The organism is Kitasatospora sp. CM 4170, assembly GCF_032110285.1.
Taxonomy (GTDB): Bacteria; Actinomycetota; Actinomycetes; order Streptomycetales; family Streptomycetaceae; genus Kitasatospora; species Kitasatospora aburaviensis.
In genome coordinates this window covers 1-115,343 of sequence record NZ_CP134877.1, presented here as the reverse complement: position 1 = coordinate 115,343, position 115,343 = coordinate 1, and the positions used below count along the sequence as shown (strand labels likewise).

Sequence of the window (115,343 nt, the reverse complement as noted above, 5' to 3'; positions counted from 1 at the left end):
CCCGTCCTCGTCGTAGCAGCGGCTCGACCTGATCGGAGGTCTGGGTCGGTACGTGCCCGGCTCCAGATTAGTAAATGAACGGCCATTTACTAACTGTGCTACTGTGGATCGCGAACGGAGGAACCCATGCCACGACCACGCGTCACCAGCGACACCGCGATCCTCGCCGCCACCGGGCGCGCCATCGGCGCGCACGGGCCGGGCAGGCTCACCCTGGCGCACGTCGGCGCCGAGGCCGGCGTCTCCCCGGCGACGCTGTCGCAGCGCTTCGGGTCCAAGCGCGGTCTGCTGCTGGCGTTCGCCGCGGACGCCGCCGCGAATGCCGCCGAGCCGTACCGGAGGGCGCGGGCCGCGCACGACTCGCCGCTCGCGGCGCTGCACGCCGTCGCCGACGAGTTCGCCGGCTACATGTCCACCCCCGAGGAGGTGGCCAACCACCTCGGCATGCTCCAGCTCGACCTCTCCGACCCCGAGTTCCGCGCCCACGCCACCGCGCACACCCGCGCGGCCGACACGGCACTGCGGGAACTGCTCGACGACGCCGTCGCGCTCGGCGAACTCCCGCCGGGCACCGACGTGCCGCGCCTCGCACGCGCCGTCAGGATCACCACCGACGGCTCCCTGCTGCGCTGGGCCCTCACCGGCGACGGCGACCCCGCCGCCCTTCTCCACGACGACCTCGACCACCTGTTCGGGAGGACCCCGTGACCTTCACCGCCACCGTCTTCATCGGCACCAGCCTCGACGGCTACATCGCCCGCCCCGACGACGACATCGAATGGCTGACCTCGCGCGGCGAAGGGGCCGGCGACATGGGCTTCTTCGCATTCCTCGACACGGTCGACACCGTGATCATGGGCCGCAGCACCTACGACAAGGTCGTCGGCTTCGGCGAGGAGAACTGGCACTACGGCGACCGCCACGTGGGCGTCCTGAGCACCACCCTCCCCGAGGACGCCGACCCGCGCATCACCGTCTACCGCGACGTCGACGGCCTCCTCGCCGACCTCGACGAGCGCGGGACCAAGCACGTCTACCCCGACGGCGGACGCCTCATCCAGAGCTTCGTCCGCGCCGGACGCGTCGACAGGTTCATCATCAGCATCGCCCCGGTCCTGATCGGCGCCGGCCACCGGCTCTTCGGCGAACTGCTCCAGGACGTCCCGCTGCGCCTCGACTCGGCCACCGACGCCGGCGGCGGGTTCGCACAACTGCGCTACACCGTCGAGAAGTAGCGGCGTCGTGGGTACGGTCTTGGGGTGTGTCTGAACAACCGCCGGGCGCGAGTTGTCAGGCACGCCCTGGCCAGCAGGGTCGGGCCCCTGTGGATGGACGATGTCGTGGAGCTGACCGACGCGGGCCTGGACTTACCCGTATCGGCCGGGCTGCTGGGGGTCTTCGCTCGCCCGCACGACGAGTCACTGTCGGCGGGCGGGCTGCTCGCTCGTCATGCGGCAGGGGGCGGACGGACCGCGGTCGTCACCTCCACGTGGTCCCCAGGCACCCATCGGGTTGGGGAGTTGGCCGAGGTATTGCGGATCCTCGGCGCGGGCGAATCGAGGTTGCTCGGCAACGCGGACGTCCGGGTGACGAAGTTCGCGCCCGCTGGTGCGATGTCTCGCTTGATGCGGCGGTGCGCGATCTCGTCACTCGCATCTGTTCTCCGCATGCTGCAGCACCGACACCAGCATCAGACGAGCCAGCGACGGACCACGACGCCCGTCAGCGGGATACCACTCCTCGAAGTCTCCGTCGGTGCACAGCCCGTCCAAAAGATCCTGAACCCACATCGCCGCCGTACCGCGCGGGTTGCTCGCCCGAGCCATCTGCACGGTTAACACCGGATCCCGCCCGGACCGGTGCCCTGTCGCCACCGCAGGCCCACCCCTCTGAGCAGCCCGAATCTCCAGGCCAGAACAACAGGCAGACATGCTCAGCGGCCTCCGAGGGCTGCAATCTCACTCTCACCGGCGAAGATCACCAATAGCATAGGGAACTCGCGTCAGAGCCAGTCTGCCGCGTCTACTGACAACCCGACGAGCCGTGGTCGGAGCGCATCTTTTAGAAGTGCGGAACCGGGCAGTCGAAGGAACGGGGGCAGCATGCGCTGTATCGGCTGTACCGCCCCGCCCTCACTCGTCGCGGACGGTGCGACGACCACCATCGGGCGTACGTGACGAGCAGGAACTCCACACCCTGGTATCGGCGTTGGCGCGCCCTCGCTCGCGCCACGACGCCGCCGCTGACCTCCGCATGGTGAATGTCAAGGGCGGTGGTCTGTGCGCCCGTTGCGGATCTCCCACCTCGCCTCCAGGCTGGAGGTCGACCACATCACGCCCACAGCCCAGAGCGGTGAGGCCGTGGCCGGGAACGTTCAACTCCTCGGCCTGGCAATGCCATCAAGCAAAGACCCGGGCGGAGTTTCAATGCGCAGCACCAGTTGCCTTAGGCCAGGCATTCTCCAGCGATGCCTCGTCAGGCGCCTTCACCTCTTCCACTGGGAGCACATCTGCTAGCACAAAACCATGCAGGCCGGAGATATTGAATCTCTCACGCTCCGATTCATCCATGGGGCGAACTAGGGCAATACCCGCATCGGTGTCAATGGCGGAATAGCTATTCCCGTCAACGGTGAGAAATCCGGTAGGGGCCACCTCGGTCGTAGAAGCCGTATCACCCGACTCGATCAATTCGACACCGCGCGACAGGCCATCGATGAAGCGCCGGAAAGTAAGAGTCGACAACCCCTTGAGCTTATCTGCTACAGATAGCGCAACCACTATTTCCGGGGTATTCATTTTGGATCCTCAGGTTCTGACAGCTCCCGCACTTCCACGGTGTCTCGAATTTCATCTAGTCGCACAACTGCCCCCTCGGCAATCTCGCGCTCGCCATTCCTGATACCTTCCCCGCCCCTGGAGGACAGTCTGAATCGAAAGACGCCAAAGACTATTTGATCGCCCACCATTCTTGGGGTTAGAACGGCAAACAGGAGAAGGACTACGCCGAGCGTCAGCATGGTGCCCGCCATGACGGCGTTAATCTCCAGGAAGAATCCGGCCAGTGCCGCGAGGACCAGAATCCCTCCAAAGACGGCAAGTAAGATGATAGGCTTCGGATTATCGCTAGGCGAATTAGAGCTAGACACGGTTGCCTCCCTAGCAAGCACAAACCTGCCACTGTCATTATCTGTCAGTGGCACATTATTGAACAGGGTCGTCACCAAAGTCACCGAATGGGGTCGCCGCGTCGCAGTCGGTGGTGAATCTGGTTTGTCCTCCGCAATGCATCGCGGAGGGCGATTTGCGTTGGACAACGAGTGATCGTCGTGCAGGCTTGCCAGCAACTTGGCCGATGCTTCGCCTGGCTACAGTAGTACTCCAGCTGTAGATCTTGATCTTTACGGTCGCTGGGCGGTTTGTCGCTGGTAGTGGCTGGTGCGGGCGTGTGCTTGGTGGTGGCGCCGCCATGTTGACCATCGCAACTGGTGGGCGAGGTCGCGGACGGGCTGGAGTAGCAGGGTGGTGAACAGGCGTCGGATCTCGCTGCAGGTCAGCGGGATGAGTTCGCGCGATGGGCCGCTGGCGGTTCGTTCGATGGCGGCGGTAATGGCGAGGAAGGCATGCGCGAGCATGGCCAGGGTGGTCCAGCGGTGCCAGGAGTTCCAGCGGCGGACCTGGTGTTCGTCCAGTCCGGCCAGGCCCTTGGCGGCTTGGAAGCCCTCCTCCACTGTCCAGCGGCGGCCTGCGACCTTGACCAGCGTGCTCAGCGGGACGGGGCAGGGCGAGTAGCAGCGGTAGAAGGGGAGTTCACCGGTGCGTCGGTTGCGCCCCCCGGCTGGACGCGTTCGCCGAGAACGGCCTGGCGTTCGTCCTCGGCGGCACGCCCGGGAACCACTACAAGGGCTTCGTGAACGCCCGCGGCGAGCTGGTGATCAAGGCGGACAACCGGATCTCGGACACCTTCGGCGCCGGCCTGGTCCGGTTCGACGACGACTACCTGCACGGCTACCTGGACGCCGCCGGGGAGGAGGTCATCGAGCAGCGGTACGAGTGGGCCGAGGACTTCGACGAGGGCGGCGCGACGGTGGCCCACTTCTTCGACCCCGGGGAGGACGACGACCCCGAGGCGGGTGCGTCCGCCGAGGCGCGACCGCCCGGCCGGGCGTGGGGCGTCCTGCGCGCCGACGGGCGGTTCTTCCCCGTCGACCACCCCGAGCCGCTCACCGACGTCGACGGCTGGATCCTCGGCTTCAGCGGCGGGCTGGCACCCTTCGCCACCGGGGACGGCGGGACCGCCCACGTCGACCGCGACGGCCGGGACGTCTGCCGGGTGCAGCCGTCCGCCGACGGCGACGCGCTCCGCATCGTCGACCGGGCCGGTACGACGGTCTGGGAGACGGCGGCGACCGCCGGGACCTTCGAACGCACCGGGATCACCCACGCCCGGGACATGGCGGGCTACCTGGCCTACCCCGGTGCCCCGGAGCGCGACATCGTCGACCTCGCCGGGGAACTGCTGGCCGCCGAACCCCGCCGGTTCGAGCCCTGCGGTCTGATCTTCGACGACCGCGAGGACCCGTACGAGCTCCCCGAGGAGGAGGACGAGGACGCCGACGGCACCTCCTTCGGCGCCGTCGGCGTGGTCGCGGAGGTCAACCTCTACGCCGAGCACCAGCACGCGCTCCCGTACCTCCAGGAGTGGACGGTCGAGCGGTTCCAGGAGATCGAGGCGGACGCCGTCGAGCGGCTGAGCGCCCGGTTCGGCGCGCCGCTGCCGGGGGTCGAGGTCTACCTGCGCAGTGGCGACGGCGAGACGTCCACGGTCTGGGGCGTGGGCGGGCGGCGGCTCGTCCTGCAGTCCTGCCTCGTGGTCGGCGACGGGGACGTGGAGATCCAACTCTGGCTCGCCGCCGTCGAACCGGAGCCGTCCGACATCCAGGCCGAGGCGTAGGTCGCCGTGCGCCGCAGGGCGCCGTGAGCCGTCAGCCGCCGTGACACGCCCCGACATGACACCACCTCCGGACGAGAGCCCCGCATCGATGACCGGCGCCGTTGGCACTTCGGCCGGCTGAAGTACGGGGCGCCGCCGAGCGCCCCGGCCCAGGTGATCCGCGACGACCTCGACCGGCTGGCCGGCTCGACACGGGCGCGCGGTGCCTGCTGGCCCTGGAGGCCTGCCTCGACGACCCCGCGCCGGACCGGGCCGCTGCCCTCGCCGGGGCGGGTGCCAGCTGCACTGCGGTGAAAGATCGTCAAGTTCATCTACCAGTGGATCAGTTGATACTTCCCAACCCGTTCCCCGGTGCGGTGGCGACTGCTACGCTCCCGGTCGGCTGACCGAGCCGAGATCCTTCTCCTTCGTGCCCTCGATGGGAGGTGAGGGAACATGTTGAGCTTCTCCAGTCAGGTTGGGAGCACCGCCACCGGCGGTGCGTTCGTCCAGGTTGCGCCGGGAGCCAGCACCACCTGTGGCGGCGGCAACTGCTGCTGCAGCTCGTGCTGCAGCTGGTAGTCACCGGTGTCGGGCGGGGGCGGCTGCCGGCGGCCGCCCCCGCCCGACTCGCACGCCGCAAGCCCGCACGCAGCCCATCAGCACCCGCACACCAGCACCTCGCGCACCAGCACCCGCACGTCCGAGAGACCGCACATCCCGTTCGCCGCACAGCCGCCCGTAACCCTCGTCGAGCGAAAGGCCGAGATGTCACTGAAGGACTCCGAAGAGGCCGTGTCCGACTACCTGGGCCGGAACGCCCACGTGTCCACCGTGGCGGCGTTCGGGCAACAGCACACCTCCGTGTCGATGTACAGCGCGACGACGGTGGTGCGGGCGCCGGAGTCGGTGGTGCGGGGCCGGTGGAGTCCGGCCGTGCACGGCTTCGTGGGGGAGGAGTTGCTGCTCAACCACCGCCGCAGCGGCCGGGACCTGGGCATGCAGCTGGGGGTGTCGCGGTTCTACGGCCACGACGCCGTCCTCTCCAGCGCGCACAGCGACCTCCAGGAGCGGCTGGACGGGGCGATCGCCCTGCCCGCGCACCGGCGGCTGCGCGCCGGCCTCACCACCACGGTGGCCGCGCGGCGCAGCGGCCGGGGATTCTCCGGGAAACCCGTCGCCCTGGACGAGTTGGCGACCGTCCTGTGGCACGCGCAGGGCGTCTCCGGCAGCCTGCCGGTGCCCACCGCCCAGGACGGCGACGCCGCGGTGGCACTGCGCAACGCCCCCTCCGGCGGCGGCCTCTACCCGGTGCGGCTCGCGGTCCTCGCGCAGCACGTGAAGGGGCTGGCACCGGGCGGGTACGAGTACCAGCCGCACAGCCACACGCTGCTGCCGCTCGGCGCGACGCCGTCCCCGGTCGACCTGGCCCGGCAGCTGTTCACCGCGGACGTCGAGCTCGACAAGGTCGCCCTCGCCCTGGTCTACGTCTACGACCTGTACGCCAACTCCCAGAAGTACGGGGACAGCGGGTTGGTCTTCGCCCTGATCGAGGTCGGCGGGATCTCGCAGAACGTCCATCTGGCCCGGACCGCGCTCGGCATGATCGGGTGCGACCAGGGCGGGTACGACAAGCAGACCCTTGAGAAGACCCTCGGCTGCGACGGCACGTCGCGCCATGTCGTCCACCTGACGCTCCTCGGACACGGAGAGGCCTGATCCATGACCGTCGCACCGTCCGAGCCGGGGATCGTCCTGGCGACGTCCGTCCGGCTCCTGGCCGTCGAGCCGGGGGTCGTCCGGCTGCGCTGGGGCATCTGGAACTTCTCCGAGGTCAACGTCGATCTGCGGGCGGAGTCCCCCGCCGTCCGGGCCGCGATGACCGCGCTGTTCGAGACGCTGGCCGCCGGCAAGCCGGCCGACGGGTCGTTCGCGGAGGCCGTCGACCTGACGCCGGTCGAGCGGGCCAACCTCCGGCTGGCCGTCAACGAGCTGCGGCAGGCCGGGTTCCTGGCCCACGACCGCCCGTCCGAGCACGGCGCGGAGATGGCCCGAGCGCTGCTCGGCAACCTCGACCTGTACGGCGCCGGCGAGTCAGTCGACGCCACGGTCGGCTTCGCCGCCGACTCGCCCAGCGCCACCGCCTACCTCGCCGGGCAGGCGGAGACCCTCGGCGTGCCGCTGGAGCCGCTGCCGGCCGACTTCCTGGACGGGCTGCGCAGCGCCGACCTGACCTCCGGGATGGGCGGCCTGGCCGCCGCGGACGCGCTGAAGCGGCTGAGCGCGGCCGTCGAGCACTGCGACTCGCTCGTCGTCCACCTCGGCCAGGCCTCGATCCTGACCCTGCGCAACCTCAACCGGCTGGTCTGCCATCTGGAGAAGCCGGTGGTGGTCGGGCTGGTCGACGGCCCGTTCGCGACGGTCGTCGGCGCCGAGAGCCCGCGCACCGGCTGCCTGGAGTGCTTCGAGCAGCGCTCGCTGGCCCGGCTGGAGGACCACATCGGCTACCACGCCTTCGTCGGGGCCGGCGCGGCCGCCGGCACCGGCCGCGCCAACGGCGTGGAGTCCCTGATCTGCGCGCACCTGGTGAACGAGGCCGTTCTGCTGCGCTCGCTCGGCACCTCGCGGTTCCTCGGTCGGGCGCTCAGCGTCTACCTGCCGACGTACGAGATGCAGGCGCAGGACGTGCTGCGCATCGGCACCTGTCCGGCCTGCGGCCACGTGGCCCGGGACATCGTGCGCGAGATCAACTTCAGCAGCCGGGTCGTCGTCGACCGCCACGTCCGCGAGGCGCTCGGAGGTGACCGATGAGCGGTATCCCGACCCGTGGCCACCCGGGGATGGCCGAGGCGCTCGCCCGGTACGGGCGGATCGGCGGGAACCAGGGCGGGATCCTGCCCGGCATGCTGGTCTCGGTCGCCGCGATCGACGGGGAACCGTACCTGCGCTCGGCGACCGCGGCGATGCCGCAGTACCACCGCCTGGCGCTCGGCGATCCGCATCTGCAGATGCAGTACCACCTCGCCGGCTACGGCTCCACCAACGAGGAGGCGGTGACCAGGCTCACCGGCGAGTCGGTGGAGCGCTACGCGGCGATCATGGCGATGCCGCTCTTCGCGGACCGGATCGAGTACGCCTCCTACCGTTCGCTGTCGTCCCGGCACCGCTGCCTGCCGCTGGAGCTGCTGGGCATCTTCGACGCCGAGCAGCAGCGGGTGCTCGCCCGGATGATGCACCGCTACTCGCCCGAACTCCCCACCGAGGACGACGTCATCGCGTGGATCGCCTGTCCGTCGCTGACCCGGCCGGGGGAGGAGGTCTACCTCCCGGCGCAGCTGGTGTTCCTCGGCTTCCGCAGTGACGCCCGGGCCGGTGACAAGCTGTTCACCCCGTCCTTCTCGACCGGGACGGCCGCCCACGTCTCGCTGGACAAGGCGCTGCTCGGGGCGCTCGTCGAGGCCGTCCAGATCGACGCCTTCGTGCTCAACTGGTACACCGGGGCCAAGGCGCCGCTGATCGACCTGGACGAGGACGGCCGGGAGCTGCTCGCTGCGGCCGGGCTGGCGCCGGACGGGCCGTACGAGGTGCGGGCGAGCTACCTCACCCGGCCGGACCTGCCGCTGCCGAACATCGGGGTGACCCTGGTGCGCCGGGACGGCAGGCTGCCGTACATCGCCTTCGGGCTCCAGGCCGACCCGCAGCCGCGGCAGGCGCTGCTGCGCGGGGCCGCCGAGGCGACGGCGATCCTCGGCATCGGCATGTTCAGCACCGTCTTCGACCTGCCCAACGTGCACTTCGCGCAGGCCGGTTCGGCGTACACCGACCTGGACACCAATGTGCTCTGGTTCGCCGCGCCCGGGGACGCCGGGCGCAAGCTGGCCGCCGTGGAGAGCCGGACCGCCGGTCGGGTCGACTTCGCCGGACTGCCCGGCTACGCGGCCGACGACCGGGCGGCGATCCACCGGCTGCTGACCGAGCTCGCCGGGGTCGGCGAGTGGGCGGGTTACCTGGACATCACGCCGCCGGAGCTGGCCGACACGCCGTGGCGGGTGGTCCGGGCGGTCGTCCCGGAGCTGCTGAGCATGTGCCTGCCCGGGTTCCCGCCGAAGGGTCACCCGCGGATGCTGAGCCATGGGGGTGTGACGCATGTGGTCCCACACCCGCTCCCTTGAGTGCCTGGTGCTGGTGGCCACCGTCGCTCCCGCCGAACTGGTGCGCGTCGCAACCGCGTTCGGCCCCGCCGGTGGCGGCGGGGGCGGTTCCGGCTCCGGCAGCTCCGGCGGCCGTTCGGGCGGCGGTTCGGGCTCGGCGAAGGGCGGTGCCGGTGCGGGACGGGGCCGGGCGGCGTGGTTCGTGCTGCTCGGCGCCCCGGCGGCCTATCTGGTGGTGACCGGCCTGGCCCTCGCCGTGGCGGCGAGCGGCGGGTTCACCCCGGACACGCTGACCCGCTGGCGGGCCGACGCGCTCTGGCTGCCGGCCGCCGCCGTGGTCGGGGCCGCGCTGGTCGGCGCGGAGTTCCTGACCGGTGCGGTGCCGCGGCTGCTGCAGGGCACACGCGGGCTGCGGCTCGCGGTGCACCGTTCGAGCGGCGTGGCGACCGCCGGGTACGCCGTCGCGATCCTGGCCACCGCGGTCGCGGAGGAACTGCTCTACCGGGGCCTCTGGATCGGCCTCCTGCACCAGCGCCTGGAGCTGCCGACCGGCGTGGCGATCGCCGTCGGCGCGCTGGCGTACGCGCTCGGGCACCTCTTCTTCGGCGGCCTCGCCGTCGTGCAGAAGACGCTGTCCGGCGCCGTCTTCGGGGTGCTCCTGGTGGCCTCCGGCAGCCTGGCGGTGCCGCTGGTCGCGCACCTCGCCCAGAACGCCGCCGTCCACCTGCTGGCCGTCCGCCAGGAGCGCGGCGCCGCCCCCCGCCCGGCGGACGGCAGCACCGGGACGGCCCGCAAGGCCGGGAACGCCGCGACGGCCCGCAAGGCCGAGAACGCCGAGAACGCCGGGACCGCCGGCACGCGGGAGGCGTCCCGATGAGCGCGCCCGGGTACGCCGGACTCTGCGCCGTCGTGGTCGCCGGCTGGCTGGCGCTGTACCGGGTGCCGTTCAACGACCCCGCCCGGCGCCGGCGGACGGCACTGCGGCTCGCCGGCCGGACCGGACAGAGCCCGGACGCCGCCTTCGCGGTGTTCGGCACGGTCCTGTACCTCGCACTCGGCGCGCTGGCGCTGACCGCGCTGCTGGCCGCCACCCCGCTCTCCCTCGACCAACTGGTCGGACGGCCCACCCCGGCCACGGCGCTCGCCCTGCTGCTCGCGGTCCTCGGCACCTCCAGCGCCAACATCCTCTGCGTGTCGCTGCTCTACCGGGCGAACCCGCGGGTCGACGTCCCCGGGGAGATCGCCCGCGTCCAGTGGATCGCCTCGATCCTGGCCCTGCCCCGGCACTACCGGTGGATCATCCCGGCGGCCGCGGCCCTGTTCGAGGAACTCCTCTTCCGCGGAGCCGTCCTGCTGGGGCTCGGCGCGCTCGGCAGCGGCTTCGGCGTCGCACTCGCCGTCAGCACCTGCCTGTTCGCCGCCGGCCAGGTCGCCCTCGTCTCCACCCCGGTCCAGGCGTACGTGCTGGGCACGTCGAGCGTGACCCTCGGCGTGGTCGGCGGCCTGCTGACCGCGGCCACCGGCGGCATCCTGCCCGCCCTGGCCCTTCACATGTCGTTCGCCGGCTTCTACACCCACCTCAGCGCCTCCGCGGGAGCGCGCGCCACCACCCCCAGGAGACTGAGCCTGTGACCGTGAACCAGCCGTCCGCCGACCCGGCGGAGGAGGAGGCGGACGCCGGGGCCGTCGTCCGGGTCGACCGACTGACCGTCACGTACGGCGCGTTCACCGCCGTGCGCGACGTCTCCTTCCGGATCCCTCCCGGGGAGGTGTTCGGGCTGGTGGGGCCGAACGGCGCGGGCAAGACCTCGATCGTCGAAGCGGTCGGCGGTCTGCGCCGGCCCGCCCGGGATGGCGCGATCTCGGTCTGCGGCCACGACCCCCGCACGGACCGCGAGGCCGTCACCCGCCTCGTCGGGATGCAGCTCCAGGAGTCGCAGTTCCCCAGCCGCGCCCGGGTGGGCGAGCTGTGCGAGCTCTACGAGGCGATCTACCGGGCGCCCGGGGCCTCCGCCGCGCTGCTGGAGTCCTTCGGCCTCGCCGACCGCCGCCGCAGCCTCATCGCCGACCTCTCCGGCGGCATGCGCCAGCGGCTGGCGCTGGCGCTCGCTCAGATCGGCGACGTCCGCCTGGTCGTCCTGGACGAGCTCACCACCGGCCTCGACCCCCACCAGCGCCGGGAGACCTGGCGCTCGGTGCTCGACCTGGCCGCACGCGGCGTCGCGGTGCTGCTCACCTCGCACGCGATGGACGAGGTCGAGGCGCTCTGCGACCGGGTCGGCGTGCTGCGGGCCGGCGAGCTGGTCGCCCTCGACGCGCCGGCGCGCCTGACCGAGGCGCACGCGGGCCCGTCCACCTTCACGATCGACCTGCGCGCCGCCGCGGACGGCGGCGGGCGGGAGGCCGGGGGGATCGGGCAACGGCTCGACTGCCTCGGGCTGACCCGGCTGCCCGGCGGGCCGGACCGGCTGGAGTTCGCCGGGACGTTCCCCGCCGACTACGACCGCATCGTCCGCCTCCTCGCGGACGCCGGGCTCCCGCCCTCCGCGGTGAGCCGCCGGACGCCGACCTTCGAGGACGCCTACCTCGACCTGGTCGGCGGCACCGCGCGCAAGGAGGTGGCCTGAGATGGCGACGCTGTGGCCGATCCTGCGGTTCGAGACGCGCCGGATGCTGCGCAACTTCGCCCCGGTGTTCTTCGCGCTGGCCTTCCCGGTGCTGATGCTCTGTATGTTCGGCGGCATCTACGGCAACGAGCCGTCCGAGCAGTTCGACGGGCGCGGCACGGTCGACATGTCGGTGCCCGCCTACCTGGTCCTGGTGGTCTCGGTCACCGGGCTGATGAGCTTCCCGCTCGGGCTCGCCGAGTACCGCGACCGCAAGGTCCTGAAGCGCTTCCGCGCGACACCGGTCGACGCCTCGGCCTTCCTCGTCGCGCAGGGGTTGGTGAACATCGCGCTGAGCCTGGTCGGCGCGCTCCTGCTGGTGGTGGCCGGGTACCTGTTCTTCGACCTCCACCTGCCGGGCTCCGGCGGCGCGCTCGCCGCGACGGCCGGCACGCTCCTCCTCGCGGCGCTCGCGATGTACGCGGTGGGCGGCGTGATCGCCGCGGTGGCGAAATCGGAGCGGGTGGCGGTGGCCGTCGCCAACCTGGTCTACTTCCCGATGATCTTCCTCTCCGGGGCGACCATCCCGCTGCAGATCTTCCCCTCCGGCATGAAGGCGATCAGTGACGCCCTGCCGGCGACGTACGCGGTGAAGCTGCTCCAGCACGCCTGGCTGGACAGCGCCACCGACGTCGCGCTCGACCTCGGTGTGCTCGCGGGTGTCGCCGTGCTCGGCGGAGCGGCCGCCGTCCGGCTGTTCCGGTGGGAGTAGCCGTGACCGCCGCCCACCCCCCGCTAGCCGCACAGGTGCCCGCGACCGCCTTCCTCACCGCACTCGCCCGCGCCGAGGCGACGGCCGACCCGCGCAGCGGCCTGCGCGACCCGTACGCCGAGCACTTCGCCGCCCACTGCCCGGCCGCCATCCGCCGGGTCACCCGGCACACCGCCGGGACGTCCTCGCTGGTGACCCGGACGGTCGCCGTCGACGGGCTGCTCACCGGGCTGTTCGCCGAACGGGCGGCCGACCCGGTCGGGCCGCCCTGGGAGGTCTGCGTCAACCTCGGCGCGGGCTTCGACGCCCGCCCCTACCGCCTGGCCTGGCCGGCCCACTGCCGGGTGATCGAGATCGACTGCGCGCCCGTGCTCGACCTCAAGGACCGCCTGCTGCCGACCGCGGCCGCACCCGTCCCCGTCGAGCGGCTGCGCTGCGACCTCCGCGACCTCACCGCCCTGGCCGGGCTCCTGCGCCCCCGCACGGCCGGCCGGCGGGTCCTCCTCCTCGCCGAGGGCCTGCTCACCTACCTGCCGGAGGCCCAGGTCCGCGCGCTCGCGGCGGAGCTGGCCGGGATCGGTGACGCCTGGATCTGCGACGTCCTCTCCGTCGCCTCCGCCGGCGGCCTCACCGCCGCCGCCCGCACCGCCGGGACGCCGCTGACCATGCACGGCCTCGCCGACCTCACCCCGTTCGAGGCCACCGGCTGGCGCTGCGACCACCTGGACCTCCTCCCCACCGCCCAGCTCTCCCCACGCCCCGGCGCCACCACCGGCCTCCTGCCCGACAGCGTGCTCCGGCTGCGCCGGCACTCCTGACCCCGGGGGCTGCGCCGGCACCCCTGGCACCCCGTCGTGCGGGCGCCCCCGTCCGGGGCCGCCCGCGCGAGCTCCGCTCCGGGCGGTCAGTTGTGTTCGGCCGACCCGCTGAGCCGCAGCTTGCGCTGCGCCCGCTGGTAGAAGGTGGTGTGGCCGAGCCGCACGACGCGGGCCGCGGTCGGGAGCATCGTCACCTCGACCACGTCGCCCGGCCGGACCCGCCCGACCAGCCGGCCGTCCGCCTCGACGGCGAGGTCCCCGCTGTGCGGCAGCACCTCCAGGGCGAGCCGCTCCCCGCCGGAGAGGAAGACCGAGCGGTTGAACGCGGCGTGCGGCGCCACCGGTGTGACCAGCAGTCCCTCGGTGGTGGGGGAGACGATCGGCCCGCCGGCGGAGAAGCTGTACGCGGTGGAGCCGGTCGGTGTGGCGACCACGACGGCGTCCGCGGTGTACGACACGAAGGGGTGGTGCTGGACCCGCACCGCGACGGCCGCCGACCGGTGCCCGGGGCTGCGGATCAGCACGACGTCGTTCAGCGCGGTCTCCTCGGCGGCCCCGAACGAGGCCCGGACCCCGGACCGGGCCTCCACGGTGAAGCGTTGGTCGTCGATGGCGTCGAGCGCGTCCGCGAGCTCCGGGATGTCGACCTCCGCGAGGAACCCCAGCCGTCCGACGTTGACCCCCAGGACGGGCGCGCCACCGCCCACCATGAGCCGCATCGCGCGCAGCATCGTCCCGTCCCCGCCCAGGCTGATCAGCAGATCGGCGCTGGCGGCCATCTCCTCGGGCCCGACCGCCACCGCGTTGCACCCGATCCGGGCCACCTCCTCGGCCAGCCCCAGGACCTTGGCGTCCCGGGCCCGGCTCCACCGGATGACCGTGTCCACGACGGGCCCGCACGTCCGCTCGGGGTGGAGCACCAGCCCCACCGTGCCGATGAATCCCATCCGCGGCACCTCGCCGTCGACCAGCTCGCTGTTCCCCTCCTCCCAGTCACGCACAGCCGCCCCCCGCGTTCAAGCCGGCACCGGGTCTTGTGCGGCGCCCCGCCGAGGAAGATAGTTAGTTAAGAACAACTAATTACTTCTATCCTCCGGTCGTGGGAGTCGCCATGCAGGTCGCGGTGCAGGACCAGCCGCACTACAAGTGGGTGGCCTTGTCGAACACCACCCTGGGCATGCTGGTGGCCACGATCAACAGCTCGATCGTGCTGATCTCGCTGCCCGCGATCTTCAACGGCATCGGGCTCAACCCGCTGGAGCCCGGCAACGTCAGCTACCTGCTCTGGATGCTGATGGGGTACATGCTGGTCACCGCCGTCCTGGTGGTCACCCTCGGGCGACTGGGGGACATCCACGGCCGGGTCAGGATCTACAACCTCGGCTTCCTGGTCTTCACCCTCACCTCGGTCGCGCTCTCCCTGGACCCGATGTCGGGCGGGGGCGGCGCGCTCTGGCTCATCCTCTGGCGGGTGGCCCAGGCGGTGGGCGGGTCGATGCTGATGGCCACCTCCGCGGCGATCATCACCGACGCCTTCCCCGCCCGGCAGCGCGGGATGGCGCTCGGGGTGAACATCGTCGCCGCCATCGCCGGCTCGTTCATCGGGTTGGTGCTCGGCGGTGTGCTCGCCGAGTGGAACTGGCACTCGATCTTCTGGGTCAATGTGCCGATCGGTGTGGCCGGCACCGTCTGGGCCTACCGGTCCCTGCGTGACACCGGAGTGCGCCGGCCGGCCCGGATCGACTGGTGGGGCAACCTGACCTTCGCCGTCGGCCTGACCTCCCTGCTCGCCGGGATCACCTACGGCATCCAGCCCTACGGCGGCCACACCATGGGCTGGACCAACCCGTGGGTGCTGGCCGGACTCATCGGCGGCAGCGCCGTCCTCGCCCTGTTCTGCCTCGTCGAGCGGCGCACCCCCGAGCCGATGTTCCCGCTGCGGCTGTTCCGCGACGCCTCCTTCACCGGCGGCAACGCGGCCACCCTGTTCGGGTCGGTGGCCCGCGGCGGCCTGCAGTTCATGCTGATCATCTGGCTCCAGGGCATCTGGCTGCCGCTGCACGGCTACCAGTACGAGGACACCCCGCTCTGGGCCGGCATCTACATGATCCCGCTGACCGTCGGCTTCCTGATCGCCGGGCCGGTCGCCGGCCACCTCTCCGACAAGTACGGCGCCCGGCTCTTCGCCGCGGGCGGACTCGCGCTGATGGCCGTCTCCTTCGGCGGTCTGCTCCTGCTGCCCACCGACTTCGGGTACCCGTGGTTCGCCCTGCTGATCCTGCTGAACGGCCTGGGCGGCGGGCTGTTCGCCGCGCCCAACACCTCGCTGATCATGTCGGCCGTCCCGGCCGACGCCCGCGGCGCGGCGTCGGGCATGCGCGCCACCTTCCAGAACGCCGGCATGGTGCTGTCGATCGGCATCTTCTTCTCGCTGATGGTGGCCGGGCTGGCCGGCTCGCTCCCGCACGGGCTGGAGAGCGGGCTGACCGCGCAGGGCGTCCCCGCCGACACCGCGCAGACCGTCGCGGGACTGCCGCCGGTCGGCACGTTGTTCGCCGCCTTCCTGGGCTACAACCCGGTCCGCGAGCTGCTCGGCCCGGACGTCCTCGGCGGACTGCCCTCGGCGAACGCGCAGACGCTGACGGGCCGGGAGTTCTTCCCCCAGCTCATCTCCGGCCCGTTCCACGACGGTCTGGTGGTGGTGTTCTGGTTCGCCATCGTGCTCTCGCTGCTGGGCGCGGCGGCGTCCCTGGTGCGGAGCCGTCCGGAGGCCGCCGCGCCGGCGCCGGACGACGGTACGGTGAAGGCCGCGCCGGGTGCCGCGGCGCGGGCGTCCCGGGCCAACCCGGGCAGCTGAGGAGGACCACCGCCCGATGGCGACGGAACCCACCCCGACCGGGGCGGACCGCCCCCTGCCCGCCGAGGATCTCGCCCGGCTCCGGCTGGCCGTGGCCCGCCTGCACCGGCAGCTGGTGCAGGCTTCCACCCGGCTGGACCTGACCTTCGCCCAGCTCTCGGCGCTGGCCCGGATCGAGGAGCACGGCCCGGTCCGTCTGGTGGACCTCGCGGCGCGCGAGGGCGTCGCCCCGCCGTCCATGAACCGCACCCTCGGCCCGCTGCACGCGGACGGGCTGATCGCCAAGGAGCCCGACCCCCGCGACCGTCGCTCCGCGTGGATCACGCTCACCGAGCACGGCCGCACCACCATCGCCCAGATCCGCGCGAAGCGTTCCCAGCTGCTCGCCGACCGGATGGCCCGGCTGTCCGCCGAGCAGACGGCCACCCTGCTCGCGGCGCTCCCGGTCCTCGAACTCCTCGCCGAGGAGCCCCCGGACGGCGGCTGACGGTCCGGATGTCGCGCCGCTCCGCCCCGGCCGCGGACGTGTCCGAACAGTGATGGCGCGACGGGGCGCAACCCCCTATCCTGGCGCGGCTTCGGGCGTGATCATCAGGACGACGGGGGGGACGACGATGGCAGGAACCATCGTGGTGCGGGCGGAACTGCCGGGCCTCGGCCGCGCGGGGACCATGGGCGTGGTCGTGGACGGCGCGAGAGCCGGCTCGGTCGGACAGGGGGAGGCCGCGCACTTCCCGGTGCCGGCCGGTACTCACACCGTGCAGGTCACCGCAAAGGACCGCACCCGCTCCAACACGGTGACCGTGGAGGTCGCCGACGGCGGGGAGGCCCTGGTCACCTCGCGCGGGACCGGACTCGGGGTGGCCCTCGTCCTCCCGGTCCTGGCCGGCATCGCCGTCCCGCCGCTCTTCGTCGTGGCGACGATCCTGCTGCTCGGCGCGGTGCTCTACGCGCTGCCCGGCGTGCTGTTCCGCGTCCGCGCCGAGGGCGACCCGGCGCCGCGGACCGCTGCACCGGCCCCGGCCGAGGCCACCGCCGACGGCGCGGCGGAGGACGGCGGCGGCAATAGCCTCTGGTGGGAGTCGGACCCGGCCCTCGCCAAACGGTTCGCCAAGAAGAACTCCTGACCCCCGCCCGGCTCAGCAGCACGCGGGGTGTCGGCCGCGCATCACGATCCGGCAGCCCTCGGGCGGTTCGTCGGGGTGCTACGGCGGTCCTGGACGACGGCGGCGCCCCGGTCAGAGCCACCAGCCCACGAAGGTGACGAGACCGAGTACGGCGAAGCCCACGAGTACCAGGACGGCGAGGGCGAGACCGGCGCAGAGCAGAATCCAAGCCGGGTCGTCCTGGTCGGTGTGCTCGGCGTGGGAGCGTTCGTCGCCCCAGCGGATCGGGCGGCCCGCGTGAGCGGAGGCCGTCTCGCGGAGCCCGGCCAGCCGGGCGCGGGCGGCCTCCGTCGACGCTGACGCCTCGGGGCCCCGCCAGGCGATGGCCGCCATCCGGTCGAGCGGATCGGTGTGACGGGCTTCGAAGGCCGCGATCTCGGCCGGATCCCGATCCTCGTCGAGGTAGGCCCACCGGCCTGCCTCGACCCGCTCGCCGTACAACCGGTAGACCTCGGCGAGCCGGCGCCTGACCGTCAGGTCGGCCGGGTACGAGGTCACCAGCCCGCGCAGGCGTTGCCTGGCGACAGGTATCCGGCCGGCTCGAAGGTCCGCTTCAACCCTCGCAAGGGTGCTCTCAACAGTCACCGGAGCATGGTTGCGGACGAAGAACTCCTGGTCAAAGGCTTGACCGACCGCGGCGGCCGGGGCGACCGACCCTCATCTCACCGGTCGTCCGTGGCACGGGGGCCGGCCGGGGCCGGGGGCCAGGTGTCGGGGGCGAGGGTGCCGTTGACGTAGGCGCGGGCGATCAGGGCGGTGCGGTTGGTGGCGCCCCAGCGGCGGGAGAGGCGGGTGAGGTGGTAGTTGACGCCGTCAGCGGTCAGGCCGACCTCGCCGGCGATCCGGGCGCTCGTGTTGCCGGCGGCGGCCAGGGCGAGGATGCGGGCCTCCAGGGCGCTGGCCCGGGCGGGGCCGGCCGGGGGAGGGGCGGGCGTGGTGTCGGGCCGGTCGTGGGGGCGGACGATCAACAGGAGGTTCAGCGAGGCGTCCGGCTCGTCGCTGACGACGTTGACGGTCATCTCGCCGACCCGGTCGGTGCCGTTGGCCGTCGTCCAGGAGACCTCCACCGGGTAGCGCGAGCGGCGGCGCAGCCGGACGGCCTCGGCGAGCGGGTGGAGGCGGCCCGCGGTGGTCGGACGGAACAGCTCCAGCGCGTTGCGCCGGGCGAGGCGGCCGGGGAGCGTGTCCCATTCCGTGGCGAGGGCGTGGTTGGCGGCGAGGATGGTGCCGTGCGCGTCGCAGAAGGCGAGCGGAAGCGGGATCCGGTCGAACAGCAGCGCGGCCCGGTTGCGCCAGAAGACGGCCTTCCCGTCGAGCTGGACGGCCGATGACGAGGCCGGCGACGAGGCAGGCGCCGCCGGCGGTGCAACAGGTGTCGGGACCTCAGGAGTAACTGACGGCGGGTCGGGCGGGCTGCCCGGCCCGGGCACCGGCCGCGAGAGGGGGCAGCGCTCCTGCTCGGAGGGCTGTCCGGGGTGGTGCATGGCCTCGTGCTCCCGCCTGTTCGTCCGCCGGCCGGCGCCCCGGGTGCGCCGTGGCCCGCCTGGTCCGTTGTCAGAAGGGTCCCGGCCGCGGCCCCGCGTACCGGAACGGTCCGGCCTTGGCAATCCTCGATACCCCGATTCCCCTACAAGAAGTTGTAGCACCCTTCGGATTCCCGACCGGTCGTGCGCGGAAGGTTCAAGACAGCCGCCCGTACCGGCGGTAACCATGCAGATTCCATTGCGAAGGGCAGTACACCCATGGCCGAGACCCCGTCCGACCTGCCGATGCCGAGCGGCGAAGTCGATGGCGTCCCCGTGATCGACGTCTCCGAGACCGGCCTGGGCGCCGTACCCCTGCTGCAGCAGATGGAGCTGGCCCGGCGGAACGGGCCGGCCTTCGTCCAGCGCATCCACGGCCGCGACACGCTGTTCGTCAGCGGACTCGACCTGGTCACCGAGCTCGCCGACGAGCAGCGGTTCACCAAGGCGGTCGGCCCGGCCCTGGTCAACGTGCGCGAGTTCACCGGCGACGGCCTGTTCACCGCCTACAACGACGAGGCCAACTGGGCCAAGGCGCACGACGTCCTGATGCCCGCCTTCGCCCTCGGCTCGATGCGGACCTACCACCCGGTGATGCTCAAGGTCGCCCGGAGGCTCCTCGACTCCTGGGACCGCCACGCCGACGAGGGCACGCCGGTGGCCGTGGCGGACGACATGACCCGGATGACCCTGGACACCATCGGCCTGGCCGGCTTCGGCTTCGACTTCACCTCCTTCGAACGTGCCGAGCCGCACCCCTTCGTGGAGGCGATGGTGCGCTGCCTGGAGTGGGCGATGATCCGCCTCGGCCGGGCGCCCGGAGGCGACCACCGCGCCGTCGACGCGGCGATGCGCGCGGACGCCGACTACCTCGCCGCTGTCGTCGACGAGGTCGTCACGGCCCGGACCGCCGGCAGAGCGCAGCCCGAGCACACCGACCTGCTGGCGCTCATGCTGGAGGCCGTCCACCCGGCCGACGGCACCACGCTGGACGTGGAGAACATCCGCAACCAGGTCATCACCTTCTTGATCGCCGGCCACGAGACCACCTCCGGCGCGCTGTCCTTCGCCCTGTACTACCTGGCCAAGCACCCCGCCGTGCTCCGCCTGGTCCAGCAGGAGGCGGACGAGCTGTGGGGCGACCGGACGGACCCGGAGCCCACCTTCGAGGACATCGGCCGCCTGCGGCTGACCCGCCAGGTCCTCAACGAGGCGCTGCGCCTCTGGCCGACCGCCCCCACCTTCTCGCGCGAGGCCCGGGAGGACACCCTGCTCGGCGGCCGGATCCGGTTGCGGGCCGGCCAGGACGTGCGCGTGGTCGTCCCGATCCTGCACCGGGACCGCACGGCCTGGGGCGACAACCCGGAGGCCTTCGACCCGTTCCGCTTCGCCCCGGCCGCCGAGGCGGCCCGCTCCCCGCACGCGTTCAAGCCCTTCGGCACCGGCGAACGCGCTTGCATCGGAAGGCAGTTCGCGCTCCACGAGGCGACCATGCTGCTCGCGATGCTGGCCCACCGCTACCGGCTGGTCGACCACGCCGACTACCGGCTGACGGTGAAGCAGAGCCTGACCATCAAGCCGAACGCCTTCACCCTCACCGTCGTCCCGCGCACCCCGGAGGACCGCGCCGCGAACCGCGCCGCACTGCGCGCCGGAGGATCGGCGCCCCGCGCCGGAGCACCGGCGCGCGGCACGGACGGCGAGCAGGAGAACGGCACCCACGGCGCCCACCGCACCGACGGCGGACGGCAGGGCTCGGCCGAGCCCGCGGGGCCCACCCGCGTCCGCCCGGGCACCGGCGTGCTGCTCCTGCACGGCTCCAACTACGGCACCTGCCGAGAGTTCGCGGCCCGGCTCGCCGACGCCGCCGCCGAACTCGGCTGCGACACCACCGTCGCCCCGCTCGACGCCTACACCGGCAGGCTGCCGAGCGACCGCCCCGTGGTCATCGCCACCGCCTCCTACAACGGTCAACCCACCGACGACGCGGCCGCGTTCGTCCGCTGGCTGGAGCAGGTCGAGCCCGGCAGCGCCGACGGCGTCCGCTACGCCGTCCTCGGCGTCGGCGACCGCAACTGGACGGCCACCTACCAGCGCATCCCCACCCTCGTCGACGACCGCCTCGCCGCCCTCGGCGCCACCCGGCTCCTGCCGCGCGCCGAGGCCGACGCCTCCGGCGAGCTCACCGGCGCCGTCGACGCCTTCACGGCAGCGCTCCGAACCGCGCTGCTGCACCACCACGGCGACCCGGACACCGGAGCAACGCCCGCGCCCGCGGCCGGGAACGCGGCCGGGACCGCCCACGGCACCCCCGGCTACACCGTCACCGAGCTCGGCGGCACCGCTCTCGACGCGCTGGCCGCGCGCCACGACCTGACCGCGATGACCGTCACCGCGACCGGTCACCTAAGCCGCCCGGACTACCCGCGGGTCAAGCGTCACCTCCGCCTCGCCCTGCCCGACGGCACCGCCTACCGCACCGGCGACCACCTGGTCGTCCTGCCGGCCAACGACCAGGAGCTGGTCGAACGCGCGGCCAAGGTGCTGCGCCTCGACCTCGACGCGGTGCTGAGCATCACCCCGACCCGGCAGCGCCGGGACGGCCTCGCCGTGGACCGGCCGCTCACCGTCCGGGAACTGCTCACCCACCACGTCGAGCTGCAGGACCGGCCGACCGCAGCCCAGCTCGCCGCGCTGGCCGCCCGCAACCCCTGCCCGCCCGAGCAGGCCGCCCTGCGCGCCCTCGCCGACGCGCGGTCGGCGGGCGCGGACGCACCGGCCGATCCGCGCACCCTCCTCGACCTGGTCGAGGACCACCCCGCGCTCCAGAGCGGGGTCCTGACCTGGCCCGTCCTCCTCGACCTGCTCCCCGTCCGCCGCCCCCGGCACTACTCCGTCTCCTCCTCGCCGGCCGCCGACCCGCGCCACGTCGACCTGATGGTCTCCCTCCTCCAGGCGCCCGCCCGCTCGGGCCGCGGCACCTACCGGGGCACCGGCTCCGGCTACCTCGGCGGCCTGCGCCCCGGGGACACCGTGCTCGCCCGGCTCCAGCCCTGCCGCGAGGCCTTCCGGATCGACCACAGCGCCACCACCCCGGTCATCATGGTCGCCGCCGGCACCGGCCTGGCCCCCTTCCGCGGCGCCGTCGCCGACCGGCGCGCCCTGCTCGCCGCCGGTGCCCGACTGGCCACCGCGCTGTGCTACTTCGGCTGTGACGCGCCGGATGCGGACTACCTGCACGCCGAGGAGCTGCGCGAGGCCGAGCGGGCCGGGGCGGTCTCCCTGCGCCCGGCCTTCAGTGAGGCCCCCGTCCGGGGGAGGCGCTTCGTCCAGGACCGGATCGCGGCGGAGGCGGACGAGGTGTGGTCCCTGCTGGAGGCCGGCGCCGAGGTCTACGTCTGCGGCGACGGCGCCCGGATGGCGCCCGGTGTCCGTGCGGCCCTGGAGACCCTCTACCGCGACCGTACGCCGGGTGCGGGCGAGGCGGACGCCCGGGCCTGGCTTCAGGGCCTGATGGTCGAGGGCCGCTACGTCGAGGACGTCTACGCCGGCTGACGCGCGCACAGGGCCGTGCAGCGCACCGGCCCCCGTCGGGGACGGGGGCCGGCGCGTTCGTGAAGGGCTACGGGCACTTCTCGTCGATCTTGTACTGGAGCGCCTTCGGGTAGTCGTGCCGGCTGAGCCGGACGCGGGCCAGGATCGGCGCGTGGTTGATGTCGTTGCCGGCATCGGCGATGTCCGTCAGCAGCGCGTCGAGCTCGGCGTGCGTGGTGAGCTCGAAGCCGTGCATCCGGTCCTTGTCCGTCCCGAACACCTCGGCCAGCTTCTCGTACCGCCACGGGTGCAGCACGTTGTAGAAGTCGGCCCCGTTGGACGGCTTCTCCTTGTAGTAGCAGGGGCTGACCAGCATCTGTTCGATGCCGTAGAAGCCCTCGTTGTCCAGGACGAAGACCACCGGCCGCAGGTGGTGGCGCACCTGGGTGGACAGCTCCTGGCAGATCTCCTGGAACGAGCCGTCCCCGACGAACACCATCGGCCGCTTCATCGGCTGCTGCCGGCCCAGCGCCACGCCGGTGGCCGCGCCGACCGAGTAGCCGATGGACAGCCAGCTGTTCTGGGCGAGGAACCCGGCCCGTTCGGTGATCCGCAGGTTCATCGAGCCGAGCAGCGCGAACGCCGCGTCCGAGACCACCGTGAACGGCGAGGGGGCCTCCGGGTCCCCGCCGGTGGCCCGGTGCTCCAGGAAGTGGTTGACGTGCGCGAAGAAGCTGTCGTACGTCAGCTCGGCCGGATACTCGTCGGAGCTCAGCGAGTCCAGGAAGTCGGCCGTGCTGGCCGGGACGTCCAGGCCCGCCGCGTGGGCCAGCGCGAAGTGGTCGCCCGGGAAGGTCTGTGTGCCAAGCCCTTCGCGCAGGGCCGGGATGAACCGGCCGAGTTGCACCTCGGGGAAGTACTTGGCACCGACGCTCACGCCGCCCCGGGCTGCCACGATCCAGTCGTCGCCGATCGACTGCTCGCCGCCGAGGTTCTTGGACGTGGACCAGGTGCCCAGACCGATCCGGCACCCGGCGTTCTGGAAGGTCTGCCGGATCTGCGGCAGGCTCGCCTTGCCGTTGTAGACGCCGGCGAACAGCGGGTGCCGTTCGGAGACCACGGACTTCGCGCCGACCGTGGTGCAGAACTGCATCCGGGTGAGCTGGACGAAGTCCAGCAGCTCGTCCTCCAGCCGCTGGCGGACGAGCTCCTCGCCGGCCCAGACGATCGGTGTGCCGAGCCGCCTGATCAGCTCCACCGCCGCGGCGACCGCCTTGTCCAGCATCTGCTTGTTCCGCTCGGTGAACGGCCGCTCGTGAGCGCGGAGTTCACCCTGCGGAGCCGCGCACGGCGCGTGCCAGAGGTCCTCCATCACCTCCAGGTAGACGGGCTTGCGCTCGGTCAGGCACGCGGTGATCGCGCTGTCGATCTGCGAGGGCGCGAGCCCCGGGTTGGAGAGCACCTGGGCGTCCACCGTGACCTGGCGGTAGACGTCGAGGTTGCTCTCCCGGCGCGGGCTCATGTGCGAGGTGAGCAGGCCGACGGCCTGCTGGTTGAGCCACTGCTCGTACGAGGGCGCCGCGTTGATCGCGATCAGCGGCACGTCCTCGACGTACGCGCCGCCGATGGTGTTGAGCAGGCTGAACGCGCCCACCCCGTAGGTCACCGCGACGGCGCCGACGCCGTGTTCGCCCTTGCCCGGGTCGGCGTCGGCGGCCCGCACCCGGGCGTAGCCGTCCGCGGCGTAGCCGCCGCCCATCTCGGTCGGGGTGCCGACCCAGCGCACCCCGGTGGTCTCGTGCATGATCGTCAGGAACGGGCCGAGGAAGTCGCCCGGCACCCCGAAGAGGTGCCGGATGCCCAGCTGCTCAAGCCTGGTGGCCAGGTAACGGGCCACCGTCCATTCGGCGTTGCCGCTCATCGGCTCAGCTCCTCAGGCCGGCTCTCCTGCCGGCTCTCCTGCCGGCTCTCCTGCCGGCTCTCCCGGCGGCTCTCCCGGCGGACCTGAACCTCGGGCCGGACCTCCGGTTCCGCGGCGGGCAGCGGCGGGGGCGCCTCGTGCACGGCGATGGCCGCCCGGACGGCGGTCTCCACCGCGCCCTCGATCCACGCGTGCTTGAGCGAGACGTGCTCGCCGGCGAAGTACACCGGGCCCTCCGGCTTGACCACGTCGAGGTGGAAGCTGGTCATCTGGTGCGGGGTGTACACCGCCGCCTCACCGAAGGCGTACGGGTCGCGCAGCCAGCTCTGGGTCTTCCCGTAGCCGGTGTAGAACACCTCGATCCGCCGGCCGTGCACCGACTGGAGGTTGCGCAGCGCGTAGACGTACCGCTCGGCGTCCTCCATGGAGTCCCAGCGCACCGCGTCGTCCGACCAGCTGTAGCTGGCCAGGACGACCCCGCCGCCCTCGCCGTCGGGCACCGGGTGCGAGGGGTAGTACATGAAGCGGTTGGGGTTGTCGGTGGTCGAGCCGCCGCCGAAGCAGTTGGTGGCGGGGCGCACGCTCGCTCGCAGGAGCGGGGTGTTCTGGTAGACGTCCCGCTGGGCCTGGCTGATGCGGCGCTCGTCGACGCTCGTGTGCGCGCCGAGCAGCATGTCCGGCAGGTTGCGCGGGGGCCGGTGGCCGTTGTGGGCGGCGGCCACGGCCGCCTCGGCGTCGTCCTCGCCGGCCCGCTGGTAGTACTCGTACAGGCCGGGTGCGATGGAGTCGAGTTCGACCTTCCAGTCCGCCTCGGTGAACTCCCACCAGCGGCGGGAGAACTCCAGCAGCACCTTGGTGGCCTGGTCGTAGTGGGTCTCGATGATCGCCCGGCGCTTCTTGTAGGAGAACGGGGGCGTCACCTGGACGAACCGCAGGGCGGAGAACGGGACCGTGATGATCGCGAAGTCGCCCTTCCAGACGGTGGGTTCGGCCTCCGGATCGTCCTCGGGGACGGTCTGGACGGCGACCTGCGGCCCGATCGGGCCGACGTTGCGGGCCCCTCCGCCGTCCCGGCGCGGGTCCCAGTACTCCATCCGGATCATCCGCTCGCCCATCCGCAGCTCCTCCCGGAGCTCCGCGGCGAGCACGTCGGGCAGCTTCCAGCTGCCGCCCTCGATCTCCCAGTAGGTGGCCTTCGGGTCGATGTCGCTGCGGCCCAGGAAGGTGTGGAAGAAGGCCAGGTGCAGCCGCGAGGTCATGTTCTCGATGGTGCCGATCGCCTCGATGGCCTCGTCGCTGAAGCCCGCGTACTCGCGCAGGAAGCGGCCCATCGAGTACCCGTCGAAGTCGCGGATCACCCGGGCCCAGCCGTCCAGCCACTCGGCGAACGGCTTGTTCACCCGCTTGCCGTCCTTGATCACGGAGTAGTAGTCGCGGACCGGCTCCAGTGCCTGGTTGACCATGTCGGCGGCGGTGATCCGCACCTCGTCGCCGGTGAGGTGGAAGCCCTCGTTGATGCAGCTCGGGTCGGCGGCGTACTCCTTGCGGCGGGCCTGGAGCCGGTTGGTGCGGATCCAGGAGTTGAAGCGCTTGACCGGCTCGCGGAAGTCCGGGCTGTCGGCGCCGTACTTCCACACCTTGCCGGGCTCGAAGGACTCGTAGACCACCGGCGGGACGGGCGCGTTCTGGTTGCCGGTGTCCGGGTCGACGTCGACGTTGAAGAACAGCTGCCGGCGCAGGCCGAGGCTGTCGACCAGGGCCAGCGTGAGCGGGTGGAAGCTGGGCAGCCGCATCGCCCCGGCCTCCGCGTACTGCTCCGGGTCGTAGAACGGCGTGTCGGCGTCGAGGTCGTTGGCGCGGAAGGTCTTGATCCGCCCGCCCACCCGGCTGGCGTTGGCCTCCAGGATGGTGACCTTGTGTCCGGCGTCCTTGAGCAGCTTCCCGGCGACCAGGCCCGCGATGCCCGCGCCGACGATCAGCACGTCCTTGGGCTCGTCCGTCTCCGGGATGCCGTCCTTGATCAGGACGTCGAGGTAACGCAGCTTCCGGTCCTTGTCGTCCGGACCGACGAGCAGCAGCTCGCGCGCCAGCTGTTGGCAGGTCTGCCAGCGGGCGCGGTCGTCGGCCGTGCCCGCGATGACGGGGTTGTCCATGGTGTCTCCTCGCGGCGTGCGGCGGTCAGGACCCGACCGGCTTGTTGGGGAGGTCCTTGCCCTCGGCGAGGAGGCGCAGGGTGCTGATCGAGGGGGTGAAGGCGTAGAGCGCGCCGGTGGTGCGGACGAAGCGCTTCATGTCGACCGTGCCGGAGGTGCCGTCCGCGAGCCCGATCTCGGCCTTGCCGGCGAGGCCGATGACCTTGTCGAGGCCGTTGGGGACGTGCGGGGCGCCCGACGGGTCCCCGGGAGGGAAGTTCGGGTCGTTGGCCCAGTGCTGCTGGACCAGCTCGAACTGCATCTCCAGCGAGGTGCCGTAGCAGACGAACATCAGCCCGCGGTCCTTGCCGTCGTCCGCGCCGCCCTGGAACTCCGGGCCGTACGGGATGCCCCGGCGCATCAGGCGGTGGCTCTTCGGCTTGTCGTCGCCGATGCCGGCGAAGGCGCGCGGGTGGGTGCGGCGGATGTGCGCGACCCAGGGGGTGTGCTGGCCGATCGGGTCGTTCTCGTAGTCGAAGTCGTTGCGGTCGGAGCCGAGGCCGGTCACGGTGCCGGTCGGCGGGGCGAGCGGCGTACCGTCCTTCGCGCGGCCGACCAGGCAGGCGCCGAGCCGGTTGGGGTCCATCGTCCCGGTGAAGTTCTTGACGCCCTCCACCACGGCCTTGTTCCAGCCCGCGACGTCCTGACGCAGCCGGCGCACCACCTGGAGCGAGCCGTTCTTCATCCAGGCGGGCGCCTTCCGGTCGCCCGCCTCGCTCTTGTGGCCGAAGACGAACTCGCCGGGTTCGATCAGCTCGGTCCCGGCGTGGTTGTCGCGGACGCCCTTGCTCTCCGGGTCCTCCCGGTGGAAGTCCTTCACGCCGGGCTGGGAAATGCCGTCCTTGTAGCCGAAGTGCTCGTGTCCCCTCAGCGGGCCCGTCAGGGTGCGGCCCTGGTCCACGTGGACGCGGGTGATCTGGTGCGCGTTCTCGACCGCGTCCAGGTTCTTCAGCTTCTCCTTCAGCAGCTCCTCGGTGTCCGCGGCGACGATGAGGACGGCGTGCACGACCTTGTCGCCCGCCCCGGCGCCGAACAGCCAGTGCTTGGGGTCGCTCTCGTCGGCGTCCCCGAGGGCCTGGGCCCGTGCGGCCGCGCCCGCGCAGAACGCCGGGAAGCCGGCGAGGTCCTTCTTGACCTGGTCGGGATTGCTGGCGACGGTCACCAGGCCCTCGAAGGTGAGCGAGACCCCGCAGCGGACGGTCGTGAGGGCGGGGTCGCGGCCGAAGGCCCGGCGGGCCAGCGAGAACTGCTCGTTGAAGTCCTCGGTCTCGTTGGTCGTCGCGACGGTGTTGAGGATCGCGGAGAGCCAGCCGCGACCCTTGGCGGCGTCCGGGAAGTGCAGGTAGCGGAAGTCCGTGAAGTCCTTGTTGAACGCCGCCAGGATGTTGCCCTGGATGTCGGTGTTCGTGCGCAGCTTCGGCTGGGGCAGCTGCTCGATGGCCGGCACGGTGGTGGGACGGGTGGGGGTCGTGGTCACGCTCGGGCTCCTCGCGGTGGGTAACAGGCAGGAGCTGTCACGAGACGTGACAGCATCACCACCCAACGTAGCTTCGCCGTCGAGAGTGCTGTCAACCGGAGGTCAGCCTCCCGACGGGCTCACACTGCGTCACCGGGGAGTTCCGGGGGCGGGGGCCTGCGCGTGCGGTGCGGCCCCGCCGCCGGAGCCGGTCGGCCCGGCTTTGCGTGCCGGCAGGCTCGGCCTGCACCGGCGGGCCCCGGCCGGTCGCTCGGTCGGCCCGGCGCGGAGGGCCCGCGGCCGCTCCCGTCAGCCGCGGCGGGAGACGGCGACGCCGGCCAGGCAGAGGGCGCCGCCCGCCAGGGTCAGTGTCCCGGGCGCCTCGCCGAGCAGCGTCCACGCCATCAGCACCACCAGGGCCGGGACGGAGTACGTCGTCGCGCCCATCCGGCCCGCCGTCGTGCGGGAGAGCGCGTACGCCCAGGTGGTGAACGCCAGCGCGGTCGGGAACAGGCCCAGGTACACCACGTTCAGGGTCGCGGACACCGGAGCGTCCGCGAGGTCCGCGACCAGCTGCGGCGCGAACGGCAGGCAGGCCACCGCGCCGATCAGGCAGCCGAAGGTCGTCGCCTGGAGCGGCGTGGCGTGCCGCAGGGCCGGCTTCTGGCTCACCACGCCCCCCGCGTACACCGCGGCCGCCAGCAGGCAGAGCAGGATGCCGACCACCGAGCTGCCGCCCCCGCTCGACATGGAGAAGCCGACGACCACCGCCCCGCCCAGTGAGACGGCCATCCCGGTCAGCAGCTTGGTCGGGAAGCCCTCCTTGAGCAGCCAGCCGCCCAGCAGCGCGATCAGGACCGGCCCGATGCCGACCAGCATGGCGGCCGTCCCGGCGTCGACCTGCTTCTCACCCCAGTTCAGCGCGACCATGTAGAGCCCGAACCAGAGCACGCCCGAGGCGGCTATGCCCGGCCAGGCCGCCCGCGGCGGCAGCCCCTCCCGCCGGTACACCAGCAGCGCGAGCAGTGCCACCGCCCCCACCAGCAGCCGGCCCAGCGCGAGCGCCCCCGGCCCGAAGTGCGCACCGGCGCTGCGGATCGCCACGAACGCGGACGCCCAGAGCACCACCGTCGTGGAAGCGGCCGCCAGTGTCTTGCCGTCGATTCGGGTCGTGCCCGCCACAGAGAGATCCATGTCGGTGAACCTATGCCCTGCACGCTTCGGCCCCCACCGAAATATCCCGGGCGGGCCCGCCGGTCTCACCGGGCGCGCACCGGATCGCCTCGCCCGGCGGCGTCACCCGGCGGCCTCACCCGGCCGTTCGCGCCCGCCGGACGGTCAGCATGTCCTGGGTGTGGCCGATGACGTAGCCGCCGTCCGGCCGGGCGAAGTGGTGCCGGACGTAGGCGGTCAGCTCGCCCCGGTCCGGCAGCGGGTCCATGGCGGCCAGGTCGGCCACGTTCACCATGAACTCCGCGACGTCCACCGCCTCGTCGAGGCGGTCGGTCCGGTAGTGGAGGCCGAGCGTCTCCAGCGCGTACTCGTGGGCCGGCTCGCGCTCGCGCAGGCCGTCGGCCAGCGGCCGCAGGTCGTAGCGGACGCCGGTGAAGTGCGCGGCCATCCGCATGCAGGGGCTCTCCGGGTTCTGGAGCACCACCAGGAGCGTTCCACCGGGCGCCGTCCAGCCCAGGACCCGGCCGACCATCGGCAGCCACTCCGCCGCCGGCACGTAGTACAGCACGTGCGAGAGGTGGACGAGGTCCGCCGGCTCGGGCGGCTGCGCACGGTCGATCGGTTCGGGCAGCACCAGCGCCTCGGGGCAGGCCGAGCGGAGCTTCTCGCGCATCGCCGCGCTGGGTTCGACGGCCACCGTGCGCTCGAAGTGGCGCGCGAGGTGCGCGGTGGTCCGGCCCTCGCCCGCACCCACGTCCAGCAGTACCCGGCGGTGCTCCAGCCCGGCGACGACCTCGCTCAGCCGGGCGTGGGTGAGCGGCTTCTCGTCCGTCCCGGCGAGGAACAGCTCGAAGGCCCGCCGGTACGCGGGGCCGGACACGTCCAGCACCTGCACCGGGCCGGAATCCACGGTCCCTGCTTCCACGGGAATGCCCCCTCTTCGACGGTCCGCGCTGCCGGGCCATTGCAGCGCGAACCGGCGCGTCCGCGGTGCAGTGACGTTCCTGCCCGCGTGTTGCCCGGTGCCCCGACGGTGGAACGGCCGCCGCCCCGTGCCGGTCGAAGGCGCGGGGCGGCGGTCTGTCGAAGCGCGGTCAGCGGTGGCCGAGGCACTGCTCCAGCTCGTTGAGGTCGTAGAAGTGGCTGCCCCGGGTGACGGGCTTGCAGGAGGCCTTGAAGGCGGTCTCCTTCTCGTTGTAGAGCATCCGCACGAGGTGGCTGGCCGGCTTGCCGTCGGAGGGCTTGTTCGCGTAGAGGTCCCACTGGATGTTCGCGCCCATCGGGGAGACGTCGGCTCCGCGCCACGGGTTGTTCCGGTAGGTGTACGGCGTCCCGGGCTCGGCGGGCTCGGTGCTCCTGGGCAGGCCCATCAGCGCGGCGAGCGGCTCGATCTCCTCGGCGTGGGTGAAGCGCAGGACCGCGCCCTTGTCGCTGGAGCCGTCCGCCTTCGCCCGGGCCTCGGCGAGGAGGTCGTCGAGGAGGACGCCGGCCATCCGGTAGGTGATCGTGCGTCCGCTGAAGCCGGGGCCCTTCTGGTAGAACTCCTCGGCGTCGTCCAGGTACGCGAACCACTGGGCGTCGCGCGGGGCGAGGAAGCGCGAAAGGTCGACGCCCGGCGCCTCGACGCTGAGGTCCGGCGCCGCGGCGAAGAGCTGGTGGAGCGAGCGCGCGAAGGAGACCTGCGCGGCTGCCGGGAGAGCGGCGACGAAGTCGCCGTGGAACAGGCGGGCGACGACGCGGTGCGCCGCCTCGGCGGTGCGGGGGTCGGCGTCGATCCCGGCGAGCACCGCGGCCAGGTCCGGGTCGCCCGCCAGGTAGGCCTGGTAGTCGGCGTTCTGCGGCTGCTTGTGGAAGTACAGCAGGTTCTTGTCGGTGACCGGGGCCTTGATCACGCCCGCCAGCGCCGGATCCCCCGCGGTCAGGCCGCGGGTGAAGGCCTCGGCGCTCGCCACGGTGCGCGCCACGCCCGACGTCTCTACGACGATGGGCTCGTGCTCGGCGGCGATCCTCCCGAACAGGGACGGAAGGCGCTGCTCCATGCGCAGCGCGGTCTCGCGGTGCTCCTGCGCTCCGCGCGCGGAGAGGTTGCCGTAGCCGAGGGCCGACGCCGCGTCAAGGAGCGACTGCACCTGCGGGCCCAGTTCCCCGCCGAGGTCGGTGAGGGCGCCCTGCTGCTCGGCCTGCCGCAGCAGGGCGAGCACCGCTTCGCCGTCCTCGCCGTCCGACATGGCCCGGGAGCCGTGACGGGCGACGTTCTCGGTGAACACCGGGCTGAAGCCCTTGGGCGGCTTCTGGTAGTGGCTCGGCCTCTCCTGCGGTGCGTACGGGGTCTTCGTGCCGTACAGGTCCCGGACGGCGTGGGGAGGACCGGTCAGGTCCCGCGCGGAAGCGGTTCCGGTGGCACACAGCACGCCGACCGTCAGCGGGACGGTCATGGCGGCGGAGAGGAGAGCGGTGCGCTTCAACGCGGGTCCTTCGGTCGCGGCTGGCTACTGCTGGGTAGCTTCGGTCGCCCACAGGATCGCGCGGCGACGGGAATCGCCACCGACGCCGGACTGTGAACCGGGTGAAGGGCGGCTTAACGATGATGCGCACGCCGCCCGTTGGCGGGGCCGCGCGCGCCGGGCCCCGCGCGCCGGGGCTCCGGCGGGCCCGGAGCGGGTGCTCGCGGCGCCCCGCCGGGCCGGCCTCCCCGGCTTCCATTGGTGTACGCACTATCCTTCAGGCGGCGCCGGCCCGCGTGGCCGCCACCGGCCCCGTGCTGCGCGGCGCCCGAGTCGACCCGTCCCACGGAAGGCCTGTGATGCCAGCTCAACTCCCCACCACCATCGACGCGGTGATCGCCCGTATGGAGGAGGTCGACGCCGAGCTCGACCCCCGCGACGGCGTGGCCTGCTTCAACCGCGTCTACCTGAAGGTGACGAAACTGGTCAAGGAGCACGTCACCGTCGGCACGTTCAAGGACAATGCGTTCCTGGAGCGGATGGACGTGATCTTCGCGGGCCACTACCTGCAGAACGTCGACGCGGCCAGGGCCGGCCGCCGGGTCGACATCCCCTGGCAGCCGCTCTTCGCGGCACGCGGCAACCGGGTCATCTGGCCGATCCAGTTCGCCCTGGCGGGCATGAACGCCCACATCAACCACGACCTCGCCCTGGCCGTCGTCGAGACCTGCAAGGAGCGGAACACCGCGCCCGAGGTCCCGCCGGTGCACGAGGACTTCGAGAAGGTCAACGACCTGCTGGCCAGTGTGGAGGCGGGGATCCGCGCCGAGTTCGAGCTGCAGATCGTCAAGATCGCCACCGGGCCCGCCGAGGACCTCAAGCACGCCGTCAGCTCGTTCAGCATCTCGACGGCGCGTGAGACGGCCTGGGTCAACGCCACCCAGCTCTGGGCCGCGCGGAACAACCCCGCCCAGTACTCCTTCCACCTCACCGCCATCGCCGGGGGCGTGAACGCCACCGGCACCATGATCCTCGCCCCGGTCGTGCCGCCGCCGGCCGGCTGACGAGGGCGCGCGGCGGGGGTGGCGGGGGCGCCCACCCGCCGGCGCTGTCATCGGCCTCCGAGGTCCCGGCCGGGACCTCGGAGGCCGATGTCGCGCCCGGGCGCCGGCGAGGCCGAACCGGCCTGCGGGGCTCCGGCGGCCGGGGGCGCCCAACTCGCTCGCCTTCAGCCCCGCGTCCGGCCCGGCGCCCGCGCCTCCCTCCGCCCTGCCGCGCGCCTCTGCCGCTCGCGGCCGGCGGGTGACGAAAGGCCAGCGCCCGTCAACGTCGCGGCAAAACCGGCCGGGTCGGTGTAAGGCACGTGTCAAGGAGCAGCGCCACGGCGGGGTGGCGGGGGTGCACTGGAGCTGCGGGCGGAAGCCGTCGGGGCGATCCGCCCAGTGAAGCAACCCGCGCCGTCCTCTCCCACCAGAGCAGGAGCACTGCCCCATGACGACCACTGCCGCAGCCGCCACGTCCACGCCGGCCACGCCGGCCACGCCGGCCACGCCGGCCGCGCTCCCGGCCCCCGTCCCGGGCCCGGCCCCCTTCCCGCCTGCCGGCCGCCCGTCCGCTCCGGTCACCCCGTCCGCGTCGGCGGGCCCGTCCGCCGGGGCGCTCGGCAGCCCGTGGCCCTCCTCGGCCCGGCCCGGTGCCGCCGGCGAGCTGCTGATCGGCGGCGTCGGTCTGGCGGAGGCCGCCGACCGCTTCGGCACCCCGCTGTACGTGCTCGACGAGGACGAGGTCCGGGGCCGCGCCCGGGCCTACCGCCGCGCCCTGCCGAAGGCCGAGGTCTTCTACGCCGCCAAGGCGTTCCTGTGCAGCGCGATGGCCGACTGGATCGCCGAGGAGGGGCTCGGCCTGGACGTCTGCTCGGCCGGCGAGCTGCGCCTCGCCACCGCCGCGGGGTTCCCGCCGGAGCGGATCCTGTTGCACGGCAATGCCAAGACCCCGGAGGAGCTCCGGCTCGCCCGCCGGCTGCGGGTCGGCCGGCTCGTCGTCGACAGCCTCTCCGAGATCCCCCGCCTGGCCGCCCTCGCCGTCGCCGACGCCCCGCAGCGCGTGCTGGTGCGGGTGGTGCCGGGCGTCGCCGCGGGGCACCACAGCGCCGTCCGGACCGGCGTCGACGGGCAGAAGTTCGGCTTCCGGATCGCCGGCGGCGACGCGGCCGAGGCGGTCGACCGCGTCCTCGCCCAGCCCGGCCTCGAACTCACCGGCCTGCACTGCCACCTCGGCTCCCAGATCACCGACACCGAGCCCTACCGCACCGCCCTGGACCGCCTCGTCGAGTTGCTGGCCGGCATCCGCGACCGGCACGGGGTCGAGCTGCCCGAGCTGGACCTCGGCGGCGGCCACGGCGTCCGGTACCGCCCGCAGGACGAGGAGCTGGACCCCGCCCGGTTCGCCGCCGGGACCACCGCGCACCTCGCCGCCCGCTGCGCCGAACGCGGCCTCGCCGTGCCCAGGCTGCTCGTCGAACCCGGTCGGGCGATCGCGGCACCCGCCGCGGTCGCGGTCTACCGCGTGCTCGCGGTGAAGCACACCGCCGACGGCCGGGCCTACGCCGCCGTCGACGGCGGCATGAGCGACAACCCCCGCCCCGCCCTCTACGGCTCCGCGTACGACGTCCGTCCGGTCGGCCGGCCCACCGCGGGCACTGCGACGGGGGTCTTCGACGTCGTCGGCCGGCACTGCGAGGCCGGCGACGTCCTGGTCCGCGGCGCGCGGCTCCCCGCCGACCTGCGGCCCGGCGACCTCCTCGCCGTTCCCGCGGCGGGGGCGTACCAGCTCTCGATGGCCTCCGGCTACAACCTGGTCGGCCGGCCCCCGGTGGTGGCCGTCCGTGACGGTCGGGCCCGCCTGCTGCTCCGGCGCGAGACGGTGGAGGACTTCCGCGCCCGCGAGGTCGGCCGCTGACGCCGGGTCACCCCACGTGCCCGGCCGCGCCGGCCCGGCGCAGGGTGACCCGGCGTCACCGGGGGAGTGCGGCCCAGGCCGCGGCGAGGCGGCCGACCAGGGCGGCAGCGGTGTCCGGGACGAAGGAGAACGGCAGCCGGAGGTGGTCGTCGTGGGCACCGGTCGGGTCCATGGTGGCGCCCGGGACGACCTCCGCGCCGTACCGCAGGGCCAGTTGCGCGTAGACCCGTGCGTCGGTGCCGGCGGGGAGCCGGATCCACAGCACGGAGCCGCCCTGCGGGGGCTGCCAGCGCCACTCGGGGAGGTGTTCGGCGAGCAGCCGCGCCATGGTGGCGAGCCGCTCCTGCCGGAGCCGCTCCCGATCGGGGGCGAAGGCGGCGAGGGTGGGGAGCAGCCGCGCGGCGAGGGCCTGGTCGAGCAGCGGGCTGCCGAGGTCGTCGAGGGCCTTGAGCCGGGCCAGGCGGGCCACGGCCCCCCGCGGCGCGCGGATCCAGCCGATCCGCAGGCCGCCCCAGACCGCCTTGGCCAACGAACCCACCGTCACCACGGTGCCGCCGGCGGGGTGCGCGGCGATAGCCGGCGGGGCCTGCCCGGGTGCGAGGGCCGCCGCGTGGGCGCTGTCCTCCAGGATCGGCACGCCGTGCTCGGCCGCGAGTTCGGCCACCCGGCGCCGGCGGCCGGCGGACATCAGGGTACCGGTGGGGTTGTGGAAGGTCGGCATGACGTAGAGCAGCGCGGGCCGGTGCTCGGCCAGCGCGGCGGCGAGCCGGTCGATCCGGATGCCGTCGGAGTCGAGTCCGACGCCGACCAGCCGTGAGCCGGTCGCCCGGAGGACGTCCAGGCAGCCCGGCCACCCCGGGGACTCCACGACCGCCGTCGCGCCGCGTCCGAGGAGGAGCCGGGCGGTCAGGGTGACGGCCTGGGTGGCGCCGGTGGTCACCACCACCTGGTCCGGCGTCGTCGGCAGGCCGTGCGCGCCGTGGTGGTCGGCGATCGCCGCCCGCAGCGCGGGCAGCCCGGCCGGGTGGTAGCCGGCGTCGCGGAGCAGCTCGGGCAGGTCCTCGCGGACGAGGTCGAGCAGCGCCCGGCCCAGGTCCGGCCCGCCGGCCTCGGCCGCCTGCCCCAGCGAGATGACGTCCGGAGGCTGCGTCAGCAGTCGCTGGATCACCGCGGTGGCCTGGCCACCGGGCACCCGCCCGTCCGGCGGGGTCCGGTGGGCGGCGGCGCCCCGCGCCACCCGGGTGCCGCTGCCCCGCGTGGTCTCGACCAGTCCCGAGCCGCGCAGCGCGTCGTAGGCGGCGACCACCGTCGCCCGGCTGACGGCGAGCGCGTCGGCGAGCGGGCGCTCGGGCGGCAGGCGGTCACCGGGGCGCAGGTCCCCGGACCGTACGGCCCGGACGAACGCGTCGGTGAGCCGCCGGTACAGCGGCCCCCCGGCCGAACTCCAGTCCCCCAGCAGGTCGATCAGCTCGGCGGGTTCCGACGTCCCCCGATTCCGGTCCACTTTCCCCTCCATTGGCACGGGCGGACGAGCCGCCGCCGAACGAGGCTAACGGCATGACATCCACCGCACTCCCCGACCCCCGACTGGCCGCCGTCTGCGACCTCTCCGTCGTCGCCGCGCGGGACGGCGCCGGCCTGCACCGCTACGACGGCGCCGTCCAGGACCTCTCCCCGGACGGCGTACGCCGCGGCCTCGCCGCGCTGGGCGGCCCGGCCGGCACCGAGCCCTACCCGGACCCGCACGACGAGGCGCACGCGGCCGCCGCCGAGGAGGCCCTCCGGGTGCGTTTCGGCGAACTCGAACTGCACCGGAGCAACCCGCTGTGGCACATCGAGAACCTGGACCTGTCCGGCTACGACCGCCCGTACGTGCCGCAGCCCGAGCGGGACGCCGCCCGGCGGGCCCACCTCGACCGGTGGCCGGACGCCGTGGACGCGGCCGTCGAGGCACTGGACCGCGTGCCGGCGCCCCTGGCCGAGGCCACCCTGCCGCTGGCCCGCGGCCTGGCCGCCTTCATCGACCCCCGGGGCGGCCACGTCCACACCGCCGCCCGCCGGGCCCTCGCCCGGCTGCTGGCCCACCTGGAGCGGGCCGCCGCCCTGGGCCCGGAGTCGGCGGCGCTCGGTGGCCCCGCCCTCGCCCGGCTGCTCGGCTCGGCCGAGGCCGGCACCCTCGACCTCACCGCGACGTCCGCCCGGGTGGACACCGAACGGGACCGGCTGCGCGCGCTGCTCGACGAGTCGCTGCGCCGCATCGCCCCCGGCACCGCGCCCGCCGACACCGTCCGGGCCCTGCAGGCCGACCACCCCACCGCCGAGGGCCTGCTGGCGGAGTTCGGCGAGCTCGTCGACGAGACGGTCGCCTGGACCGCTTGGCACGACCTGGTGCCCCACCACGACGTCGAGGTGGTCGTCGAGCCGATGCCCGACTCCCAACGCCGTTCGCCGGCAGGGCTGTTCGCGTCCGCGCCGTACGAGGCCGACGCTCCCGCCGGCTTCCGGGTCACCCTCCCGGACACCGGCTGGAGCCGGGCCGAGCGCGACCAGTGGCTGGCGACCGGCTTCAACCGCACCCTGATGCCCAACATGGCCGTCCACGAGGTCGCCCCCGGGCACGCCAGCCACGGCCGGGCGCTGCGCCGGGCGCCGACCGACGTCCGCCGCACGCTCCACTCGGAGGCGTTCATCGAGGGCTGGGCCCACTACTGCGAGGAGTTGGCCCTGGAGCAGGGCTACCGCGACGGCGACCCGCGCTTCGCCGTGGCCGTCGCCCAGGACGCCCTGCGCCGGGTCACCCGCTTCGCCTGCGCGATCGGGCTGCACACCGGCGCCATGACTCTGGAGGACGCGGCGGCGCGGTTCACCGAGGACGTCGCCCTGGCCGGCCCGGCCGCCCTGCACGAGGCCCGGCGCGGGCTCTTCGACCCCACCTACGGTCGTTACACCTGGGGCAAGTTCGCGATCCTCGACCTGCGCGAGCAGGCCCGGGCGCGCTGGGGCGGGGCGTTCTCGCTGCGGCGCTTCCACACCGCGCTGTTCGACCTCGGCGCCCCGCCGCTGGGCCTGCTGCCCACGGCGCTGGACCGTGGATGAGCTCCCTCGCCGGCTTCCTGCTGGCCTCACTGGCGGTGGTCGCGGTGCCGGGGTCCAACCTGGTGCACATCGTCACGCGGAGTGCGCAGGACGGGCGGCGGGCCGGCCTCGTCACGGCCCTCGGTGTGGAGACCGGCACGCTCCTGCACGTGCTGGCCGCCGTCGGCGGGCTGGCGGCGCTCGTCTCCGACCACCCGCTCGCCTTCACCGTGCTGCGCTACGCGGGCGCCGGCTACCTCGCGTACCTCGGCGTCCGGGCCCTCGGCCGCCGTCCGGCCCCGGACGTCGGCGGCGCCCCCGGCGACGACCGGTCGGCCGGGCGCCGGCTGTTCCGGGTCTGGGGCGACGCCGTCCTGGTCAACCTGCTCAACCCCAAGGTGGTCCTGTTCTTCGTGGCCTTCCTCCCGCAGTTCGTGCCGGCCGGGCTCTCCGCCGCCGCCACCCGGGCCCGGATGCTCGTCCTGGGCGTGGTCTTCCTGGCCCTCGCCCTCGCGCTGGACCTCTGCTACGCCCTGCTCGGCGCCGCGCTCACCGGCCGGCTCCGCGGAACACCGCGCCGGGAGCGGCGGCTGTCCTGCGTGACCGGCGGTGTCCACCTCGGCCTGGCGGCCCTGGTCCTCGTCTGAACGTGGAGGTGCCCCGTCCCGTCCTGCCGGGTCGGCCTCCTACGACGGGCGCGCCTCCTACGACGGGCGCGCCTCTACGACGCGGCCGCTTCGGTGGCCCGGCGCCGGGCGGCCCGGCGGTGCTTGGCGAGCTTGGCCAGCGCGAACACCACCGCGGCGGTGCAGCCCACGGCCGCCCACGCGGGCAGGAACACCGACGCCGGCACCAGCCCGGCCAGGGTGAGCACCAGACAGGGCAGGTACCAGCCGAGGACGGTGCGCACGGGATCGCCGTACCGCAGGGAGATGGCGGCGTTGGCGGAGTAGAAGGCGAGGACGCCCCCGCACAGTGCCCAGCGGGAGCCGGGCGGCAGTGCGTGGTCGGGCTCGGCCACCGCGGTGCCGAGGGCGGCGGCGATCACCGTGATGCCAGAGACGAGGACGAACGGCAGGTACATCACGGTGTCGCGGATGGCCCGGTCGGCGCCGCCGGCCTGGGCCCGGCCGAGTCCGCGGGCGGCCTCCGTGGTGCCCCAGGTGAAGAAGATCATCGCGAGCTCGGCGACCACCACGAAGGCGAGCAGCGCGGCCAGCGCGGACGGCCGGGTGAAGTGGTCGGCGAGGGTGAGGACGACGGTGTAGACGCTCTCGCCGAGCACGATGACGACGAAGAGCCCGATCCGTTCGACCAGGTGTTCCGTGGAGAGCCGGGTGTAGAACTCGGCGGTGATACCGGCGCGGACGGCCAGCAGCACCACCTCCAGCGCGACCGCGACGACCCAGAGGGCGAACCGGCCGGGGTTCGGCACGGCCGCCGACACCGCCCAGAGCGTGGCGGGCACGAGGCAGTAGAGCACGGGCCGCCAGACCGGCAGCGGGCTGCGCGGGTCCCGGGCCTTGCCGATCCAGATGGCGAAGAAGCCGAGTCGCACCCACGCCGCCCCCAGCGCGTACGCCCAGGCCCGGTCGCCCAGCCCGTCCGGGGCCGCGGCGGCCATCAGCCCGAGGCCGGGCATCGCACCGAGCAGCAGCGCCTGACTGCGGGGGGTGTCGGAGCCGAACACGTTGATCGTGACCGTCAGGTTGGCCCACGCCCACCAGGCCGGGAAGAACAGCGCCAGGAAGGTGCCGAACTCCTTCGCGCCGGGATCGCCGTGCAGGTCGTGCGCCAGCACGGCGACGGTGGCGACGAACACCAGGTCGAAGAAGAGCTCGAACCAGCCCGCCCGCTGCTCCTGCGGCACCGCCTCTTCCGATTCCATCCCCCCACTCTGCCCGCCCACCGCTCCCGGCCGCCCGGGGCGCGCCACAGGGAGGGCCCTCGACCTGCGGTTGGGGCTCAGGCCCCTCCTGGCGCCTCCGTCCGCCGCCGGGTGGGCCGCGTCCCAGATGCGGACGCGGCCCGGCACCGACCCTCCGGTCGGCGGCCCGTGCGGGACTGGCCGGGCGTCAGCCGGTGACCCACCAGGACAGGGAGCCCGTGAGGGACGGCCGCAGGGCCGGGTCGAGCACGTCCGGCGTGGGGTCGGTGGCGACCGCGGTCAGTCGGTAGCCGATGCCGCGCGGGCCGGCGGCGAAGCCGAAGGAGGAGAGCGGGATGGTGGTGCGGCCGCGCAGGTGCGTCAGCTCACGCCCGTCGGAGTACCAGCGGAGTGTGGTGCCGGGGACGGGGAGGTCGACGGTGAGCCGGCCGGAGGAGTCGAGTGTGGAGTTCGCGGGCGTGGTGCTGGTGATGGTCGTGGCGTGGCGGTAGAACCCGGCGATCATCGCCTCGCGTCCCGGGAGGTTGAACTCGCGGCCGAGCGAGCGCATGATCGAGTTCTCCGTCGGCCGGAAGATCCCGTCGGGGTAGTAGCCGCCGCCGACGAAGGCGCCGACGGTCCCGCCGTCCGGTGAGGTCCGGCCCAGCCACCGGTACCACTTGGCGCGCTCGCGGCGCATCCGGTCGGTGGTGAGGGTGCTGATGTTGGACTCGGCCGGCTCCGCGCCCTGGTAGGTGCCCTGGCCGTCGTAGTAGTACTCGTCGGCCAGCTTGCCCAGCGAGTGGCCGGTCTCGTGCACGGCGATCTGCCCGGAGCGGTTGTTGCCGCCGGCCACCGTGGCGATGCCCTCGTACCCGAGCGGGGACTGCACGTCGTTGTAGCCGGCGCCGCCGTACTTGGCGCTGTTGGCGACCACGAGGACGAGGTCGGCCTGCGGGGCCTTGGCGGCGTAGCGCTCCACGGCCTTGACGTCGACGCAGAGCAGGCGCTCGATGTCCTCGCACCAGAAGTACGACCCGAGGGCGGTGTCCCGGACGGCGGCCCGGTCCGGGTCCCCGGTGATGCCGGACTGTGCGGAGACGGCCTCCACGGCCCAGACGTTGAACAGGTTGCGGTAGGTGGCGTACGGCTCGACGGCGCTCACCTCCTGCCACTTGGCGGCGGCGTCGGCACGGAACTTCTCCTGCTCGGCGGCGGTGTAGCCGTCGCCGATCACCACCACGTCCAGTTTGGTGTCCGTGCTGCCGTTCTGGACGAGCGGTGTGACGGCGCCGTCGGCGGCGAGGGCCTGCGGCCGGTCGGCGAGGTACGGCGAGACGGGGGAGACGCTCGCCCGGCCGATCCCGCCGTCCTCGGCGAAGACCTCGACCTGCTGCCGACCGCCGGGCGCCGGCCCTGGGTCGTCAGGCACTGCTCCGGCGGGCGCCGCCGCAAGAATGGCCATGGACATGACAGTCATCAGGATGGCGGAGGTCCACCTGCGTTTGCGCACCCGGGGCTCCTTCGACGGGGGACTGAAGGCCGATCGTACATAGATGACATGGCATCAGGCCAGGGATCGGACGGCCCGCGCGGGTTACCTTCGCTGCGGCGATTCCCGCCCGGTGACGTGCGCGCGGGCGCCCGGCCGTCCCCCGGCCGCTCCTCGCCCTGCCCGTCCGCCCACCGTCCGTTCCCCCCACCGTGGAAGGACCGACGGCGGCCCGCCGGACCGGTGCGATGATGTCCGGCATGACGGACTCCGACGCCCACGACGACGGCGTGATCCTGGACGACCTGCTGCGCGAGGCCGCCGCCGACGCGGCCGGGGCGCTCTGGCGGCTCACCGGCGACGACCGGCAGCTCGACGCCAACGTGGTGCGGCTGCGCCCGGACGCCACCGTCGCCGAACACGTCGAACCCGATCTGGACGTGCTGGTCGTCGGGCTCTCCGGCGAGGGCGCGCTGCGCTGCGCGGGCACCCTCCACGACCTGCGGCCCGGCGTGCTGCGCCTGCTGCCGCGCGGCGCTGCGCGCGGCGTTTCGGCGGGGCCGGACGGCGTCGTCTACCTGACGGTGCACCGCCGCCGCCCGGGCCTGGCCATCCGCCCTCGTCCGTGAAGACGACCGGGATACCGACAGCGACGCCGAGCGTGACGCCGACCTCCGCCTCCTGGTCGTCGGACACCTGACGCCCCGTGTGCCGACCGGGCGCGAGGGTCAGCCTCTCCCCGCCGCGCCCGGCGCGCCGACCCGCGCCGCCCAGAGCCGCGACACACCGACCCGAGCCGACGGGATCGTTCCCCGTCCCCCTCGGGTCGACAGGTCTCCCGGTCGACGCCGTGCAGGTCGGAGCCGCCCCGGTGTCTCAGGGGCAGTTGCGGACGGCGAAATCACAGAGGTCCGTGCGGTTGGGGCTGTCGGTCTTGGTGAGCAGGCTGGCGACGTGCTTCTCGGCGGTGCGCGGGGAGATGAACAGGCGGCGGGCGATGTCGGTGTTGCCGTAGCGCAGCGCGAGCAGGACGAGGACGTCGTACTCGCGGGCGGTGATGCCGCGTCCACGCAGGCCCTGCGGGACGCGGGTGTGGCCGGAGCGCCGCTGGGTGGCGGGCAGGCCGGCCTGGCGCAGGAGGGAGCGGCAGGCGCTGGCGGCGGGGGCGATGCCGGCGTCGTGGAAGTACTCCTCGGCGGTGCGCAGCCAGCGCGACGGCTCGCCCCAGCCGTCGGCGAGGGCGGCCTCGGCGGTCAGGCGCAGGCCGAGGTGGCGGGCGAGCGGGAACGGCTGGGCGGCGTCGAGGGCCGAGGCCAGGGCGTCGGCGGCCTCCGCGAGCCGGCCGGCACGGCCGAGCAGCACGGCGCGGGCGAAGTGGACGAACTGCAGGTTCCAGCGCAGCCGGGTGGGTGCCTGCCGGGCGGCCTCGTCCAGGCCCTCCGGATCGAGGTCGGCGTCGACGGCGGCCACCAGCAGCTCCAGGCCGTGCCGGCCGCCGAGGAAGTAGGTGGTGGGCCGGCCCTCGTCCCAGGCCCGGGCCGCCGCGAGGGCCGCGCGGGCGGCGGGCCGGTCCTCTTCGAGGAGGGCGGAGACCGCCTCGCAGAGCCCGAGCACGATGGGCGTGTACTCGCTGTGCTCGCCGCCGAGTTGCCGGTACTCGGCGAGTTTGCGGGCCAGCTCCCGGGGCCGGCCGCGGTGGGCGGCGAGCATGGCGTCGATGACCCGGACGTAGGTGAGGTCGCCGGTGTGCCCGAGGCGGGCGAGGACGGGCTCGCAGCGGGTGGTGATGCACTCGGCGCGCCCGTAGTCGCCGCGCAGGACGGCGAGCAGGGCCAGGCTGGCCTCGGTCTGGTGGGCGGAGGTGATGGCGCCGCTGCGCAGGTACACCTCGTGGACGTGTTCGAGCTGGTCGGTGCTGCCGGAGAGCAGGCCGTGGTTGCCGGCGAGGCGGCCGACGGCGCGGGCCCGCCAGAGCGGGAGGCCGTGCCGGTCGGCGATGGAGACGATGCGGCGCAGGCAGGCGTCGGCCTCGTCGAAGCCGCGGGAGCGGGCGAGGAGGGCGAGCAGTTGCAGGCCCTGACAGGCGATCACGGGCAGGTCGAGGCGGATCGCGGTGTCGGTGGCGGAGCGGACGAGTTCCTCGGCCCGGCCGGCCGCGCTGCCGGGGGTGGCACGGCCGTCGCGGACCTGGACGTAGCCGTCGACGATGTCGACCGGGATGCGCTGCTCGGGGGTGCAGTCGGCGGTGAGCAGGGCGCGGGCGGCGGCGACCTGTTCGGCGGCCTGTTCCCACCGGCCCACCATGGCGGCGGCCCAGGCGAGGCGGGCGTGCAGACCGGCGCGCCGGCCGGGGTCGAGCTCCATGGCGGCGGTGGCGGCGACGGATCCGGCCAGGGCGAAGGCCCGCTCTATTCGCCCGGACTCGGTGAGGGCGTTGAGCAGGGACTCGACGGCGTCGGCCCAGGCGGTGCGGTCGCGGTGGGGGTCGAGCAGTTCGACGGAGCGTTCGAGCAGGGCCGCCGCCTTGTCGGCCAGGCCCTCGCCGATGGCCTGGAGGCCGGCCGCGGCGAGGTGCAGTCCGGCCTCGTGGTCGTCGCCGGCCTGTCGGCGCAGGTCGGCGGCGAGCTCGTGCAGCTCGCAGGAGAGCTCGGGGGCGCCGGCCTCCAGGGTCTCGGCGGCGCGCCGGGCGAGGGCGGCGCGTTCGCCCGGGAGCAGTCCGGCCAGCAGGGCCTCGGCGGTGAGCGCGTGCCGGAAGACGTAGGTGTCGCCGTAGCCGCTGTCGGGGTGGATGAGGCGGGCATCGACGGCGGCGCGCAGGTGGATGTGGAGGCCCCGGTAGTCCAGGCCGGTGACGGTCTGCAGCAGGGCGGGGGAGAAGCTGCGGCCGAGGACGGCGGCGGTGTCGAGGGCGGCCCGGCCCTGCGGGCCGAGGCCGTCCGCGCGGGCGGCGATGCTGCGGGCCAGGGTGGCGGGCACGGTGGTGTCGAGCTCCCGGGTGAGCTGCCAGCCGCCGCCCTCCGCGGGGCGCAGGGCCTCGGTGGAGATCATGCCGTCGAGGAGCTCCTCGACGATCAGCGGAGTGCCGTCGGCGTCCCGGTGCAGTCGGCGGGTGACCGGCTCGGGCAGCGCCTCGGGCGTGGTGTCGAGGCAGGCGGCGGCGAGGCGGGTGACCGCCTCGTCGGTGAGCGGGCGGAGTTCGACGACGCTGCCGGTCTGGTGACGGCGGCACTGGTGGGCGAGGTCGAGGGCGGCTCCGGCCCCGGGACGCAGGGTGGCGACGAGGGTGACGGGCAGTCCGGCGAGGTTGTCGACGAGGTACTCGGTGACGGCGATCGTCTCGGTGTCGGCGTCGTGGAGGTCTTCCAGGACGAGCACGCAGCCGTGGTCGCGGCCGACGGCGGCGAGGAGCCGGAGGATCGCCTCGGCGAGCACGATCAGGGACTCCGGCTGGTGCGGGGAGCCGGGCCGGCGCCACTCGGGGACCAGCGGGGACAGCGCCGCACGGTAGGGCTGGAGCTCGGCGTCCTGCGGGGTCAGACCGGTGCGCACGAGGGAGAGCAGAGCCTCGGCGAGCGGGCGCAGGGCGATCGGCGCGCCGGCACGGCTGCAGCGGCCGCGCAGGACGGCGGTCCGGCTGCGGGCACGGTCGGCGGCCTCGGTGACCAGTCGGGTCTTGCCGATACCGGCCTCGCCGACGACGAAGACCGCTGCGCCGCGGTGGTCGCGGCCCCGGCGGACGGCCTCGGCGAGTAGTTCCAGTTCGTCGTCGCGGTCCACGACGGTCGGCGAGTTGGCATGCACTTCACCACCGTAGAACGGATCGCTCGATATTCAATCATGGAATGTCGGGTCGGCCGCCGTCCTCCGCTCCGGGAGGGCGGCGGCCGACCCGTACTCCGGACCCCTGTCCGGGGTGCGGACCGGGCCTACGGGCCGTCAGAGGAACGCGGCGGAGATGGTCTCCGGATCGGTGCCCGCGGCCCAGCCGATGACCAGGCCGGCGACGATCAGCGGCTTGACGCCGACGGCGACGCGCATCAGGCCCGCGATCCGGTCCCGCGGCGCCTCGGTGCCCTCGGTGCCCTCGGGACAGCCGGAGCAGGCAGCCTGGCCGGCGTCGTGCTGGTGCTCGCCGCCGTGGTCGTGGTGCTGGTCGTTCATTGCGGAGTTCTCCCCTGCGGAGTGGCGATCCGTGGTGCCGGTCGCTCGTGTGGTGGCGTACGCCGTCGGCGGCCGTGGTGGGCTACCGGCTGCGCGGTGGCTGCAGCGCTGCCAGGGATGGCACCCGGCCTGCGTCTGCACGTCTGAGGAGGCCGTGGCCGATGCCGGCCAGGCCGTTCATGAGGTCGGGCGAGTCCGTGCCCGCGGGCACGGCGCACCTGGGCCCGCCGCGGGTGAGCCGGACGAGGAGGCGGCCGGTGTGGTCGGCGAGCGCCTGCCCGGCTCCGGGCAGGCCCACGCGTGCGGCGGCGGCGAGCAGTTCGAGCCGGCCGGTCTCGCCGAGGGCGAGGCTGTGGTCGGGCAGCGGACCGGCGTCCGCGGCGGCCCGGACGGCGCGCAGCAGGTCGGGACGTCGGAGGACCCGGTCGGGCGAGTCGGACTGCGCGGGCGGGCCCGGCTCGGCGAGGTCGTCGGCGGTGCCCGGAGCGTCGGCGGCGCCCAGCCCGTCGGTGAGGGCGAACGCGGCGCCGGACAGGCCGTGGCTCCAGGAGTGGTCGGGGAGGTCGACGGGCTGCGCCAGCAGTCGGGCGGCGGTGGCGAGCGCGGTGTGCCCGGTCGCTCCGGTCGGGTCGGTCGCTCCGGTCTGCCCGGCCGAGTCGCCGAGCCCTCGGACGTGGCGGGCCAGGGCCCAGCCCACACCGTGGGCACCGTGCGCGAATCCGGCGGGCAGCGTGGCGGGCGCAGCCGCCGTGAGGCGTTCGGCGCAGAGCGCGGCGCCCCGGGCGGCGGCCGGCAGCGCGGTGTGCCGGTGGACGGCGTCCAGGGTGGCCAGACAACCGGCCAGGCCGCCGGCCACGGTGAGGTCCTCGGTCCGCTCGGCGGTGTGTACGGCGAGGGTGACGGCGGGTTCGATCAGGGCGGCGAGGTCCTGGTCCGCCAGCAGGGCGGCGAGGTGCGTCAGCGCGTAGGCGAGTCCGCCCAGGCCGTGCGCGGCGCCGCAGCCGGCGGCGGCCCGCAGGTCCGGCCGGGCGGCGAGGTGGTCCAGCAGGCCGGGCAGCGCGGTGACGGCGCGGCGGGCGGCCTCGGCGTACCGGTCGGCGTCGGTGAGGTCGGCGAGCTGGGCCAGGAAGACGGCGGTGCCGGTGTAGCCACCGGCGAGCGCGGCGCCGAGCGGGAGGACCGCCCACTGCCCGGGGCGGACCTGCTGGGGGCCGAGCCAGTTGACGCGCCGTTCGTCGGGGAAGGCACCGGCGAGGACGGTGTCGGCGAGGTTCCGGGCGGCGGTGACCAGCTGCTCGGGCGAGGGGGCGGCTCTCCCGGCGTTGACGGCGGCGGTGGCGGAGGGAGCGGCGCCCGGCGCGGGGAGCGTGGCGGTGCCGGGTGCGGGAGCACCGGTCGCCAGCGCGGCGCGGATGATCCACTCCTGGTCGTAGCGGTCCACCGCCCCCATCCCGGCGATCTTGGTGAGGACCTGGTCGAGGGCGGGTGCGGCGAGATCGCCGGCCCGCTCGCCGCTCGTCGGGCCGCCTTGGACCGCACGCTCGCGCGGGCGGTGGGTGAACAGCGGCACGTCACCGGCCCAGAGGTCGGCGCGCTCGTGCGCCCCGGGCCGCAGGCCCTCGCCCCCGGGCGCCGGCACGGACTCCAGCCCGTCGAGCGCCAGGTCGCGCTCGGCGGCGTCGCGGAGCAGCCCGGGGTCGGTGAGCTCGTCCAGCAGGACGCCGTACAGCCGGGTGGGGCGCAGGACGACGCGCAGCTCGGCGTCGGCGAAGGCGCGTACCGGGCCGCCGGGGGCGGTGAGTTCGGCGCGGCGCTCGGTGATCAGGTCGTACCCGGCACGGAAGCCGGCGACCAGGGAATCGGCGTAGCGGGCCGGATCCGCCGCGGCGCCGTCCAGCACAGGGCGGTTGGCGGCCTCGGCGAACCGGGCGGGGCGGCGGGCCAGGTGCATCCGGTCGGTGCCGGGCTGAGCCCAGCCGGCGGCGGCCAGCGGCAGTTCGCCGCCGCGACCGCCGCCCAGGCCGGACACGTCCCAGCCGCCGTCGGGGCCGTACACGAGGCTGGGCAGCAGGGCGATCCGCAGCACGCTGTGGTCCAGGGCGAGCTGCGCCGGGTCGGCCTCATGAGCGCCGTCCGATGTGCCGTCCGATGCACTGTCCGATGTGCCGTCCGCGTCGGGGGGAGCGGCCGTCACCGGGTGGAAGAGCGTCTCCAGGTCGATCAGGACGGGATGGTCCGCGCAGGCGATCAGGTTCTCGCAGTGCATGTCGGTGGCGTTGAGCGCGTGCAGCACGGCCGTGAGCACGCCGAGGCGCCGGTAGAACAGCTCCACCTGCGCAGGGGTGCGGCAGGGCGCGGCCTCGGCGTACTCCACCCACCCGTGGGTGCCGCGGTCCAGCAGGCGCAGGGCCCGCGGTGCGACCTCGGGCAGCGCGGCGCCGACCCACGCCAGCAGCGCGTTGAAATGCCGATGGGCGGCGACCGGGCGCGGCTTGTACACGAGGCGCGTGCCGTCGGCGAAGCGCAGGACGGCGACGGCACGGCCGTGCCGGTGGGCGTCGCCCTTCACGTCCACGGCGGTGAGCCGGCCCGGATCCCGGCCGTCGAGCACCTCGGTGACGAGCCGCGCGCGGTCCTCGGCCAAGCGGCGGACCAGCTCCGACTCCGCGTCCACGGACTGCTGACAGGCCTGGGCGAGCAGCCGGGCGAGGACCGGATAGCGGACCAGCAGCCGCGTCAGCCCGGCACGTCCCGCGGTGTTCCGGACGAAGTCGGCGAAGCGCTCCTGCGGGGTGGCACCCGACAGCTCGCCCCGCTCGCGGGCGGCGGCGAGCTCGGCGACGAGGCAGCGTGCGGCCAGCCGGGTGAGCCGGGTGGTCAGCCGCGTGGTGAAGGCGCGGCGCAGCAGCGCGGTGTCGGCGGCCGGACCGGGGGCGGCGAGGGCGAGGGCGAACCGCTCGCCCGCCACCTCCGCGAAAGGCGCACAGACGCGCCCGAAGGCCTCCTCCCAGTCCTCACCGGCGGCCGGGCGGGGTGCCGACAGGGGCGCAGCGGCGAGGGCCCGCTCGGCGTACTCCGCCCAGGCCGGCGGCTGGGCTGCGGGGAGCGGCCCCGTGCCCGCGCCGGCGGGCTGCTCCGCACCCGCAGGCCGGGGTGCCCCCGCCGGTGCCATCCCGGCCGCGCTGCGCGCCGGAGCGCTCGCGGCCTCGACCGGGCGCACGCCGCGGGTCCACCAGCCGGGCGCGGGCGGTGCGACGTCGTCGATTGCCTGCTGCCTCTCCACGCCCGGTACGGTTCCACGGACCCGCCGCCCCGTACATGGGGGAAAGGCCCCCAGAATTCTTCGGGTCCGCAGGTTGCCGGATACGCGTGTGCCGCCTGCCGGCCCGGCCGGTCGCCGACCATGGCGGTTCCGTCCGCCGTGCAGCACCGTCTGCGCTGGCCTGCTGCCCCTGCGTGCGCCGTCCACCGCCCACCTCGGGGCCGCCCCGGAGCGACGGGTCGACCGGCCGCCCACCACTCGCCACCTGCGTCAGCGTCGCCGCCCGAAGGCCCGCGGCCCGCTCCGCTGCGGGCGCGGCCCCCAGCAAGCCCGGCGACCGGTGGGGAAACCGGGGGTGCGCAACCCAGGTGCACGCAGCGGCAGCCAGGCAGATTTCTTCCCGTCGCCGACTCGGCCGACACCAAAGGATGACGGAAGCCGTGCAGGGCGTCCCGGCCCTCGTGGACCCCGTCACCACCGATGTCGTCGAGCGCGGTCTGTTCGACGTCGGGTCGATCGGCTGCGGTCGGACCGGCAACACCGGCGACCACTGCTGATCCAGTCCCACCCGGCCCCGGGCCGGCCGTGCCCGTGACGGCCGGCCCACGGCCGCCGTGACCCGTCCGGGTCACCCCGAGGCACCCGGCCACGGCCGCGCACCATACTCCCAAACTGGTCGTGGTCGGGGGGCGCCCCGCACCCAGCGTGCGGGGCGCTCGGCTCCTGTCGTCCCCACTCCCACCGCCGGCCCGGTCGAGCCGGCCTCCCCACGCGCCGCCCCGGCCGCGCGCCACGGCCCTCCTGGCCGTCCATGCCGTCACCCTCCTCACTCAGTGGGAGGGCGCGTGGAGCAGTCCCTCCCGGGTGCGGCGGAGCAGCTGCAGGACGAGTTCCTCGTCCGCCTCGCCGATGCCCAGCAGACGGTTGACGTGCAGGTGGACGAGGCTGCGGCACAGGTCGGCGAGCGGGCGGTGCAGCAGGGCGTCGGCGTCGAGCGAGGCGAGCTGTTCGGCGGGCGCGGCCAGGGCCGCTCGGCGGGAGGCGAGCAGCCGGTCGAGCGCGCTGCCCGGCCCCGCTGCGGGGGCCAGCCGTGGGCGGCCGAGGAGTGAGCGCAACTCCTGCTTGCGGCGCCGGTACTCCGCTCCGTCGCGCGGCTGCGGGCGGCCGTACTGGCGGTACAGCTCCGTCCGCGCCGCGGGCCCCATCCGCAGGCCGTCGAGCAGGTCGTCGATGCTCAGCGCGGCGAGCGTCAGTCGGTCGTACGGAAGGCCCGGTGCACGGCCCAGGTGCACCAGCTCGCACACGGCGGCGCTGTCCGCGCCGAACACGGCCTCGGCGGCCCGGAGGCCGCGATCCCCGCCGTACCGCTCGACCTCCCGTTCGTAGGTGTCCAGCGCGAAGTGGCTGCACACGCCCTCCGCGACGAGGTCGGACGCCCAGTCGCAGACCTCCGCGAGGAGGGGGCCGAGCAGGTTCGCGGGCTCCCCGTGGAAGCGCAGCCGAAGGTGGGGCTTCGGGTCCGCGTAGCGGACGAAGAACCAGCCGTCCGCCAGCCGGGCGTTGAGGGCGAACTCCGTGAGGGCGCGGAGCGGTCCGCCGATGACGTCCTCGTGGAACGCACGGGCCGCGTAGACCTTGACGTAGAGCCAGTCGCTGCCCGGCAGGCGGAGGCGGGAGTCCGCGTCCACCGGTGGCTGCGGCCGGAGCGGCCGCCGGAGGCCCGGCGCGGGCGCCGGCCGGGTCGGCTCCTGCGCCGGCCGGGGCCGGACGCTCGCGCGCGCCGCGTTCGCCGTACCGCCGTCCGCGGGTGGCCGCAGGGCCAGGGAGACGTTGATCTCGCAGAGGTGGCCGCCCTCGGCGCCGGGCAGCCAGGCGTCCTCCGGGCCGGGGAGCGCCTCCTGGAGGACCAGCGGGCCCTGCTGGCGGAGCAGGTCCTCGCGCAGGAGCTCGCGGTGCGAGGAGTCGTCGAGGTCGAGCAGCAGCCTGTTGTCGGCGACGGTCAGATACACGTGCCGCGGCACGAGCCAGCGCTCGCGCCAGGCCGCGAGCGCATCGGCGAACCCGTCGGGAGGCTCGGCGGGGAGCTCGTCGCGCACCGGATCGAGGCGCCACTGCGCGAGCGACAGCACGATGCGGCCGCGCTGGACGCGGGGCAGGAAGGGAAACGCCCCCGCACCACCCCAGTCGAACGGCGCGAGCCCGCACCGGTTCTCGTCGGTCACGTCGAGGAGGAAGCGGGCCGCCGCGGGCGCCCGGCCGGGGTGCAGCATGTGGCCCTGGACGGCCGCGATCCGCAGGCCGCCGCCACGGGGCCAGCTGACGGTGAAGCGGTCGCCCTCCACGCCCACCACCAACTCGTCGACGGGCACCACCTGCTGCGGTGCCACCGCCGGCCACGCCCCGAAGACGATCTCCAGCGGGTGAACCGAGGGCCGGACCACCACATTGGCGAGCCGCCGCGGCTGCGGCGTGTAGACGACCTCGGCGAAGGCGGTTCCGGGCGATGCCGCCGCCTCGGCCTGTGCGACCTGGGCCAGTGCGGCCGCCGCCCCGGGCCCCAACAGGTCGGCGAATCGTCCGAGGCTGCGCCCCGCCCCGCCCGGTCCGACGTTCGGCCCGACGACCAGCCGGAAGTCGCCCGCATCGACCGCCGCGCGCGACGCGGCGGCGACGAACACCGGAAGTTCCAGCGTGGGTGGCGGGGCACCGACCTCCGGCGTCCAGGTCTGCAGCCGTTCGAGCAGGTGGTCGTCGAGCTCGACCACCGGCTCCCGTTCGCGGCCGGCACGGAGGGCGAGGCCGCGCAGAGCCGCGTCCCGGGCCGGGAAGGACGGGTCGCGGTGGCTGCCCGGCGGCCCGAGCCCGAACTCGGCGTCCAGCAGTTCGAGCAGCGGGACGCGCCGACCGGTCCCGTAGCGGGCCTCGAAGGAGCGCCGGTAGTCAGCCAGTTGGGGCGGACCGTTCGGGTGCGGGCTGATCCGGAGCAACAGCTCGGCGGCGCGGGCGGCCTCGGCACCGACGGCCCGGTGGAGGCGGCTGCCGGTCAGCGCCAACGCCAGGTCGGTCTGGAGGAGGTCGGAGCCGTCGACTCCGGGACACAGGTTCCGCATCCGGGCCGAGAGGTCCGGCCACGCCTGCACCCGGTCGGCGCACGCGAGTCCGTCCCAGGCCTGGGTGGCGGCCGACAGCCCCGCCAGACCGGCGGCCGTCGGCCCGGCGGCGGGGATGTCCGCAAGGCGCCCGCGGACGTGGTCGAGCGGATCCCGCCCGGTCAGCGGCGGGTTGAGGTCGGTCTGCAGGAAGCCCAACCGCCGGAGCTCGTCGACCAGTTGCTCGGCCTTCTCCCGCGTCGGCGCCGGACGTGGGCCGGCGGGGCCCGGTGCTCCCGAGCCGGAGACCGGTCCGGAGACCGGCCCGGAGACCGACTCGGTGGCCACCGCCTCGACGAGCGCGGGGAACGGCACGGGTTCGAGCGCGGCGGCGTCGAGAACGGCGCGGACCGTCGCCGAGGCGCGTACCGACACACCCGACCCGGTGTCATGCAGGAACAGCCGGCCGCCCCGGAGCAGGACCGCCCGGTTCGCCACCAGCCGCAACCCGGCGCGCACCGCGGGCTCCTCCTCCAGGGCCGAGACGAGATCCAGCAGCCACTGCATGTCCGGACGGGTCCGCGTCCGCAGGCGGCCGGTGTCGAGTGCGGCATCGGTGGACGCACCCCAGCCGACCAGCCCGACGCCCGCGAACAGACCGTACGGCGTCGGCCGGGCGCTCATCCGCAGCAGGTAGCGGAGCACCTTTCCGCGGAGCCGGCACGCCCGGTGGCCGCTCCCCGGGGCGGTTGCGGCGAGCGCCGCCGTGAGGTCCGGGCTCGCCACCGCGATCGCCGCCCGGACGCGCGGGTCCGACGGCAGCAACGACGCGGGGTCCGACGTCTCCCGGCGTGGCGCTGCGGCGGCCGGCGGGGCGGCGTCGACCGGCAGCAGCGGCGCTCGGAGCACGGCCCACGGCATGGGGGCGTAGAGGTCGCGGCCGCCGTGCGCCCCGGTCCGGGCGGTCTGCGGCCCAGAGGGCGTGGACGGCGTCATGACAGCAGCAGCAGCCGGTCCCAGACGGGCTCGGCTGCCGTGGACGCGGCGAACAGCGACATCGCGACACCGGACGCACCGTCGAGCAGCCCGGCGCGATCGACCGGCATGCCGGCGCGCTCCAGTGCGGTGAAGGCCATCGGCCGGTCGGGCTCGTACGCGTCGAGCAGTTGGTCGACGAGGGACTCGGCCGCCACCGAGAACTCGGCCGCCACCGAGGACTCGTCCGCCCGGGTGTCGTGCCGGAACCGCAGCACGATCTGCAGGAGGCCGGCGAGCCCGTGGCAGAGGGTGGGGGAGTCCAGCCCGCGCAGCGGGGGCGGCCGGCGGAGCACGGCAGCCATGGCTTCGAGCGCGGCGACGCGCAGCCGCCGGTCGTCCAGGGCCTCGCCCGCGTGCCAGAGCGCGCGGGCGACGCCGGGGCTGCCGTAGCACCAGGCGGCGCGGCCGGCCCGGATCCGCTCGCCGTCCGGGCGCTCGGCGGCGGGGGCGGGAGAGCCGTCAGGGCCGGCAGGCGCGGCAGACTCGGCAGGCGGGGCAACGGCGTGGGGGAGGACCTGGACGGCGGGAGTGCCCACGGCCGCCCGACCGTCGGGAGCCGGTCGGCCGCCCGCCGGGCCACGGACGTCCGCTGCGGCACGCACGTCCGCCGGGGCACGGACGTCCGCCGGGCCACGGCCACTCGCCGGGGCACGGACGTCCGCCGGGGCACGGACGTCCGCGGGGGTGTGGACGAACGCCGGCCAGTCCACCCCCCACCGGTCCTCGACGCGGTGGGCGAGGAGCCACTCGGCCATCGTGCGCACCGCCCGGCGCTGGCCCGGGACTTCGCTCCCGGCTGTGAGCGCCAGCGAGAGCACCGCGAGCGGACCGGGGACGCCGTGCGCCAGCCCGCAGTTGAGGTTGCCGCCCGGGCACCGGCCGGTGGCCGCCGGATCACTGAACTCCGGCGGAGTCCACCAGCGTGGCAGGCCGTCCGCGGTGTCGGCGAGCGACGTCAGCCCGGCCAGGACCCCGGGCAGCGCGCCGTGCGGATCGGACCGCAGGAGGACGGCCGCGATCCCGCCGGCACCCGAAACGAGGTCGAACGACGTGACCGGGCCGGGCGGGGCCGGGTGGCGGAGGCGGTCGGCCATCCGCGTGGCCTCGGGCGCCAGCCCGGCGTGCAGCGCCGCCCGTAACCTTCCGTAGCGGTGCTGCTCGCGGCCGAGGACATCGGCGGCGAAGGCCAGCCCGCCCACCCCCGCGAAGAGACCCCAGTCCGGCTCGGCGTCGCGTTCCAGCCCGCGTACGGCGGTCTCCAGGAACCGGTGCGCCGACACGTCCCAGCCCCGCTGCCCCGACGACCTGTCGGCGTAGCCGCACATGAGCGCCAGTCCGGCGTCGCCCGCCGCGACGCTGTAGGAGCGCCAGCGCAGCGCCTCGGGCAGGTCCGTCTGCGCGCCGGCGGCGGCGAACGCCACCGCCAGGCGCCGGGAGTCGGCCAGCCGGGCGGCCACGTCCCGGGCGACCGCCAGGGCGTCCGCCTGCCGCCGGCCGTGCAGGGCGCTGCGCCACGGGCGCGCGGTCACGCGACGAAGGGGCCGCAGCCCGACTGGTCGCAGGTGACCGGTGCGGAGCCGCAGGTGTGCGACTCGCACGTCCAGCAGCCGGAACCACCGTGACTGAACGTACAGATCGTGACGGTGCCGCTGCCCTCGCTCGTCTGCGTCTTCTCGTCCGCGAGCATCCGGACGTCGAGGTCGAACTCGTCGACGGGCCGCCCCGTCCGGGTCCTGGTGTACTGCACCGTGGCGGTGCGGCGCAGGCTGACCCGGGTCCCCGCGTCCCCGGGGAAGGGACCGTGCTCCGGCGGCAGGTCCACGAGGTAGACGACGTCGTCGCCGAGGAACTCGATGTAGTAGTCGAGCTCGCGGGTGAGGTACAGGCGCCGGTAGCCGGGGCGGTCGCTGTCGCCCAGGAACCCCGTCACGGTCAGTACTGCCTCGGGCGGGTTCGACGGGTCGGGCCGGAGGCGTTCGACGATGGGGTCCTGGGCGCGGTCCGCGCCGTCGCCCGGATCCTGGTACCGCCCCCCGGTGTGGTCGGTCGCCATGGTTGCCACTCCAATGCCGCGAGCGGTGCGCAGCAGGGGCCGGCACAGCAAGTCCTCCTGCTGGGCAGCCGAATGGCCATGATCAATTCCTTTTCCATCATAGCGAGTTGGGCCACCACCGGCACCCGAGCAGGCGGCGCGGAGGGGCGGCCGTGACGGGCCGTGACGGCGCCCGCCGGGCGGCGGCCGCCGGTCGACGCCCCGGGACGGGGCCGGGACCGGAACGGGGCGGCTGCCTCATGCCGGTGGGTCGGTCGAACAGCGAGGGTGGGAGGCGCAAGCACACCCGTCCGGGAGAACAACCGTCATGTTGCACTACGCGTTCCACAAGCTGCACGAGGCCGATCTGCTCCGCGCGGCGGACCGGGCGCGGGACGTCCGCGCCGCGACCGCTGGCCGGCCCGAGCCGGTCCCGAGCACGCCGCGCACCCGCGGCCTCGTCCCGCCCCGGCTCCGCCGCCGGCCCGCCCGGGGCTGAGCACGGCTCGGACCGGTCCACCTGCACACCACCCCGCGGCACCGGGCCGCGAGCGCTCGCCTTGCACGGCGCTCGCGGCCCGGCCATGTCCGCGTCCGGTTCGGGCCGACCGCCGGCCGGCCCCCTGGCGGGGAGCTCCTACCGGGCAGGTTGCTCCGGCAGGCGTCGTGCTGCGGCGTTCGCTGCGGCGTCGGTGGGGATGACCCGGCAGGCGAAGCAGACGTGGGCGGCGATGACGAGCACGACCGGGATGCCTCCGAGGAGGAGCAGGAACGCGGGTAGGAGGTTCGTCAGGACGATGAGTGCGGCGCGGGCGCCGGGACCGCGTGCGGCCCACGGAGCCACCATCAGCAGGGCGGCGAACACCGGGGCGCCGAACAGCAGAACCACGACACCGGCGCCCAGGAGGAAGTGCATCGCCACGGAGGGGCCTGCACTGCCCGTGGCCGTCGTGAAGGCGAGAGCCAGCAGCGAGGCCAGCAGGGCCATCGGCGTCAGGTAGTAGACGGCGTAGCGGGCCGCGGCCCGGCCCGCCCAGCGCAGGGCGGTCCGCCAGTTCGCCGCCCAGAGGCGGGCGCCGAGGGAGAACGGGAACAGCAGCAGCGGTGCTATGACGAGCAGAACGATCGCGAGGTCTCCGCCCGGTGTGTCCTCGGAGAGTTCGAACACCAGCAGGTAGGCCAGGGGCAGCGCTGCGAGGGTCGTCACCGTGAAGGCGTGAGCGGTCGTGTCGCACAGGCTCGGTCCGGTCGGCCGCCGGAGTGGGGGCCGACCGCGGCCGGCGCCGGTCGCCCGGCCGGCGTACGCGGCGAAGCCCGGACCGATGGGCTGGATCTCGTGCATCTTCCGTCCCCCCTGAAGTTGAACACGTTCAAAGTATTGCTCAGGGGCATGCCCGTCAACCGACGACCCCTACCTCGGCCGACCCCACCCGGCCCGATCCCCTGGCGCCCGACCCACCGGCCGGACAGCGGAGCCCGGCCGCGCTCGGCAGCAGACCGAGGGCGGGTCGGACAGCACGGAGCGTCAGCGTCCGCCGCAGGCCCGGTAGGCGCCCCACGCCTCGATGAAACCCTGGACCGCCTGCATGTCGCTCGCGAAGGAGGCGGATCGCCACTTCGCCTTCCCGCCGTCGCGGTAGTACAGGTCGATCCAGACGGAGATGCTCACCATCGAGCTGTCGGAGGAGCTCTGACCACGGACCTGCAGCTCGATGCCGGCCAGGTCGTAGAAGGCGACGATCACCGGCGGCTTGTGCTCGTTGGCGTACTCGACGGCGCCCTCGGGGGTGATGACCAGCAGCGGGTCCGGATCGTGCGACGTCCCGTGCAGGAAGCCGGACAGCCTTCCACGCCGCTTGGTGAAGACCCGCCAGTCCGGCGGTACGGGACCGTACCGCGCCTGCCCGAGGATCATCTGCGGATCGGTCATGCCACCTCCGCCGGTGCCACCCGGGTCCGGGACCGCGCTCGGCGTCCCCGGACCACATTCAGGGCCACCAAGGATTCTCCGTCTCCCGGTGGACGCCCGCCACTGCGGGACGGCTCCCGGGCGCCCTACCGGGGCTCGCGGCTCCCGCCGAGGTCGCGCAGGGCGGCCTCGGCGGCGTTGGCGCCGCACATGCCGTGGACGCCTGGGCCGGGCGGGGTGGCCGCGGAGCAGAGGTAGTGGCCGGGGACGCCGGTGGCGTACGGGCGGAGGGTGACGCGGGGGCCGAAGAGCAGCTGCGGGACGTCCTTGGCGCCGGTCATGATGTCCCCGCCGACGAAGTTCGGGTTGTCCGCGGCGAAGCCGGCGGTGGTGCGGACGGAGCGGCCGACGATCCGGTCCCGGAACCCGGGCGCGAAGCGCTCGATCTGGGCGGTGATCGCCTCGGTGGCGTCGCCGGCGTAGCCGTGCGGCACGTGGGCGTAGCTCCACACGGGGTGGACGTCGCCGACGGAGCGCTGCGGGTCGGCCAGGTACTGCTGGCCCACCAGGACGAACGGCCGCCGGGGCATCCGCCCGGTGCACACCTCCCGCTCGGCGGCTGCGACCTCCTCGAACGTCCCGCCGAGGTGCACCACGCCGGCCCGCCGCGCGGGCCCGGCGGTCCACGGGACGCCGCCGGCCACCGCGAAGTCGACCTTGAAGGCGCCGGGCCCGTGGCGGAACCGGCGGTAGGCGCGGGCCACGCGCGGTGGCAGGCGGTCACCGAGGACGTCGGCCACGGCGCCGGGCGCCAGGTCGAACATGGTGACGTCCGCGGGCGGGAGCTCGGCGGCCGCGCGGATCCGCACGCCGGTCTCGACCGTGCCGCCGAGGTCCGCGAGCAGCGCGGCCAGGGCCCGGGTGATCGAGCCCGACCCGCCCTCGGCCACGGCCCAGCCGTACCGGTGGCCGGCGGCCAGGATGCCGAGGCCGATGCTCGCGGTCAGTGGCCGGTCCAGCGGCCGGAAGGCGTGGGCCGCGACGCCGCCGAACAGGGCGCGGGCCCGCTCCCCGGCGAAGGCCCGCGCCAGGACCGCGGCCGGCAGCACGGCCGGGGCGCCGAACCGGGCGAGGCGCAGCGGGTGGCGGGGGAGGTGCAGCAGCGGACGCATGATGTCCGCGGCGAGCTCCTCGTAGCCCGCGGCGGGGGCGGCGAACAACCGACGCCAGCGCGGGCCGTCGGCGCCGAGCCCGGCCGCGGTCTCGTCGACGCAGCGGTGCAGGACGCCGGCCGTGCCGTCGTCGAGCGGGTGGGCGCAGTCGATCTCGGGGAGGCGCCACCGCAGGCCGTAGCGGTCCAGGCCGAGGCCGCCGAGGAAGGCGGAGCCGACGGTGACCAGATGGACGGCGGAGCAGTGGTCGTGGACGAGCCCGGGGAGGATCGCCTCGCCGCTGCGGGCGCCGCCGCCGATCTCGTCGGCGGCCTCCAGCACGGTGACGCGGACGCCGGCCGTGGCCAGCCGGACGGCCGCGGCCAGCCCGTTCGGACCGCCGCCGACCACGACGGCGGTGCGGCCGTCGTGTCGTCCGGCGTTCCGTCGCTCGTGCCGAACGCCGTCTCCAGGGGTGCCGTCCACGCCACCAGTCTCCCGTGCGGGAACGCCCGCGGCTCCGCGCCACGGCGACGGGGCCGATCCACCGGGGTGCCGATCGATCCGCCGGGGCCGCGGAGCCACCGGGGCCACGGAGCCGCCGGTCGTCAGCGATGCGGCGTGCCGCCGACGGCGTCCTTCAGCGCGTCGATCCAGGTCCGGCGCTCAGGTGGGTAGCGGCGCTCGGCGCGCTGCGCGCGCCGCGAGTCCGGCGGGTAGCGCCAACGGGCCCACGGGGAGCCCGGCTTGGCCAGCCGAACGGAGGCGACCACGGAGACCAGGGGGACGAGCAGCCCGATCACGCCGGTGGCCGTCTTGCCCTTGAGGATCGCGCAGACGCAGAAGGCGACGTTCACCAGCATGAGCGCGGCGAAGGTGAGGTGGTTGGCGGTGCCCGAGCCGACGTCGGAGAAGGGGTTGAACCCGGCGACCAGCAGCAGGCCGACGGCCACCGCCAGGAACGTCGCGTCGATCGACTTGCGGCCCTCGCTGCTCCAGTAGACGTCCTCCAGGTGCAGCCAGAGCGCGAACTCGTCGAGGGTCAGGGCGGCGCCGGCGCCGAACAGCACCGCCAGGATCTGCACCCCGGGGCTGTCCGGCTGGTAGGCGAACTCGATCGCACCCGACACCAGCATCGCGATGATGCCGTACACCTCGTGGTGCAGGTGGGTGCCGCCGACGCTCACGTCGCGGAACGGCCCGCGGCCCGCCCGGATCATCCTGGTGATGGCCCGGGTGCCCGCGAAGGTCAGGATGAACGCGCCGAGCATCCAGAGCCCGATCCCCTGATTGGGCACGGTGATGACCACCTCGACCTCGACTGCGTCGTGCCGCACGGCCGCCCCGTTCCGTCAGCGTGGTGCGCGGGCACCGGGAGTGGGTCGCGAACTGGGCGGAGGGCAGGCGGTGCCGGGGCGGCGGCAGTCCGGTTCCCGGTGCCTCCTCCGCACTGCCGAGCGTAGGCCAATCCGCGGCGCGGCCGCGGTACCGACCCGCTCCCGGTGGTGCCGCAGTGCCCGTCGGCCGGCTCCTCCGACCGGCGGCCGCCTCCCTCGGCGACCGCGCCGTCCGCCGTTCCGTCGACCACCCCCGCCTCCGGCCGGACGGCGGCGTCCGGTGCCGCCCGTCGACCCGTTCCCGGATAACCGCCGGGGCCGCCGGACGTCAATGCCTGCCGACCGGCAAATTACTTCCGGTGCGACCGACGCATGACGGTCTGTCCGGTTTTGCGAGGCGGCAAATAGTTTCCGGTTGACAGCCGCCCCGGTGTATTGAATTCTTTCAATCACCGGGGCGAGCAGCTCCCCGGATTGTCGGGAGGGACTCCGGGGGCCGGTGTCGCCGACGGTTCAGGAATTCACCGGATCGAGGCCGGGACCGTTCCGTGCGCCGCCGCCGATGCCCTCCCGCTCGGTCGAAGTCGGCCTGTCCGGCCTGCTGGGGCCTGCTCGGGCACCGGTTCGGCCGTGGTTTCCGTACGTACTCCGGGCGGTTCCGCGGGCACCCGCCGGTCGCCGGAATTCAAGAATTCCGATCGAGCCCGGCAATCGGGCCCAGCATTTCCGTGCCGAAATTCAACAAGGAACGTGGCGTGCACTCATACATGAACATCAAGAAGTCCGCGCGGATCAGCCACGACTTCTGGGAGGTGACCGCCGGGGCCGGGATGTTCGACATCGTGGTGTCCGGCCTCGGTGACGGCCGGCACCGGGCACTGGCGGACGGCCACGAGTTCGTGAACATGTCCTCGTACTCCTACCTCGGCCTGGACACCCACCCGCGGATCGTGCAGGCGGCCGCCGACGCGGTGCTCGCCGAGGGGGCGCTCAACAGCTCGACCTCCCGGATGCGGATCCGGTTCGGTTCGCTGCGCGAGGCCGAGACGGCGCTCTCCGAGCTGTTCGACGTCGAGGCCCTGACCGTGGCCTCCTGCGCGGCCGCCGCCTGGGCGAGCCTGCCGCTGCTCGCCTCCGGCCTGCTGACCGGCGACACCCCGCCGCTCATGGTCTTCGACAAGAACGCGCACTTCTGCCTGAACGCGCTGAAGCCGGCCGTGGCCGACGAGGCCGAGATCGTCACCATCGCGCACAACGACGTGGACGCCCTGGAGGACCTCTGCCGCAAGCACCCGCAGGTCGCCTACGTCGCCGACGGCGTCTACAGCACCGGCGGGGCCGCGCCCATCCCCGAACTGCTGCGCCTGCAGGAGAAGTACGGGCTCTTCCTCTTCTTCGACGAGGCGCACGGCGTCTCCACGGTCGGCGAGCGCGGCCGCGGCGCGGTGCTGGAGGCGATGGCGGCGCACGGCGGGATGAACGACCGCACGCTGATCATCACCTCGCTCAACAAGGGTTTCGGCGCCTCGGGCGGGGCGATCTTCCTCGGCCCGAACGGCGCCCGGCGCCGCCGCGATACCGCGCTGCGCAACGGCGGCCCGCTGATGTGGTCCCAGCGCATCAACACCGCCGGGCTCGGCGCGATCCTGGCCTCCGCGGAGTTGCACCGCACGGCGGAGCTGAAGGAGCTGCAGCTGCGGCTCCAGGACAACATCGCGCTCTTCGACTCGCTGGTGGAGACCTCGTTCAGCGGGGACGGCCTGCCGATCCGCTTCGTCGACATCGGCTCGGAGGAGGCCACCATCCGGCTCGCCGGGGAGCTGCTGCAGCGCGGCTACTACACCTCGCCGATCTTCTTCCCGGTGATCGGCCGCGGCAAGGCCGGCCTGCGGCTGATGCTGCGCGCCAACATGGCCGAGTCCGAGATCCGCGACTTCTGCGGGGCGCTCAACGAGGGCCTGCGCGCGGAGGGCCTGGGCGTCAACGGCCCGAGCGCCGACCGCCCGAGCGTCAACAGCCCGAGCGCCGACCGCCCGAGCGAGCCGGTCCTCGCCGGCCCGGCCCGGGGACAGTCGCGATGACGGCCCTGCGCTCGCACGTCGACACGACCTCCGAGGCGTTCCGCCGCAACGCCGAGGCCTTCGACGAGAAGCGGCAGACCATCGCCCGGGCCCGGGCCGCCGCCGTCGCCGGCGGTGACGAGCGCTCGCGCCGGCGCCACACCGAGCGCGGCAAGCTGACGGCGCGCCAGCGCGTCTACCAACTGCTCGACCCGGGAACCCCGTTCATGGAGCTGGGCCAGCTGGCCGGGCACGACGTCTACGACGAGCACGTGCCCTCGGCTGGCCTGGTCACCGGTATCGGCGTGGTGAGCGGCCGCCCCGCGGTGGTGTTCGCCAACGACGCCACCGTCAAGGGCGGCAGCTACTTCCCGCTGACCGTGGAGAAGCAGCTGCGCGCCCAGCTGGTGGCCCGGGAGAACGGCCTCCCGTGCATCTACCTGGTGGACTCCGGCGGGGTCTACCTGCCGCTGCAGGAGCACCTGTTCCCCGGCGAGCATCACCTCGGCCGGATGTTCCGCAACATCGCCGAACTCTCCGCGCTCGGCCTGCCGCAGATCGCCGCGGTGATGGGCAGCTGCACGGCCGGCGGCGCGTACATCCCGTCGATGTGCGACGAGACGGTGATCGTGCGCGGCACCGGCACGGTCTTCCTCGGCGGCCCGCAGCTGGTGCGGGCGGCCACCGGCGAGATGGTGGACGCCGAGACGCTGGGCGGCGCCGATCTGCACACCCGGGTCAGCGGGGTGGCGGACCACCTCGCGGAGAACGACGAGCACGCACTGGCGATCGTCCGGGAGATCATGGCGCGCGACGCCCGCCCGGCACCGGCCGCGCCGCCGCGGCCCCCGCGGCCCCCGCTGTACGACCCGGCCGAGCTGCCCGGCATCGTCAGCGCCAGCCTGCGCGAGCACATCCCGGCCCGCGACATCCTGGCCCGGCTGCTGGACGGCAGCGAGTTCACCGAGTACCGGGCGCGGTACGGCCCGACCATCGTCTGCGGCACCGGCCACATCGGCGGCTACCCGGTCGGCGTGCTGATCAACGACGGGGTGCTCTTCCCGGAGAGCGCCCAGAAGGCCGCCAACTTCATCGAGCTCTGCACCCAGCGCGACATCCCGCTGCTGTTCCTGCACAACATCAACGGCTTCATGGTCGGCGCCGAGTACGAGGCCGACGGGATCGCCAAGCACGGGGCCAAGCTGGTCAACGCGGTCTCCACCGCGAAGGTCCCCAAGTTCAGCCTGGTGATCGGCGGCAGCTACGGCGCCGGCAACCTCGCCATGTGCGGGCGCTCGATGGGCCCGCGGCTGATGGCGATGTGGCCGAGCGCCAAGTCCACCGTGGTCGGCGCCGAGCAGACCGCGACGGTGATGGCGCTGATCCGCGGCGACCAGCTGGCCAAGGAGGGCAAGGTCCTCTCCGCCGAGGAGGAGGAGTCGATCAAGCGACCGATCATCGAGACCTACGAGCGCCAGGCCCACCCGCTCTACTACGCCGCCCGGATGTGGGTGGACGCCGTGGTGGACCCGACCGAGACCCGCGAATGGCTGGCGCTCTGCCTGGCCATGTCCGCCGACGCCCCCAAGCAGGAGACACGCTTCGGCGTGTTCAGGATGTGATGACGGAAATGATCAAGCGTGTCCTGATCGCCAACCGAGGCGAGATCGCCCGGCGGATCGCCCGCACCTGCCGCCGGCTCGGCATCGAGTACGTCGCCGTGTACTCCGACGCCGACCGCCACTCCGCCCACCTGACGGGCGCTGTCGAGCAGGTGCGGATCGGCCCCGCGGCCGCCGCCGACAGCTACCTGCACGTCGGCGCGCTGGTCGACGCCGCCGTGCGGACCGGCTGCGACGCCGTCCACCCCGGCTACGGGTTCCTCTCCGAGCACCCGGGCTTCGCCGCCGCGGTCGCCGAGGCCGGCCTGGTCTGGGTCGGGCCGGACGCCGCGATGATCACCGCGATGGGTGACAAGGCGACCGCCCGGGCACTGATGGCCGCCGCCGGCGTCCCCGTGCTCCCCGGCTCCGAGACCGCCACCGAGTCGGCGGAGGCGATCCTCGCCGACGCCGAGCGGATCGGCTACCCGGTGATGCTCAAGCCCGTCGCCGGTGGCGGCGGCAAGGGCATGCGCGTGGTCCGCGCCGCCGCCGACCTGCCCGACGCGGTGGCCGAGGCCGTTCGCCTGGGCCGCAGCAGCTTCGGCGACGGACGGCTGCTGGTCGAGCGCTACGTGGAGCACCCGCGCCACCTGGAGGTGCAGGTCTTCGGCGACCGGCACGGCGACGTGGTGCACCTCTTCGAGCGCGAGTGCTCGCTGCAGCGGCGCCACCAGAAGATCGTCGAGGAGGCCCCGGCCGCCAACCTCTCCGGCACCGTCCGCGAGGAGCTGCTGGCGGCCGCCGTCCGCGGCGCCCGGTCGCTGGGCTACGTGAACGCCGGCACCTTCGAGTTCATCCTCGACGCGGAGGAGCGGTTCTACTTCCTGGAGGTCAACACCCGGCTCCAGGTGGAACACCCGGTCACCGAGGAGATCACCGGGGTCGACCTCGTCGAGTGGCAGCTCCTGGTCGCCGACGGGCAGCGGCTCCCGCTCGCCCAGGACGAGATCACCGTCACCGGGCACGCCGTCGAGGTCCGCGTCTACGCCGAGGACCCGGCACAGGGCTTCCGGCCCGCGCCGGGTCGGGCGTCCGCCGTCCGCTGGCCGGCCGGGGTCCGGGTGGAGGCGTCGTTCGACGACACCTCGTCGGGGTACGGCGGCCTGCCCGTGGACGGTCCCCTGCCCGGCGGACCCGAGCCCGCGGCCGGAACGCCGGCCGCGTTCCACGGCGGGGCCGCGCCGGCCTTCGGCGGCGGCGCCGACGTCCCGCCCTTCTACGACCCGATGTTCGCCAAGCTGGTCGCCCACGGAGCCGACCGCCCGGCCGCGCTGCGCCGGCTGCTCACCGCCGTCCGCGGCACCGCGCTGCCCGGGCTGACCACCAACCTCGGCTTCCTCGCCGAGCTGCTCCAGGCGCCGGCCGTGGTGGCGGGGCGGATGGACACCCACCTGGTCGACGCCCTCACCGCCGCCGAGGCGGCCCGCGCCGACCTCGGGGACGGCGCCGCCGCCCCGTCCGCACCCGCGCCCCGCGGGGACCGCGCCCTGGCCGCGGCCGCCTGCGCCGCGGCCATGCAGCTCCCGCCCCTCGGGGAGGCCGCCGCCTCGCCCTGGCAGGGCACCGTCGGCCCGTTCGACCGGTTCCGGCTGGACCCGCTCGCCCCGCTCGGCCGGATCGTGCTCCGCCACGGCGGCCGGACCCTCGACGCCGGCCTGCTCGCACGCCGGGGCGGCACCGTGGACGTCCAGGTGGAGGGCAGCCGGTTCACCGTCACCTCCGCGGCCGTGCCCGGCCACACCGGCCTCGTCCAGGGAGCCGTCGGCGGCGCCGGCTGGACCGGCCTGCGCAGCGCCACCGGCTGGGAGATCGCCGTCGACGGGCACCGGGTGGCACTGACCGGGCAGAGCTTCGCCGCCGGCGCCACCGGGGCCGCCGACACCACGGTGACCTCGCAGATGCCGGGCACGGTCGTCGGGCTGCTCTGCGAGGTTGGCGACCGGGTCGAGGAGGGGGACGCCCTCGTCATCGTGGAGGCGATGAAGATGGAGAACCGCCTCCTCGCCCCCTTCTCCGGGGTCGTGACCGCGATCCGCTGCGCGGTGCGCGACCTCGTGGCCGCCGAGCAGGTCCTCGTCGAGCTCGACGGCGCGGCGGAGGACGCGGCGGAGGACGCGGTGGCGGACCGGGCCGCCTGACGCACCGCCGTCTGACGCACCGCCGCGGGGTGCGCCCCGCCGGGCCGTTCCCCCGGCGGCCACCCCGGCGGCCCGCCCGGGCCGGCGTCGCACCGCACCGCAGTGCCCGGCCCGTGCCCCGCTCCCCGTCCGATCCCTCGCTCCACCGCCGCTCCGCCCCTCGTTCACCCCGACCCCCGACCCCGTCCCTCGCCCCCCGACCCCAGACCCCTGTTCGAACCCCTGCCCGATCCCCCCACCCCCTGATGCAAGGAGCCCTCAATGCCCGCAGATCCCACCCCCGCGAACCTGCTACTGGTCGGCGGGGTCCGGGCGGTCCCGCTCGGCCTCGACATGGCGGAGCTCGCCCTGGACCAGGCCCACGCCCGAGGGCTCCGGACCCACCTGACAAACCAGGAGGCCGTCCTGGCCGCCACCCCGACCGTCGCCCGGCGCGCCGGCGCCGTCTCCGCGGTGGACTTCACCCTCCCCGGCGAGAGCGCCGCCTGGGCCCGCACGCAGTCCGGGGCGGGCGAGCGCTTCGACGCCGTCCTCGCGCTCCAGGAGATGGCCCAGGTCGCCGCCGCCGAGACCGCCGAGGCCCTCGGGCTGCCGGGGAACCCGCCCGAGGCCGTCCGCCGGGTGCGGACCAAGGACGCCTGCCGGGAGGCGCTCGCCGCCGCCGGGTTCCGCCAGCCCGCCGTCCGGCTCTGCGCCGACCGGGCCGAGGCCGAGGCCTTCCTCCACACCTCCACCGGCCCGTGGATCGTCAAGCCCCGCGACGCGATGGGGAGCACCGGCGTCAGCCGGATCACCGGCCCGGCCGACCTGCCGTCCGCCGTCGCCCTGCTGCCCGGCGAAGGCCCCTTCCTGGTCGAGGAGTTCGTCCAGGGCGCGGAGTACAGCGTGGAGGGCCTGTTCCTCGACGGCGCGCCGGTGGTCCTCGCGGTGACCGAGAAGGAGAAGGTGGAACCGCCGTTCTTCGTCGAGGTCGGCCACGTCCTGCCCGCCGAACTCCCCGCGGCGACGCGGCAGGAGATCGAGCAGCAGGTCGAGCGGGCGCTCACCGTGCTGGGCCTGCGCTCGGGCGGCTTCCACGTGGAGCTCTGGCTGAGCCCGGACGGCGTCGTCCTGGGCGAGGTGCACGGGCGCTTCGGCGGCGACTGGATCCACCGGATGCTCGCACACGCCGTCCCCGGCCTGGAGCTGTACGGCCTCATCTACGACGACCTGCTCGGCCGGCCCCTGCCGGACCGGGCCGCGCTGCGGCCGGTCCGCGCCGCCGCGGTCCGCTTCCTCACCCCGCCGCCCGGCCGGGTCGTCGCGGTCGAGGGCTGGGCCGAGGCCGCCGGCCACCCCGACGTGCTCCTCGCCGACCTCGCCGTCGCGCCCGGCGACACCGTCCGGCCGCTGCGCACCTCCGGGAACCGCGTGGGCGCGCTCGTCGTCGGCGCCGACACCCCCGACCAGGCCCGCAAGCTCGCCCGCGAACTGGCCGACTCGGTCCGCTTCACCGTGGAGCCGGAGTGACCACCACCGCCACCCCGCCCCGGGCCGCAGGCCTGCTGGGCCGCCTGACCGCCACCCTGCTGCCCGCCTCCCGGCAGGGCCGGATCATGGCCGCGGGCACCACCGTCGACGCGGTCGCCAACGGCCTCTACCTGGCCACCGCGACGCTCTACTTCGTCCGCTACCTGGACATCACCGCGGTCGCCGTCGGCACCGCGATCGCCGCCGCCAACATCGTCGGCCTGCTCAGCCCGCTGGTCTTCGGCCCGCTCGCGGACCGGCTCGGCGCCCGGCCGGTCTACGTGGCGCTGACGCTGGTCCGGGGCGCCGGCTTCATCGGGTACGCGCTGGTCGGCAGCTACGCCGGCTACCTGGTCGTCACCTGCCTGATCATCGCCGCCGCCCGGGCCTGCTCACCGCTGCTCCAGGTGATCGTCGGCGAGTTCGAGGGGGCCGCCGAGCGGACGAGGACGATGGCCTCGCTGCGGGCCATCACCAACATCGGCCTCACCGCGGGTTTCCTGCTCGCCGCGCTGGTCCAGGCCGCGCACTCCAGGGCCGCCTTCGTCGCGCTCTTCCTCTTCAACGCGGCGGCGTTCGCCGCCGTCGCCCTCGCCGTGGTGCGGGCCGGACGGGTCGCGGGCGGTGCGGCGGCGCCCGGCGAGGACGCCGCGACCCCGGCCGCGGCGGCGAACGCGGGGAACGGCGGCGGGGACGGATCGCCCTACCGCGACCGGCGGTTCCTGCTGGTCACCGCCGCCAACGCGGTCCTGATGCTGCACGACTGCGTGCTCTTCATCCTGCTGCCGCTCTGGGTGGTGGAACGCGCCGGGCTGCCGGCCAGCGCCAGCTCGGGTCTGCTGGCGGTCAACACCGTGCTGACCGTGGTGCTCCAGCTGTCGGTGGCCCGGCTGGCCCAGGGGCTCGCCAAGGCGCTGCGGATGCTCCGGACCGCCTGCCTCTTCCTGGTCCTGGCCTGCGCGTTCTTCGCCCTCGCCGACGGCCGGGGCAGGTGGCTCGCCCTGGCCGCCGCGGTGGTGGCCGTCGTCCTGCTCACCGTCGGGGAGAACCTGCACGCGATCTCGCGCTGGGAGATCTCCTACGAGCTGTCGCCCCCGGCGGGCCGGTCCCGCTACCTGTCCCTCTTCAGCACGGGCATGAGCGCGCAGCTGATCGTCGGACCGTTCCTGGCGACCGGCGTGCTGCTCCCGGCCGGGGCCGGCGGCTGGGTCCTGCTCGCCGCGCTGTTCGCGGGCGCCACCGCCGTCACCGTGCTCGCGGCGCGCACCCCCGCACAGCCCGCGGACACCCCCGCGGAGGCGCTGACCGGCTGATGTCACTCTCCGTTGGTTGATTGCGTACAACCAGAGAGGTAGAGTCAACCCCCGAGCGTGCCGGTGAGCACGCGGGCACACTCGGGGGTGGGAAGCATGCTGCAGCACTTCGCAACGGCCGCCCCCGGCCTGCCCTTCCGATGTCGGTCGTCCCGCTGAACCACCCGTTCAGGAGAGGGACTTGTCATCGCCGCCCGGGGTCGGCCGCTCAGCGGTCCGCCCGTTCGGCGCCTCCGGTGTTCCGGCTTCCCGGGCTGCCCGGGATTCGACACGTCCCCAGGGACCCCACCGTCGAATGCAGGAAACGGACCCGGAGTAGAGCATGGTGCTGCGCGAGGCACTGCACGTCCCCATCCCCCTCGACCACGAGGAGTCGGCCACCGCCGAACTCCCAGGGCTCGCCAGCCTGTTGCGCGACTGGCGCAACCGCGCCGGGCAGAGACTCGGTCTGGGCAAGCCGCTCCCGCAGATGACCGTCGCCACCAGACTCGGCATGAGCGAGCGCTGGTACCGCGACCTGGAACGCGGCGGGACGGCCCGCTTCGACCCCCGCGTGCTCGCCCTGCTCGCCGACGTACTGCTGCTCGACGCAGACGAGCGCGCGACCCTCTACCTGTACGCGATGGGCGGCACCCCGTCCGCGGGCCCGGAGCGACCGGAGGACCTGCGCTCCCTCCAGGAGCTGGTCGACCGCCAGATGCCCCGGCCGGCCTACCTCTCCGACCGCGCCTGGAACATCGTCGGCCACAACGCCGCCGCTGCCGAGTGGTTCCCCTGGATGAGCCGCCCCGGCGCCAACTTCGTCCGCTGGGCGCTCACCGACCCGGAGGCGCGCGAACAGGTCCACGACTGGAACTGGGAGGCGCGGATGACCCTGGCGATGATCCGCTTCGCCCTCGCCCGCTACCCCGGCGACGAGACGCTGGTCGCCCTGCTCACCGAAGTCCTGCGCGACCCGGTGTGCCGCCGGCTCTGGGCGGGACGCGCGTGCGTGGTCGCCAACCGCGACGGCGGCCGCTTCCGCCTGCGCCTGCCGCACGTCTCGGCCGAACCCGTCGAGGCGATCGCCCAGGTCCTCAGCCCCGGCGGCCGCCCCGACCTCCACTTCGTCGTCCTGGCCCGCCCGGACACCCGCTGGTAGTCGCATCGGCGAGCGGTTGACCGATTTCCCCGCCCGAGGCGTCTCCGTCCGGGAACAATGGGTGTCCGCGACGAGGGCCGAAGGGGTGGTGGAACCGCACGTGACCGACCGGCCCTGGCCCGCCCGGCTCTCCCCGCAGGCCGCGAAGGTCCTCGCCGCGCTGCCCCCGCACGCCCGGGAGACGGTCCGCGACGTCCTCGACATCGCCTCCCGCACCCCGTGGGGGTGGCCGGCGTGGGACACCACCGACCCCGAGGGCGAGGACCTGCGCACCGCCGCCATCGGCGCGCTCACCGTGGTCTACCTGGTCAACCGCCTCGCCGGGCGGCTGTACGTCATCGACATCGTGTGGCTCGGCTGACCGGTGCGACGGTCGGGGAAAGGGGGTCGACCAAGATCACGCCGTGCCCCTATGCTGGCGCGATGTCCGACAGCACACCACCGACCCTGCTCTTCGTCATCGGACCGGCCGCGGTCGGGAAGATGACCGTGGGCGGCGCCATCGCCGAGCGCACCGGCTTCAAGCTCTTCCACAACCACCTCACCATCGAGCCGCTGCTGAGGTTGTTCCCGTACGAGTCGCCGCAGTTCCAGCGGCTCAACCACGACTTCCGCGAGCAGATCTTCGCCGAGGCCGCCGCGAGCGACCTGCCCGGCCTGGTGTTCACCCTCGTCTGGGACTTCGACGACCCGGACGACGCCGCACTCGTCGAGCGCTACGCGGCCCCGTTCCGCGCGCGGGGCGCCCGGGTGCTGTTCCTGGAGCTGTCGGCGGACCAGAGCGTCCGGCTGGAGCGCAACGCCGGTGAGACCCGCCTGGCGGAGAAGGCCTCCAAGCGCGACCTGGAGTGGTCGAACGCCAACCTGGTGGGCATGGACGGGACGATGCGGCTGAACTCGGTCGACGACTTCGCCCACCTCCCCGGGGCGCACCTGCTGGTCGACAACACCCGCCTCGAACCGGACGAGGTCGCCCGGCGCGCCGTGGAACACTTCGAGCTCGTCTGACCCGGGGGCCGGCCTCAGGCCGCGTGGTCGTGTCCGGCCGCCGGCGAGCCGCCCATCATGCGGAGCATGGGAAGGCCGCCGGTCCGGACGAAGCGCACCAGCAGGACGGCGGCCAGCAGCAGGAAGGCGATGTTGAGGAAGGTCGTGTAGTTCCAGGAGACGCCCTCCATGGGAATGGTCGCGTCCTCCCGGTCCGGGATCAGCCCGAGCACGCCGAAGCCCAGCTCGATGGCGTAGCCGGCGACGACCATGGCCGGGTAGAAGGTCGCGAGCAGGAACAGGGCCGTCCTCCTGCCGTAGTACTTCCGGTAGATGTTGAGGATGGGCAGGATCAGCAGGTCCGCGAAGATGAAGGAGATGACGCCGCCGAAGCTGATGCCGCCCTTCCACAGCACGACGGCCAGCGGCACGTTGCCGATCGAGCAGACGAACGAGGCGATCGCCACCAGCGGTCCGACGAGCGGGCCCCAGATCTTGGACGCCACGGGGTGGCCCTCGAAGAAGAAGGCCTGCCAGAAGCTGTCGGGCACCCAGGCGGCGATGGCGCCGGCGATGAGCAGGCCCAGCACCAGATCGCGCAGGATGGCGGCCCACTCCATGACGAACACGTGCGAGGTGGCGGTGAAGCCCTCCCCGGAGAACAGGCGCTGCGTGAAGGAGCCCTCGCGCTGCACCGACATGTCCATCGCCGCGTGGCCCTCCATCGAGCCGGCCAGGCCGCGCTCGGCCTGGGTGCGGGCCTCGCGCAGCAGGCGGTCGTGCAGGAACAGTCGGAAGAAGACCGCCAGCAGCGCGATCATGATCGGCCCGCCGACGAACTCGGCCGCGGTGAACTGCCAGCCCATCAGCAGCGCCAGGATCACGCCGAGTTCGACGACCAGGTTGGTGGAGGCGATCTCGAAGGCCATCGCGGCCGTGAAGTCGGCCCCCTTGCGGAAGAGCGAGCGGGCCAGCGCCACCGCGGCGTAGGAGCACGAGGAGGAGGCCGCCCCCAGACCGGCGGCGACCATCAACGTCCGGGGCCGGTCGTCCCCCAGCAGGCCGGCGACGGTGGCCTTGTGCACGACCGCCTGGACGACGGCGGACAGCGCGAAGCCGAGGATCAGCGCCCAGGTGATCTCCCAGGTCATGGACCCCGTGATCGACAGCGCGTGCAGGACGGCATCCACGGGCTCTCGCGCCTTCCGCTCGACTCCGGACCCGATCCGGCCCGCTCACCGCTGCCACGCGCAGCCCCACCCCGTCCGCACGCACCACCCGGACAAGCTATGCCGCTCCGGCACGAATCCCGCGGCACCGGGCCGACACCACCGGCGCGAGCCCCACCACCCGCACCCCGACCGGCCTACCGCCGACGCCCCACTGGCCGTCAGCGGACACCGGCCGGTGCCCCGTTGCCGCAGCTCCGTCGGACCGGCCTCTGGCATGATCGCGGGTATGGGGGACGGGGAGCGGGCAGCGGCGTACGTCGACATCGGGACGGGCTACGTGATCCACCGGGGCCCGTCGGTGGACGGAAGCCTCCACGCGCACGCCGCGTTCCAGCTCGCCCGGGCGCCGCGCGGCGAGGTGGTCGTCCTCGACGCCGCCGGGGCCCGCCACAGCGCGGCGGCCCTGCTGGTCGCGCCGATGGTGCGGCACCGGATGCAGGCGACGGCGGCGGACGTGGTCACCGTCTTCATCGAGCCGCACTGCGCGTTCGCCGACCGGCTGCGCGAACGCTGCGCCGGCCGCGGCATCACCGCGGCCGGCGAGCTGCACGGGCTCGGCGAGGACGAGCTGCGCCGCAACGTCGCGCGCCCGTCCGCCCGGTTGGACGCCCGCCTGCTGGCGGCGATGGACGCGCTGGCCGCCGGCCCCGTCCAGATGCCCGCCCTCGCCGCGGGTGTCGGACTCTCGCCGCAGCGGCTCCGCGCCCTGGCGCAGCGGCAGTTGGGCATGCCGCTGGCGCGGTGGCGGATCTGGCGGCGGCTGGCCGGGGCGGCCGAGGCCCTGCGCGAGGGCGGCTCGCTCGCCGAGGCGGCCGCCACGGCCGGCTTCGCCGATCAGGCCCACTTCACCCGGCAGCTGCGGGAGATGACGGGGCTGACGCCGTCGGCCGTGCTGCCCCTGCTGCGCGCCCCGGCGCCGGCCGCGGCGCCGGCCGCGGCCCCGGTTTCGGCCCCGACGCCTGCTCAGTCGCGCGTGGCGACGTAGACCGAGATTGACCCCGTGACGGTCGGGACGACCTCGGCCTCGCGCACCTCGTGGAAGCCGGCCTCGTGGATGAGCCGGGGGAGTACGCCGTCGGCCTGGGGCTGGGTGTCCTCGCGGCCGTCCGCGAACTGCACGCCGCGGAACGCCAGCCGCATCAGCGCCGTGCGCTGCAGCCCGTAGTCGGCGATGACCAGCCGCCCTCCCGGGCGCAGCACCGCGGCCATCGCGCCGAGGATCGCCCGCTTCACCGCGAGCGGGCACTGGTGGAGCACGAGACTGGAGACGACCGTGTCGGCGATGCCGGTCCCCAGGAGCTCCGGCAGCGTGTCGCCCATCCCGACGTGCCACTCCGGCGACCGGGCCGGGGACGACGACGGTGCAGCGGTGGGGGCGGCGGCGGCCTTGCGCCGAGCCCGGTCGAGCATCGCGGGGTCGGGGTCCACGCCGATGATCCGCGCCCGGGGCTCGACCCGGTGCAGGAGCAGCGCGAGCGAGCCGGTGCCGCAGCCCACGTCGACGACGACGTCCTCGGGGCGGGGTGCGACGTGCATGGCGGCCAGGGCGCGCCACAGGCGCTCCCGGGTCAGGACGATGACGGGGTCGTAGAACCGCGTGGGGGCCAGGCGGCCCAGTGCGGGGGTGAAGGCGGGTTCGGGCGTGACTGTTTCGGTCATGCGGGCAGTCTCGGACGCCGGGCAGCGGCGGGTCTTGAACAAAGCGCTCGCGACCGGGCGTCGGCGCTCGGCTGATCGGGCTCGGTCCGGGGATGCCGCGACGCCGCTGCTCCCGGGCCCGGTGTGGTGGTCGGGTGGGGTGCAGCGGCGTTGTCGGGGTGGCCCGGTGGTGGGTGTGGTGGTTTCCGGGGCCGGGGGTGTTACTTGGTGAGGCCGGCCTTGACGGAGCAGACGGGCCAGGCGCCGGGGCCCTGGGAGGCGAGGACCTTTTCGCCGATGGCGATCTGCTGGGCCTTGGTGGCCTGGTGGGCCTGGGGGGCGTAGGCGGTGCCGCCGAAGGCGGCCCAGGTGCTGGAGGTGAACTGGAGGCCGCCGTAGAAGCCGTTGCCGGAGTTGATGGCCCAGTTGCCGGTGGCTTCGCACTGGGCGACCTTGTCCCAGACGGAGGCGGGGGCGGCGGAGGCGGCGTTGGCCGTGACGAGGCCGGCCACGGGCAGGGCGGTGAGGGCCCCGGCCATGAGTGCCATGCGGACGCGGTTGCGGCGCTTGGTGGCGGTGGTGGCGGTGGTGGTCTCGTTACGGAAGGTCATGGGTTTCCTTTCGGAAGGGGGGTGTGCGGGCGTGCGGAACCAGGCCCTTGGGGGGGTTTGGTTTCGGGGGTGTGTGGCTCGCGTGGTCGGGCACCGTGTCGTCCCGGTGGGCCTGGGGGCCTTGGTGGGGCGGTTTGTTCGGTGCAACGGGTTCGAAGTTACGGGGGTGGGTGGGGGGTTTCAAGGATTCTGAGGTTTGGGCTGGTCGGGGGGTGGTTACCTGAGGTATCGATCAAGGAATTGTGCCGTTTTGAAGGCAAATGTCCAGTTTTTCAAGATCGAACCTGGCCCGGGAGTGGTCCGCGCCACACGGGTGTGGCTGTGAGGCCGGGCACATGGTCGACGCCGTGTGACGTCCCGGCGTCGGGCCGTGCGTGAACGGGCGGGGGTGGACCCGTCCGGGGGTGGCCCGCACCACAGCCATCACCCACCGCACGCAGCCGACCGACTCTTCGTGACATTCGACCGGGATCGGCGGGTGCGCGGCCGCTCGGGAGCCTAGGGTGGCTGCCATGTCTGGCTACGAGCTGCAGCGCATCAACGCCTTCCTCGCCGGATTCGCCCGCCGGCAGGCCGAGCACACGGCCGACATCCCCGGCGGATTCGCCGTGTTCGACGACCGCTTCGCCGACTCGTGGTCGCACAACCAGGTGGTCGTCGACCGTGCCGGTGTGGACCCGGCCGACCTGCCGGGCCTGGTGGACGAGGTGATGGGGGAGCGGCCGTTCCGCCTCGTCTCCGTGCTCGACGGAGCGTTCGGGGAGGCGTGCGTCGACCCCTTCGAACGGGCCGGCTACCGCCACCACACCTACCTGGTGATGCTGCACACCGGCGCGGTCCCCGCGGACCGGGCCACCGAGGGCGGGCGCACCGCAGAGGACGTCGACCTGGAGGCGATCCGCGCGCCGCTCTCCGCGCGGTGGCGCACCCTCCTGCCCGAGGCCGGCGACGCGGTGATCAACATGCTGGTCGACCGCCGCCGAACGCGCAGCAGAGGGGCCACGCGCGTGCAGGTCCTGGGCTCACGGGCGGAGAACGGCGAGGTGGCCGCCTGGGGCGACCTCTACCTCGAACCGACCCTCGGCATCGCCCAGGTCGAGGACCTGATGACCGCCGAAGCCCACCTGCGACGCGGTCACGCCGACGCCGTCCTCACCACCGCACTCCGCCGAGCGGCCGCCGCCGGCTGCGGCACCCGCTTCCTGACCGCCGACGCCGACGACTGGCCGCGCCACTGGTACGAACGCCGTGGCTTCACCTCCATCGGGCACTCCCACGGTTTCCAGCGCACCTGACCCCGGCGGAGCCGGAACCGGCAGGACGTAAACCGGGTGCGAGGCGTCGGGCTGATCACTACGGTGTGACGCCAGAGGAGTTCGAATCCCGCTGCGCGACGGCCCTCCCGGAGTTGCCATGCCCCTGAAGCTGAAGCTGAAGCTCACGGCGATCACACTCGACTGCCCCGATCCCGAGGAGCTGGCCGCGTTCTACCGGCAGGCCACCGGGTTCGAGCCTCACCCCGACTCCGACGGTGACTTCGCCGGCCTCACCCGGGCGGACGGGCTCTTCATCGGCTTCCAACGGGTCGACGACCACCGGGCTCCGCAGTGGCCCGACCGGACCGCGCCGCAGCAGGTGCACCTGGACTTCGCGGTCGCTGATCTCGACGAGGCCGAGGGCCTGCTGCTGGAGCTGGGCGCCGTCAAGCCGGAGTTCCAGCCGGGCGGCGACAGATGGCGGGTGTTCCTCGACCCGGCCGGGCACCCCTTCTGCCTGACCGCAGGAGGCTGACGCCAGGAGCGGAAGGAACGGAACGACGGCCGGGCCCGGCCCGACGAGAGCAGGGCCGGGCCGGGCCCCATGAGAGGGTCCGGGCTCAGGCCTCCGATCCGACTCCGGGGCCGAAGGCGGTCTGGAGCAGGTCGGCGAGCAGGGCCGCGCAGGAGCCGTCGGGGTCGAGGTCGGGATCGTAGATGGTGAGGTTGAAGCCGACGCAGCGCGGCGACCGGACCAGGGCGCGCAGCAGCAGGGCGAGCTCGTCGGGCAGGAGCCCGTCGGGGTCGGGGCTGTCGACGGCCGGCATGACGGACGGGTCGAGCACGTCGGCGTCCAGGCGGACCCAGAAGCCCTCCGTCGGGGCGGCTTCGAGGCTCCGCACCACCGTGGCCGCCAGCTTCTCGACACCGGCCTCGCGGATCTCTCCGACGGTGGTGTTCGCGATCCCCAGCGCGGTGAGCTCGGCGCGCTCGTCGTCGTAGTCGCGGATGCCGAGGACGTGGACGTCCTCGTCCCGGAGGTAGGGACGCAGCCCTTCGAGGTCGGTCAGGTCCGCCTGGCCGCGGCCGGTCCCGAGGGCGAGCTCCTCGCCGCCCGCGGCGCCGATGCGGTCGGAGTTGCCGGGGTGGCGGAAGTCGGTGGATCCGTCGATGACGGCGACCCCGTAGCGCCCGATGCGGCGCAGGGCGAGCGAGGCGCCGAGCTGGATCGAGCAGTCCCCGCCGAGGACGAGCGGGAAGTCGCCTCCTACCGGTGCCACCGGCAGACGCCCCGGTGTCCCGGCCGGGAGCGTGGCCGGGACACCGGGGGAGCGGAACACCGGAGGCGGTGCGCGCCCCCTACACCGCGGCCCGGCCGGCAGCGGTGGTCTGGCGGGTGGCCGGTGCCGCGCCGCCGCCTCCACCGCCCCCGGCCACCGCGTCGAGGGCACGGAGGATGTCCTCGACGCTCTGCTTGGCGTCGCCGAAGAGCATGCCGCTGTTCTCCCGGAAGAACAGCGGGTTCTGCACCCCGGCGTAGCCGGACGCCATGGACCGCTTGAACACGATCACCTGCTCCGCCTCCCACACCCGCAGCACCGGCATGCCGGCGATCGGGCTGGCGGGGTCGTCGGTGGCGGCCGGGTTGACCGTGTCGTTGGCGCCGATGACCAGGACGACCGAGGTGTCGGCGAAGTCGTCGTTGATCTCGTCCATCTCCAGGACGATGTCGTACGGCACCTTCGCCTCGGCGAGCAGCACGTTCATATGACCGGGCAGCCGGCCCGCGACGGGGTGGACGCCGAAGCGGACCTCCACGCCGCGCTCGCGCAGCCGGCGGGTGAGCTCCGCGACCGGGTGCTGCGCCTGCGCCACCGCCATGCCGTAGCCGGGGGTGATGACGACGGACCGGGCCTGCGCGAGCTGCCGGGCCGCCTCCTCGGCCCGGATCTCACGGTGCTCGCCCTGCTCCTCGCCCCCGCCCGAGGGCGCCTCGATGCCGAAACCGCCGGCGATCACGGAGAGGAAGGAGCGGTTCATCGCCTTGCACATGATGTACGACAGGTAGGCACCGGAGGAGCCGACCAGCGCGCCGGTGACGATGAGCAGGTTGTTGTCGAGCAGGAACCCGGCGGCCGCCGCGGCCCAGCCGGAGTAGCTGTTGAGCATGGAGACGACGACGGGCATGTCGCCGCCGCCGATGGAGGCGACCAGGTGCCAGCCCAGCGCCAGCGCCAGCACGGTCACCGCGATCATCAGGCCGAGGCCGGGGCTGACGGTGAACCAGACCGTCAGCGCGACGAACGCGGCGAGCGCGCCGAGGTTCAGTACGTTCTTGCCGGGCAGCACCAGCGGACGCGAGGCGATCCGGGCGGACAGCTTGAGGAAGGCGACGACGGAGCCGGTGAAGGTGACCGCGCCGATGAAGATGCCGATGAACACCTCGGCGTGGTGGATGCCCAGCAGATCGGCGCCGACGGCGGTCTGCGCCGAGCCGTGCGACTCCACCTCCAGGTAGCTGTTCCAGCCCACCAGCACCGCGGCGAGGCCGACGAAGCTGTGCAGCACGGCGATCAGTTCCGGCATCTGGGTCATCTCGACCTGCCGGGCCCGCCACAGGCCGATCGCGCCGCCCAGCGCCATCGCGACGACGATCAGGGTGACCGCGCCGGCGGTGATGCTGCGCGAGGCCACGATCACGGTGGCGACCAGCGCGAGCGCCATGCCGGCGATGCCGTAGCCGACACCGGCGCGGGAGGTGCGGTGCTGGGACAGCCCGGCCAGACTCAGGATGAACAGCAGCGCGGCGACCAGGTCCGCGGCGTGGGCGGCCGTCGTGGAAGTCATCGGGGCTCAGCCTTTCGAGAACATGGACAGCATGCGGCGGGTGACGGCGAAGCCGCCGAAGATGTTCACGCTCGTCAGCAGGATCGCCACGAAGGACAGCACGGTGACCAGCGCGCCCATGTGCCCGATCTGCAGCAGGGCGCCGACCACCACGATCCCGGAGATCGCGTTGGTCACCGACATCAGCGGCGTGTGCAGGGCGTGGTGGACCTTCCCGATGACGTAGTAGCCGATGACCACGGCCAGCGCGAACACCGTGAAGTTCTCCGCGAGCTGCGTCGGGGCGTAGGCGACCAGCAGGAACATCGCCAGCATGCCGAGGCCGATCAGACCGAACCGGGCCGCCGGGGTGATCCGGGGCTGCTTCGGTTCCGACACCGCCGGGGCGGCCGCGGCCTGCGCGGCGGCAGCGGCGGGCGCGGCCGAGACCGCCACGGGCGGCGGCGGCCAGGTGATCTCCCCGGCGCGGACGACGGTCACGGCTCGCTGGACGACGTCCTCGAAGTCGATCACCAGCTGCCCGTCCTTGCCGGGCGTCAGCAGGGTGAGCAGGTTGACCAGGTTGGTGCCGAACAGCTGCGAGGCCTGGGCGGGCAGCCGGGCGGCGAGATCGGTGTAGCCGATGATGGTGACGCCGTTGCCGGTGACCACCGTGCGGCCCGCGACGGTGCCCTCGACGTTGCCGCCCTGGGCGGCCGCCATGTCGACGACGACGCTCCCGGGCTTCATCGCCGCCACGTCCGCGGCGGTGAGCAGCCGCGGCGCGGGCCGGCCGGGGATCAGCGCGGTGGTGATGACGATGTCCACGTCCTTGGCCTGCTCGTGGTAGAGCTCGGCCGCGGCGCGGTCGTAGTCGGCGGAGGTCGCCTTGGCGTAGCCGTCGGTGCTCGCCTCCTGGACGGCGTTCACGGCGAGGTACTCGCCGCCCAGCGACTTCACCTGGTCGGCGACCTCCGGCCGCGGGTCGGTCGCCCGGACGATCGCCCCCAGGCTGGAGGCGGCGCCGATGGCGGCGAGCCCGGCCACACCCGCGCCGGCCACCAGGACCTTCGCCGGCGGGACCTTGCCCGCGGCCGTCACCTGGCCGGTGAAGAAGCGCCCGAACACGTGGGCCGCCTCGATCACGGCCCGGTAGCCGGCGATGTTCGCCATCGAGCTGAGCACGTCCATCGACTGCGCCCGCGAGATGCGGGGCACCGCCTCCAGCGCGAGCGCGGTGACCGGTCGCGAGGACAGCGCCTTGAGCAGCTCGGGCCGCTGCGCCGGGGCGAGCAGGCCGACGACGGTCGCGCCGTCCCGCAGCCGGTCGATCTCCGCGGTCGACGGAGCGTTGACCTTCAGCACGATGTCGGCGCTCCACGCGTCCGCGATGTGCGCGCCGACCGCGGTGTAGGCGTCGTCGGTGAAGCCGGAGGCCGCGCCGGCCTCGGACTCGACCACGACCTCGTAGCCGAGTGCGAGCAGCCCGCGCACGGTGGACGGTGTCGCGGCGACCCGGGTCTCCCCGGCGGTCGACTCGGCGACCACGCCGATGAGTCGCGGGGGGTGGTGGGTGGCGTCCTGTGCAGACATCACTCGTGCCTCTCTCGTCGGAGGAGCCGTTGACGGCGGTTCTGCGAACACGGGGGAGGAGAGTCCTTCCCTCTTGGACGCAGGAACCTACATGCCGGGGCCCGACAGGGGGACGGGGCGAAGCCGTGACGTCCTTCACCCGTTCGCGCCCCGCGGTGCCCCGGTCGGCCGGAATCCGCCGCCACCCGGTGCCCCGCAGGGGCTGATCGGGACGGCCGCGGGGCCACCGCTGCGACGGAAGTAGGCTCTCGGCTGATCACACCATCGACGAGGGAGAAGACATGGGTCAGAAGATCATCCGGTTCTCGGATCTGACGGGGAAGCACGCGGAGAACGAGGCTGACCTGGTACGGATCGTCGTCCGTGAGCACCCCGACCTGGCGGACGGCCCGGTCGAGATCGAGGCGCTCGCCGACGAGCTCACGGCGGTGGAGGAGCACGCGCTCGACCTGGTGACGATCGAGCTGTACCACCCGGACGCGGACGAGCCGGAGACGGTCGTCCTGGAGGCCGAGGTGTTCGACCGGCTGGCCTCGGCCGTTCCGATGGCGGAGGTGCTGCGTGGGGCCAAGCGGGTGACCCGGACGCTCCCCGCCCAGGGCGCGGCACCGGCCGCCGCCAAGGAACGGCCCAACTACGCCAGCCCGGAGCACGCCGGCAAGCCGCACAAGGGGCGCACCACCGACGCCGAGAAGCAGGTCGTCCGGCAGCACCTGGACGAGATCAACGAGCGGCTGGCCGCCGCGGGCGTCCGGACGATCGACCTCGGCAACGCCGAACACGTGAGCCGGTACGGCCTGGAGGAGCTCGCACAGGAACGGGGCGTCACACTCGCCTGACCACCTCCGCCCCGGGCTGGGGACCCCCGACGCCGTCAGGGGTCCCCAGCGACGTCGGGCCGGCACACTCGCGTCCGGCGGGACGTCAGGGCAGTCGCCGCAGCCAGGAATCGACGGCCGCGTAGTCGTCGGCCGCGAGGCCGCGCCGCGGATCGACCCGGTGGAGCAGAGCGGGCCCAGGGTGGTGGACGGCGACCCAAGCCCGGTCGGCGTCGCGCACCTCGTCGTCCACCCAGACGAACGGGCGTCCCGCCGCCCACGCCACCAACGTCCGCGTCTTCCAGTGCAGGCCGTGCCTCGCGTCGTCCTCGTCGTCGGCCTCGGACGGCTCCGGCCAGTCCACCACGGCGAGCTGCGACAGGCCGAGGCGCGGGGCGACGCAGTCGTTCGCGTCGGACATCCAGGTCGTGGCCCACACGACCTCGCACCCGAGCGCGGTAAGTCGAGGCCCGTGCTCCGGATCCAGCCTGGCCAACAGCGGATTCGCAGTGGCCGCGAGCGGGTCGGGACCGCTGGTGAAGGCCGGATGATCGAAGGTCGGATACTCCCCGGGCTCCGCGCCGAACGGGATGAGAGGGCCGTCGACATCGAGGAACAGCAGCGGACGCTGCGCAGTGCCGGTCACACGGGCACCATAGCGGCCCACCCACAGGAACCTGCGTGGTTCCTCCGACCCGCGGAACAGCAAAGGCAAGGAGTTCGCACTCCTTGCCACTCTCAACTTATAGCGCAGTGGGGGGCTTGCGGCAAGGCCCCCGTCCTGGCGCAGAATCACTGGCCTAGACCTAGACCAGCGCAACCGGAAGGTCCGCGAGGCACACCCGACCCTCGCCGGACCGACCGCGGAACGGAGCCGCAGTGATGACCCCGACCCCACTGACGACCAGTGCCTTCGACCTCCCCGACCACCTCGCCGCCAAGGCCGACCCGGCGCTGGTCGCCGGCGACGAGCGGCACTTCGCCGCCGTCGCGGAGACCGTGGAGCAGACGATCGCCGAGCTGTCCGACCGCCTCGACGCGGTGCGCAGGGCGCCCGGCGGCGTCGGCCGGGAGGCGATGGACCGGGACGCGGAGGTCCACCGGCTGACCGGCCGCCTGCGCACCCTGCGCCGCTTCGGCCTGGACCTCTGCCTCGGACGCATCGTCGCCGCGGACGGCACCGAGCCCGTCTACATCGGCCGGCTCGGCCTCACCGACGGCGACGGCCGCCGGCTGCTGGTGGACTGGCGCTCACCCGCGGCCGAGCCGTTCTTCGCCGCGACCCACGCCGACCCGATGGGCCTGGCCAGCCGCCGTCGCTACCGCTGGACCCGGGGCCGGATCGGCGACTACTGGGACGAGGTGTTCACCGCGGACGGGCTGGAGGGTCATGCCGCGCTCGACGACCAGTCCGCCTTCATCGCCAGCCTCGGCGCCAACCGCTCGTCCCGGATGCGGGACGTCCTCGGCACCATCCAGGCCGACCAGGACGCCGTGATCCGTGCCGGGTCCCGCGGCGCGCTCGTCGTCGACGGCGGCCCGGGCACCGGCAAGACCGTCGTCGCGCTGCACCGCACCGCCCACCTCCTCTACTCCGACCCGCGCCTCGGCCACCGGCGCGGGGGCGTGCTGTTCGTCGGCCCGCACCAGCCCTACCTGGCCTACGTCGCCGACGTGCTCCCCAGCCTCGGCGAGGAGGGCGTGCAGACCTGCACCGTGCGCGACCTCGTCGCCGAGGGCGCCGGTGCGGCGGCCGAGGCCGACCCGGAGGTGGCCCGGCTGAAGTCCTCGGCCGGGCTGGTGCGGGCGATCGAGAAGGCCGTCGGCATCTACGAGGAGCCGCCCACCGAGGGGATGGCCGTGGAGACCCACTGGTCCGACCTCTGGCTGAGCGCCGAGGACTGGGCGCAGGCGTTCGAGGCGCCGGAGCCGGGCACCCCGCACAACGAGGCGCGCGAGCAGATCTGGGACGAGCTGGTCGCGATCCTGATGGAGAAGAACGACGACGAGACCGTCTCGCCGGAGCTGTTCCGCAGGTCGCTGATGCAGAACGAGGAACTGGTCACCACGCTCCACCGCGCCTGGCCGATGCTCGAAGCGGCCGAGCTCGTCGGAGACCTCTGGACGGTCCCCGCCTACCTGCGGCTGTGCGCGCCCTGGCTCGGTCGGGACGAGGTCCGCGCCCTCCAGCGCACCGACGCCCAGGCCTGGACGGTCTCCGACCTGCCGCTCCTGGACGCGGCCCGCCGGCGCCTCGGCGACCCGGAGGCCGCCCGGCGCAAGCGCCGGCAGGCCGCCGCCGTCGCCGCCGAACGCGCGCGGATGGCCCGCGTCATCGACGACCTGCTCGCGGCCGACGACGACGGCGAGGGCGCGGTGACGATGCTGCGCGGGCGGGACCTCCAGGACAGCCTGGTCGACGAGGGCGCGCTGCCCGGTGCCGACCAGGACCGGCTGGCCGGCCCGTTCGCGCACATCGTCGTGGACGAGGCCCAGGAGCTGACCGACGCGGAGTGGCAGATGCTCCTCCAGCGCTGCCCGTCCCGGAGCTTCACCATCGTCGGGGACCGCGCCCAGGCGAGGCACGGGTTCACCGAGTCGTGGCAGGAGCGGCTGGAGCGGATCGGGCTGGACCGGATCGGCCTCGCCTCGCTGAGCATCAACTACCGGACGCCGCAGGAGGTCATGGCGGAGGCCGAGCCGGTGATCCGGGCCGTGCTGCCGGACGCCAACGTGCCCACCTCGGTCCGCAGCAGCGGTGTGCCGGTCGTCCACGGCTCCGCGGCGGAGCTGGACGCCGTACTCGACGGCTGGCTCGCCGAGCACGCCGAGGGGATCGCCTGCGTCATCGGCGATCCGGCCTTCCGCGCGACGGCCCGCGTCCGGTCGCTGACCCCGGAGCTGGCGAAGGGGCTGGAGTTCGACCTGGTCGTCCTGGTCGACCCGGAGCGGTTCGGCGAGGGCGTCGAGGGGGCCGTCGACCGCTACGTCGCGATGACCCGCGCCACCCAGCGCCTGGTCGTCCTGACGAGCTCCTGACTCCCCACCGCCCCGACACCCGCCGGCAGGGCGAGGACGGGGGCCGCTCCCCCGAGGACGGGGCCGGCTCCCCGCGGCCGAGCAGCCGGGGGGAGCGGGCCGGGAGGAACCGGGCGGTTGCTCACGGTGCCGGATCCGGCGGGCGGACACCCGGTGCCCGCCCCGGGGTCCGACCCGCCTGATGGCCGGTGACCGGCGCTCGTCAGCTGTGGTTGACGATGACGTAGATGCCCCAGCCGATCGCCGCCAGCACCACGGCGAAGCAGAGGCCGGCCACCGTGTAGCGGAGCGGACCGACCGCGGGCCGGCCGGCTGCGGCCTCGCCGTCCCCCGTCGGGGGGTTGAGGGCGCGCACACCGATCGCGAACAGCGCCGGCAGTCCGGCACCGGTGAGCAGCCCCACGACCGCGATCCTCCACAGCGCGTCGAGGTTGATCCAGGAGTTCACGACGACACCTCGTCCGTGGGGGGTGCCGGGTGGAGCGAACCCGTCCACGCGGCATTGACGTTCTCCGGCGTCACGGCCGGGTGGCGCGAGGCCGCGAAGAACGCGATCGAGGCCAGCACCAGCACGATGAAGATCACCACCACGCCCGCGGTCCCGCCGATCGCGTCCGCGACCCAGTAGGTCAGGGCGCCGACCAGCCCGGCGGCCGGCAGGGTGAGCACCCAGGCCGCCACCATCCGGTGGGCGAGGTGCCAGCGCACCACCGCGCCCTTCTTGCCCACCCCCGCGCCCAGGATCGACCCGGTCGCCACGTGGGTGGTGGAGAGCGAGTAGCCGAAGTCGGTGGAGGAGAGGATCACCGCGGCCGAGGCCGACTCGCTGGCCATCCCCTGCGGTGCCTCGATCTCCACCAGCCCCTTGCCGAGGGCCCGGATGACCCGCCAGCCGCCGAAGTAGGTGCCCAGGGCGATCGACACCGCGCACGAGGTGATCACCCAGGTCGGGGCGTTCGCCCCGGACTGCAGGGTGCCGTTGGCGATCAGCGCCAGCGTGATGACGCCCATGGTCTTCTGCGCGTCGTTGGTGCCGTGGGCGAGCGAGACCATGCAGGCCGAACCGACCTGGCCGATCCGGAAGCCGTGCGCGCGGGGGCGCTCGGCCACGCCCCGGGTGAGGCGGTAGACGAGGTAGGTGCCGACCGCGGAGATCGTGCCGGCGATCACCGGCGACAGCGCGGCGGGCACGATCACCTTGGAGACCAGGCCCTGCCACTTGACGGCCGAGTTGCCCGCCGCCGCGATCGTCGCCCCGATCACGCCGCCGATCAGGGCGTGTGACGAACTGGAGGGGATGCCGACGTACCAGGTGGTCAGATTCCACAGGATGCTGCCCGTCAGGCCCGCCATCACGACGGTGAGGGTCACGTCCGCGGTGTCGACCAGGCCGCTGGCGATGGTCGCCGCGACCGCGGTCGACAGGAAGGCGCCGGCCAGGTTCAGCAGCGCAGAGATCGCCACCGCGACGCGCGGGGGGAGAGCACCCGTGACGATCGAGGTGGCCATGGCGTTGCCGGTGTCGTGGAATCCGTTGGTGAAGTCGAAGCCCAGCGCGGTGGCGACCACCAACGCCAGGACCACATCGTTGCCGGTCACGGGCACGAACCTAACCCGCGGCCGCCGCGGGCCCCGCCACCGACACCGCGGCGTGCCGGGCCTCGTCGGGCATCATCCGTCCGGACGAGTGCACGGCCGCGGGGGGCGATACGGCGTCAGAACGTGAGCACCATGCCCTCCTCGGCGGCGATCACCTCGCCCGGGAAGGTGCTCCGGGCCTCGGCGGTGGAGCGCGTGCGGTCGCTGCCGGGCCAGAAGTGGGTGAGCAGCAGGCGCTCGGCCCCGGCGCGGGCTGCCCACGACCCGGCGTCCGAGGCGCTCATCAGGTGGGGGTCGCCGTCCCCGGCGGCCGCGCCCTGGAGCGTGGCTCCGGCGATGAAGAGGTCCGCACCGGCGGCGAGCCGGGCGAGGGCCGGGTCGGGGCCGGCGTCGCCGCTGTAGGCGAAGGTCAGGCCCGGTGCCGTCAGCCGCACGCCCGCGTGCGGGACGTGATGCGGCAGCGGCGCGGTGTCCAGCCGGAAGGGCCCGACCCGGTGGTCGGACGGCAGCGGGTGGACGTCGAAGACGTCGAGCAGGTCCTCCGTCGGTTCCATCGCCTGGACCCATCCGACCACGCCGGGAGTGCAGTACAGCGGCAGGCGGGCGCCGCGCTCCGGCGCGAAGTAGCGTGCGCGGCACAGGGCGCTGAGGTCGGCGCAGTGATCGGGGTGCTCATGGGTGATCACCACGGCGTCCACCCGTCCGTCGGCGCAGTGCTCCGACAGCCGGGGGAACGTCCCGTAGCCGAGATCGAGTACCAGCCGGAACCCGTCGTACTCCAGCAGGAAGCCGCTGGCGCTCCGCCCGGCCTCCGGCCAGGCGCCGCACGTCCCCAGAACCGTCAGTCTCCGCATCGGCCGATGCTCTCACGGGTGGTTGCGGGGGTCGACCGCTTCCGGCCCCGGCCGGGCCTCGACGAGCGGGGGCCGCGTCCGGCTCAAGTGCGGCCGGGGGGTGCGGTCCTGAGCGAGTGGAGGAGGAGCGAGAGGCCGAACTCGAAGCGCTCGTCGAACGAGGCGTCCTCCAGGTGGGGCGCGACCCGGCTCAGGGCGGGGTAGCCACCCGGGGCGAGCGCCCGGGCGAGCGTGTGATCGTCGGCGGAGGCGGCGAGTGCCTGCTCCTCCTGGGTCAGGCCCAGCACGAGGTACTGGACGGTCCAGAAGGCCCAGGCGGCCTGACGCTCGTCCAGGCCGCCGTCGAGGAGGGCCGCGACGGTGACCTCGGCGAAGGCGAGGGTGGCCGGCTCCGCCGCGTAGGTGCCGGCCACGACGACGGCCCCGTCGCGGTGGTCCAGCAGGCAGCGCCGGTAGCGGCGGGCGAGTTCGGGCACCCGCTCGTCCCAGGGCTCCGGCAGGTCGGTCAGCGGGATGCCGGCGAGGATCGCGTCGGCCATCAGCTCCAGCAGGCGGGCCTTGGTCTTGGCGTGCCACAGGACGGTGTTCATCCGCACGCCGAGCCGTTCGGCGATGCCGCGCAGCGAGACGCCGTCGGCGCCCTTCTCGTCGAGGAGTTCGAGGGCGGCCCGCACCACGGTGTCCGGGTCCAGTCCGGTGCGGGTGGAGGTCCGGGGTTGATTCTTGGTCACTGACCTAGTCTACTGGAGGTGTCGCACTTGGTCAGTGACCAAGAGGTCTGACCGAGACGCATGGTGTCTACGAGATGAGGTGTGTCCATGCAGGACGTCGTCATCGCCGGAGCCGGACCGGTGGGGCTCTGGCTCGCCGCGGAGCTGCGGCTGTACGGGGTCGGGGTGACCGTGGTCGAGACCCGGCCCGAACCCGACCCGTACTCCCGGGCCCTGACGGTCCACCCGCGGAGCCTGGAATTGCTGGCCTGCCGCGGCGTGGAGGGGCCGTTCCTCGCCGAAGGGCTGCGCGTGCCGAGCGGGCACTTCGCCGCCCTGACCAGCCGGATGGACTTCTCCGGGCTGGACAGCCCGTTCCCGTTCACCCTCGTCCTCCCGCAGGCCCGCACGGAGGCGCTGCTGGCCGAGCACGCCCGATCCGTCGGCGTCCGCCTGCTGCGCGAGCACCGGGTGGTCGGCCTGGCCCAGGACGACGACGGCGTGACCGTCGACGTCGAGGCGCCGAACGGCCCGCGCACGCTGCGGGCGGCCTACCTGGTCGGCTGCGACGGCACGCGCAGCACCGTGCGCACGGCTGCCGGTATCGACTTCCCGGGAACTGACGCGACCGTCTGGGCCTGGATGGCGGACGTCGTGCTCGACGAGCCGCCGCGCAGCCACACCACCACCAACCGCCACGGCGCCGTCATGGTCTTCCCGCTGCCGGGCGGAGGTCACCGGGTGGTCGGCAACGATGCGGACAGCGTCCGCACCACACCGACGCGCCCCACCTTCGAGGAACTGCGCGCCCGGGTGCTGCGGATCACCGGCACCGACTTCGGGATGCGCGAGGCGAGTTGGATCTCGGTCTTCGGCAACGCCACCCGCCAGGCCGAGCAGTACCGCCAGGGGCGGGTCCTGCTCGCCGGCAACGCCGCGCACATGCACTTCCCGTCGGGCGGCCCCGGGCTCAACGTCGGCCTCCACGACGCCTCGAACCTCGGCTGGAAGCTCGCCCAGACGCTCGCCGGCACCGCCCCCGCAGGTCTGTTGGACAGCTACCACACCGAGCGCCACCCCGTCGGCGTCGAACTGCTGCGCAGCACCCGGGCGCAGGCGGGCCTGATGACCACCTACACGCCCGAGGCGCTGGCCCTGCGCGACCTCCTCGGTGAACTCATCACCGAGGTGGGGGAGTTCTCCACCGCGCTGGCCGTCCGGGCCGCCGGACTCGCCACCGCGTACCCGCCCGCGGACCCGGCCGCCGCCCACCCGCTGACCGGCTCCCGCGCGCCGGACCTGGTCGTGAACGGGCCCGGCACCCTGTTCCCGCTGCTCCGGCGGGGCCGGTACGTCCTGCTCGAACTGGCCCCGGGCTCCGGCTCACCGTCGCTCGCGCCGCTCGCCCACGACGTCCGGCCCGGCCTCGACGTTCACGGCGCGCCGCCCGTCGAGGACCGACCCCACTGGTCGGGCGTCACCGCTGCGCTGGTGCGCCCCGACGGGCATCTCGCCTGGTTGGGCACCGGGACGGACCGGACGGCCCTGCTCGCCACGGCCCGCGAGGCGGTCGCGGCGACGATCGCCACCGCACCGGCAGCCGCCTGAGGCCCGGCCGGGCGTCCGCGGCCCGGTGACCTGTCCGGTCCCGTCCAGGGCCGTCGGGCGGACGTGCGTCAGCGGTACCAGCCGCGGATGGCGACGGCGCTCTCGCGGACGTCCGCCCGCCCGTCGCGGATGCGGGCGGCCAGCTCGACGGCCTGCTTGGGCTCCGCGGTGACGATCACGCCCGAGGCGCTGAGGTAGGAGGCTGCGACGACGGCGGCGAAGTGCTCGTTGGCGGAGTCCAGCGCCGGTACCCGGATGAGCTGGTGCATCAGCGAGGCCGCACGCTGGTGCAGCGCGCCGTACACGGGCACGTCCATGACCTCGTCGACGTGGCGGGCGACCGCGGCGGCGAGGGTGCCGTAGTCGGTGACGTCCGGGTCGGAGGGCAGGAACTGGTGGGCGACGTCGAGCAGCCAGGCCCGGTCGATCCGCAGGATCACGCGGCGTCCGCCGTTCCGGTCCGGGCCGTGGTCTCCTGCGGGCGCCGCGCGGTGTCCTGCGGGTGCCCGGCGGCCTCCTGCGGGTAGGGGCCGAACTCGGCCTCGAAAGCCGGCGCCCACGCCTGGGCGAAGTGCGCCGCGGCGGTCAGGAACCGTTCGCGCCGCTCGTCGGCCTCCTCGGCCAGCACCTTGCGGGCGTAGTCCGGCAGGCTCATCCCCGCCGCCTCGGCCCGCTGTTCGAGGGCCTCGTGGATGCTGTCGTCCAGGCGCACGTTCAGTTGCTTCATGCCCGGTAGCGTATCCAGCCGTAGCAAGCGCTACAAGCATGGCGGGACCCTCCTCCGCCGGCGGGCGCGGGCCGGGGCCGGACAGAGCCTTGACAGGGGCGAGGGGCGCCGTGAAACTCATCGCACGCGAACCGGTCGAGGGGATCGGCCGGCGTCGTCGCGGGAGAGCGGCGGTCCGGGCGCGGCTGAGGCACGGCTGGGTGCGGGCGCCGCCCGTCACGCCCGGTCGGGCGCCTTCCGGGCCCGGCGCCGCGCCCGGCCGTCGGGGCCCGGGGGGCCGGAGCGGCTCACGCGGTGGTTTCGGCGGGCCGCTGCCGGGTGAGTTCCGGTCGCGCCTCGTCCCACGGAACAAGAGGGGTCGTGCACCCATGGCACATCCGGCGGAGTCCGACAACGTTCCCCGGCGGCGTCCCGCCGGGGCCCTCCGCGGCAGGTGGCCCGGAGCGGTCAGCCGTCCCGGCTCCGCGGAGTTCGAGGTGTCCGCCAAGAACTGGCTGTTCGATCTCGCTCCGGCGCGCTGGCGGCACGAGGAGGTCTTCCACCGCAACCCCGTCGAGCTGGCGTGCATGCTCCGCCTCCACCTGGATGCGGAGGTCCTCGCCATGCAGGCCGGTCTGAAGGCCCTGCGCACGGCCCTGGCCGGACGGCTGCGGCGTGCCGACTCGATCGAGATCATCGAGGCCTACGTCAGGGAACAGGCCTGGGCCAAGGGGATGCGCGAGCAGGTCGCGCTGGTCGAGGACGCGCTCCACCACGCCCTCGGCGGCGCCGCCCGCAAGCGGGTCGCCTGGCGCATCGTCAGCGGCCCGTGACCCGCCCCTCGGTGCCACTGCGCCCGGGGGCGGACGCCGGGCCGGCACTGCGGACCCGGGCCGGTCCGCACGACAGCCCTAAGCCGTGGCGGGGGCCTGCAGCTCGATCTCGCCGGGGCGCCAGGACCTGTCGAAGAAGGCGGGGAGCGGGCTGTAGAGGCGCAGGAGCGCGAACCAGTTGCGGCCGGGCGCGGTCTGCACCCAGTTGCCCTCGGGCACCCCGTCGGGGAGGACGGGGTCGAACCAGAGGCTGACCGAGCCGTCCTTGTCCGGGACGGCGGCCGGGGTCGGGTAGGCCTGGGAGCCGGCCCTGGGGAAGCGCTGGTCGGTGGCGAGCATCGAACGCGTCTGGTTGTCATAGAGGGTGATCGACCAGAACTTCTCGGCCGGGATCCCGGGCGGCAGGATCAGCCGGTACGTCCGGTCGCCCTCCAGCGGCAGCCCGGTGGAGTCCATGGTGGACCAGAGGTACTGGGAGCCGATCCGGGGCAGGTTCATGCACATCGCCGGGGTGACGCCGGTGGCGAGGTAGAAGAACGACGCGCGGGCGGTGAGCCGGCCGGCCCCGTGGTCGGGGAAGGGCCCGCGGCCTTCGGGGGTGACCGGTGGTGGCGGGGTCCGGAAGTCGAACCCGCCGCCGGACGGCGGCGACGTCCAGCGGGAGCCGGTGCCGGGATAGAGGTCGGAGCCCTCGGCGGCGCGCGGCCGCATCGCCACGGCACGGACGTACGCGTTCGCGGTCGCCGCGGCGTCCTCCAGCACCTCCTGCCAGTACCCGTCGGGGGCGAACGGCTCGTCCTTGACGATCCCGATCGCGGCGATCGGCGCAGCCGCCCCGGGGTCGAGCGCGGTGGCCGGTTCGGCCTGCACCGCCTCGTCGAGGAGGGTGAAGAACGAGGCGTCCACCGGTGCGACGGTGTTGATCGCCAGGCCGCTGCCCTCCACGAAGCGCGGCGTGCGCGGTTCGGCCGGCTGGGCGAGGGGGGAGCGGCCGAGCAGGAAGGAACCGACCGACGTCCCGTAGCCGCCGGGCGTGTACGGGGTGATCTTCAGCTGCTCCCGGATCCGGCGGGCCGCCGGCGCCGGGTTGTCGTCCTCCAGGAAGCAGCGCCCGAGGAGCCACACCCGGTTCGTCCGCACCCGGTGCACGAACATCCCGCCCTCGGGCAGCGGGCCCTGGTACCCGGGCCCGGCGAAGAGGTAGCGGCCGCCCTCGCCCCGGTCCGGCCCGGGCGGGCCCAGGTCCGTCACCCAGCGGAACCACATGTCGTCGGCGACGGTCAGGCAGTCGGGCGGGACGTCCACCACCACCGGGCCCTCGCCGAGGTCCAGGAAGGTCAGGAAGTAGACGGTGTCGGCGTTGGCCGTCAGGAACAGCGACCGGCAGTCCATCAGCTCCGAGAAGACCAGCACGTCGCCGTCGGCGACCCCGGCGGCGAGCATCGCCCTGCGCATCGCCCAGAGCGAGACCGCGGGCAGGCCCGCCCGGTACGCCTCGACGGCGTGCAGGCGGTCCAGCCGGCCGTAGACCGCCGCCGCGGTCTCGGGCGTCGGCAGGCCGTCGGTGAAGACGAAGGTGCCGGCCGTCGTCTTCACGGTGTCGGGGGTGACGAGGGAGGCGGGCACGGGGTCGGGCTCGGGCACGGGGGTTCCTTTCGGCGCAGCCGAATACGGTCCCGACCCTAGGTCAGTAGAACAAATGGCGCATTTCGCCCGGTGGCGTCGGTGGCGGCCCGGTGCCGCCTTCCCGGGGTGAGCGGGGCCGATGCGGAGGGTGAGTCCTCTGAATGGCGGACGATCCCGTCCAAAAGGTGCGAAACCCGGCGGTGTTCCTAGGGTGTTGAGAGCCGATGTGGCGAGGAGCCGGGAAAGCCGATGTGGCGAGGAGCCGGGAAAGGGGTGGGCCCGTGGGTGAGGCGATCGGCTCGATGCTGACGTCGGCCGTCGGCATCGCGATCAGCCCGCTGCCGCTGATCGCGGTGATCCTCATGCTGGCCACACCGCGCGGCCGGACCAACGGCACCGCCTTCACCGCCGGCTGGGTGCTCACGCTCGCCGCCGTGGTGGCCGCGGTCGTGGCGGCCGGCAGCGGACTGGGCACCGACGAGGCGAAGCCCACCTGGGCCCACTGGCTGAAGCTCGCACTGGGCGTCCTCTTCGTCGTGCTCGCCGCCCGGCAGTGGCACGACCGGCCCCGGGCCGGCCGTGTGGCCGCGCCGCCGACGTGGATGCGCGCGGTCGACCGCTTCACGCCTGCCAAGTCCGCCGGTCTCGCAGCCGCCCTGGTCGCCGCCAACCCGAAGAACCTCGTCCTGGCGGTCGGCGGCGCGGTGTCGATCGCCACCAGCGGCGCGAGCGCCGCGGGCAAGACGGTGGCCGGTGCGCTGATGGTGGTCATCGGCTCGCTCTGCACCCTGGTCCCGCTCGCCGTCTACCTGCTCGCTGGCGACCGCGTGACCCGGACGCTGGAGGAGTGGAAGGCGTGGATGGCCACCCACAACTCCGCGATCATGACCACCGTCCTGGCGGTCCTCGGCACCAAGTACATCGGCGACGCCGTCTCCGGCCTCGCCTGACCGCGGGCAGCGCCCGGATGTCCGCGACCCCCGCCGCCCGCCTCCGTGGGCTGGGCCACAGGCTCGGCCGGCCCCAGCCCGCCGACCTCATGTCCGGCACGGTCACCGCACTGTTCTCGATCCCCGAGGGCATGGCCTACGCGGCGATCGGCGGGTTCAACCCGGTGGCCGGGCTGTATGCGGGCGTGGTCCCACCCATCCTCGGCTCGCTCACCACGCCCACCGTCCTGATGATCACCACGCTCACCAGCGCGATCGCCCTCACCGGTCAGAGCGTGCTCGCCGACGCCGGTCTCGACCCGCACGACGCGGGCAACGTCGCCGCACTGACCGTGCTCGTCGGCCTGCTGATGCTGCTGATGGGCGCGCTGCGCCTCGGCGTACTGCTCAGCTTCGTCTCCAACGCGGTCATGGTCGGCTTCTCCACCGGCATCGCGCTGCAGATCATCACCGGTGTGTTCAAGGACGCCACCGGGTACCGGCCGCTCGGCCACAACAAGCTCACCCGGCTCACCGACTGGCTCCTCCACGCGCCCGACTGGCAGCTCTCCGCCACCCTCGTCGCCGCCGCCACGATCGCCGTCTGGGCGCTGGCCCACGCGGTGCGGCGGCTCCGACCGGTGGCCCTGCTGGTCGCCATGGTGGTGGTCAGCGCGGCCGTCGCCGCGCTCGGCACCGACGTCGAACTCGTCCGCGACATCGCCGAGATCCCGGCCGCACTGCCCGGCTTCTCCGCGCCCGCCTGGGACGCACTCCCGCACCTGGCGCCGGGCGCGCTGTCGGTGGCTCTGGTCGCGCTCGCCCAGGCCGCCGGAATCTCCCCCTCGGTGCCCAACCCCGACGGCAGCCGATCCAGCGTCAACGGCGACTTCGTCTCCCAGGGCGTCGCCAACCTCGGCGGCGGCCTCTTCCAGGCCCTGCCCGCCGGCGGCTCCCTCTCGCGCACCGGCGTGGCGGCCTCCGCCGGGGCCCGCAGCCGATGGGCCGGTGTCGTCTCCGGCGTCTTCCTCGCGCTGGTCGTCCTCGTCGCCGGCTCGCTCGCCGAGCGCATCCCGATGCCGGTGATCGGCGGGCTCATCCTGGTCGTCGGCTGCGAACTCATCTGGGGCAAGCGGGCCGACATCCTGCTCGTCGTGCGCACCTCCCGGCTCTCCACCCTCGCGATGGCCGCCACCTTCGTCGCCACCACCCAGCTCCCGCTCCAGCAGGCGATCATCCTCGGCGCGGTGTTCTCGCTCCTGCTGTACTGCGTCCAGGCCGCCCGTCGGGCCCACTTCACCGCGCTGACCCGGGACGCGCACGGGCGCTGGTACACCGCGCCCGTCCCCGAACGGCTGCCGCCCGGGGAGGTCACCGTCCTGGACTACGAGGGCACCAGCTTCTTCGCCGAACTCCCCGCGCTGCGCACCGACCTGCCGGACGTCACCGGTGCCCGCAACGCCGTCCTGGTCCTCGTGGTCCGCACCGCTCCCGACATCCCGTCCTCCGCCATCCTCAAGGCCCTCCGCCGCTACACGGACGACCTCCACCGCGAGGGCGGGCGCCTCGTCCTCGCCGGCGTCCAGCCGCCGTTCGCCGCCGTGCTGCGCCGCACCGGCCTCGCCGACCACCTCGGCGCCGACGCCATCACCCCCGCCGGAGGCCCCCTGCTCGCACCGCTCGACCGCGCCCACACCGAGGCCCGCGTCTGGATCGCGGAACGGGGGACGGACAACCCGCAGGTGTGAGCGGGTGGCGGCGCGGCGTGCCGGTGGGTCTCCTACCGTGACGCGTAACGGTGCAGGGCCGCGTCCAGGTAGTCCGCGTGGGGGCCGGCCAGCCGGGCCAGCTCGGCGGGTGAACCGACGAACGCGATCTCGACGAGCTCCCGCTCCGGCGGCAGCGCCTCGAACCGTTCGCAGAGCAGCGCCTGCGGCAACGCGGGCGCGAGGAAGAGCACACCGATGCTCCCGTACGGCCCGCGGGTGGCCGCCCACAGCGTCAGCTCCCCGGGTACCGCGCGGACCCCGGTCTCCTCGGCCAGTTCGCGGGCCGCCTCCCGCCGCAGGTCGGCGAGGTCCAACGGCCGGTCGTCCGGGCGCGGTTCGACGGAGCCGCCCGGTGGCTGCCACCGGCCGGGCGTGGCCGTCGCCGAGGACATCCGGCCGACCAGCAGCCGCCGGTCCGCGGTGGGCTGGAGGACGCTGACGGACAGCGAAGCGGTGGAGACCGTCACGCTTGGCACGGCCCGCAGCGCGTAGTGGCGGTAGGTCGCGCGGGTCCAGGAGACCGCCAGCCGGCCGGGTCCGTCCCACGAGACACCGGTGCACGCCACGACCGGCCCGTCGAACAGCGCCGGGTTCCTGCGGACGGCCTGCTCCCAGGCACGGTCCCTGGCCGCGCGCTCCCCGGCCGACAGCCGCAGCGGGGGAGCCTCGACCAGGACCAGCTCGCGCACGTCCAGGACTTCGGAACGGGTCGGCGGCGGCAGCGGTTCACGCATCCGTTCATGATCCCGGCAGCGACCGCCGGCCGTGCCGCACGACACTCGTGCGGCGCCGGCGGGTTGCCGATCAGACGCCGAGGCCGGGCAGGACCTCGGCGCGGGGGAGCCGGGCCACCGCCGAGCCGGGGAGGATCAGCTTGCCCCGGCGCTTCCCGCTGCCGATCAGGACGTGCGGGGCGGCGACCACCGCCTCGTCGACCAGCAGCGCCCAGCCGCTCGGCAGGCCGACGGCGGTGATGCCGCCGTACTCCATCCCGGTCTCCGCGACGGCGACGTCCATGGGTGCGAAGGAGGCCTTGCGCGCGCCCAGGTGCTTGCGGACGGCCGTGTTGACGTCCAGGCGGGTGTCGGCCCGCACGAGGCAGGCGGCGAGGGTGACGTCCCCGCCGCGCTTGGCGGCCACCACCACGCAGTTCGCGGAGAGCTCCAGCGGCACGTCGTAGGCCTCCGCGAAGACGGCGGTGTCGGCCTTGTCGGGCTCGGTGTCCACGTAGAGCACGGACTCGGCCGCCTCCCGCGCGTCCCAGGTCTTCAGGGCGTCGGCAACGGGGCCGGCGAGGTCGTCGCAGACGTCGAGCGCCGCGTGGACGGTCGTGAAGTTCCCGAACGGAGGGTGCAGGTGCTCGCTCATGGTGCGGACTGTACTGCAGGCGACCGGAGGCCCGGAGCCGGCGACCGCGGTCGGAACGTGGGTTCGGAGACGCGGTGGGTGACGTCGGGCCGCCGCCGTCGGGCCGCCGCCCACCGACAGCTGTGGCCGGTTCCGCCGTCGTGATGGATCCGGGGGTCTTGCGCGTCGAGCAGTTCTGCTCAATCATGCTCGATGCGCTGATGAAGCACGCAGAAATGGCCAATGGCTCAGGCCAGTCCTCGCTCTCCCACACCTCGCACGAGTGGTGATCACATGCGCGCACTCCGGCTCGTCGCCGTCGTCGTCTACCTGATGGCAACTCTGTTCCTCACACCCGTGACCGCCCCGACGGACGCCCAAGCGGCGTCCGGCGCCCCCAACGTCGTCCCGGCGCTGCGCCAGTGGTCCGCCGGCACCGGCAACTACACCTTCACCGCGACGAGCCGGATCGTCGTCAACCCCGCGCACACCGCCCAACTCTCCGACGAGGCGGCCACCTTCGCCGACGACCTGGGCGCGCTGACCGGGCGCAGCGTCACCGTCGCGACGGGCGCCGCGCGAGCCGGGGACATCGCGCTCACCCTCGGCGACCCCTCCGTGCCCGCCGGGGGCTACCGGATGACCGTCGGCCAGTCCCTCACCCTCGCCGCGGCCACCGACACCGGCGCGTTCAACGGCACCCGGACGGTGCTCCAACTCCTGCACCAGTCGGCGACGGTGGCGGCCGGCACGGCGGTGGACTGGCCGTCGAAGCCGGAACGCGGCCTGATGATCGACCAGGGACGGAAGTTCTTCACGGTCGACTGGGTGAAGCAGCACATCAAGGAGCTGGCCTACCTCAAGCTCAACTACTTCCACTTCCACCTCTCCGACACCTTCGGCTTCCGGCTGGAGTCCGCCACCCACCCGGAGATCGTCTCCGCCGACCACTACAGCAAGCAGGACATCGCCGACCTGGTGGCGCTCGGGCAGAAGTACCACGTCGCCATCGTCCCGGAGATCGACACGCCCGGGCACATGAACCCGATCCTCGCCGCCCACCCCGAACTGAAGCTCAGGAACAGCTCGGGCAGCGCCAGCTCCGACTTCATCGACCTCTCGCTGCCCGGCACGTACACCCTGATCAAGGACCTGATCGACGAGTACCTGCCGCTCTTCCCCGCGCCGTACTGGCACATCGGCGCCGACGAGTACGTCTCCGACTACAACCAGTACCCGCAGCTGCTCAGCTACGCCCGCGCCGCCTACGGCGCCGACGCCACCGCCAAGGACGCCTACTACGGGTACGTCAACTGGGCCGACTCGCTGGTCCGGGCACGCGGCAAGACCACCCGGATGTGGAACGACGGCATCAAGTCCGGCGACGGCACGATCACGCCCAACGCCGACATCCTGGTCGAGTTCTGGTACGACTACGGGCTGACCCCGCAGCAGCTGGTGGACGCCGGGCACGTCGTCGCCAACGAGTCCTGGACCCCGACCTACTACGTGCTCGGCGGCGCGAAGCCGGACACCAGGTGGATGTACGAGTCCTGGACCCCGGACCTCTACCAGGGCGGGAACACCGTCACCGACGGCACCAGGAACCCCGGCTCGCTGATCCACGTCTGGTGCGACAGCCCGACCGCGGAGACCGAGAACCAGATCGCCACCGGCCTGTTCCAACCGCTCCGGGCCCTCGCCCAGCAGACCTGGGGATCACCCAGGCCGGTCGGCACCTACGCCGACTTCACCGCGGTCACCGCCGCGATCGGCCACAACCCCTCCTGGCCCGCCACCGGATGGCCCGGCAACCTGGCGCAGAACCGGCCCACCACGGCGTCCAGCACCGAGACCGCCGACTTCCCGGCGGCCGCCGCCACCGACGGCGACCCCGGCACCCGCTGGTCCAGCGCCTTCAGCGACCCGCAGTGGCTGCAGGTCGACCTCGGCTCCACGCAGACGATCGGGCGCGTCGTCCTGCGCTGGGAGACGGCGTACGGGAGGGCGTTCCAGATCCAGCTCTCCGACGACGGCGCCACCTGGCGCACCGTCCACTCCACCACCGCCGGCACCGGCGGCGTCCAGGACCTCACCGGCCTCCACGACTCCGGCCGCTACCTGCGCATCTACGGCACCCAGCGCGGCACCTCCTGGGGCTACTCCCTGTACGAGGTGGAGGCGTACGCCCCCGGCGGGCTCGCCGGCACCCACATCCTCTCCACCGCGGGCAAGGCCTTCGACGACCCCGCCTCCAGCACCGTTCCGGGCACCCGGCTGATCACCTGGGCCACGCACGGCGGCCCCAACCAGCAGTGGCAGCTCTCCCTCAACGCCGACGGCAGCTACAGCATGGTCAACGGCGCGTCCCGGCTCTGCGCCGGCCTCGCCGACGGCTCCACCGGCGCCGGCACGGCCGTCGTCCAGGCCGCCTGCAGCGGCGGCGACAGCCAGCGTTGGCTGCTCACCCCGCGCGGTGGCGGGTACACCGTCGCCAACAAGGTGAACGGCCTGCTCCTGACCACGGCCTCCACCGCCGACGGATCCCCCGTCACCCTGCAAGCCGCGGGCGGCACCCTGCTCCAGCTCTGGCAGATCGCCTGACCGCCGGGCCACCCGGACGGCGGTGCGATCGGTTGCGGTCATGCCGGCCGCATGCTCCTGTCCCAGGCGTGGGGGTACGGGTGCGCCGCCGCGGCCTGCGCAGCGGATCCCGATCAGGCGCTCGCCGGTGGCTCACGGCAGGGCGAGTCGCAGGGTCTCGCTGACGGCGTTCATCGTCCGTTCGTCGAGCCGGTGCTCCTGCACCTCGACGTCGTAGAGGCCGGGGCGGATGGTCGTCACGAAGTCGGTCAGGACGTGGCCGGCGACGTCGTCCACTGCGCAGGGCTGGTGGTCGCCGATGGACACCGCCGTCGGCCACAGGTCGGAGCCGGTGCCGATCTGCGCGACGACGACGGTGTCGAGGACGGCGTTGCGGGTGTCGTTGGAGATGACCACCCACATCCCTCCCATGCCGTCGCGCCCGACGACGATCACGTCTCCGCGCCGCAGCGAGGTCACAGACTTCCTTCCATGGCGCTGACGGCGAAGTAGGTGGCGCGGTCCGCGAGCGCCGTCTCCTCCGCTCGCCCGAGTGCGCGGCTCATGTGCCGGTAGCCGGCTTCCAGGGTGACGGCCAGTGCCCGGTCGAGCGCCGCGGCGTGGACGAAGCCCTTCACCGGGAGCCCGGCACTGGCCGCCGCTCGACGGATCCGGGTCAGCTCGGCCTCCGTGAAGGACACATTCAAGGCTGGCATGCCCATGACGGTACCCTCATCCGGTACCGGCGGCCAGGTGCGGCCCGGGGATTCGCTGCGGGCCTGCCGGCCGTCAAGACGCGGCAGCCGGCCTCCGACCCGCCCTGCGCCGGACAAAGCCGCCACCGGCGCCCCCTTGACAGCCCCACCGGCCGGCTCCGGCTGCTCTCCTTGTCCTCCGGCACCACCACCGAGCGGCCACTGCACCCTGACAGGAGAAGCAGCCATGTCCATCCTCAAGACCCGCACGGCGCTGACCGTCCTCGCGGCGGGCGCGGCACTCGTCGGCGCCACCCTCACCGCCGCTGCGCCGGCCTCGGCCGCCCCGCGGCAGATCGACTCCCGGGTAGCCTGTGCGACCGACTACTACCACTGGTGTGACGCGGTCAGCGCCAGCGGCGAGTACGCGCAGATGAACGTGTACTGGGGGAGCGACGGCCACGAGTACGTCGACGCGTTCCTCAACACCTCCCACTACGGCCAGAACCTGTGGATCCTCACCTGGAACGGCAGCGGCTGGGACTGGGCCGGGGTTCCCGCCACCATCGACGAGCACAACGGCTACTGGGGAGCGGTCGACACGGGCCGCTCCGATGCCGGTAAGACGATCAAGCTCGCCGTCTACAACTGGGACACGGGCGGCTACCTCTACACCAACGCGCACTGACCCGACCGGCTTCGGAGCCCTGGGGGCCCGGAGCCCACGGTGCTGAAGCCCTCGCACGCTGTGCGAGGGCTTCGCCGTTCCGGCGGGCGGCGGCCCCGGGCCGGGGGGCTCCGACCGACATCCCGTCAGGGGGCGGACTCCCCCTGTCGGGACCACCACGGGTCGCCTGGAGAACCGGTCACGAGGACCTGCCCCCGACCCGCTGAGCCTGCTGCCGGGCGCGGGCGGCCTGGGGGTGGTCACCGAGAAGGGCGAGTTCGTGGGCGAGGAGGGGGAGAACGTCCTCGTCGCGGGGGCCGACGTCGTCGAGGAGGCGGATCAGGGCGCAGCGGGCGAGCTCGGTGCGGCCCTGGCGGCGGGCGAGCCGGGCCCAGGTGAGGGCGGGTTCGTCCTCGGGGTCCTGGCCGTGGTTCGAGTCGTCGAAGGCGGCTGCCCAGGTGTGGAGTTGTTCGGGGTGATCGGGGAAGCCGCCGAGCAGTCCACGGATGTCGGGGTGCTGCGTGCGCAGGGAGCTCAGTAGACGGTGATCGGCGGGATCGCCGTACCGGCCGACCAGGACGGCGGCGAGCCGGAGTTCCTCGGTGGGACCGAACTGTGCCTCGGCGAGCAGCAGTTGGCGTAGCAGGGGCAGGTCGGTGGGGCGGCGGTCGTACTGGGCGGCGCGCAGCGTGGTGGCGCGGCGGGCGGGGTCGGCGGTCGCCTCGGTGCCGTCGACGTGGCCGGCGGGACGGGCGCGGAGCAGGGCGAGGTCGGCCTGCCCGGGGGCGAGGACGGTCTCGCGGAGGCGGAGGTGCGAGCGTCGGGCGAGGGGGGTGTAGGCGTTGAGCTCCTCGGCGTTCAGCAGGAGGTGCTCGGGTTCCGTGCGTCGCAGGGCGCGGTGAAGCCGGCGGACCAGTTCGGCGGGCGGGATGCGGCGCAGGCCGAGGGCGGTGAGCAGGGTGTCGCGGTCGGCATCGAGGTCGGGGCCGTAGTACTCGGCGAGCTCCTCCTCGGATTCGGCGACCTCGGTGGCCAGCTCGGCGTCGGTGGCGTCGGGGTCGAGGAGGACGTGGTCGTGCCAGCAGGGGAGGCCGATCAGTGTTTCCAGTGCCTCGTCCAGGCTGTCGGCGATCAGGCCGGCTTCGCCCTCGGACCCGGCGTAGAGGATCGCGCCGTCGGGGCAGCGGAAGTAGGTGCCGCCGGTGTCGTCGCCGGCGACGGCCGTGAGCGGCCCCCCGGAGGCCAGCCGGACGGGCTCGACGTGATCGGTCCGGTCGAGGTCCAGGTTGAACGGGTAGGCTGCGAGCTGGGCGAGCTCAGGGTTCTCGCGCAGGATCCGGAGGGCACGGTGGTCGGTCATGGCGAAGGACGCTAGCAGGCAACCGTGACACCACGGCCGGGCCGGCGGACGCCCTGGTGGCGGTCCGGGAAGGACCGGGTCGGATAATGCTCCCGCGCGGCGGCTCGTCGGCGTACCCGTGATCGAGCCCTGATCGGATCGGCTGCTTCGGGCGCGGACGCCGTCGTCGCGCGCACTTCGGTTGACACATGGCGATCGTGACTGGGCGTCAACCAGGTCGGCACGGTAGGGGCGGGGACGTCCGTCCGTCCGGACACGACCCGCCCGGCGGCCGCCGCGTCTAGGGTGACCGGGTGGACATAGCAGCAGTGGCGATTGCGGTGACGGGTGTGGCGGGGACTCTGGGGGCGGCGCTGCTCACCCAGCGCGGCGCCGAACGAGCCAAGCGGCGCGAGTTGGAGCTCGGCCAGGCCTTTCAGGAGACCCGCGAGAACCTCGCCCTGCGGCGCGGGTGTTACACCCGGCTGTACCGCGACGCGCGGCAGTTCGCGACCGCCCTCAACCGCCACCTGCACGTGCTCCGGGACCGGACGCCGGGTGAGGACGACGTCCGGGCACTGGATGAGGCCAAGGAAGCGCACCGCAACCACTGGTCCGAGGCTCTGATGGTCGCACCCGACGCCGTGATCGCCCCGGGCGACACGGCGAACCAGGCCCTCACGCGGGTGTACGGGATGGTCAAACGCCTGGAGCAGGGCGACGCGAGGCCCGGTGAGAGCCTGCGATCCGCCGCCGAGGCACAGCACGAGCTGTGGGGGTTGATCAAGACCATGAGGCATGCGATGCGGCGCGACCTGGGGGTGGCCGGGGAGTTCTAGCGGTGTGACCGCGCAGACTCCTCCTCCCGGTCGGCAGGGTCCGATCCCCCACGGCTCGAAGGGGCCGCGGCGGCGGCTTGGCAGTGCTCGTGGAGCACCGGCGCGTCATGCCGCGAAGGAACAGAGGGCCGTCAGCGCCGCGTGCACCTCCCGTTCGATCTTGGCGTAATGCCCGGGCGGGCTGCCGTACTCGGGGTGGAATCCGGACTCCTCCTCGTGCCCGGTCTCGATGGTGAAGGCGAAGACCGGCGCCCTGGTCGGGTCGTCGAACTGGCGGCGGAAGGCGTAGTCGTCGGTGGTGCCGGTGACCGGGCCGCCCAGCGGGTGGTACAACGAGGCGCTCTGGCCGACGTCGTAGGTGGAGTGGATGCGCCGGGGGTTCGCGGTGCCGACGGTCGGGTCCACGCCTGCGCTGCGCAGGATGGCGTCGCGCATCTCGCCGGCGATGGTGCCGAGGGTCTTGCGTACGAAGTGCGGCGGGGAGTCGCTGACGAACTCGCTGTAGTTGGGGCGGTCCGTCGGCAGACCCGGGCTGCCTGGCCGGAGGCCGTCACGCTTGCCCGTCCAGGCGGGGGAGGAGAAGGTCATGGTCGGGTCACTGCCGTTGTCCTCGATGCCCCAGCAGAGCAGGACCTTGCGGCCGAACTGGTGGACGTCGACGAAGTACGTGGCCCTGGTGTCGTCGATGAGCCACTGCACGTTGGAGGTCTCCGGTTCGGAGGCCGCGGACGGTCCCCGGTAGGTTTCGTCCCGGCTGTTCGTGGAGGCGGGGCCGTCCCGGTAGAAGGCCAGGTAGACCGCCATGTTGTAGTAGTCCTCGAACTTCCAGGCGATGTCGTGGTTGCGGTTGATGTCCACGCCGACCTTGGCCGGGTTGGGGTGGGGCCGCCGGTTCTTGCGCCAGCCGGCGCGGATCGGGTCGGTCGGCGGGTGCAACTGGTCGAACAGCCGCCCGTCGGGGTTGATCAACGGCGCGACGTAGAGGTCGACACCGTTCAGGATCCGCTCCACCTCGGTCGCCGGGACGGTGAACGGAGGGTAGTTGACCGTCGGCCCGGCCGGGAGCGGTCGGCAGGACATCGCGGGGAAGACGATGTCGGCGCCGGTGGTGCGGCTCACCAGGATGTTCTGCGCGAAGTGGACCAGGGCGTCCGGCGGCGCGGACTCGCGTGCGTGGACACCACCGGTCAGCACCACGGCCGGACGGCCGTTCTGCGGTGCGTTGGCGATGCGGACGAAGTGGATCTCCCGGTTCTCGACGCTGCGGTTCGGGAACTCACCGAGCGTGCACAGGGAGGGGAAGGTGGCCGCGAGGTCGGCGAGCGCCGCCTCGATCTGGGCCGGTGTCTGCGGGACGGTGGGTGTGGAATAGGGCGGGGGCATCGCTCACACCTCCCCGCGCTCGGCGTAGCCTCGGCCGATCACGGCCGACATCCGGGCGTGCTGGTCGGCGGCGCTCTCCGAGGAGAGCAGCACCGTCACCCGGGCACCCTCTGCAATCGCGGCCTCGACGGCCTGGTCGGACGCGTACGCCGCGACTTTGTACTGGTCGTCGGGCCGGGTTTCCAAGCTCGACCGCACCATGTGGAGCTCCGGCAGGAGCTGCACGGCACGCAGGACCTCCTCGGAGCCTTCGATCTGAACCAGGCTCACGGCACTCACCACCTTGCCGGCGGTCCCGCTCGGCGGCTGCGGTGCGTGAGCGCGGGACCGGGCCTGCCCGCCGCGTCCGGCGCCGCTTCCGGGCCCGGCCGACCGGAGCCCGGGCACACAGCGTCACCGCTGGTCCGCACCGGTCTGTGTGACAGACGGTGACATGGGCCGGAGCACCAAAGCCGGGTTCCCGCTGTCGGGCGCGGGGAACCCACGCACACCTTCAGCCTGGCACACCGGGCCCCGGACGTAAACCGTCGTCGGGCGCCCGCTGGAGGCCGGCGCCGGCTCTCAGGGCCTGTCCGTCCGGACCTCCTGGAGCAGGCCCCAGGTGAAGTCCGCGGTGCACGGGCGCGGCCGACCGTCGTCGTCCGGGACGGTGAAGTCCAGCTGGAAGCGGGTCGGCGCGCTTCCCTCGCGCGGCACGGCGGAGGGAAAGGCGGCTCCCAGATCGGCGACGACGCAGCTCCACGGCGTGAGGTCGGCGAGCGTGCGCAGGACCGGCGGCGGAGCACCCGGCCCGCGCACCAGCCACTCGTTGAGCAGTGGGCTGCCGGTCTCGGCGGGGCCGAGCAGGATCTCGAAGCGCAGGTCGGGCCAGAGCGGCAGCGCCCACTGCCGCGCGGTGCACGGCAGGTCCCCGATGCGGCGCGGCACGACCGCCTCCGCCGGCCCGAGCACGGCGGCGTAGCGTGCTGCGCCGCGCGGGAAGCGCGGCGCACGGACCATCGCCTGCCAGCGTTTGTTCGCCTCCCGCATGACGGCACGGGTGGCTCCCAGCCGCCGGACAGCCTCTTCCACCAGCCCGGGGTTGAAGTCGGCCATCCGCCGCAGCAGGACCAGCTGGAACTCGGTGGCCCCGAACGCGTTGATCGCCATACCGGCAGCCTATGGCCCCGGCCCACCGTGGGCTTTGAGGTGCTGGAGTAAAGGCTGTGTTCGGAGCATGACAATTGTGTGTGTGGTGTGGTGGTTGTTGTGTCGTGTTGTGGTGGGTGGTTGGGGTGTTGTGCCGGGGGGCGCCGGGGGAGCGTTGGTGTCTGTGTCTGTGTCTTCTGTCGGTTTTGGGGGGTTTAGGGGGTTGGGGTGGTGAGGATGCCTTGGAGGATGAGGTTGAGGGTGGTGTGGAGTTCGTTGGTGAGTTGGCCGGGGGTGGTGTGGGGTTGGCCGCACCAGCGGTAGAGGGATCCGAGGTAGAGGTCGCGGAGGGCGTGGCCGATTTGGTGGGGGGTGAAGTGGGGTTTGAATTCGTGGTGGGTGATGCCGTGGTGGGCGATGTGGGCGAAGAGTTCGGCGAGGTAGGGGTCTTCGAGGAGGGGTCGGCCGGCGCGGACCCAGGCCATGAGGAGGGAGTTGGTTTCTTGTTGGTGGGTTTCGTTGATTTGGCCGAGTGCGGTCATGCAGTGGCGGAGTTGGTTGACGGCGGTGTCTGGGGTGCCGGGGGTGTTGGGGGTGGTGCCGGGGGTGTGGGTGGTGAGGGTGGTGAGGAGGGTGTCGCGGCGTTTCTCGCCCCAGGCGCCGAGGAGGTCTTCTTTGCGCTGGAAGTAGTTGAAGAAGGTGCCGCGGGCGACGTCGGCGCGTTCGGCGATTTCGTCGATGCTGGTCTCGTCGTAGCCCTGTTCGGCGAAGAGGGTGATGGCGGCGTCGTAGAGGCGTTCTTTGACTTTGAGTTTGTTGCGTTCGCGGCGGCCGAGGGGGGTTGGTTGGTTGGGGGTGGTGGTGGGGTGCATGGGTTGGTCCTGTTCTGGTTGACGGCGTGGAAGGTGTGCCGCGGTTGCCTTCCGTGTGGGTGGACCACAGTTTAACTATGTTTCGGGGTCAAAGTTAATGGGTGTTGTGGTGCGGGGCTGGTGGTGTGGGGGGTGGGGCCGTCGGGGTGTGGTGTGTTTGAGGGTGGTTCAGGGCTGGTTCAGGGCTGGTTTGGGGCGTGCCGGTCGGGGTTGGGGGTCGGGTTGGTGGGGTGGGGGCGGTGCGTGGGCGGTGGTGGGTGGGGGTGGTGGTGTGTCAGGTGGGTGGTGTGGGGGTGGAAACGATAGGTGGGTGGGGTGGGTTTGGGTGGGGTGGTGGGGGTGTTCTTTGTCTGTTGCTCATGTGTTGTTCGGTTGGGTCAGGGGGTGGGTTGGGGGGTGAGGGTGGTGAGGAGGTGGTGGAGGGGTTCGGGGCCGAGGAGGCGTCCGGCGGTGAGGTCGAGGTTGTGGGTGGTGTGGAGTTCGGTGCGCAGGCGGGTGGCCATGAGGGAGTCGAGTCCGAGGTCGCGTAGGGGGCGGCGGTGGTCGATGTGGTGTTCGGGGATTTCGAGGAGGCGGGCGAGGTGGTGGAGGAGGGTTTGGGCGGGGGTGCCGGCGGGGGTGCCGGCGGGGGTGCCGGTGGGGGTGTTGGTGGGGGGTGTGGGGGTGGTGGTGCGTTGTTCGGGGATGGTGGGTGTGGGGGTGGTGGTGTGGTGGGTGAGGGTGCAGGTGGGGGTGAGGCGGTGGGTGAGTGCGGTGAGTGCGGTGAGTGTGGTGCGGGTCTTGGTGAGTGTGGTGCGGGGGTTGGTGCGGGGGGTGGGGTGGTGGGGGAGGGGTTGGAGGGTGATGTTGAGGAATTCGGCGAGGGTGTGGCCGTTGGTGTCGAGGAAGAGGACGTCGGCGTGGGCGGGGCCGCGTTTGGTGGGGCGGACGCGGGCGAGGGCCCAGTATTCGGTGTGGGGTTGGCGGTGGATGTTGATGGTGCCGAAGTGGGTGGGGGTGTAGGTGGTTTTGGGGTGGTAGGCGGCGAGGAGGGTGAGGAGGCCGGTTTCCCAGGTGAGGCCGTCGGTGGCGGAGGCGACGGGCATCGCGTTGTCGGCCTCGGGGGTTTCGTCGGTGTTGGTGGTTTCGGGGGTGGTGGGGGTGAGGCGGGCGATGGCGAGGTTGTTGCGGCGCCAGAGGTGTCGGTGGGTGTGGTGGTGGGGGTCGATGGTGATGCCGTGGGTGTCGGTGATGTGTTGGAAGTCTTGGGTGGTGTGGTAGTCGAGGCGTTTGGCGAGGGTGTGGTCGAGGAGGGTGCGGCGGTTGTGGGTGGTGGGGGTGGGGTGGGGGTGGAGGGTGGTGTGGGCGCAGGGTTCGAGGGGGGCGGTGGGGGTGCGGCGGATGTGGGCGTGGGCGTGGCGGGTGCCGTCGGGGTTGGGTGGGTCGATGGTGATGCGCAGGTGGGTGTGGGGGATGTCGTGGTGGGTGAGGAGGGTGTCGGTGAGGTGGGTGTTGGTGAGGGTGTGGGGGTGGCCGAGGGTGGTGTGGGCGGTGGTGAGGATGGCGGCGAGGTAGGTGGTGGGGGGCAGGGGGCGTAGGCCGCGGATGGTGATGGGGGTGTGGTGGGGGGTGATGCCCCAGTGGGTGAGGGGGGCTTCGTGGGTGTGGGGGGCGGGGGTGCTGGGGTCGCCAGCGGTGCCGTTCCCGTGCCCGTACGCGCTGCCGTTGCTGTTCCGGGTCCCGTAAGCGTTGCCGTCGCCGTACGCGTTGCCGTGCGTGTTGGCGTTGTTGTTCGGGTTGGTGGTGGTGGGGTGGCGGAGGTGGTTGGTGTCCCAGGTGTAGGTGGGGAGGTCGGGGATGTGGGGTGGGGTGGTGGTGTTGTAGTGGCGGTTCCAGTTGATGGTGGCGCCGTGGGTGTGGGCGTGGCCGAGGGTTTCGAGGAGGGTGGTGGGTTCGTGGTGGTGGCGTTGGAGGGTGGGGAGGGCGGTGCCTTCGGCGGTGGTGGTGCGGCGGGTTTCGTCGATGGCGGTGGTGAGGACGGGGTGGGGGCTGATTTCGAGGAAGAGGGTGTCTTGGGTGCAGAGGTGGCGGATGGCGTCGGTGAAGCGGACGGGTTGGCGGAGGTTGTCGTGCCAGTACTGGGGGGTGAGTTCGGTGCCGGTGAGGGGGGTGGCGTGGAGGCTGGAGATGAGGGGGGTGTGGGCGGTTTGGGGGGTGATGTGGGTGAGGGCGGTGGTGAGGTCGTGGGCGATGAGGTCCATGTCGGGGGAATGGGAAGCGACTTCGACGCGGACGGTGCGGCAGAGGATGCCGTGTTGTTCGAGGTGGTGGGTGAGGGTGGTGAGGGTGTGGGGTGGTCCGGCGAGGATGGTGGCGGTGGGGGAGTTGTCGGCGGCGATGCAGGCGGTGGCGTAGTCGGGGTGTGAGGTGAGGAGTTCGCGGGCGGCGTCGGCGCCGAGTTCGACGGCGAGCATGGCGCCGCGGCCGGCGAGGCGGCGCATGAGGTGGCTGCGGCGGCAGATGACGGCGGTGGCGTCGTGGAGGGTGAGGGCGCCGGCGGTGTGGGCGGCGGCGATTTCTCCCATGCTGTGGCCGAGGCAGACGTCGGGGTCCAGGCCGAGTTCGTGGAGGGCGGCGGTGAGGGCGATGCCGATGGCGAAGAGGGCGGGTTGGACTTTGTCGATGTCGGTGGGCAGGGTGGTGGCTTCGGTGAGCAGGGTGGTGAGGGACCAGCCGAGTTCGGCGTGGATGGCTTGGTCGCAGGCGGTGATGGTGGTGCGGAAGGCGGGGGAGGAGTTCATGAGGCCGCGTCCCATGCCGAGCCATTGGGAGCCCTGGCCGGGGAAGACGAAGGCGGTGCGGCGGGGGTTGTAGCCGGCGTGGGCGGTGGCGGCGCCGGTGGTGGGATTTCCGGCGGCGACTTCGCGCAGGCGGTGGGCGAGCTCGGTGTGGGTGGCACCGCGGGCCCAGAGGCGGTGGGGGTGGGTGTCGCGGCGCAGTGCGGCGGCGGCGCACAGGTCGCGCAGGCGGTGGCGGTGGCCGTCGCCGTCGAGGTAGTCGGCCCAGGCGTGGGCTAGCAGTGTCAGTGAGCGGGCCGACCGGGCACTGAGCACCAGCAACTGCTCGCCGTCCTCCACACCCCCCGCATCCGGATCGTTCGAACCGGCGGCCGCGGCGGTGGTGGCGGTGTCCGTGGTGGTTGAACTGGTGTGTGTGGTCGCGGTGTTGGGGCCGGTGTGGGTGCCGGCGGCGGCCGAGGCGATGTCGATGGCGATGGTGGCGGTGGTGTGTCCCGCGTCGGCCGTCTCCCCCACGGCCGCGTGGGTGGTGCTCGCCGGGCCGGTCGCCTGTGCGCCGTCAGCGCCGTTCGCGTGGTCCGTGTGGGTCGCGGCCGCTGCGGCGGCGACGTCGTTGCGGGTCGTCGTGGTGGTGTGTCTCGCGTCGGCCGTCTCTCTCTCGGCCGCGTGGGTGGTGGTGTGGGTGTCGGTCGTGTCTTCGTTGGTCGTGTGGGTGGTGTTTGTCGTGTGGGTGGTGTTGTTGTCGGGGTGGGTGGGGTGGTGGGTGCCGATGATGATGTGGGCGTTGGTGCCGGAGATGCCGAAGGAGCTGATGCCGATGCGGGCGGGGGTGTTGGGGGTGGTGGTGAGGGGGGTGTTGTGGGTGACGATGGTGATGTTGAGGTGTTCGTCGGTGATGACGGGGTTGGGGCTGGTGCAGTGGAGGGAGGCGGGGATGGTGTGGTGTTGGGCGATGAGGATGGCTTTGATGAGTCCGGCGATGCCGGCGGCGGATTCGGCGTGGCCGATGTTGGTTTTGACGGAGCCGGTGGGGAGGGGGTTGTGGGTGGGGCGGGCGGTGGCGTGGGCGAGGGCGCGTAGTTCGACGGCGTCGCCGACGGCGGTGCCGGTGCCGTGGGCTTCGATGTAGTCGAGTTGGTCGGGGGTGATGCCGGCGGTTCTGGCGGCGGTGTGGAGCATGGTGGTCTGGCCGCTGACGGCGGGTTGGAGGAGTAGTCCGCTGCCGCGGCCGTCGTTGGTGACGGCGCTGCCGAGGATGGTGGCGAGGATGTTGTCGCCGTCGTTCTGGGCGTCGGTGAGGCGTTTGAGGATGACGACGCCGACGCCGTCGCTGCGGACGAAGCCGTTGGCGTGGGCGTCGCCGAAGCGGCAGCGGCCGTCGGGGGAGAGCATGGCGCCCTGGGAGTAGGCGATGGCGTCGTGGCTGGAGAGGACGACGTTGACGCCGGCGGCGATGGCGAGGTCGCATTCGCCGGTGAGCAGGGACTGGCGGGCGGTGTGGACGGCGACGAGGGAGGAGGAGCAGGCGGTGTCGAGGACGACGCTGGGGCCGAGCAGGTCGAGGGCGAAGGACAGGCGTCCGGCGGTGACGGCGCGCAGTCGGCTGCCGGCCATGTTCTGGATGTGGGGGCCGTCGGGGTGGGCGGAGACTTCGGAGTATTCGGCGGTGGCCTGTCCGACGAAGACGCCGGCGTGGGTGCCGGCGAGGGTGGAGGGGCGGATGCCGGCGTGTTCGAGGGCTTCCCAGGCGGTGTGCAGGAGCAGGCGCTGCTGGGGGTCGACGGTTTTGGCCTCGGCGGGGGAGATGCCGAAGAAGGCGTGATCGAAGGCGAAGACGTCGTCGATGAAGCCGCCGTGGCGTGAGGCGGTCTTGCCGAGGGTGCCGGAGTGGGGTGCCCAGTGGGGGGTGATGTCGAAGCGCTCGGGTGGCACGGGGGTGACCGAGTCCGTGTTGGCCAGCAGGTTGTGCCAGAACTCGGCCGGCCCGTCCGCGCCCGGGAAGCGGCACCCGAGGCCGATGACGGCCAGCGGGGTGGGGGCGACGTGTGTCGAATGTTCCATGGGATGGGCCCAACCTCTTCATTGAATCCGACCAGTGAGGACGTTTCAGCACTGCCGTTGGACGAGCAGGATGCAAACTTACACTGCGAGCCAAGTTTGGCCCTAGTGTTTTCAAAGAGAACCCCGCCGTCTCGGGATGTGGGACATCCGGGGGCAGGTCGACACGTTCCCGCAACACCACCCGTGCCCGGCAGGGCACATGACGTCACGTCAGCAACAGCTGCCCCGGACCCGGCCCGGCCTGGACCCGCCCTGGACCCGGTCTGGGCCTGGTCTGGGCCTGGCCCGCACCCTCGGTGTCCGCCGGCACCCGGCCCCGATCCGGCTGCGGCCCGGTCGGTGAAGACCAGGTCGTGCTTCGGTGGCACCGTACTCGCGCTGTCGCCCGGCGCCACGGTGCTCACGCAGCTGCGACTCGCGGCGGGGTGAGCCGCGGATCAGCCAACTCCTCGGTCAGATCGTCGAGATGTGTCCGTGGAATGTCGCGGAAGGCGGGACGGGTCGAGGTCGTGCGGGCCTACTTTCCGGTCACGCGCGAGGAACCCGCGCGGCCCTTGCCGCGTCGCGGCTGTCCTTGAGGTTCGCCCCGGTGGGGGATGGCCGGGCTCGGTAGGGTGGCCGCTATGGACGATCGCTCGGGATCCCGCGTCGTGTCACCGGTAGTGCTCGGCATCGGTGGTGACTGGCTGCCCGTCACCACCGGTGAGTCGGGGGCTTTCGTCTTTCGCAGTGCGGACGCGGGTCGGTATGCCAAGTGCGTCCCCGTGGCGGGTGCGGCGGACCTGGCGGCAGAGCGCGAGCGGATCGTATGGCTGAGCGCCCGGGCGGTACCGGGCCCGGCCGTCCTGGACTGGTTCGACGCTGACGTGGGAGCCTGCCTGATCACCAGTGCCGTCCATGGCGTTTCTGCTGATCAGGTGTCGGCCGAGGATCTGCGGGGCTCCTGGGAGCGCATCGCGGACGCGGTCCGTCGACTGCACGAGGTGCCGGTGTCCCAGTGCCCGTTCCACCGGGGCCTGGACACCATGGTCACCCTGGCACGTGACGTCGTCGCCCGTGACGCCGTGAACCCGCAGTTTCTGCCCGTCGAGCAGCAGCACACCCCTCCCGCCGGCCTGCTGGCCCGCCTGGCCCGGCAGGTCCCCCGGCGACGGGACCAGGAGGCCGGTGACGCAGTCGTCTGCCACGGGGACCTGTGTCTGCCCAACATCATGCTCGATCCACAGACCCTGGACGTGTCCGGCTTCATCGACCTGGGCCGCCTCGGACAGGCCGACCGCTACGCCGATCTGGCACTGCTCCTGGCCAACGCACGAGAGACATGGGCGGACGAGGGGCAGGCACGGGCCGCGGACGTGGCGTTCGCCGAGAGGTACGGCATCACCCTGGACGACGAACGTCTGCGCTTCTACCTCGACCTCGACCCACTCACCTGGGGCTGACCCCTCAGTCCGGCCGCACCGATCGCGGACCGGTTCGTAGGGCGGGGCAGTGCCACGGGAGTGCCCCGGTCAGTATGGCGAACAGGATGTCGCCCCGGGCGTTTGGCCAGGTGGAGGAGTGTCTGGGTGTGGCGCTTTCCCCGGCCGGTCTTCCTGTCGTCGTCGGCGTGGGAGGCAGGGTCGTTGAGGGAGGCGAACGCGGCCGGGACGAACGCCCGTGTCAGCTGCTTGTTGCCTCGGCGGGACGGTTGCCCGCCGCGGATGGAGGGGCCGGGACTGCGAGTCGCGCGCGGGGGGCTTCGTCACGGTGTCTCACCGGGCAGGCAGGTTGTGCCATGGGTGTGCGCAGGTGTCTTTGCACGACGTCTGCCTGCGGCGGGTGTCGGCGACGGAGAACACCGAGACGAGGACACGGAACGCTTTGACGTGTTCGAGTTTCAGTCCGGCCCAGGCGCCGCCGTCGATGTCGCCCCAGGCGTTGAACTCGCTGAACCCGTAACGCTGGAGGGAGTTGGTGGTGGGGGCCGGGTTCTGCGGGGAGACGTAGGCGTTGGACAGGTGCCATTTGCCCTGGTAGGTGCAGTAGTAGCCGGCCGAGCGCAGCATCGTGCCCAGCGTGCCCAGCGCGGGGTCGAGCGGGCGGATGTAGGGCATGTTGTCGTTGTCGTAGATCTCGGTCAGCGGCAGGTGCTGCCCGGTGTAGAGCACCGACCGCGCCGAGCTGCACTGCGCGGAGGCGGTGTAATAGTGGTCGAAGGTGACACCGCGGGCGGCGATCCGCTCCCTGGCGGGCAGCGAGTACCCGCTCGCCCGGGGCAGGACGGCGCGTTCCTCGTCGGTGACGATCAGCAGAACGTTGGGACGACGCGCCACGGGCCTTCCTGTCCTTCACATCCGATCCGCCCGGAAGCCGGACGAACGCCCTGAGCCGAGGATTTCGACTCTAGTGCTGCCCTGGTGGGCTGCCGCGCGTGACACCGCCGGGCACGACCGTCCGGGTGAGGAGCGCGTGAGGGCCTGCGGTGAGCGCGCGAGGGCCTGCGGTGACGGGCACGGGCCGGCGCTGCGGCCGGCCCCCCTGTCGGGGGCGGGTCCGGGCGGGTCCGGGCGGGGGCGGCTCCGGGCGGCGGCACCTGCGCGGCGGGCTGCGGTCCCGGGGCGGGCGCCCCGGGCGGGCGTCTAGGGGTCAGGTGGTGGGCTGTGGGCGGACGGTGAGGATCTGTTCGGCGCGGCCGAGGGGACCGTGGTGGTCGTGCAGGACGGTGCTGGTGATGCCGTGGCCGGTGGGGCCGAAGCTGACGCTGGTGTCCAGGCCGGTCCAGCGGCCCTCGGGGCGGCGGAAGAAGTGGATCGTCAGGTCGGTGTTCGGGAACATCCATGCGGTGGGGTGCTGCCGTGCGGCGATGCCGTTGGCGGTGTCCACCAGGGCGACGAAGCGGGCGTGTGCGCTGCCGCCTTCCCCGGCGACCAGGTCGACGGGGGTGGTGATCCAGGCGGCGGCCCGGCCCGGGGCGCTCTCGTGGCGGCGCACGTCGATCGAGGCGATGTAGCCGCCGCCCCACATCCCGCCCATCGTCCAGGGCGCGAACTCCTCGGGTGCGGGGATGCGGGCGTCGTGGGTGCCGGCGACGGCGGCGGTGTCGAGTTCGGCGAGGAACCACGCGCGGGCCCGGACCACGGCGCGGTCCCCGATCACCACGGTGGCCTCGACCAGCTCGATGGTGCGCCCGGGCCGGACGGTTTCCACCGTGATCTCGAACTCCTCCAGGGCGATCAGGCCGAGTATGTCGAAGCTGATCCGGGCCAGTGCCAGGCCGTCACCGCCGCGCCCGCGGACGTGGCGGTGGCGCTCGATGGCGTGGACGATCAGTCCGCCCAGCGGGCTGAAGTGCTGTTCGTCGGGGTGCCAGGCACCCTGGGCGTGGAGGGTGGGCTTGAAGCGGTCCTCGCCGGTGCGCTGGTAGTAGCTGTCGGGCGCGGCGGTGGGGGTGGTCACGTGCGCTTCTCCTCGCTCCGATCGCCGGTCGCCGAAGACGGGCCGCTGCCGTGGCACGGCGGGCCCCGCTCCCGGAGTTCATGATCGTAAACGGGCCGGACCGCCCCGGGGGCGTCACGGTGACACATCCCACACCCACCGCCCCCACCGCCCCCACCGCCCCGAGCGCCCGCCGCGCCGGGTCCGTGCGCTCCTGTCGGCCCGGGGGTCCGGGCGGGTGGTCTATCGGCTGTGGGTGGTGCAGGTCTCGGCGCCGGGGCGGGTGCGGGGTGCGGGGTGGTGGGGGGTGAGGCCGTTGAGGAGGAGGTTGAGGGCCTGCTGGAGTTCGGTGTCCAGGCGGCCGCGGGCGCGGTCGGCGGTGGGGTGGCTCCAACGGTGGAGGGTGCCGATGTAGAGGTCGCGCAGGGCGCCGGCGATCTGTTCGGTGCTGGCGGCGGTGTGGATCTCGCCGCGGGTGCGGCCCTGTTCGACGATGTCGGTGAGGATCGCGCCCAGTGGCGGGCCGGGTTGCAGCAGGCGCCCGGTCTGGATCCAGGCGGTGAGCATGGCGGCGCTCAGCTCGGGTTCCTCCTCGTTGAGGTCGCTGAGGGTGGACATGCACGCGCGCAGCGCCCCGACGGTGTCGGGGGCGTCCTCCAGGCGGGGTGCCAGGCGGCGGTGGAGCTTGCGGACGCGGTCCTGGGTCCAGATGTTGATCAGGCATTCCTTGTGCGGGAAGTAGTTGAAGAACGTGCCGCGTCCGATGCCGGCCTGTTCGGCGATCTGGGCGACGGAGGTGTCCGCGTAGCCCTGGCGGCTGAACAGGGCGACCGCCGCCGCGTACACGTGCTCCCGGGTGCGCTCCTTCCTGCGCTCGCGTCGCGGCGCGGTGGGCGCTGCTTCGTCCGAGGGCTGGCGCACGGGGCCTCCACTGCATCGACTTCGTTGCATGTTGGTTCACGATTACCCTCTCATACAAACATGGATCTGAGTGCATTTCATGAGCGGGCGGCAGCATTGCCGCCGCGAGGTGCCCGATCGGGCGGCGGCGCACCCGCCTCCCGTCGTACGGTGGGACATTGATGAACCGTGATCCATCTTTAGCCTGTGGCCATGAAACGGACTAGAGTGTATGTTTGAATCATGGGCCGCCGGGGGCAGGGCGGGCCGGTCGATCCTGGGCAGGGGAGGGCATGGTGACGATCGGTCAGGTGCGCGCCCGTACGGTGTGCCGTGCCGCCGCCGCGTTGTCCCGGGGCCCCGCCGCCCGCACTGCCCGCACTGCCCGTGCCGGGCGCACCGCCTGTGCCGGGCGCCCGGTCCGTGCCGCCCGTGCCGCCCACACGGTCCGGGTGGCCGGCCTGTCGAACCGGTCCATGACCTCGCACACGTTCATCACCGGCCCGGAGGCGTTCCGGGCGATGGCCGCCGAGCGGATGGCGCGCGGCGCCAGGGCGCTACCCACGCGCCCGACTGGCTAACGAATCCCCGGGGGAGCCATGACTCAGATGACGTACCAGATGCCCAGAACCGGGGCGCGCTCGGCCCACCGGCCGCGTGCGTGCCAACCGGTGGCCCAGGCGGCGCCGGCCTCTCTCGCCTCCGCGGCGGTGACGCTCTCCCCGGCCGCGACGGCCACGGCCACCCTCCCGACCCCTGCCCTGCCGCCCGCCGCCCTGCCGCCCGCACCGGGGCAGGGACAGGGACAGGGACCGGGACTGGGTTTGGGGCAGGTGCCGGCGGGGGTGGTGTCGGTGTCGGTGCTGGTCGTCGCGGGCGACGGCGCCGCGGCGCAGCTGCGGGTGCGGGACCTGCAGCGCCAGGGCTACACGGCGAGCAGTGTCGACAGCGGCGCCAAGGCGCTGGCGGCGCACCAGGGTTGCGACATGGTGCTGCTCGATCTCGACCTGCCGGACCTGGACGGCCTGGAGGTGTGCCGGCTGATCCGCCGTACCGGGGACAAGCCGATCATCTCCATCGCCACCCGTGACACCGAACTCGACCGGGTGCTGGCCCTGCAGGCCGGAGCGGACGACTGCGTCCTCGCCTCCTGCGGGATCCGCGAGATGCTGGCGCGCATCGAGGCGGTCCTGCGCCGTGCCCATCCGCGGCCGCAGGTCTCCCACACCATCTCCCTCAGCCCGCTCCACATCGACGGCACCACCCGCGAGGTGCGGCTCGACGGGCGGCCGGTGGTGCTGACGGCCAAGGAGTTCGACCTGCTGCACACCCTGGCCGCCGACCCGAAGACCGTGCTGTCGCGCAAGGAGCTCATGGCCCGGGTGTGGGACACCACGTGGGTGGCGTCCACCCGCACGATCGACACCCACGTGAGCAACCTGCGGGCCAAACTCGGCGGCAAATGGATCATCACGGTCCACGGCGTCGGCTACCGCCTGGGCCGCGGCTGACCCCCGCCCCCGGCCGCGTGGGCGCCCGCCGGCCCCGGGTGCGGCGCCCGCTCCCGGGGCAGAGGCGCGCCGAACGAGCCGTGCCCGTGCGAGCCGTGCCTGTGCCTGTGTGAGCGGTGTTCGTGTCTGTGTCTGTGGCGGGGGTTGGAGACGACGGTGGCGGGCTTGCATCGTTTGGGGTGTGCGGGATGCGCCGGGTTGCCTCGCGCGGTGTTCGTCCTTGGGGGGTGCTCACTCGGCTGGCAGCTGGCCGCCCGGACGGGTTCGCTGGGGATGTGCCGCGGCGTCCTGTGGGTCTTCCCTGATGGCGTGGGGCCGCTCGGTTTGTCCACCGGCCGGGAGTTGTGTGCGTATGGCGAGGACTTCGGCGCAGAGGTTCTCGTAGCGAGGGGGGTGGTTCCGGATGGCGGCCGTGCGGGGTGCGGCAGGCGCGATGGGTCACTGATACG

95 protein-coding genes and 2 pseudogenes are annotated in these 115,343 nt (G+C 73.4%); 44 read left to right on the top strand and 53 right to left on the bottom strand.

The features are described 5' to 3' along the window. The first annotated feature begins 126 nt into the window (after positions 1 to 126). Positions 127 to 708 carry a helix-turn-helix domain-containing protein gene (locus RMN57_RS00485; protein ID WP_313761320.1) on the top strand — a complete coding sequence of 194 codons (582 nt, stop codon included), beginning with the start codon at positions 127 to 129 and terminating at the stop codon, positions 706 to 708. Further along, positions 705 to 1,235 (top strand): dihydrofolate reductase family protein, encoded by a 531-nt coding sequence (locus tag RMN57_RS00480; protein WP_313761319.1) that lies wholly within the window; start codon positions 705 to 707, stop codon positions 1,233 to 1,235. Before RMN57_RS00485 ends, RMN57_RS00480 begins: the two co-directional genes overlap by 4 nt. Positions 1,236 to 2,423: 1,188 nt before the next feature. Here the strand turns inward: RMN57_RS00480 and RMN57_RS00475 are convergent. From RMN57_RS00475 to RMN57_RS00465, 3 genes and pseudogenes are all read right to left on the bottom strand, one after another. After that, the gene (locus RMN57_RS00475; protein ID WP_313761318.1) at positions 2,424 to 2,798 is read right to left on the bottom strand and encodes a hypothetical protein; all 375 of its coding nucleotides are present in this window, start codon (positions 2,796 to 2,798) and stop codon (positions 2,424 to 2,426) included. Further along, positions 2,795 to 3,223 (bottom strand): hypothetical protein, encoded by a 429-nt coding sequence (locus tag RMN57_RS00470; RefSeq protein WP_313761317.1) that lies wholly within the window; start codon positions 3,221 to 3,223, stop codon positions 2,795 to 2,797. Before RMN57_RS00470 ends, RMN57_RS00475 begins: the two co-directional genes overlap by 4 nt. 177 nt (positions 3,224 to 3,400) lie before the next feature. Next, positions 3,401 to 3,829: pseudogene (locus RMN57_RS00465) on the bottom strand (IS701 family transposase); the annotation flags it as partial. Between the two features lie 80 nt (positions 3,830 to 3,909). Here RMN57_RS00465 and RMN57_RS00460 point away from each other — a divergent pair. The 9 genes from RMN57_RS00460 to RMN57_RS00420 all read left to right on the top strand — a co-directional run bounded on the left by RMN57_RS00460 (position 3,910) and on the right by RMN57_RS00420 (position 13,279). Further along, positions 3,910 to 4,953, top strand: coding sequence for a WG repeat-containing protein (locus tag RMN57_RS00460; protein ID WP_313761316.1), 1,044 nt, complete (start codon positions 3,910 to 3,912; stop codon positions 4,951 to 4,953). A 774-nt stretch (positions 4,954 to 5,727) separates the two neighbouring features. Continuing rightward, positions 5,728 to 6,651 carry a SagB/ThcOx family dehydrogenase gene (locus RMN57_RS00455; RefSeq protein WP_313761315.1) on the top strand — a complete coding sequence of 308 codons (924 nt, stop codon included), beginning with the start codon at positions 5,728 to 5,730 and terminating at the stop codon, positions 6,649 to 6,651. Positions 6,652 to 6,654: 3 nt separating this feature from the next. After that, the gene (locus tag RMN57_RS00450; RefSeq protein WP_313761314.1) at positions 6,655 to 7,743 is read left to right on the top strand and encodes a hypothetical protein; all 1,089 of its coding nucleotides are present in this window, start codon (positions 6,655 to 6,657) and stop codon (positions 7,741 to 7,743) included. After that, complete coding sequence (locus tag RMN57_RS00445; RefSeq protein ID WP_313761313.1) at positions 7,740 to 9,104, top strand: YcaO-like family protein; 1,365 nt, start codon at positions 7,740 to 7,742, stop codon at positions 9,102 to 9,104. The genes RMN57_RS00450 and RMN57_RS00445 overlap by 4 nt, the downstream gene beginning before the upstream one ends. Further along, the gene (locus RMN57_RS00440; RefSeq protein WP_313761312.1) at positions 9,079 to 9,960 is read left to right on the top strand and encodes a type II CAAX endopeptidase family protein; all 882 of its coding nucleotides are present in this window, start codon (positions 9,079 to 9,081) and stop codon (positions 9,958 to 9,960) included. The genes RMN57_RS00445 and RMN57_RS00440 overlap by 26 nt, the downstream gene beginning before the upstream one ends. Next, on the top strand, positions 9,957 to 10,715 hold the full coding sequence (locus tag RMN57_RS00435; protein ID WP_313761311.1) for a type II CAAX prenyl endopeptidase Rce1 family protein: 759 nt from the start codon (positions 9,957 to 9,959) through the stop codon (positions 10,713 to 10,715). Before RMN57_RS00440 ends, RMN57_RS00435 begins: the two co-directional genes overlap by 4 nt. Next, complete coding sequence (locus tag RMN57_RS00430; RefSeq protein WP_313761310.1) at positions 10,712 to 11,710, top strand: ABC transporter ATP-binding protein; 999 nt, start codon at positions 10,712 to 10,714, stop codon at positions 11,708 to 11,710. The genes RMN57_RS00435 and RMN57_RS00430 overlap by 4 nt, the downstream gene beginning before the upstream one ends. A gap of 1 nt (position 11,711) precedes the next feature. Continuing rightward, positions 11,712 to 12,461 (top strand): ABC transporter permease, encoded by a 750-nt coding sequence (locus tag RMN57_RS00425; RefSeq protein WP_313761309.1) that lies wholly within the window; start codon positions 11,712 to 11,714, stop codon positions 12,459 to 12,461. A 2-nt stretch (positions 12,462 to 12,463) separates the two neighbouring features. After that, positions 12,464 to 13,279, top strand: coding sequence for a class I SAM-dependent methyltransferase (locus tag RMN57_RS00420; protein ID WP_313761308.1), 816 nt, complete (start codon positions 12,464 to 12,466; stop codon positions 13,277 to 13,279). Positions 13,280 to 13,365: 86 nt separating this feature from the next. Here RMN57_RS00420 and RMN57_RS00415 read toward each other — a convergent pair whose 3' ends face one another. After that, positions 13,366 to 14,280, bottom strand: coding sequence for an NAD(+)/NADH kinase (locus RMN57_RS00415; protein WP_313761307.1), 915 nt, complete (start codon positions 14,278 to 14,280; stop codon positions 13,366 to 13,368). Positions 14,281 to 14,390: 110 nt separating this feature from the next. Between RMN57_RS00415 and RMN57_RS00410 the strand changes: the two genes are divergently transcribed. From RMN57_RS00410 to RMN57_RS00400, 3 genes are all read left to right on the top strand, one after another. Continuing rightward, positions 14,391 to 16,136: an MFS transporter gene (locus tag RMN57_RS00410; protein WP_313767676.1), complete on the top strand. Its 1,746-nt coding sequence runs from the start codon at positions 14,391 to 14,393 to the stop codon at positions 16,134 to 16,136. A 16-nt stretch (positions 16,137 to 16,152) separates the two neighbouring features. Then, positions 16,153 to 16,623, top strand: a complete 471-nt coding sequence (locus tag RMN57_RS00405; protein ID WP_313761306.1) for a MarR family transcriptional regulator — start codon at positions 16,153 to 16,155, stop codon at positions 16,621 to 16,623. A gap of 127 nt (positions 16,624 to 16,750) precedes the next feature. Further along, positions 16,751 to 17,263 (top strand): hypothetical protein, encoded by a 513-nt coding sequence (locus RMN57_RS00400; protein WP_313761305.1) that lies wholly within the window; start codon positions 16,751 to 16,753, stop codon positions 17,261 to 17,263. 111 nt (positions 17,264 to 17,374) lie between these two features. Here RMN57_RS00400 and RMN57_RS00395 read toward each other — a convergent pair whose 3' ends face one another. Beyond that, complete coding sequence (locus tag RMN57_RS00395; RefSeq protein ID WP_313761304.1) at positions 17,375 to 17,887, bottom strand: DUF6584 family protein; 513 nt, start codon at positions 17,885 to 17,887, stop codon at positions 17,375 to 17,377. A 77-nt stretch (positions 17,888 to 17,964) separates the two neighbouring features. After that, the gene (locus RMN57_RS00390) at positions 17,965 to 18,786 is read right to left on the bottom strand and encodes a LuxR C-terminal-related transcriptional regulator (RefSeq protein ID WP_313761303.1); all 822 of its coding nucleotides are present in this window, start codon (positions 18,784 to 18,786) and stop codon (positions 17,965 to 17,967) included. Between the two features lie 258 nt (positions 18,787 to 19,044). On the opposite strand from RMN57_RS00390, the gene RMN57_RS00385 reads away from it, so the two are divergent. After that, positions 19,045 to 22,380, top strand: coding sequence for a cytochrome P450 (locus RMN57_RS00385; protein WP_313761302.1), 3,336 nt, complete (start codon positions 19,045 to 19,047; stop codon positions 22,378 to 22,380). Between the two features lie 67 nt (positions 22,381 to 22,447). On the opposite strand, the gene RMN57_RS00380 is transcribed toward RMN57_RS00385, so the two are convergent. From RMN57_RS00380 to RMN57_RS00355, 6 genes are all read right to left on the bottom strand, one after another. Continuing rightward, entirely contained in the window at positions 22,448 to 24,280 is a 1,833-nt protein-coding gene (locus RMN57_RS00380) for a thiamine pyrophosphate-binding protein (protein ID WP_313761301.1), read from the bottom strand. Further along, complete coding sequence (locus tag RMN57_RS00375; RefSeq protein ID WP_313761300.1) at positions 24,277 to 26,433, bottom strand: FAD-dependent oxidoreductase; 2,157 nt, start codon at positions 26,431 to 26,433, stop codon at positions 24,277 to 24,279. The genes RMN57_RS00380 and RMN57_RS00375 overlap by 4 nt, the downstream gene beginning before the upstream one ends. A 25-nt stretch (positions 26,434 to 26,458) precedes the next feature. Then, positions 26,459 to 27,949, bottom strand: a complete 1,491-nt coding sequence (locus RMN57_RS00370; RefSeq protein ID WP_313761299.1) for a Dyp-type peroxidase — start codon at positions 27,947 to 27,949, stop codon at positions 26,459 to 26,461. 288 nt (positions 27,950 to 28,237) lie between these two features. Continuing rightward, on the bottom strand, positions 28,238 to 29,122 hold the full coding sequence (locus tag RMN57_RS00365) for a DMT family transporter (protein WP_313761298.1): 885 nt from the start codon (positions 29,120 to 29,122) through the stop codon (positions 28,238 to 28,240). 115 nt (positions 29,123 to 29,237) lie between these two features. After that, on the bottom strand, positions 29,238 to 30,026 hold the full coding sequence (locus RMN57_RS00360) for a class I SAM-dependent methyltransferase (protein WP_313761297.1): 789 nt from the start codon (positions 30,024 to 30,026) through the stop codon (positions 29,238 to 29,240). A 169-nt stretch (positions 30,027 to 30,195) separates the two neighbouring features. Then, the gene (locus RMN57_RS00355) at positions 30,196 to 31,566 is read right to left on the bottom strand and encodes a histidine-type phosphatase (RefSeq protein WP_313761296.1); all 1,371 of its coding nucleotides are present in this window, start codon (positions 31,564 to 31,566) and stop codon (positions 30,196 to 30,198) included. A gap of 338 nt (positions 31,567 to 31,904) precedes the next feature. Between RMN57_RS00355 and RMN57_RS00350 the strand changes: the two genes are divergently transcribed. After that, on the top strand, positions 31,905 to 32,609 hold the full coding sequence (locus tag RMN57_RS00350) for a DUF5995 family protein (protein WP_313761295.1): 705 nt from the start codon (positions 31,905 to 31,907) through the stop codon (positions 32,607 to 32,609). Between the two features lie 427 nt (positions 32,610 to 33,036). After that, positions 33,037 to 34,503: a diaminopimelate decarboxylase gene (gene lysA / locus RMN57_RS00345; protein WP_313761294.1), complete on the top strand. Its 1,467-nt coding sequence runs from the start codon at positions 33,037 to 33,039 to the stop codon at positions 34,501 to 34,503. 55 nt (positions 34,504 to 34,558) lie between these two features. Here lysA and RMN57_RS00340 read toward each other — a convergent pair whose 3' ends face one another. Continuing rightward, positions 34,559 to 36,007, bottom strand: a complete 1,449-nt coding sequence (locus RMN57_RS00340; protein ID WP_313761293.1) for a PLP-dependent aminotransferase family protein — start codon at positions 36,005 to 36,007, stop codon at positions 34,559 to 34,561. Positions 36,008 to 36,060: 53 nt separating this feature from the next. Between RMN57_RS00340 and RMN57_RS00335 the strand changes: the two genes are divergently transcribed. Together RMN57_RS00335 and RMN57_RS00330 are read left to right on the top strand one after the other, a co-directional pair. Continuing rightward, positions 36,061 to 37,599, top strand: a complete 1,539-nt coding sequence (locus RMN57_RS00335) for a DUF885 family protein (protein ID WP_313761292.1) — start codon at positions 36,061 to 36,063, stop codon at positions 37,597 to 37,599. Next, a complete protein-coding gene (locus RMN57_RS00330) occupies positions 37,596 to 38,225 on the top strand; it encodes a LysE family translocator (RefSeq protein ID WP_313761291.1) in 630 nt (209 codons plus the stop codon). The genes RMN57_RS00335 and RMN57_RS00330 overlap by 4 nt, the downstream gene beginning before the upstream one ends. 74 nt (positions 38,226 to 38,299) lie before the next feature. Here RMN57_RS00330 and RMN57_RS00325 read toward each other — a convergent pair whose 3' ends face one another. Both RMN57_RS00325 and RMN57_RS00320 read right to left on the bottom strand, forming a co-directional pair. After that, positions 38,300 to 39,466, bottom strand: a complete 1,167-nt coding sequence (locus RMN57_RS00325) for a low temperature requirement protein A (protein WP_313761290.1) — start codon at positions 39,464 to 39,466, stop codon at positions 38,300 to 38,302. A 187-nt stretch (positions 39,467 to 39,653) separates the two neighbouring features. Continuing rightward, positions 39,654 to 40,958: a M64 family metallopeptidase gene (locus RMN57_RS00320; protein WP_313761289.1), complete on the bottom strand. Its 1,305-nt coding sequence runs from the start codon at positions 40,956 to 40,958 to the stop codon at positions 39,654 to 39,656. Between the two features lie 239 nt (positions 40,959 to 41,197). On the opposite strand from RMN57_RS00320, the gene RMN57_RS00315 reads away from it, so the two are divergent. Next, entirely contained in the window at positions 41,198 to 41,566 is a 369-nt protein-coding gene (locus tag RMN57_RS00315) for a hypothetical protein (protein ID WP_313761288.1), read from the top strand. 247 nt (positions 41,567 to 41,813) lie between these two features. Here RMN57_RS00315 and RMN57_RS00310 read toward each other — a convergent pair whose 3' ends face one another. The 3 genes from RMN57_RS00310 to RMN57_RS00300 all read right to left on the bottom strand — a co-directional run bounded on the left by RMN57_RS00310 (position 41,814) and on the right by RMN57_RS00300 (position 48,381). Continuing rightward, entirely contained in the window at positions 41,814 to 44,738 is a 2,925-nt protein-coding gene (locus RMN57_RS00310; protein WP_313761287.1) for an AAA family ATPase, read from the bottom strand. A gap of 135 nt (positions 44,739 to 44,873) precedes the next feature. Beyond that, a complete protein-coding gene (locus RMN57_RS00305; RefSeq protein WP_313761286.1) occupies positions 44,874 to 45,098 on the bottom strand; it encodes a hypothetical protein in 225 nt (74 codons plus the stop codon). An 82-nt stretch (positions 45,099 to 45,180) separates the two neighbouring features. Continuing rightward, a complete protein-coding gene (locus RMN57_RS00300) occupies positions 45,181 to 48,381 on the bottom strand; it encodes a type 2 lanthipeptide synthetase LanM family protein (protein ID WP_313761285.1) in 3,201 nt (1,066 codons plus the stop codon). 407 nt (positions 48,382 to 48,788) lie between these two features. Here RMN57_RS00300 and RMN57_RS00295 point away from each other — a divergent pair, with 407 nt between their 5' ends. Next, the gene (locus RMN57_RS00295) at positions 48,789 to 48,917 is read left to right on the top strand and encodes a hypothetical protein (RefSeq protein ID WP_313761284.1); all 129 of its coding nucleotides are present in this window, start codon (positions 48,789 to 48,791) and stop codon (positions 48,915 to 48,917) included. 273 nt (positions 48,918 to 49,190) lie between these two features. Here RMN57_RS00295 and RMN57_RS00290 read toward each other — a convergent pair whose 3' ends face one another. The 3 genes from RMN57_RS00290 to RMN57_RS00280 are packed head-to-tail and all read right to left on the bottom strand — an operon-like array spanning position 49,191 to position 54,540. Continuing rightward, positions 49,191 to 52,445 carry a lantibiotic dehydratase gene (locus tag RMN57_RS00290; RefSeq protein WP_313761283.1) on the bottom strand — a complete coding sequence of 1,085 codons (3,255 nt, stop codon included), beginning with the start codon at positions 52,443 to 52,445 and terminating at the stop codon, positions 49,191 to 49,193. Continuing rightward, entirely contained in the window at positions 52,442 to 54,016 is a 1,575-nt protein-coding gene (locus tag RMN57_RS00285; RefSeq protein ID WP_313761282.1) for a lanthionine synthetase LanC family protein, read from the bottom strand. The genes RMN57_RS00290 and RMN57_RS00285 overlap by 4 nt, the downstream gene beginning before the upstream one ends. After that, positions 54,013 to 54,540 (bottom strand): hypothetical protein, encoded by a 528-nt coding sequence (locus RMN57_RS00280; protein ID WP_313761281.1) that lies wholly within the window; start codon positions 54,538 to 54,540, stop codon positions 54,013 to 54,015. The genes RMN57_RS00285 and RMN57_RS00280 overlap by 4 nt, the downstream gene beginning before the upstream one ends. Before the next feature lie 307 nt (positions 54,541 to 54,847). Between RMN57_RS00280 and RMN57_RS00275 the strand changes: the two genes are divergently transcribed. Further along, on the top strand, positions 54,848 to 55,018 hold the full coding sequence (locus RMN57_RS00275; RefSeq protein ID WP_313761280.1) for a hypothetical protein: 171 nt from the start codon (positions 54,848 to 54,850) through the stop codon (positions 55,016 to 55,018). A 138-nt stretch (positions 55,019 to 55,156) separates the two neighbouring features. Here the strand turns inward: RMN57_RS00275 and RMN57_RS00270 are convergent, their stop codons facing one another. The 4 genes from RMN57_RS00270 to RMN57_RS00255 form a co-directional block, all read right to left on the bottom strand. Next, the gene (locus RMN57_RS00270) at positions 55,157 to 55,726 is read right to left on the bottom strand and encodes a hypothetical protein (RefSeq protein WP_313761279.1); all 570 of its coding nucleotides are present in this window, start codon (positions 55,724 to 55,726) and stop codon (positions 55,157 to 55,159) included. A 318-nt stretch (positions 55,727 to 56,044) separates the two neighbouring features. Next, on the bottom strand, positions 56,045 to 56,449 hold the full coding sequence (locus RMN57_RS00265; RefSeq protein ID WP_313761278.1) for a hypothetical protein: 405 nt from the start codon (positions 56,447 to 56,449) through the stop codon (positions 56,045 to 56,047). 125 nt (positions 56,450 to 56,574) lie between these two features. Then, complete coding sequence (locus tag RMN57_RS00260) at positions 56,575 to 57,990, bottom strand: NAD(P)/FAD-dependent oxidoreductase (protein ID WP_313767675.1); 1,416 nt, start codon at positions 57,988 to 57,990, stop codon at positions 56,575 to 56,577. A gap of 197 nt (positions 57,991 to 58,187) precedes the next feature. Continuing rightward, the gene (locus RMN57_RS00255) at positions 58,188 to 58,916 is read right to left on the bottom strand and encodes a hypothetical protein (protein ID WP_313761277.1); all 729 of its coding nucleotides are present in this window, start codon (positions 58,914 to 58,916) and stop codon (positions 58,188 to 58,190) included. 755 nt (positions 58,917 to 59,671) lie between these two features. Here RMN57_RS00255 and RMN57_RS00250 point away from each other — a divergent pair. The 8 genes from RMN57_RS00250 to RMN57_RS00215 all read left to right on the top strand — a co-directional run bounded on the left by RMN57_RS00250 (position 59,672) and on the right by RMN57_RS00215 (position 69,749). Further along, a complete protein-coding gene (locus tag RMN57_RS00250; RefSeq protein ID WP_313761276.1) occupies positions 59,672 to 60,997 on the top strand; it encodes an aminotransferase class I/II-fold pyridoxal phosphate-dependent enzyme in 1,326 nt (441 codons plus the stop codon). After that, positions 60,994 to 62,598, top strand: a complete 1,605-nt coding sequence (locus RMN57_RS00245) for a carboxyl transferase domain-containing protein (RefSeq protein ID WP_313761275.1) — start codon at positions 60,994 to 60,996, stop codon at positions 62,596 to 62,598. Before RMN57_RS00250 ends, RMN57_RS00245 begins: the two co-directional genes overlap by 4 nt. An 8-nt stretch (positions 62,599 to 62,606) precedes the next feature. Further along, positions 62,607 to 64,778, top strand: a complete 2,172-nt coding sequence (locus tag RMN57_RS00240; RefSeq protein ID WP_313761274.1) for a biotin carboxylase N-terminal domain-containing protein — start codon at positions 62,607 to 62,609, stop codon at positions 64,776 to 64,778. Between the two features lie 261 nt (positions 64,779 to 65,039). After that, positions 65,040 to 66,287 (top strand): ATP-grasp domain-containing protein, encoded by a 1,248-nt coding sequence (locus RMN57_RS00235; RefSeq protein WP_313761273.1) that lies wholly within the window; start codon positions 65,040 to 65,042, stop codon positions 66,285 to 66,287. After that, entirely contained in the window at positions 66,284 to 67,600 is a 1,317-nt protein-coding gene (locus RMN57_RS00230; protein ID WP_313761272.1) for an MFS transporter, read from the top strand. The genes RMN57_RS00235 and RMN57_RS00230 overlap by 4 nt, the downstream gene beginning before the upstream one ends. A 322-nt stretch (positions 67,601 to 67,922) precedes the next feature. Next, positions 67,923 to 68,741 carry a helix-turn-helix domain-containing protein gene (locus RMN57_RS00225; protein ID WP_313761271.1) on the top strand — a complete coding sequence of 273 codons (819 nt, stop codon included), beginning with the start codon at positions 67,923 to 67,925 and terminating at the stop codon, positions 68,739 to 68,741. Positions 68,742 to 68,841: 100 nt separating this feature from the next. Further along, complete coding sequence (locus RMN57_RS00220; protein WP_313761270.1) at positions 68,842 to 69,102, top strand: hypothetical protein; 261 nt, start codon at positions 68,842 to 68,844, stop codon at positions 69,100 to 69,102. Between the two features lie 62 nt (positions 69,103 to 69,164). Further along, positions 69,165 to 69,749, top strand: a complete 585-nt coding sequence (locus tag RMN57_RS00215; RefSeq protein ID WP_313761269.1) for an AAA family ATPase — start codon at positions 69,165 to 69,167, stop codon at positions 69,747 to 69,749. A 14-nt stretch (positions 69,750 to 69,763) separates the two neighbouring features. On the opposite strand, the gene RMN57_RS00210 is transcribed toward RMN57_RS00215, so the two are convergent. Further along, the gene (locus RMN57_RS00210) at positions 69,764 to 70,918 is read right to left on the bottom strand and encodes a permease (RefSeq protein ID WP_313761268.1); all 1,155 of its coding nucleotides are present in this window, start codon (positions 70,916 to 70,918) and stop codon (positions 69,764 to 69,766) included. Positions 70,919 to 71,186: 268 nt separating this feature from the next. On the opposite strand from RMN57_RS00210, the gene RMN57_RS00205 reads away from it, so the two are divergent. After that, entirely contained in the window at positions 71,187 to 71,945 is a 759-nt protein-coding gene (locus RMN57_RS00205) for a helix-turn-helix domain-containing protein (protein WP_313761267.1), read from the top strand. Here RMN57_RS00205 and RMN57_RS00200 read toward each other — a convergent pair. Next, positions 71,924 to 72,619: a class I SAM-dependent methyltransferase gene (locus tag RMN57_RS00200; RefSeq protein ID WP_313761266.1), complete on the bottom strand. Its 696-nt coding sequence runs from the start codon at positions 72,617 to 72,619 to the stop codon at positions 71,924 to 71,926. The genes RMN57_RS00205 and RMN57_RS00200 overlap by 22 nt on opposite strands. Before the next feature lie 200 nt (positions 72,620 to 72,819). Next, the gene (locus tag RMN57_RS00195) at positions 72,820 to 73,209 is read right to left on the bottom strand and encodes a transglycosylase family protein (protein WP_313761265.1); all 390 of its coding nucleotides are present in this window, start codon (positions 73,207 to 73,209) and stop codon (positions 72,820 to 72,822) included. Between the two features lie 512 nt (positions 73,210 to 73,721). Here RMN57_RS00195 and RMN57_RS00190 point away from each other — a divergent pair. Beyond that, entirely contained in the window at positions 73,722 to 74,504 is a 783-nt protein-coding gene (locus RMN57_RS00190; RefSeq protein ID WP_313761264.1) for a GNAT family N-acetyltransferase, read from the top strand. Between the two features lie 118 nt (positions 74,505 to 74,622). Beyond that, positions 74,623 to 75,000, top strand: a complete 378-nt coding sequence (locus RMN57_RS00185) for a VOC family protein (protein ID WP_380237672.1) — start codon at positions 74,623 to 74,625, stop codon at positions 74,998 to 75,000. 85 nt (positions 75,001 to 75,085) lie between these two features. Here RMN57_RS00185 and RMN57_RS00180 read toward each other — a convergent pair. From RMN57_RS00180 to RMN57_RS00170, 3 genes and pseudogenes are all read right to left on the bottom strand, one after another. Then, positions 75,086 to 75,730 (bottom strand): annotated as a pseudogene (locus RMN57_RS00180) (arginase family protein); the annotation flags it as partial. A gap of 94 nt (positions 75,731 to 75,824) precedes the next feature. Then, a complete protein-coding gene (pntB, locus tag RMN57_RS00175) occupies positions 75,825 to 77,312 on the bottom strand; it encodes a Re/Si-specific NAD(P)(+) transhydrogenase subunit beta (RefSeq protein WP_313761263.1) in 1,488 nt (495 codons plus the stop codon). A gap of 6 nt (positions 77,313 to 77,318) precedes the next feature. Next, positions 77,319 to 78,884 (bottom strand): Re/Si-specific NAD(P)(+) transhydrogenase subunit alpha, encoded by a 1,566-nt coding sequence (locus RMN57_RS00170; RefSeq protein ID WP_313761262.1) that lies wholly within the window; start codon positions 78,882 to 78,884, stop codon positions 77,319 to 77,321. A 281-nt stretch (positions 78,885 to 79,165) separates the two neighbouring features. On the opposite strand from RMN57_RS00170, the gene RMN57_RS00165 reads away from it, so the two are divergent. Beyond that, the gene (locus tag RMN57_RS00165; protein WP_313761261.1) at positions 79,166 to 79,723 is read left to right on the top strand and encodes a hypothetical protein; all 558 of its coding nucleotides are present in this window, start codon (positions 79,166 to 79,168) and stop codon (positions 79,721 to 79,723) included. Positions 79,724 to 79,808: 85 nt separating this feature from the next. Here the strand turns inward: RMN57_RS00165 and RMN57_RS00160 are convergent, their stop codons facing one another. Next, positions 79,809 to 80,348, bottom strand: a complete 540-nt coding sequence (locus tag RMN57_RS00160) for an HAD domain-containing protein (RefSeq protein WP_313761260.1) — start codon at positions 80,346 to 80,348, stop codon at positions 79,809 to 79,811. Between the two features lie 236 nt (positions 80,349 to 80,584). Here RMN57_RS00160 and helR point away from each other — a divergent pair, with 236 nt between their 5' ends. Continuing rightward, positions 80,585 to 82,741, top strand: a complete 2,157-nt coding sequence (helR, locus tag RMN57_RS00155) for an RNA polymerase recycling motor ATPase HelR (protein WP_313761259.1) — start codon at positions 80,585 to 80,587, stop codon at positions 82,739 to 82,741. Between the two features lie 202 nt (positions 82,742 to 82,943). Here the strand turns inward: helR and RMN57_RS00150 are convergent, their stop codons facing one another. The 4 genes from RMN57_RS00150 to RMN57_RS00135 form a co-directional block, all read right to left on the bottom strand. Further along, positions 82,944 to 83,189, bottom strand: coding sequence for a hypothetical protein (locus RMN57_RS00150; RefSeq protein WP_313761258.1), 246 nt, complete (start codon positions 83,187 to 83,189; stop codon positions 82,944 to 82,946). Further along, positions 83,186 to 84,340: an inorganic phosphate transporter gene (locus RMN57_RS00145; protein ID WP_313761257.1), complete on the bottom strand. Its 1,155-nt coding sequence runs from the start codon at positions 84,338 to 84,340 to the stop codon at positions 83,186 to 83,188. Before RMN57_RS00145 ends, RMN57_RS00150 begins: the two co-directional genes overlap by 4 nt. 116 nt (positions 84,341 to 84,456) lie before the next feature. Then, the gene (locus tag RMN57_RS00140) at positions 84,457 to 85,194 is read right to left on the bottom strand and encodes an MBL fold metallo-hydrolase (protein ID WP_313761256.1); all 738 of its coding nucleotides are present in this window, start codon (positions 85,192 to 85,194) and stop codon (positions 84,457 to 84,459) included. 83 nt (positions 85,195 to 85,277) lie between these two features. Then, positions 85,278 to 85,925, bottom strand: a complete 648-nt coding sequence (locus RMN57_RS00135; protein WP_313761255.1) for a TetR/AcrR family transcriptional regulator C-terminal domain-containing protein — start codon at positions 85,923 to 85,925, stop codon at positions 85,278 to 85,280. A gap of 87 nt (positions 85,926 to 86,012) precedes the next feature. On the opposite strand from RMN57_RS00135, the gene RMN57_RS00130 reads away from it, so the two are divergent. Then, positions 86,013 to 87,512, top strand: coding sequence for an FAD-dependent monooxygenase (locus RMN57_RS00130; protein WP_313761254.1), 1,500 nt, complete (start codon positions 86,013 to 86,015; stop codon positions 87,510 to 87,512). 68 nt (positions 87,513 to 87,580) lie between these two features. On the opposite strand, the gene RMN57_RS00125 is transcribed toward RMN57_RS00130, so the two are convergent. Both RMN57_RS00125 and RMN57_RS00120 read right to left on the bottom strand, forming a co-directional pair. Then, positions 87,581 to 87,952 (bottom strand): fic family toxin-antitoxin system, toxin component, encoded by a 372-nt coding sequence (locus RMN57_RS00125; RefSeq protein WP_313761253.1) that lies wholly within the window; start codon positions 87,950 to 87,952, stop codon positions 87,581 to 87,583. Then, positions 87,949 to 88,239 (bottom strand): plasmid mobilization protein, encoded by a 291-nt coding sequence (locus RMN57_RS00120; RefSeq protein WP_313761252.1) that lies wholly within the window; start codon positions 88,237 to 88,239, stop codon positions 87,949 to 87,951. Before RMN57_RS00120 ends, RMN57_RS00125 begins: the two co-directional genes overlap by 4 nt. A gap of 476 nt (positions 88,240 to 88,715) precedes the next feature. Between RMN57_RS00120 and RMN57_RS00115 the strand changes: the two genes are divergently transcribed. After that, entirely contained in the window at positions 88,716 to 89,051 is a 336-nt protein-coding gene (locus tag RMN57_RS00115) for a hypothetical protein (protein ID WP_313761251.1), read from the top strand. Between the two features lie 78 nt (positions 89,052 to 89,129). Here the strand turns inward: RMN57_RS00115 and RMN57_RS00110 are convergent, their stop codons facing one another. Next, on the bottom strand, positions 89,130 to 90,695 hold the full coding sequence (locus RMN57_RS00110) for a DUF1254 domain-containing protein (RefSeq protein ID WP_313761250.1): 1,566 nt from the start codon (positions 90,693 to 90,695) through the stop codon (positions 89,130 to 89,132). Between the two features lie 263 nt (positions 90,696 to 90,958). On the opposite strand from RMN57_RS00110, the gene RMN57_RS00105 reads away from it, so the two are divergent. Together RMN57_RS00105 and RMN57_RS00100 are read left to right on the top strand one after the other, a co-directional pair. Then, complete coding sequence (locus RMN57_RS00105; RefSeq protein ID WP_313761249.1) at positions 90,959 to 91,627, top strand: GAP family protein; 669 nt, start codon at positions 90,959 to 90,961, stop codon at positions 91,625 to 91,627. Between the two features lie 17 nt (positions 91,628 to 91,644). Next, positions 91,645 to 93,354 carry a SulP family inorganic anion transporter gene (locus RMN57_RS00100; protein ID WP_313761248.1) on the top strand — a complete coding sequence of 570 codons (1,710 nt, stop codon included), beginning with the start codon at positions 91,645 to 91,647 and terminating at the stop codon, positions 93,352 to 93,354. Between the two features lie 32 nt (positions 93,355 to 93,386). On the opposite strand, the gene RMN57_RS00095 is transcribed toward RMN57_RS00100, so the two are convergent. Continuing rightward, complete coding sequence (locus tag RMN57_RS00095) at positions 93,387 to 94,109, bottom strand: NUDIX hydrolase (RefSeq protein WP_313761247.1); 723 nt, start codon at positions 94,107 to 94,109, stop codon at positions 93,387 to 93,389. 70 nt (positions 94,110 to 94,179) lie between these two features. Continuing rightward, complete coding sequence (locus RMN57_RS00090) at positions 94,180 to 94,743, bottom strand: YbaK/EbsC family protein (RefSeq protein WP_313761246.1); 564 nt, start codon at positions 94,741 to 94,743, stop codon at positions 94,180 to 94,182. A 273-nt stretch (positions 94,744 to 95,016) separates the two neighbouring features. On the opposite strand from RMN57_RS00090, the gene RMN57_RS00085 reads away from it, so the two are divergent. Next, complete coding sequence (locus RMN57_RS00085; RefSeq protein WP_313761245.1) at positions 95,017 to 97,326, top strand: family 20 glycosylhydrolase; 2,310 nt, start codon at positions 95,017 to 95,019, stop codon at positions 97,324 to 97,326. A gap of 132 nt (positions 97,327 to 97,458) precedes the next feature. Here the strand turns inward: RMN57_RS00085 and RMN57_RS00080 are convergent, their stop codons facing one another. Beyond that, on the bottom strand, positions 97,459 to 97,785 hold the full coding sequence (locus RMN57_RS00080; RefSeq protein WP_313761244.1) for a type II toxin-antitoxin system PemK/MazF family toxin: 327 nt from the start codon (positions 97,783 to 97,785) through the stop codon (positions 97,459 to 97,461). Then, complete coding sequence (locus RMN57_RS00075; protein ID WP_313761243.1) at positions 97,782 to 98,021, bottom strand: hypothetical protein; 240 nt, start codon at positions 98,019 to 98,021, stop codon at positions 97,782 to 97,784. The genes RMN57_RS00080 and RMN57_RS00075 overlap by 4 nt, the downstream gene beginning before the upstream one ends. A gap of 226 nt (positions 98,022 to 98,247) precedes the next feature. On the opposite strand from RMN57_RS00075, the gene RMN57_RS00070 reads away from it, so the two are divergent. Further along, the gene (locus RMN57_RS00070; RefSeq protein WP_313761242.1) at positions 98,248 to 98,688 is read left to right on the top strand and encodes a hypothetical protein; all 441 of its coding nucleotides are present in this window, start codon (positions 98,248 to 98,250) and stop codon (positions 98,686 to 98,688) included. 178 nt (positions 98,689 to 98,866) lie between these two features. On the opposite strand, the gene RMN57_RS00065 is transcribed toward RMN57_RS00070, so the two are convergent. Beyond that, on the bottom strand, positions 98,867 to 100,027 hold the full coding sequence (locus RMN57_RS00065; protein WP_313761241.1) for a hypothetical protein: 1,161 nt from the start codon (positions 100,025 to 100,027) through the stop codon (positions 98,867 to 98,869). A 293-nt stretch (positions 100,028 to 100,320) separates the two neighbouring features. Here RMN57_RS00065 and RMN57_RS00060 point away from each other — a divergent pair, with 293 nt between their 5' ends. Next, positions 100,321 to 100,845 carry a hypothetical protein gene (locus RMN57_RS00060; RefSeq protein ID WP_313761240.1) on the top strand — a complete coding sequence of 175 codons (525 nt, stop codon included), beginning with the start codon at positions 100,321 to 100,323 and terminating at the stop codon, positions 100,843 to 100,845. Positions 100,846 to 100,950: 105 nt separating this feature from the next. Here the strand turns inward: RMN57_RS00060 and RMN57_RS00055 are convergent, their stop codons facing one another. The 5 genes from RMN57_RS00055 to RMN57_RS00035 all read right to left on the bottom strand — a co-directional run bounded on the left by RMN57_RS00055 (position 100,951) and on the right by RMN57_RS00035 (position 109,066). Further along, complete coding sequence (locus tag RMN57_RS00055; protein ID WP_313761239.1) at positions 100,951 to 102,228, bottom strand: M14 family zinc carboxypeptidase; 1,278 nt, start codon at positions 102,226 to 102,228, stop codon at positions 100,951 to 100,953. Positions 102,229 to 102,231: 3 nt separating this feature from the next. Continuing rightward, complete coding sequence (locus RMN57_RS00050) at positions 102,232 to 102,498, bottom strand: hypothetical protein (protein WP_313761238.1); 267 nt, start codon at positions 102,496 to 102,498, stop codon at positions 102,232 to 102,234. Positions 102,499 to 102,789: 291 nt separating this feature from the next. Then, positions 102,790 to 103,377, bottom strand: a complete 588-nt coding sequence (locus tag RMN57_RS00045; protein ID WP_313761237.1) for a hypothetical protein — start codon at positions 103,375 to 103,377, stop codon at positions 102,790 to 102,792. 194 nt (positions 103,378 to 103,571) lie between these two features. Further along, complete coding sequence (locus RMN57_RS00040) at positions 103,572 to 104,228, bottom strand: helix-turn-helix domain-containing protein (RefSeq protein ID WP_313761236.1); 657 nt, start codon at positions 104,226 to 104,228, stop codon at positions 103,572 to 103,574. A gap of 377 nt (positions 104,229 to 104,605) precedes the next feature. Continuing rightward, entirely contained in the window at positions 104,606 to 109,066 is a 4,461-nt protein-coding gene (locus RMN57_RS00035; RefSeq protein ID WP_313761235.1) for an acyltransferase domain-containing protein, read from the bottom strand. A gap of 623 nt (positions 109,067 to 109,689) precedes the next feature. On the opposite strand from RMN57_RS00035, the gene RMN57_RS00030 reads away from it, so the two are divergent. Then, positions 109,690 to 110,508, top strand: coding sequence for an APH(3'') family aminoglycoside O-phosphotransferase (locus tag RMN57_RS00030; RefSeq protein WP_313761234.1), 819 nt, complete (start codon positions 109,690 to 109,692; stop codon positions 110,506 to 110,508). Between the two features lie 312 nt (positions 110,509 to 110,820). Here RMN57_RS00030 and RMN57_RS00025 read toward each other — a convergent pair whose 3' ends face one another. The 4 genes from RMN57_RS00025 to RMN57_RS00010 all read right to left on the bottom strand — a co-directional run bounded on the left by RMN57_RS00025 (position 110,821) and on the right by RMN57_RS00010 (position 114,128). Then, the gene (locus RMN57_RS00025; RefSeq protein ID WP_313761233.1) at positions 110,821 to 111,381 is read right to left on the bottom strand and encodes a DUF5958 family protein; all 561 of its coding nucleotides are present in this window, start codon (positions 111,379 to 111,381) and stop codon (positions 110,821 to 110,823) included. Between the two features lie 313 nt (positions 111,382 to 111,694). Further along, positions 111,695 to 112,504: a thioesterase family protein gene (locus RMN57_RS00020; RefSeq protein ID WP_313761232.1), complete on the bottom strand. Its 810-nt coding sequence runs from the start codon at positions 112,502 to 112,504 to the stop codon at positions 111,695 to 111,697. A gap of 222 nt (positions 112,505 to 112,726) precedes the next feature. Further along, complete coding sequence (locus RMN57_RS00015; RefSeq protein WP_313761231.1) at positions 112,727 to 113,404, bottom strand: TetR/AcrR family transcriptional regulator; 678 nt, start codon at positions 113,402 to 113,404, stop codon at positions 112,727 to 112,729. 583 nt (positions 113,405 to 113,987) lie between these two features. Beyond that, complete coding sequence (locus RMN57_RS00010; protein ID WP_313761230.1) at positions 113,988 to 114,128, bottom strand: hypothetical protein; 141 nt, start codon at positions 114,126 to 114,128, stop codon at positions 113,988 to 113,990. A 100-nt stretch (positions 114,129 to 114,228) separates the two neighbouring features. On the opposite strand from RMN57_RS00010, the gene RMN57_RS00005 reads away from it, so the two are divergent. Next, positions 114,229 to 114,894, top strand: coding sequence for a response regulator transcription factor (locus RMN57_RS00005; RefSeq protein WP_313761229.1), 666 nt, complete (start codon positions 114,229 to 114,231; stop codon positions 114,892 to 114,894). The last annotated feature ends 449 nt before the right edge of the window (positions 114,895 to 115,343 follow it).

Coding starts and splice junctions, on each gene's coding strand:
- RMN57_RS00425 (WP_313761309.1), top strand. CDS start 11,712: ATGGCGACGCTGTGGCCGATCCTGCGGTTCGAGACGCGCCGGATGCTG.
- RMN57_RS00445 (WP_313761313.1), top strand. CDS start 7,740: ATGAGCGGTATCCCGACCCGTGGCCACCCGGGGATGGCCGAGGCGCTC.
- RMN57_RS00090 (WP_313761246.1), bottom strand. CDS start 94,743: ATGAGCGAGCACCTGCACCCTCCGTTCGGGAACTTCACGACCGTCCAC.
- RMN57_RS00215 (WP_313761269.1), top strand. CDS start 69,165: ATGTCCGACAGCACACCACCGACCCTGCTCTTCGTCATCGGACCGGCC.
- RMN57_RS00280 (WP_313761281.1), bottom strand. CDS start 54,540: ATGGCGACCGACCACACCGGGGGGCGGTACCAGGATCCGGGCGACGGC.
- RMN57_RS00380 (WP_313761301.1), bottom strand. CDS start 24,280: ATGAGCGGCAACGCCGAATGGACGGTGGCCCGTTACCTGGCCACCAGG.
- RMN57_RS00065 (WP_313761241.1), bottom strand. CDS start 100,027: ATGACCGACCACCGTGCCCTCCGGATCCTGCGCGAGAACCCTGAGCTC.
- lysA (WP_313761294.1), top strand. CDS start 33,037: ATGACGACCACTGCCGCAGCCGCCACGTCCACGCCGGCCACGCCGGCC.
- RMN57_RS00485 (WP_313761320.1), top strand. CDS start 127: ATGCCACGACCACGCGTCACCAGCGACACCGCGATCCTCGCCGCCACC.
- RMN57_RS00385 (WP_313761302.1), top strand. CDS start 19,045: ATGGCCGAGACCCCGTCCGACCTGCCGATGCCGAGCGGCGAAGTCGAT.
- RMN57_RS00185 (WP_380237672.1), top strand. CDS start 74,623: ATGCCCCTGAAGCTGAAGCTGAAGCTCACGGCGATCACACTCGACTGC.
- RMN57_RS00350 (WP_313761295.1), top strand. CDS start 31,905: ATGCCAGCTCAACTCCCCACCACCATCGACGCGGTGATCGCCCGTATG.
- RMN57_RS00335 (WP_313761292.1), top strand. CDS start 36,061: ATGACATCCACCGCACTCCCCGACCCCCGACTGGCCGCCGTCTGCGAC.
- RMN57_RS00190 (WP_313761264.1), top strand. CDS start 73,722: ATGTCTGGCTACGAGCTGCAGCGCATCAACGCCTTCCTCGCCGGATTC.
- RMN57_RS00410 (WP_313767676.1), top strand. CDS start 14,391: ATGCAGGTCGCGGTGCAGGACCAGCCGCACTACAAGTGGGTGGCCTTG.
- RMN57_RS00165 (WP_313761261.1), top strand. CDS start 79,166: ATGGGTCAGAAGATCATCCGGTTCTCGGATCTGACGGGGAAGCACGCG.
- RMN57_RS00450 (WP_313761314.1), top strand. CDS start 6,655: ATGACCGTCGCACCGTCCGAGCCGGGGATCGTCCTGGCGACGTCCGTC.
- RMN57_RS00265 (WP_313761278.1), bottom strand. CDS start 56,449: ATGACCGATCCGCAGATGATCCTCGGGCAGGCGCGGTACGGTCCCGTA.
- RMN57_RS00405 (WP_313761306.1), top strand. CDS start 16,153: ATGGCGACGGAACCCACCCCGACCGGGGCGGACCGCCCCCTGCCCGCC.
- RMN57_RS00130 (WP_313761254.1), top strand. CDS start 86,013: ATGCAGGACGTCGTCATCGCCGGAGCCGGACCGGTGGGGCTCTGGCTC.
- RMN57_RS00200 (WP_313761266.1), bottom strand. CDS start 72,619: ATGACCGAAACAGTCACGCCCGAACCCGCCTTCACCCCCGCACTGGGC.
- RMN57_RS00040 (WP_313761236.1), bottom strand. CDS start 104,228: ATGCACCCCACCACCACCCCCAACCAACCAACCCCCCTCGGCCGCCGC.
- RMN57_RS00240 (WP_313761274.1), top strand. CDS start 62,607: ATGATCAAGCGTGTCCTGATCGCCAACCGAGGCGAGATCGCCCGGCGG.
- RMN57_RS00045 (WP_313761237.1), bottom strand. CDS start 103,377: ATGGCGATCAACGCGTTCGGGGCCACCGAGTTCCAGCTGGTCCTGCTG.
- RMN57_RS00035 (WP_313761235.1), bottom strand. CDS start 109,066: ATGGAACATTCGACACACGTCGCCCCCACCCCGCTGGCCGTCATCGGC.
- helR (WP_313761259.1), top strand. CDS start 80,585: ATGACCCCGACCCCACTGACGACCAGTGCCTTCGACCTCCCCGACCAC.
- RMN57_RS00100 (WP_313761248.1), top strand. CDS start 91,645: ATGTCCGCGACCCCCGCCGCCCGCCTCCGTGGGCTGGGCCACAGGCTC.
- RMN57_RS00070 (WP_313761242.1), top strand. CDS start 98,248: ATGTCCATCCTCAAGACCCGCACGGCGCTGACCGTCCTCGCGGCGGGC.
- RMN57_RS00330 (WP_313761291.1), top strand. CDS start 37,596: ATGAGCTCCCTCGCCGGCTTCCTGCTGGCCTCACTGGCGGTGGTCGCG.
- RMN57_RS00440 (WP_313761312.1), top strand. CDS start 9,079: ATGTGGTCCCACACCCGCTCCCTTGAGTGCCTGGTGCTGGTGGCCACC.
- RMN57_RS00325 (WP_313761290.1), bottom strand. CDS start 39,466: ATGGAATCGGAAGAGGCGGTGCCGCAGGAGCAGCGGGCGGGCTGGTTC.
- RMN57_RS00140 (WP_313761256.1), bottom strand. CDS start 85,194: ATGCGGAGACTGACGGTTCTGGGGACGTGCGGCGCCTGGCCGGAGGCC.
- RMN57_RS00170 (WP_313761262.1), bottom strand. CDS start 78,884: ATGTCTGCACAGGACGCCACCCACCACCCCCCGCGACTCATCGGCGTG.
- RMN57_RS00365 (WP_313761298.1), bottom strand. CDS start 29,122: ATGGATCTCTCTGTGGCGGGCACGACCCGAATCGACGGCAAGACACTG.
- RMN57_RS00055 (WP_313761239.1), bottom strand. CDS start 102,228: ATGCCCCCGCCCTATTCCACACCCACCGTCCCGCAGACACCGGCCCAG.
- RMN57_RS00075 (WP_313761243.1), bottom strand. CDS start 98,021: ATGCCAGCCTTGAATGTGTCCTTCACGGAGGCCGAGCTGACCCGGATC.
- RMN57_RS00225 (WP_313761271.1), top strand. CDS start 67,923: ATGGTGCTGCGCGAGGCACTGCACGTCCCCATCCCCCTCGACCACGAG.
- RMN57_RS00120 (WP_313761252.1), bottom strand. CDS start 88,239: ATGAAGCAACTGAACGTGCGCCTGGACGACAGCATCCACGAGGCCCTC.
- RMN57_RS00235 (WP_313761273.1), top strand. CDS start 65,040: ATGCCCGCAGATCCCACCCCCGCGAACCTGCTACTGGTCGGCGGGGTC.
- RMN57_RS00290 (WP_313761283.1), bottom strand. CDS start 52,445: ATGACGCCGTCCACGCCCTCTGGGCCGCAGACCGCCCGGACCGGGGCG.
- RMN57_RS00275 (WP_313761280.1), top strand. CDS start 54,848: ATGTTGCACTACGCGTTCCACAAGCTGCACGAGGCCGATCTGCTCCGC.
- RMN57_RS00245 (WP_313761275.1), top strand. CDS start 60,994: ATGACGGCCCTGCGCTCGCACGTCGACACGACCTCCGAGGCGTTCCGC.
- RMN57_RS00315 (WP_313761288.1), top strand. CDS start 41,198: ATGACGGACTCCGACGCCCACGACGACGGCGTGATCCTGGACGACCTG.
- RMN57_RS00305 (WP_313761286.1), bottom strand. CDS start 45,098: ATGAACGACCAGCACCACGACCACGGCGGCGAGCACCAGCACGACGCC.
- RMN57_RS00030 (WP_313761234.1), top strand. CDS start 109,690: ATGGACGATCGCTCGGGATCCCGCGTCGTGTCACCGGTAGTGCTCGGC.
- RMN57_RS00085 (WP_313761245.1), top strand. CDS start 95,017: ATGCGCGCACTCCGGCTCGTCGCCGTCGTCGTCTACCTGATGGCAACT.
- RMN57_RS00475 (WP_313761318.1), bottom strand. CDS start 2,798: ATGAATACCCCGGAAATAGTGGTTGCGCTATCTGTAGCAGATAAGCTC.
- RMN57_RS00095 (WP_313761247.1), bottom strand. CDS start 94,109: ATGCGTGAACCGCTGCCGCCGCCGACCCGTTCCGAAGTCCTGGACGTG.
- RMN57_RS00400 (WP_313761305.1), top strand. CDS start 16,751: ATGGCAGGAACCATCGTGGTGCGGGCGGAACTGCCGGGCCTCGGCCGC.
- pntB (WP_313761263.1), bottom strand. CDS start 77,312: ATGACTTCCACGACGGCCGCCCACGCCGCGGACCTGGTCGCCGCGCTG.
- RMN57_RS00195 (WP_313761265.1), bottom strand. CDS start 73,209: ATGACCTTCCGTAACGAGACCACCACCGCCACCACCGCCACCAAGCGC.
- RMN57_RS00295 (WP_313761284.1), top strand. CDS start 48,789: ATGACGGAAGCCGTGCAGGGCGTCCCGGCCCTCGTGGACCCCGTCACC.
- RMN57_RS00375 (WP_313761300.1), bottom strand. CDS start 26,433: ATGGACAACCCCGTCATCGCGGGCACGGCCGACGACCGCGCCCGCTGG.
- RMN57_RS00390 (WP_313761303.1), bottom strand. CDS start 18,786: ATGCACCACCCCGGACAGCCCTCCGAGCAGGAGCGCTGCCCCCTCTCG.
- RMN57_RS00205 (WP_313761267.1), top strand. CDS start 71,187: ATGGGGGACGGGGAGCGGGCAGCGGCGTACGTCGACATCGGGACGGGC.
- RMN57_RS00435 (WP_313761311.1), top strand. CDS start 9,957: ATGAGCGCGCCCGGGTACGCCGGACTCTGCGCCGTCGTGGTCGCCGGC.